Annotated in this window: 111 protein-coding genes, 1 tRNA gene, 1 pseudogene and 1 riboswitch (2 of these 114 running past the window's edge); of the genes and pseudogenes, 38 read left to right on the forward strand and 75 right to left on the reverse strand. The window is 72.8% G+C overall.

The genetic code is table 11. The features are described 5' to 3' along the window. The 3 genes from M3148_RS04960 to purD all read right to left on the reverse strand — a co-directional run. Positions 1-845: the 5' portion of a fatty acid desaturase family protein gene (locus M3148_RS04960; protein ID WP_251303580.1), read on the reverse strand. Its footprint begins 241 nt before the window's first position; the window shows 845 of its 1086 coding nt (coding positions 1-845); it begins with the start codon at positions 843-845; its stop codon lies off the left edge, out of view. A 107-nt stretch (positions 846-952) separates the two neighbouring features. Beyond that, positions 953-1819: a phosphoribosylaminoimidazolesuccinocarboxamide synthase gene (locus M3148_RS04965; protein ID WP_251303581.1), complete on the reverse strand. Its 867-nt coding sequence runs from the start codon at positions 1817-1819 to the stop codon at positions 953-955. Continuing rightward, positions 1816-3090, reverse strand: a complete 1275-nt coding sequence (gene purD, locus M3148_RS04970) for a phosphoribosylamine--glycine ligase (RefSeq protein ID WP_251303582.1) — start codon at positions 3088-3090, stop codon at positions 1816-1818. The genes M3148_RS04965 and purD overlap by 4 nt, the downstream gene beginning before the upstream one ends. Positions 3091-3224: 134 nt before the next feature. Between purD and M3148_RS04975 the strand changes: the two genes are divergently transcribed. After that, entirely contained in the window at positions 3225-4214 is a 990-nt protein-coding gene (locus M3148_RS04975) for an LppM family (lipo)protein (protein ID WP_251303583.1), read from the forward strand. Positions 4215-4272: 58 nt separating this feature from the next. Here the strand turns inward: M3148_RS04975 and M3148_RS04980 are convergent, their stop codons facing one another. Both M3148_RS04980 and M3148_RS04985 read right to left on the reverse strand, forming a co-directional pair. Continuing rightward, entirely contained in the window at positions 4273-4578 is a 306-nt protein-coding gene (locus M3148_RS04980; protein WP_251303584.1) for a DUF2249 domain-containing protein, read from the reverse strand. Between the two features lie 109 nt (positions 4579-4687). Next, entirely contained in the window at positions 4688-5974 is a 1287-nt protein-coding gene (locus M3148_RS04985) for an adenylosuccinate synthase (protein WP_251303585.1), read from the reverse strand. Between the two features lie 167 nt (positions 5975-6141). Between M3148_RS04985 and M3148_RS04990 the strand changes: the two genes are divergently transcribed. Next, complete coding sequence (locus M3148_RS04990) at positions 6142-6471, forward strand: STAS domain-containing protein (RefSeq protein WP_251303586.1); 330 nt, start codon at positions 6142-6144, stop codon at positions 6469-6471. On the opposite strand, the gene M3148_RS04995 is transcribed toward M3148_RS04990, so the two are convergent. Beyond that, the gene (locus M3148_RS04995) at positions 6468-8678 is read right to left on the reverse strand and encodes an ATP-binding SpoIIE family protein phosphatase (protein WP_251303587.1); all 2211 of its coding nucleotides are present in this window, start codon (positions 8676-8678) and stop codon (positions 6468-6470) included. The two genes, M3148_RS04990 and M3148_RS04995, sit on opposite strands and share 4 nt — an antisense overlap. A gap of 85 nt (positions 8679-8763) precedes the next feature. Here M3148_RS04995 and M3148_RS05000 point away from each other — a divergent pair, with 85 nt between their 5' ends. Beyond that, the gene (locus M3148_RS05000) at positions 8764-9153 is read left to right on the forward strand and encodes an STAS domain-containing protein (RefSeq protein ID WP_251303588.1); all 390 of its coding nucleotides are present in this window, start codon (positions 8764-8766) and stop codon (positions 9151-9153) included. 78 nt (positions 9154-9231) lie between these two features. On the opposite strand, the gene fbaA is transcribed toward M3148_RS05000, so the two are convergent. The 5 genes from fbaA to pyrE all read right to left on the reverse strand — a co-directional run bounded on the left by fbaA (position 9232) and on the right by pyrE (position 12939). Beyond that, complete coding sequence (fbaA, locus tag M3148_RS05005) at positions 9232-10254, reverse strand: class II fructose-bisphosphate aldolase (RefSeq protein WP_251303589.1); 1023 nt, start codon at positions 10252-10254, stop codon at positions 9232-9234. A 78-nt stretch (positions 10255-10332) separates the two neighbouring features. After that, positions 10333-10956: a TrmH family RNA methyltransferase gene (locus M3148_RS05010; RefSeq protein WP_251303590.1), complete on the reverse strand. Its 624-nt coding sequence runs from the start codon at positions 10954-10956 to the stop codon at positions 10333-10335. A gap of 1 nt (position 10957) precedes the next feature. After that, complete coding sequence (locus M3148_RS05015) at positions 10958-11611, reverse strand: LemA family protein (protein ID WP_251303782.1); 654 nt, start codon at positions 11609-11611, stop codon at positions 10958-10960. A 95-nt stretch (positions 11612-11706) separates the two neighbouring features. Continuing rightward, a complete protein-coding gene (locus tag M3148_RS05020; protein ID WP_251303591.1) occupies positions 11707-12168 on the reverse strand; it encodes a PepSY domain-containing protein in 462 nt (153 codons plus the stop codon). A 189-nt stretch (positions 12169-12357) separates the two neighbouring features. Continuing rightward, entirely contained in the window at positions 12358-12939 is a 582-nt protein-coding gene (gene pyrE, locus M3148_RS05025; protein WP_251303592.1) for an orotate phosphoribosyltransferase, read from the reverse strand. 37 nt (positions 12940-12976) lie between these two features. Here pyrE and M3148_RS05030 point away from each other — a divergent pair, with 37 nt between their 5' ends. After that, positions 12977-13759: an exodeoxyribonuclease III gene (locus M3148_RS05030; protein ID WP_251303593.1), complete on the forward strand. Its 783-nt coding sequence runs from the start codon at positions 12977-12979 to the stop codon at positions 13757-13759. A 6-nt stretch (positions 13760-13765) separates the two neighbouring features. On the opposite strand, the gene M3148_RS05035 is transcribed toward M3148_RS05030, so the two are convergent. The 3 genes from M3148_RS05035 to clpB all read right to left on the reverse strand — a co-directional run bounded on the left by M3148_RS05035 (position 13766) and on the right by clpB (position 18865). After that, entirely contained in the window at positions 13766-15319 is a 1554-nt protein-coding gene (locus M3148_RS05035; protein WP_251303594.1) for a patatin-like phospholipase family protein, read from the reverse strand. 15 nt (positions 15320-15334) lie between these two features. Continuing rightward, a complete protein-coding gene (locus M3148_RS05040; RefSeq protein ID WP_251303595.1) occupies positions 15335-16141 on the reverse strand; it encodes a serine hydrolase domain-containing protein in 807 nt (268 codons plus the stop codon). 108 nt (positions 16142-16249) lie between these two features. Next, positions 16250-18865 carry an ATP-dependent chaperone ClpB gene (gene clpB / locus M3148_RS05045; protein ID WP_251303596.1) on the reverse strand — a complete coding sequence of 872 codons (2616 nt, stop codon included), beginning with the start codon at positions 18863-18865 and terminating at the stop codon, positions 16250-16252. Between the two features lie 165 nt (positions 18866-19030). Between clpB and M3148_RS05050 the strand changes: the two genes are divergently transcribed. After that, positions 19031-19231: a hypothetical protein gene (locus M3148_RS05050; RefSeq protein ID WP_251303597.1), complete on the forward strand. Its 201-nt coding sequence runs from the start codon at positions 19031-19033 to the stop codon at positions 19229-19231. Positions 19232-19367: 136 nt separating this feature from the next. Here M3148_RS05050 and M3148_RS05055 read toward each other — a convergent pair whose 3' ends face one another. Then, positions 19368-20795 (reverse strand): amidase, encoded by a 1428-nt coding sequence (locus M3148_RS05055; protein ID WP_251303598.1) that lies wholly within the window; start codon positions 20793-20795, stop codon positions 19368-19370. A 228-nt stretch (positions 20796-21023) separates the two neighbouring features. Between M3148_RS05055 and M3148_RS05060 the strand changes: the two genes are divergently transcribed. Both M3148_RS05060 and M3148_RS05065 read left to right on the forward strand, forming a co-directional pair. Further along, on the forward strand, positions 21024-21188 hold the full coding sequence (locus tag M3148_RS05060; RefSeq protein WP_251303599.1) for an antitoxin: 165 nt from the start codon (positions 21024-21026) through the stop codon (positions 21186-21188). A 62-nt stretch (positions 21189-21250) separates the two neighbouring features. Next, positions 21251-23332: a prolyl oligopeptidase family serine peptidase gene (locus M3148_RS05065; RefSeq protein WP_251303600.1), complete on the forward strand. Its 2082-nt coding sequence runs from the start codon at positions 21251-21253 to the stop codon at positions 23330-23332. A gap of 66 nt (positions 23333-23398) precedes the next feature. On the opposite strand, the gene M3148_RS05070 is transcribed toward M3148_RS05065, so the two are convergent. The 7 genes from M3148_RS05070 to dnaK form a co-directional block, all read right to left on the reverse strand. Then, positions 23399-24220, reverse strand: a complete 822-nt coding sequence (locus tag M3148_RS05070) for a hypothetical protein (RefSeq protein ID WP_251303601.1) — start codon at positions 24218-24220, stop codon at positions 23399-23401. Positions 24221-24270: 50 nt separating this feature from the next. Beyond that, a complete protein-coding gene (locus M3148_RS05075) occupies positions 24271-24717 on the reverse strand; it encodes a hypothetical protein (protein WP_251303602.1) in 447 nt (148 codons plus the stop codon). A gap of 60 nt (positions 24718-24777) precedes the next feature. After that, positions 24778-25578, reverse strand: coding sequence for a hypothetical protein (locus M3148_RS05080; protein WP_251303603.1), 801 nt, complete (start codon positions 25576-25578; stop codon positions 24778-24780). A 72-nt stretch (positions 25579-25650) separates the two neighbouring features. Continuing rightward, the gene (locus tag M3148_RS05085) at positions 25651-26055 is read right to left on the reverse strand and encodes a heat shock protein transcriptional repressor HspR (protein ID WP_251303604.1); all 405 of its coding nucleotides are present in this window, start codon (positions 26053-26055) and stop codon (positions 25651-25653) included. A 19-nt stretch (positions 26056-26074) separates the two neighbouring features. After that, entirely contained in the window at positions 26075-27064 is a 990-nt protein-coding gene (locus tag M3148_RS05090; protein ID WP_251303605.1) for a DnaJ C-terminal domain-containing protein, read from the reverse strand. 80 nt (positions 27065-27144) lie between these two features. Next, complete coding sequence (locus M3148_RS05095; RefSeq protein ID WP_251303606.1) at positions 27145-27765, reverse strand: nucleotide exchange factor GrpE; 621 nt, start codon at positions 27763-27765, stop codon at positions 27145-27147. Continuing rightward, positions 27762-29615 (reverse strand): molecular chaperone DnaK, encoded by a 1854-nt coding sequence (dnaK, locus tag M3148_RS05100; RefSeq protein ID WP_251303607.1) that lies wholly within the window; start codon positions 29613-29615, stop codon positions 27762-27764. The genes M3148_RS05095 and dnaK overlap by 4 nt, the downstream gene beginning before the upstream one ends. 274 nt (positions 29616-29889) lie before the next feature. On the opposite strand from dnaK, the gene M3148_RS05105 reads away from it, so the two are divergent. The 5 genes and pseudogenes from M3148_RS05105 to M3148_RS05120 all read left to right on the forward strand — a co-directional run bounded on the left by M3148_RS05105 (position 29890) and on the right by M3148_RS05120 (position 35294). Continuing rightward, positions 29890-30627 carry a TnsA-like heteromeric transposase endonuclease subunit gene (locus M3148_RS05105; RefSeq protein ID WP_251303608.1) on the forward strand — a complete coding sequence of 246 codons (738 nt, stop codon included), beginning with the start codon at positions 29890-29892 and terminating at the stop codon, positions 30625-30627. Next, positions 30624-32612, forward strand: coding sequence for a helix-turn-helix domain-containing protein (locus M3148_RS05110; protein ID WP_251303609.1), 1989 nt, complete (start codon positions 30624-30626; stop codon positions 32610-32612). The genes M3148_RS05105 and M3148_RS05110 overlap by 4 nt, the downstream gene beginning before the upstream one ends. Next, positions 32609-33673 carry an AAA family ATPase gene (locus tag M3148_RS05115; protein WP_251303610.1) on the forward strand — a complete coding sequence of 355 codons (1065 nt, stop codon included), beginning with the start codon at positions 32609-32611 and terminating at the stop codon, positions 33671-33673. The genes M3148_RS05110 and M3148_RS05115 overlap by 4 nt, the downstream gene beginning before the upstream one ends. After that, positions 33642-34118, forward strand: a pseudogene (locus M3148_RS18390) (TniQ family protein); the annotation flags it as partial. The gene M3148_RS05115 and the pseudogene M3148_RS18390, both read left to right, overlap by 32 nt. A 69-nt stretch (positions 34119-34187) precedes the next feature. Then, entirely contained in the window at positions 34188-35294 is a 1107-nt protein-coding gene (locus M3148_RS05120; RefSeq protein ID WP_251303611.1) for a hypothetical protein, read from the forward strand. An 818-nt stretch (positions 35295-36112) separates the two neighbouring features. On the opposite strand, the gene M3148_RS05125 is transcribed toward M3148_RS05120, so the two are convergent. Further along, the gene (locus tag M3148_RS05125; RefSeq protein WP_251303612.1) at positions 36113-36493 is read right to left on the reverse strand and encodes a hypothetical protein; all 381 of its coding nucleotides are present in this window, start codon (positions 36491-36493) and stop codon (positions 36113-36115) included. A 325-nt stretch (positions 36494-36818) separates the two neighbouring features. Between M3148_RS05125 and M3148_RS18395 the strand changes: the two genes are divergently transcribed. The 3 genes from M3148_RS18395 (at position 36819) to M3148_RS05135 (ending at position 43093) form a co-directional block, all read left to right on the forward strand. Next, entirely contained in the window at positions 36819-37544 is a 726-nt protein-coding gene (locus M3148_RS18395; RefSeq protein ID WP_368859539.1) for an ATP-binding cassette domain-containing protein, read from the forward strand. A gap of 2754 nt (positions 37545-40298) precedes the next feature. Next, the gene (locus M3148_RS05130) at positions 40299-41588 is read left to right on the forward strand and encodes an alkaline phosphatase (protein WP_251303613.1); all 1290 of its coding nucleotides are present in this window, start codon (positions 40299-40301) and stop codon (positions 41586-41588) included. A gap of 110 nt (positions 41589-41698) precedes the next feature. Next, complete coding sequence (locus tag M3148_RS05135) at positions 41699-43093, forward strand: APC family permease (RefSeq protein ID WP_251303614.1); 1395 nt, start codon at positions 41699-41701, stop codon at positions 43091-43093. A gap of 4 nt (positions 43094-43097) precedes the next feature. Here the strand turns inward: M3148_RS05135 and M3148_RS05140 are convergent, their stop codons facing one another. Both M3148_RS05140 and M3148_RS05145 read right to left on the reverse strand, forming a co-directional pair. Beyond that, positions 43098-43538 carry an NUDIX hydrolase gene (locus M3148_RS05140; RefSeq protein ID WP_251303615.1) on the reverse strand — a complete coding sequence of 147 codons (441 nt, stop codon included), beginning with the start codon at positions 43536-43538 and terminating at the stop codon, positions 43098-43100. Positions 43539-43561: 23 nt separating this feature from the next. Beyond that, positions 43562-45175, reverse strand: coding sequence for a DHA2 family efflux MFS transporter permease subunit (locus tag M3148_RS05145; protein WP_251303616.1), 1614 nt, complete (start codon positions 45173-45175; stop codon positions 43562-43564). Positions 45176-45298: 123 nt separating this feature from the next. On the opposite strand from M3148_RS05145, the gene M3148_RS05150 reads away from it, so the two are divergent. Continuing rightward, positions 45299-46045, forward strand: a complete 747-nt coding sequence (locus tag M3148_RS05150; protein WP_251303617.1) for a DinB family protein — start codon at positions 45299-45301, stop codon at positions 46043-46045. Here the strand turns inward: M3148_RS05150 and M3148_RS05155 are convergent, their stop codons facing one another. Then, positions 46046-46540: a GrpB family protein gene (locus M3148_RS05155; RefSeq protein WP_251303618.1), complete on the reverse strand. Its 495-nt coding sequence runs from the start codon at positions 46538-46540 to the stop codon at positions 46046-46048. 267 nt (positions 46541-46807) lie between these two features. Here M3148_RS05155 and M3148_RS05160 point away from each other — a divergent pair, with 267 nt between their 5' ends. From M3148_RS05160 to M3148_RS05170, 3 genes are read left to right on the forward strand one after another with little or no spacing between them, the layout of a single operon-like run. Continuing rightward, the gene (locus M3148_RS05160; protein WP_251303619.1) at positions 46808-47611 is read left to right on the forward strand and encodes an ABC transporter ATP-binding protein; all 804 of its coding nucleotides are present in this window, start codon (positions 46808-46810) and stop codon (positions 47609-47611) included. 26 nt (positions 47612-47637) lie between these two features. Then, complete coding sequence (locus M3148_RS05165) at positions 47638-48675, forward strand: aliphatic sulfonate ABC transporter substrate-binding protein (protein ID WP_251303620.1); 1038 nt, start codon at positions 47638-47640, stop codon at positions 48673-48675. Position 48676: 1 nt separating this feature from the next. Then, a complete protein-coding gene (locus M3148_RS05170) occupies positions 48677-49507 on the forward strand; it encodes an ABC transporter permease (RefSeq protein ID WP_251303621.1) in 831 nt (276 codons plus the stop codon). Positions 49508-49548: 41 nt separating this feature from the next. Here the strand turns inward: M3148_RS05170 and M3148_RS05175 are convergent, their stop codons facing one another. The 3 genes from M3148_RS05175 to M3148_RS17750 form a co-directional block, all read right to left on the reverse strand. Then, a complete protein-coding gene (locus M3148_RS05175; protein WP_251303622.1) occupies positions 49549-49746 on the reverse strand; it encodes a DUF1918 domain-containing protein in 198 nt (65 codons plus the stop codon). 87 nt (positions 49747-49833) lie between these two features. Continuing rightward, positions 49834-50379: a DUF1697 domain-containing protein gene (locus M3148_RS05180; RefSeq protein WP_251303623.1), complete on the reverse strand. Its 546-nt coding sequence runs from the start codon at positions 50377-50379 to the stop codon at positions 49834-49836. After that, positions 50376-50498: a hypothetical protein gene (locus tag M3148_RS17750; protein ID WP_285883257.1), complete on the reverse strand. Its 123-nt coding sequence runs from the start codon at positions 50496-50498 to the stop codon at positions 50376-50378. The genes M3148_RS05180 and M3148_RS17750 overlap by 4 nt, the downstream gene beginning before the upstream one ends. A 93-nt stretch (positions 50499-50591) precedes the next feature. Between M3148_RS17750 and M3148_RS05185 the strand changes: the two genes are divergently transcribed. Further along, positions 50592-50948, forward strand: a complete 357-nt coding sequence (locus M3148_RS05185; protein WP_251303624.1) for a VOC family protein — start codon at positions 50592-50594, stop codon at positions 50946-50948. Positions 50949-51009: 61 nt separating this feature from the next. Here M3148_RS05185 and M3148_RS05190 read toward each other — a convergent pair whose 3' ends face one another. From M3148_RS05190 to M3148_RS05205, 4 genes are all read right to left on the reverse strand, one after another. Next, on the reverse strand, positions 51010-51414 hold the full coding sequence (locus M3148_RS05190; protein ID WP_251303625.1) for an ATP-binding protein: 405 nt from the start codon (positions 51412-51414) through the stop codon (positions 51010-51012). A gap of 160 nt (positions 51415-51574) precedes the next feature. Then, positions 51575-52858 carry a DUF2254 domain-containing protein gene (locus M3148_RS05195; protein WP_251303626.1) on the reverse strand — a complete coding sequence of 428 codons (1284 nt, stop codon included), beginning with the start codon at positions 52856-52858 and terminating at the stop codon, positions 51575-51577. 73 nt (positions 52859-52931) lie between these two features. Then, positions 52932-53399 carry an ATP-binding protein gene (locus M3148_RS05200; protein WP_251303627.1) on the reverse strand — a complete coding sequence of 156 codons (468 nt, stop codon included), beginning with the start codon at positions 53397-53399 and terminating at the stop codon, positions 52932-52934. Positions 53400-53413: 14 nt separating this feature from the next. Continuing rightward, positions 53414-53848, reverse strand: coding sequence for an STAS domain-containing protein (locus M3148_RS05205; protein WP_251303628.1), 435 nt, complete (start codon positions 53846-53848; stop codon positions 53414-53416). A gap of 271 nt (positions 53849-54119) precedes the next feature. Between M3148_RS05205 and M3148_RS05210 the strand changes: the two genes are divergently transcribed. Then, a complete protein-coding gene (locus tag M3148_RS05210; RefSeq protein WP_251303629.1) occupies positions 54120-54845 on the forward strand; it encodes a GAF and ANTAR domain-containing protein in 726 nt (241 codons plus the stop codon). Between the two features lie 4 nt (positions 54846-54849). On the opposite strand, the gene M3148_RS05215 is transcribed toward M3148_RS05210, so the two are convergent. From M3148_RS05215 to M3148_RS05225, 3 genes are read right to left on the reverse strand one after another with little or no spacing between them, the layout of a single operon-like run. After that, positions 54850-56055 carry an MFS transporter gene (locus M3148_RS05215; protein WP_251303630.1) on the reverse strand — a complete coding sequence of 402 codons (1206 nt, stop codon included), beginning with the start codon at positions 56053-56055 and terminating at the stop codon, positions 54850-54852. Between the two features lie 24 nt (positions 56056-56079). Continuing rightward, positions 56080-58410 carry a glycoside hydrolase family 65 protein gene (locus M3148_RS05220; protein ID WP_251303631.1) on the reverse strand — a complete coding sequence of 777 codons (2331 nt, stop codon included), beginning with the start codon at positions 58408-58410 and terminating at the stop codon, positions 56080-56082. Between the two features lies 1 nt (position 58411). Further along, positions 58412-59332: an SDR family oxidoreductase gene (locus M3148_RS05225; RefSeq protein WP_251303632.1), complete on the reverse strand. Its 921-nt coding sequence runs from the start codon at positions 59330-59332 to the stop codon at positions 58412-58414. Positions 59333-59576: 244 nt separating this feature from the next. Here M3148_RS05225 and M3148_RS05230 point away from each other — a divergent pair, with 244 nt between their 5' ends. Continuing rightward, entirely contained in the window at positions 59577-61814 is a 2238-nt protein-coding gene (locus tag M3148_RS05230) for an HNH endonuclease signature motif containing protein (protein ID WP_251303633.1), read from the forward strand. Here the strand turns inward: M3148_RS05230 and M3148_RS18115 are convergent. Both M3148_RS18115 and M3148_RS05240 read right to left on the reverse strand, forming a co-directional pair. Beyond that, the gene (locus M3148_RS18115) at positions 61762-62037 is read right to left on the reverse strand and encodes a hypothetical protein (protein ID WP_306469901.1); all 276 of its coding nucleotides are present in this window, start codon (positions 62035-62037) and stop codon (positions 61762-61764) included. The genes M3148_RS05230 and M3148_RS18115 overlap by 53 nt on opposite strands. Before the next feature lie 146 nt (positions 62038-62183). Further along, the gene (locus M3148_RS05240) at positions 62184-63272 is read right to left on the reverse strand and encodes a pyridoxal-phosphate-dependent aminotransferase family protein (protein ID WP_251303634.1); all 1089 of its coding nucleotides are present in this window, start codon (positions 63270-63272) and stop codon (positions 62184-62186) included. A gap of 57 nt (positions 63273-63329) precedes the next feature. On the opposite strand from M3148_RS05240, the gene M3148_RS05245 reads away from it, so the two are divergent. Then, positions 63330-63854, forward strand: a complete 525-nt coding sequence (locus M3148_RS05245; RefSeq protein WP_251303635.1) for a 2'-5' RNA ligase family protein — start codon at positions 63330-63332, stop codon at positions 63852-63854. A 25-nt stretch (positions 63855-63879) separates the two neighbouring features. After that, the gene (locus tag M3148_RS05250; RefSeq protein ID WP_251303636.1) at positions 63880-64080 is read left to right on the forward strand and encodes a hypothetical protein; all 201 of its coding nucleotides are present in this window, start codon (positions 63880-63882) and stop codon (positions 64078-64080) included. An 11-nt stretch (positions 64081-64091) separates the two neighbouring features. Here M3148_RS05250 and M3148_RS05255 read toward each other — a convergent pair whose 3' ends face one another. Genes M3148_RS05255 through M3148_RS05265 form a run of 3 tightly spaced genes read right to left on the reverse strand, consistent with a single transcriptional unit; the run spans position 64092 to position 66695 of the window. After that, complete coding sequence (locus tag M3148_RS05255; protein WP_251303637.1) at positions 64092-65105, reverse strand: NAD(P)/FAD-dependent oxidoreductase; 1014 nt, start codon at positions 65103-65105, stop codon at positions 64092-64094. 1 nt (position 65106) lies between these two features. Then, positions 65107-65643, reverse strand: a complete 537-nt coding sequence (locus M3148_RS05260) for an isoprenylcysteine carboxyl methyltransferase family protein (protein ID WP_251303638.1) — start codon at positions 65641-65643, stop codon at positions 65107-65109. Beyond that, the gene (locus M3148_RS05265) at positions 65640-66695 is read right to left on the reverse strand and encodes a type III polyketide synthase (RefSeq protein ID WP_251303639.1); all 1056 of its coding nucleotides are present in this window, start codon (positions 66693-66695) and stop codon (positions 65640-65642) included. Before M3148_RS05265 ends, M3148_RS05260 begins: the two co-directional genes overlap by 4 nt. 29 nt (positions 66696-66724) lie before the next feature. Between M3148_RS05265 and M3148_RS05270 the strand changes: the two genes are divergently transcribed. Beyond that, entirely contained in the window at positions 66725-67528 is an 804-nt protein-coding gene (locus tag M3148_RS05270; RefSeq protein ID WP_251303640.1) for a UbiA family prenyltransferase, read from the forward strand. Between the two features lies 1 nt (position 67529). Here M3148_RS05270 and M3148_RS05275 read toward each other — a convergent pair whose 3' ends face one another. Then, positions 67530-68048, reverse strand: a complete 519-nt coding sequence (locus M3148_RS05275) for a DinB family protein (protein WP_251303641.1) — start codon at positions 68046-68048, stop codon at positions 67530-67532. Positions 68049-68119: 71 nt separating this feature from the next. On the opposite strand from M3148_RS05275, the gene M3148_RS05280 reads away from it, so the two are divergent. Continuing rightward, positions 68120-68620, forward strand: coding sequence for a flavodoxin family protein (locus M3148_RS05280; protein ID WP_251303642.1), 501 nt, complete (start codon positions 68120-68122; stop codon positions 68618-68620). Here M3148_RS05280 and M3148_RS05285 read toward each other — a convergent pair. Further along, positions 68617-69627, reverse strand: a complete 1011-nt coding sequence (locus tag M3148_RS05285) for an aldo/keto reductase family protein (protein ID WP_251303643.1) — start codon at positions 69625-69627, stop codon at positions 68617-68619. The two genes, M3148_RS05280 and M3148_RS05285, sit on opposite strands and share 4 nt — an antisense overlap. A gap of 124 nt (positions 69628-69751) precedes the next feature. Here M3148_RS05285 and M3148_RS05290 point away from each other — a divergent pair, with 124 nt between their 5' ends. The 3 genes from M3148_RS05290 to M3148_RS05300 are packed head-to-tail and all read left to right on the forward strand — an operon-like array spanning position 69752 to position 72467. Next, positions 69752-70744, forward strand: a complete 993-nt coding sequence (locus M3148_RS05290) for an ABC transporter substrate-binding protein (RefSeq protein ID WP_251303644.1) — start codon at positions 69752-69754, stop codon at positions 70742-70744. A 5-nt stretch (positions 70745-70749) separates the two neighbouring features. Next, positions 70750-71676: an ABC transporter permease gene (locus M3148_RS05295; protein WP_308203213.1), complete on the forward strand. Its 927-nt coding sequence runs from the start codon at positions 70750-70752 to the stop codon at positions 71674-71676. A 2-nt stretch (positions 71677-71678) separates the two neighbouring features. After that, the gene (locus tag M3148_RS05300; protein WP_251303645.1) at positions 71679-72467 is read left to right on the forward strand and encodes an ABC transporter ATP-binding protein; all 789 of its coding nucleotides are present in this window, start codon (positions 71679-71681) and stop codon (positions 72465-72467) included. Positions 72468-72473: 6 nt separating this feature from the next. Here the strand turns inward: M3148_RS05300 and M3148_RS05305 are convergent, their stop codons facing one another. From M3148_RS05305 to M3148_RS05345, 9 genes are all read right to left on the reverse strand, one after another. Then, on the reverse strand, positions 72474-72860 hold the full coding sequence (locus M3148_RS05305) for a pyridoxamine 5'-phosphate oxidase family protein (RefSeq protein WP_251303646.1): 387 nt from the start codon (positions 72858-72860) through the stop codon (positions 72474-72476). 71 nt (positions 72861-72931) lie between these two features. After that, positions 72932-73408 carry an aminoacyl-tRNA deacylase gene (locus tag M3148_RS05310; RefSeq protein WP_251303647.1) on the reverse strand — a complete coding sequence of 159 codons (477 nt, stop codon included), beginning with the start codon at positions 73406-73408 and terminating at the stop codon, positions 72932-72934. Continuing rightward, on the reverse strand, positions 73405-75789 hold the full coding sequence (locus M3148_RS05315; protein ID WP_251303648.1) for a glycoside hydrolase family 65 protein: 2385 nt from the start codon (positions 75787-75789) through the stop codon (positions 73405-73407). Before M3148_RS05315 ends, M3148_RS05310 begins: the two co-directional genes overlap by 4 nt. After that, positions 75786-76520, reverse strand: a complete 735-nt coding sequence (locus M3148_RS05320) for a beta-phosphoglucomutase family hydrolase (RefSeq protein WP_251303649.1) — start codon at positions 76518-76520, stop codon at positions 75786-75788. Before M3148_RS05320 ends, M3148_RS05315 begins: the two co-directional genes overlap by 4 nt. 68 nt (positions 76521-76588) lie before the next feature. After that, entirely contained in the window at positions 76589-77785 is a 1197-nt protein-coding gene (locus tag M3148_RS05325; protein ID WP_251303650.1) for a cytochrome P450, read from the reverse strand. 126 nt (positions 77786-77911) lie between these two features. Continuing rightward, positions 77912-78457: a hypothetical protein gene (locus M3148_RS05330; RefSeq protein WP_251303651.1), complete on the reverse strand. Its 546-nt coding sequence runs from the start codon at positions 78455-78457 to the stop codon at positions 77912-77914. Further along, the gene (locus M3148_RS05335; RefSeq protein ID WP_251303652.1) at positions 78454-79467 is read right to left on the reverse strand and encodes an ABC transporter ATP-binding protein; all 1014 of its coding nucleotides are present in this window, start codon (positions 79465-79467) and stop codon (positions 78454-78456) included. Before M3148_RS05335 ends, M3148_RS05330 begins: the two co-directional genes overlap by 4 nt. Next, positions 79461-81161: an ABC transporter permease gene (locus M3148_RS05340; RefSeq protein ID WP_440136900.1), complete on the reverse strand. Its 1701-nt coding sequence runs from the start codon at positions 81159-81161 to the stop codon at positions 79461-79463. The genes M3148_RS05335 and M3148_RS05340 overlap by 7 nt, the downstream gene beginning before the upstream one ends. Then, positions 81137-82177: a thiamine ABC transporter substrate-binding protein gene (locus tag M3148_RS05345; protein WP_251303653.1), complete on the reverse strand. Its 1041-nt coding sequence runs from the start codon at positions 82175-82177 to the stop codon at positions 81137-81139. Before M3148_RS05345 ends, M3148_RS05340 begins: the two co-directional genes overlap by 25 nt. A gap of 51 nt (positions 82178-82228) precedes the next feature. Next, positions 82229-82334, reverse strand: a riboswitch (TPP riboswitch). A gap of 81 nt (positions 82335-82415) precedes the next feature. On the opposite strand from M3148_RS05345, the gene M3148_RS05350 reads away from it, so the two are divergent. Further along, positions 82416-82694 carry a DUF4235 domain-containing protein gene (locus M3148_RS05350; RefSeq protein ID WP_251303654.1) on the forward strand — a complete coding sequence of 93 codons (279 nt, stop codon included), beginning with the start codon at positions 82416-82418 and terminating at the stop codon, positions 82692-82694. A 12-nt stretch (positions 82695-82706) separates the two neighbouring features. Here the strand turns inward: M3148_RS05350 and mnhG are convergent, their stop codons facing one another. Genes mnhG through M3148_RS05380 form a run of 6 tightly spaced genes read right to left on the reverse strand, consistent with a single transcriptional unit; the run spans position 82707 to position 89346 of the window. Beyond that, a complete protein-coding gene (gene mnhG, locus M3148_RS05355; protein WP_251303655.1) occupies positions 82707-83156 on the reverse strand; it encodes a monovalent cation/H(+) antiporter subunit G in 450 nt (149 codons plus the stop codon). Further along, positions 83153-83575: a monovalent cation/H+ antiporter complex subunit F gene (locus M3148_RS05360; RefSeq protein ID WP_251303656.1), complete on the reverse strand. Its 423-nt coding sequence runs from the start codon at positions 83573-83575 to the stop codon at positions 83153-83155. Before M3148_RS05360 ends, mnhG begins: the two co-directional genes overlap by 4 nt. Then, positions 83572-84234 carry a Na+/H+ antiporter subunit E gene (locus M3148_RS05365; RefSeq protein ID WP_251303657.1) on the reverse strand — a complete coding sequence of 221 codons (663 nt, stop codon included), beginning with the start codon at positions 84232-84234 and terminating at the stop codon, positions 83572-83574. Before M3148_RS05365 ends, M3148_RS05360 begins: the two co-directional genes overlap by 4 nt. Further along, a complete protein-coding gene (locus tag M3148_RS05370) occupies positions 84231-85823 on the reverse strand; it encodes a Na+/H+ antiporter subunit D (RefSeq protein ID WP_251303658.1) in 1593 nt (530 codons plus the stop codon). Before M3148_RS05370 ends, M3148_RS05365 begins: the two co-directional genes overlap by 4 nt. Beyond that, on the reverse strand, positions 85820-86341 hold the full coding sequence (locus tag M3148_RS05375) for a Na(+)/H(+) antiporter subunit C (protein ID WP_251303659.1): 522 nt from the start codon (positions 86339-86341) through the stop codon (positions 85820-85822). The genes M3148_RS05370 and M3148_RS05375 overlap by 4 nt, the downstream gene beginning before the upstream one ends. Next, positions 86338-89346, reverse strand: coding sequence for a Na+/H+ antiporter subunit A (locus M3148_RS05380; protein ID WP_251303660.1), 3009 nt, complete (start codon positions 89344-89346; stop codon positions 86338-86340). Before M3148_RS05380 ends, M3148_RS05375 begins: the two co-directional genes overlap by 4 nt. Positions 89347-89695: 349 nt before the next feature. Between M3148_RS05380 and M3148_RS05385 the strand changes: the two genes are divergently transcribed. From M3148_RS05385 to M3148_RS05395, 3 genes are read left to right on the forward strand one after another with little or no spacing between them, the layout of a single operon-like run. Then, complete coding sequence (locus M3148_RS05385; protein ID WP_251303661.1) at positions 89696-90553, forward strand: hypothetical protein; 858 nt, start codon at positions 89696-89698, stop codon at positions 90551-90553. Continuing rightward, positions 90550-91038, forward strand: a complete 489-nt coding sequence (locus M3148_RS05390; protein WP_251303662.1) for a phage holin family protein — start codon at positions 90550-90552, stop codon at positions 91036-91038. Before M3148_RS05385 ends, M3148_RS05390 begins: the two co-directional genes overlap by 4 nt. Continuing rightward, positions 91038-91658 (forward strand): DUF3618 domain-containing protein, encoded by a 621-nt coding sequence (locus M3148_RS05395; RefSeq protein ID WP_251303663.1) that lies wholly within the window; start codon positions 91038-91040, stop codon positions 91656-91658. The genes M3148_RS05390 and M3148_RS05395 overlap by 1 nt, the downstream gene beginning before the upstream one ends. 46 nt (positions 91659-91704) lie before the next feature. Here M3148_RS05395 and M3148_RS05400 read toward each other — a convergent pair whose 3' ends face one another. The 3 genes from M3148_RS05400 to M3148_RS05410 all read right to left on the reverse strand — a co-directional run bounded on the left by M3148_RS05400 (position 91705) and on the right by M3148_RS05410 (position 93420). Further along, a complete protein-coding gene (locus tag M3148_RS05400) occupies positions 91705-92712 on the reverse strand; it encodes a hypothetical protein (RefSeq protein ID WP_251303664.1) in 1008 nt (335 codons plus the stop codon). After that, on the reverse strand, positions 92712-93290 hold the full coding sequence (gene dcd, locus M3148_RS05405; protein ID WP_251303665.1) for a dCTP deaminase: 579 nt from the start codon (positions 93288-93290) through the stop codon (positions 92712-92714). The genes M3148_RS05400 and dcd overlap by 1 nt, the downstream gene beginning before the upstream one ends. Before the next feature lie 56 nt (positions 93291-93346). Beyond that, positions 93347-93420: transfer RNA gene (locus M3148_RS05410), tRNA-Gly, on the reverse strand. A 125-nt stretch (positions 93421-93545) separates the two neighbouring features. Here M3148_RS05410 and M3148_RS05415 point away from each other — a divergent pair. Continuing rightward, complete coding sequence (locus M3148_RS05415) at positions 93546-94127, forward strand: hypothetical protein (RefSeq protein WP_251303666.1); 582 nt, start codon at positions 93546-93548, stop codon at positions 94125-94127. Position 94128: 1 nt separating this feature from the next. On the opposite strand, the gene M3148_RS05420 is transcribed toward M3148_RS05415, so the two are convergent. Together M3148_RS05420 and M3148_RS05425 are read right to left on the reverse strand one after the other, a co-directional pair. After that, entirely contained in the window at positions 94129-94626 is a 498-nt protein-coding gene (locus tag M3148_RS05420; RefSeq protein ID WP_251303667.1) for a MarR family winged helix-turn-helix transcriptional regulator, read from the reverse strand. Positions 94627-94680: 54 nt separating this feature from the next. Next, positions 94681-95391 (reverse strand): M50 family metallopeptidase, encoded by a 711-nt coding sequence (locus M3148_RS05425; RefSeq protein ID WP_251303668.1) that lies wholly within the window; start codon positions 95389-95391, stop codon positions 94681-94683. 45 nt (positions 95392-95436) lie between these two features. Here M3148_RS05425 and M3148_RS05430 point away from each other — a divergent pair, with 45 nt between their 5' ends. After that, complete coding sequence (locus M3148_RS05430; protein ID WP_251303669.1) at positions 95437-95880, forward strand: (deoxy)nucleoside triphosphate pyrophosphohydrolase; 444 nt, start codon at positions 95437-95439, stop codon at positions 95878-95880. A gap of 1 nt (position 95881) precedes the next feature. Here the strand turns inward: M3148_RS05430 and M3148_RS05435 are convergent, their stop codons facing one another. From M3148_RS05435 to M3148_RS05475, 9 genes are all read right to left on the reverse strand, one after another. After that, a complete protein-coding gene (locus tag M3148_RS05435; RefSeq protein WP_251303670.1) occupies positions 95882-96427 on the reverse strand; it encodes a hypothetical protein in 546 nt (181 codons plus the stop codon). Continuing rightward, positions 96424-97188, reverse strand: coding sequence for a type I 3-dehydroquinate dehydratase (aroD, locus tag M3148_RS05440; RefSeq protein WP_251303671.1), 765 nt, complete (start codon positions 97186-97188; stop codon positions 96424-96426). Before aroD ends, M3148_RS05435 begins: the two co-directional genes overlap by 4 nt. A gap of 58 nt (positions 97189-97246) precedes the next feature. Further along, the gene (locus M3148_RS05445) at positions 97247-98728 is read right to left on the reverse strand and encodes a phytoene desaturase family protein (RefSeq protein ID WP_308203214.1); all 1482 of its coding nucleotides are present in this window, start codon (positions 98726-98728) and stop codon (positions 97247-97249) included. Between the two features lie 62 nt (positions 98729-98790). Further along, positions 98791-99657 (reverse strand): hypothetical protein, encoded by an 867-nt coding sequence (locus M3148_RS05450; protein ID WP_251303672.1) that lies wholly within the window; start codon positions 99655-99657, stop codon positions 98791-98793. Further along, positions 99654-100697, reverse strand: coding sequence for a vWA domain-containing protein (locus M3148_RS05455; RefSeq protein WP_251303673.1), 1044 nt, complete (start codon positions 100695-100697; stop codon positions 99654-99656). The genes M3148_RS05450 and M3148_RS05455 overlap by 4 nt, the downstream gene beginning before the upstream one ends. Then, positions 100694-101710, reverse strand: a complete 1017-nt coding sequence (locus tag M3148_RS05460) for a VWA domain-containing protein (RefSeq protein ID WP_251303786.1) — start codon at positions 101708-101710, stop codon at positions 100694-100696. Before M3148_RS05460 ends, M3148_RS05455 begins: the two co-directional genes overlap by 4 nt. Further along, positions 101710-102165, reverse strand: coding sequence for a hypothetical protein (locus M3148_RS05465; protein ID WP_251303674.1), 456 nt, complete (start codon positions 102163-102165; stop codon positions 101710-101712). Before M3148_RS05465 ends, M3148_RS05460 begins: the two co-directional genes overlap by 1 nt. After that, positions 102152-103039 carry a DUF58 domain-containing protein gene (locus tag M3148_RS05470; RefSeq protein WP_251303675.1) on the reverse strand — a complete coding sequence of 296 codons (888 nt, stop codon included), beginning with the start codon at positions 103037-103039 and terminating at the stop codon, positions 102152-102154. The genes M3148_RS05465 and M3148_RS05470 overlap by 14 nt, the downstream gene beginning before the upstream one ends. Positions 103040-103047: 8 nt before the next feature. Next, the gene (locus tag M3148_RS05475) at positions 103048-104070 is read right to left on the reverse strand and encodes an AAA family ATPase (RefSeq protein WP_251303676.1); all 1023 of its coding nucleotides are present in this window, start codon (positions 104068-104070) and stop codon (positions 103048-103050) included. A 92-nt stretch (positions 104071-104162) separates the two neighbouring features. On the opposite strand from M3148_RS05475, the gene M3148_RS05480 reads away from it, so the two are divergent. Beyond that, positions 104163-106184 (forward strand): cytochrome c oxidase assembly protein, encoded by a 2022-nt coding sequence (locus tag M3148_RS05480; RefSeq protein ID WP_251303677.1) that lies wholly within the window; start codon positions 104163-104165, stop codon positions 106182-106184. A gap of 4 nt (positions 106185-106188) precedes the next feature. Here M3148_RS05480 and M3148_RS05485 read toward each other — a convergent pair whose 3' ends face one another. Further along, positions 106189-106887 carry an LmeA family phospholipid-binding protein gene (locus tag M3148_RS05485; protein ID WP_251303678.1) on the reverse strand — a complete coding sequence of 233 codons (699 nt, stop codon included), beginning with the start codon at positions 106885-106887 and terminating at the stop codon, positions 106189-106191. Between the two features lie 139 nt (positions 106888-107026). Between M3148_RS05485 and M3148_RS05490 the strand changes: the two genes are divergently transcribed. Next, entirely contained in the window at positions 107027-107656 is a 630-nt protein-coding gene (locus tag M3148_RS05490) for a UdgX family uracil-DNA binding protein (protein ID WP_251303679.1), read from the forward strand. An 80-nt stretch (positions 107657-107736) separates the two neighbouring features. Here M3148_RS05490 and M3148_RS05495 read toward each other — a convergent pair whose 3' ends face one another. After that, positions 107737-108417: an HAD family hydrolase gene (locus tag M3148_RS05495; RefSeq protein WP_251303680.1), complete on the reverse strand. Its 681-nt coding sequence runs from the start codon at positions 108415-108417 to the stop codon at positions 107737-107739. Between the two features lie 44 nt (positions 108418-108461). Next, on the reverse strand, positions 108462-109280 hold the full coding sequence (locus M3148_RS05500; RefSeq protein WP_251303681.1) for a hypothetical protein: 819 nt from the start codon (positions 109278-109280) through the stop codon (positions 108462-108464). Positions 109281-109442: 162 nt separating this feature from the next. On the opposite strand from M3148_RS05500, the gene M3148_RS05505 reads away from it, so the two are divergent. Further along, on the forward strand, positions 109443-110380 hold the 5' portion of the coding sequence (locus tag M3148_RS05505; protein WP_251303787.1) for a GntP family permease. 436 nt of this gene lie beyond the right edge of the window; only the first 938 of its 1374 coding nucleotides appear in the window; the start codon lies at positions 109443-109445; the stop codon falls past the right edge of the window.

Here is a 110380-nt window from a genome sequence, read left to right on the forward strand (position 1 = left end):
ATGGCGCGCCCACCGGAGATGTTGCGGCTCATGAGGACCTGGCGGCGCAGGAAGTCGATCTTGACGTCCGACGGCACGACGGGCATGCCGATGTGGTTGGGTGCAAAGGACAGACCCATGTAGAGGCCGAAGACCGCGAGCTGCACGCCGATGAAGGCCAGCGCCTTGCCCGGGGACAGGACGAGGAAGACGAGGGCGACGAAGCTGATGAGACGGACGAGGATGAAGCCGAGCTCCACCCAGCGGCGCTTGAGGCGCTCGCGGCTCACCGCGCGCTTGATGCCGTGGACGTGGAGGTTGATGCCCTCGAGCAGGAGCAGCGGGTAGAAGAAGAAGCCCTGCTTGGTGGCGAGCCACTTCGTGAGGCGCGTCTTGCGCTGCTCGACCGCGTACTGGCTGAAGGCGAGCACGCCCGGGTCGATGTCCGGGTCCTTGTGGAGCGTGTTCGGGGCGGCGTGGTGCTTGGTGTGCTTGCGCTGCCACCAGGCCTGGCCCATGCCCACGAAGAGGTTGATGACGATGAGGGAGATCCACTCGTTCCACTTGCCCGAGACGAAGATCTGCCGGTGCGCGGCGTCGTGGCCGAGGAAGGCGATCTGCGTCATGAGCAGGGCGAGGGCCACGGCCGTCACCATCTGCCACCAGGTGTCCCCGATGAGGACGAAGGCCACGGCGAGGCCGACGCCCAGCACCAGTGAGCCGATGAGCTTGGTCCAGTAGTAGCCGTAGGCGCGCCGCATAAGGCCTGCCTCCTGGACCCGCTTGGTCAGGGCGGTGAAGTCACTGACCTGACGCTCTCGGGCGGTTCCCCGCGCCGTTGTGGGGACACTGATGTCTGCTGCCATACGTTCGCGCCTTCGGTACTAATTCGCGAGCTGTCGTCGCGGAGGAGGTGTTACTGCTCTCACAGTCTTGCACGGATCATCGGCGCCGGCAGGGTAGGCGTCGAACGTCACCCGACGAGGCGGTCGGCGGCCTCGAGGTAACGCTCGCGGGTCCGCTCGACGACGTCGTCGGGAAGCGGCGGAGGCGGCGAGACGCGGTCCCAGCCGGACTCCGGGGAGGTGAGCCAGTCGCGGACGAACTGCTTGTCGAAGCTGGGCTGCACCCGCCCGGGGGCGTACCCGTCCGCCGGCCAGAAGCGCGAGGAGTCCGGCGTGAGAACCTCGTCCCCGAGGACGACCTCGCCGCCCGGGCCCAGCCCGAACTCGAGCTTGGTGTCGGCGACGATGATCCCGCTGCGGGCGGCGACGTCCGCGGCGCGGGAGTAGATGCGCAGCGTGAGGTCGCGCAGCTCCTCCGCGCGATCCCCGCCGAGGAGGGCGGCGACGGCCTCGAAGCTGATGTTCTCGTCGTGGTCACCGAGCTCGGCCTTGCGGGCGGGGGTGAAGATGGGCTCGGACAGACGGGAGGCCTCGCCCAGGCCCGGGGGCAGCGGCACGCCGCACACCGCCTGGCCTGCGCGGTACTCGACGAGGCCGGAGCCGGTGAGGTACCCGCGCGCCACGCACTCGACGGGGAACATCTCCAGGCGCCGGCACACCATCGCCCGGCCGGCGACGGCCTCGGGGACGTCGAGCGACACGACGTGGTCGGGGACGATGTCGGCAAGCTGCTCGAACCACCACAGGCTGAGGCGGGTGAGCACCTCCCCCTTCCCGGGGATGGGCGTCGGCAGGACGTGGTCGTAGGCGCTGACGCGGTCGGAGGCGACGACGAGCACGACGTCTCCCGCCGGGTGCGGCTCGGCCGGCCGGTACAGGTCGCGGACCTTGCCGGAGTAGGCGTGCTCCCAGCCGGGCAGCGCGGGCGCGGTCACGAGCGGGCCCGCGCGATGTCGGTGCGGTGCTGCGAGCCGTCGAGGGTGATGCGGTCGACGCCCGCGTAGGCGCGGGCGCGTGCCTCCTCCTGGTCGGTCCCGACCCCGACGACGGACAGCACCCGCCCACCGGCACTCACGAGGGCGCCGTCCGCGTCCGTCGCGCAGCCGGCCTGGAGGACGTGGACGCCGGGCAGCTCCTCGGCGGCGGCGACGCCCTCGACGACGTCGCCGGCGCGGGACACGCCCGGGTAGCCGTGGGAGGCGAGGACGACGGTGACGGCCGACGCGTCGCGCCACGTGGGGCTGGGCGCCTCAGCGAGCGTGCCGGTGGCGGCGGCGTGGAGCAGCTGGGCCAGGGAGGAGCCGAGGCGCGGGAGGACGACCTGCGTCTCGGGGTCCCCGAAGCGGGCGTTGAACTCGATGACCCGCACGCCGCGGGAGGTGAGGGCCAGGCCGACGTAGAGGACGCCGGTGAAGGGGGTGCCGCGACGGGCCATCTCCCGCACCACGGGGCGCGCGACGCGCTCCATCACCTCCTCGACGAGACCGTCCGGCGCCCAGGGCAGCGGGCTGTAGGCACCCATCCCGCCGGTGTTGGGACCGGCGTCGCCGTCGCCGAGGCGCTTGAAGTCCTGCGCCGGGGCGAGCGGGACGGCGTCCGTGCCGTCGCAGACGCAGAAGAGGGAGACCTCCGGGCCGTCGAGGTACTCCTCGACGACAACGGCGGGACGCTCCCCGCCGGGGGTGACCGTGCGCGCGAGGCAGGCGCGGGCGTGGGCGAGCGCGGCGTCCCGGTCCTCGGTGACGACGACGCCCTTGCCGGCGGCGAGTCCGTCGTCCTTGACGACGTACGGGGCACCGAAGGCGTCGAGCGCCTCCTCGACCTCCTCGGGGGTCGTGCAGACGTAGGCCATCGCCGTGGGGACCTCGGCAGCGGCCATGACCTCCTTGGCGAAGGCCTTGGAGCCCTCGAGGCGGGCCGCGGCGGCGTCGGGGCCGAAGCACGGGACACCGGCGGCACGGACGGCGTCGGCGACGCCCGCGACGAGCGGCGCCTCGGGGCCAACGACGACGAGGTCGACACCGCGCTCGACGGCGAGGCCCGCCACCGCCTGCGGGTCGAGCGGGTCGACCGGCACGTTGGTGGCAACCTGCGCCGTGCCCGGGTTCCCGGGGGCGACGAGGACCTCGTGCGGCGTGGACTCGGTGGTCAGGGCGCGGGTGATGGCGTGCTCGCGCGCACCGGACCCGACGACGAGGATCTTCACGTGCCAGGAGCCTACCGGCGTCAGCGGCCGGGAGCGCCAGGCGTCCACCGGCCAGACCGGCCGGGGAGTTGTCCCCATCGGCGGTGCCCGGCACGGACACCTGGCCGTGACACGTGACCGGTAGGGTTCGCGGCATGACATCACACCGCACCACGTCACGGGGCCGCCGCGGCCTGTCGGCGCTCCTCCTGCTGCCCCTCCTGCTCGTCCTGGCCGGCTGCTTCCGCCTGGACATGGGGCTGACGATCAACGAGAACGACACCCTCGACGTCTCCATGGAGGTCGGCGACCTCACCGGCATGGCCACCCGCGCGGACATGGACTGCTCCGAGCTGGAGTCCGAGCTGGGCGATGCCCCCGAGGACGCCGAGTTCGCCGTCGAGGACATCGAGGACGAGGACGGCAACATCGGCTGCCGCATCTCCGCCACCGGCGCCCCGATCGACTCGATGACCGGTGAGGGCATGAACATCGAGCGGGTCGACGACACCTACGTCTTCTCCTTCGACGGTGACGAGACCGGCATGGGCGACACGAGCAGCCTCGAGGACATGCCGGCCGGCATGGAGCCCCAGGTCGCCATCTCCGTCACCTTCCCCGGTGAGGTCATCGAGGCCGACGGCGAGATCGACGGCAACACCGTGACGTGGAGCGGCATCGAGGCCTTCGCCGCCGGCGGCAGCGCCACCGGCGAGGCCACCGGCAACGGCAGCGGCGCGGGCGGCGTGTCCACCGCGGTGTGGATCGTCCTCGCCGTCGTCGCACTCCTCGCGATCGCCGCGCTCATCTTCCTCATCTCGCGCAAGAAGGGCGGCAGGCCCGGCTCCGCCGACGCCCCGTACGGCAGCCCGGTGGCCCCGTCCGGCCAGCCCGGCCAGGTTCCCAACGAGCCCGGCCCCGGTTTCCCCGCGCAGCCCGGTGCGGGCCAGCCGGTCGGTGGCTTCGGTCCGAGCGACCAGGTCCCGGCCGACCCCGGCCCCGGCTACCGCGGTCAGCAGCCCCCGGCCGCCCCGGCCCCCTTCACGACGGCCGCCGCGGACACGCCGGTCGACCGCCCGGAGGGCTCGCCCTTCGCGCCGTCGCCCGAGCCGCCCAGCCAGTCCGACGAGGGCCAGCAGCGCTGACCTGAGCGACAGACGACGAGGCCCCGCCGTGCACTGCACGGCGGGGCCTCGTGTCGTGTCAGGGCTGCTGGCGGGTCAGCCGCACCGTCCAGTCCTCGGGGCCCTCGACGAGGTAGGTGACGGCGAAGGCGCCGGGCTGGCGCTCCTCGATCTGCGCGAGCAGCGGCACCGGGTTGTGCGGGGCGACGAGGTCCAGGGCGAAGCCCGGGGCGATCGCGGTCAGCGCACCGAAGACCGTCGCGTGGCGGATGGCGTGCGGGACCTGGCGGACGTCGAGCACCGGGGTGGCGTCGTCGTGCCCGCCGCAGGCACAGCCCCCGCCCGTGCCCGCCCGGCTCGTGATCGTGATGTCGTCGACAGCCATGGCCGTCCCCTCTCGTTGGCGAGAGGCCAGATTATGCACGGACATCTCCGTGCCTACGGGACCATCGGCCTACGCCCCCGCCCGTTCCCGGGCGGGGGCGCCGACGCGATCAGTCGAGCAGGGAGTGACGCACGATCGTCGCGGCACGGTCGGGGCCGACCCCGATCGAGGAGATCCGCGCCCCGGACATCTCCTCCAGCGCGAGGACGTAGCGCTGGGCGGCGTCCGGCAGGTCGGAGAACTCGAGGGCGCCGCTGATGTCCTCGCTCCAGCCGTCGAGCTCCTCGTAGACGGGCCGGGCGTGGTGGAAGTCGGTCTGGTTGGGCGGCATGTCGTCCACCCGGCGGCCGTCGACCTCGTAGGCCACGCACACCGGGATCTTCTCCAGGCCGGTGAGGACGTCGAGCTTGGTGAGGACGAGGTCGGTGAGCCCGTTGACCCGGCTGGCGAAGCGGGCGACGACGGCGTCGTACCAGCCGCAGCGCCGGGGGCGTCCCGTCGTCGTGCCGTACTCCCCGCCCACGCTGCGCAGGTGCTCACCGGCGGCGTCGTGGAGCTCGGTGGGGAACGGCCCCTCGCCGACGCGGGTCGTGTAGGCCTTGACGACGCCGACGACGCGGTCGATGCGCGTGGGACCCACGCCGCTGCCCGTGCAGGCGCCACCGGCGGTGGCGGAGGAGGAGGTGACGAAGGGGTAGGTGCCGTGGTCGACGTCGAGCATCGCGGCCTGGCCGGCCTCGAAGACCACCGTTCGGCCCTCGTCGAGGGCCTGGTTGAGCACGAGGGAGGTGTCGGCGACCATCGGGCGCAGCCGCTCGGCGTGGGCGAGCAGCTCGTCGGTGACCTCGTCGACGTCGACGGCGCGGCGGTTGTAGACCTTGAGGAGCAGCTGGTTCTTCTGCACCAGCGCGCCCTCCACCTTCTGCCGCAGGATCTTCTCGTCGAAGATGTCCTGGACCCGGATGCCCACGCGCGCCATCTTGTCCGCGTAGGTGGGGCCGATCCCCCGGCCGGTGGTGCCGATCTGGCGCTTGCCGAGGAAGCGCTCGGTCACCTTGTCCAGGGTCCGGTTGTAGGACGGGATGAGGTGGGCGCTGGAGGAGACGAGGAGCCTGGAGACGTCGACGCCACGGGCGCTGAGCCCGTCGAGCTCGGCGAAGAGCACGTCGAGGTCGACGACCACGCCGTTGCCGATGACCGGCGTGCACCCCGGGCTGAGGATGCCGGAGGGCAGCAGGTGGAGGGCGTACTTCTCCTCGCCGACGACGACCGTGTGCCCCGCGTTGTTGCCCCCGTTGAACTTGACGACGTAGTCGACGTGGGAGCTGAGCTGGTCGGTGGCCTTCCCCTTGCCCTCGTCGCCCCACTGGGCTCCGACGACGACGACCGCTGGCATGGTGATCCCTTTCGCTGGAGGCGGGCGCCGATCGGCTCCCGGGACAGGTTACCCAACCCGCCCCTCCGGCGGTTCGGGGTGCACCCGGCGGCTCCCCCGCCTAGGCTCGACGAGGAAACGGACCGGGTACCGCCGCACGCGCACGAGCAGCGGCCAGAGGGAGCAGCATGATCGAGATCGCGGCGTCATCGACCACGACGACGGTGACGATCAGCGGGGATCTCGACCTTGCCGAACGCGGCCAGTTCCCCGAGGCGACCGCCCGGGTGAGCGGGCTGCGCCGCCAGCTCCTCGTCATCGACATGTGCGACGTCACCTTCATGGACTCCACCGGCGCGGCGTTCCTCATCGCGCTCGCCGACGCCGCGGGCAAGCGCGGCGGCGCGGCCGTGCTGCGCGGCTGCGACGACCGCGAGCTCTTCGTCCTGGAGATCTGCGGCGCGCTGGGCAGCTTCCGCATCGACACCGAGCACCGCTGCGAGCGCCGGGCCTCCTAGCCCTCCTGCTCCTCGGGCCGCTGGGCCCAGGGCTCCTTGGCGCGTACGCGCGCCCACACGACCTTGCCGGCCGGGGTGGGCCGCCAGCCCCATTCAGCGAGCCTGGAGATGATGTGGAGCCCGAAGCCGCCCACGCGGCCCACGCGTCCCTCGCGGACCACCGGCGGGCTGGGGTTGGCGTCCTCCACCTCGATGCGCAGGCCGTCGCCGGTGTCGCGCAGGCGCAGGTCCACCCGGCCCCAGCCGTGCATGACGGCGTTGGCGACGATCTCGGAGGCGACGAGCTCGGCGGCCGCGGTGTCCTCGATGTCCCAGGCCTCGCAGGCGCGGAGCACGGCGTGCCGGGCCCGCGCGATCGTCTTGGGGTCCATCGGCATCTGCCAGCGCCGCTCCCGGGGCCCGGACCACGTGTGGGTGGGGTCGGAGGCCGGGTCGGGCACGCGGAGGACGACGACGGCGATGTCGTCCTCGGGCGCGTCGGCGAGCTCCTGGAGCAGCTCCTCCCCGATCCCCGCGGCGTCGGGTGCGTCGATCTTCGCGGCGGCCGAGACGAGCGCGGCGACGCCGTCGCGCATGGAGCGGTCGCGGCGCTCGACGAGGCCGTCGGTGTAGAAGACGAGGACGTCTCCCGGGCGGGCGACCGCGTGCCCGGTGTGCCGCGGGCGGCCGCCGAAGCCGACGAGGGGGCCGTTGGCGCCCTCGAGCTGGGTGGCCCGACCGCCGCTCACCTGGACGATCGGCAGGTGCCCGGCGCGGGAGTAGGCCACGTCCCAGGCCTCCTCACCGGGCCGGGGGTGGAGCGTGGCGTAGACGAAGGAGGCGGGGCGGGCGATCCGCATGCTCGCCACGAGCCGGTCGACGCGGCCCAGGACCTTGCCGGGCTCCACGAACTCGGCGGCGTAGGCGCGCACGACGGACCGGAGCTGGCCCATCGCCGCCGCCGCCTCGACGTCGTGCCCGACGACGTCGCCCACGACGACCCCGACGCGCCCCTCGCCCATGTCGAGGACGTCGTACCAGTCCCCGCCCACCTGGGCGTGCTCGGAGCTGGGCGCGTAGTAGCTCCACACGTCCACGCCCTCGACGTGGCTCTGCTCGGGGAGCATGGCGCGCTGGAGCGTCTCGGCGAGGCGGTGCTCGCGGTCGTAGAGCTGGAGGTTGTCCATCGCCATGCCCACGCGGCGGGCGACGAGCTCGAGGACGGTCGTCAGCTCCCCGGCCGGCAGCGCGCGCTCGTCGGTCCCCAGGTCCGGCGGGCGTACGGCGAGGACGGCCAGGACCGCCTTGCGGCCGAGGACGGGCAGCAGCCACAGCGGCTCGTCGTCGGGCGCGGTGTCGTCCTGGGCGACGAGCGCGAGGAGCTCCCCGGTGAGGGTGCCCTCCTCGGCGGGCTCGCGCGGGTCGACGACGACCGTCTGCATGCGAGTGTCGAGGAAGAGCCCGACGACGGGGTCGGGGATGTCCCCGCGCAGCCGGGCCTGGCGGCGCAGGTCGCGGCGGTGGTAGGAGATCCCGGCGAGGTCGGTGACCTTCTGCAGCTGTGTGCCGTCGGCGTAGAAGGCGGCCCACGGGACGATGCGCCGCACGAGCAGGGCGCCGATCTCCGTGAGCGCGGTCGCGGAGTCCACGTCGGCGAGGATGTCGGAGACCCGAGCGACGAGGCTCAGGCCCCGCTGGGCGCGCTCCTCGGCGGCTGCGCGCTCCTCGGCGAGGACGGCCGAGGCAAGCTCCTCGGTGGCGTCGCGCACCGTGACCAGCCAGCGGTCCGAGCTGCCGGCGCCGGTCCCGAGCGGGCTGAAGGACACGGTGGCGCGGTAGGAGCTGCCGTCACGGCGCGGCACGGACCGCACGACGGAGACGGGCAGCCCCGCCGCGAGCGCCTCCCGCAGCGCGCTCGTGTCCCGCCCGTGGGTGCCGACGAGCCTGGGGGCGGACTCGCGCAGCTCGGCGACCGAGTAGCCGGTCATCTCCGCGAGCGAGGAGCTCACCCACACGACGCGGGAACTGGCAGGACGGGTGGACAGGTCGATGTCGACGACGTAGGTCGGGTCGGGCAGCGCCTCGAGCAGGTGCTCGGAGCGGACGGCGAGCGCCTCGGGCAGCTCGCGCGGGGGCTCGACGGGCCGGGTCGGGCGCATGCGGACGGTGCCGTGAGGAGGGGTCGGGGAGTCCACCGGTGCGGGCACGCCGCTGTCCGGTCCGGTCATGTTGGCTCTCCGATCGTCCTGAGTCTCCTAGGATGCCGTGGAGGACGTTCCGGCGCGAACCGCCGGACCAGCAGAAGGAGAGCCTGTGCGCGACGACAGTTCGACAAGCAGCCGCGGCCCCGAGACCGGCACGGCGTCGGTCATGGTGGCACAGGGGCGCACCCGGCTCGTCCTGTCCGGTGAGATCGACGTCGCTCTCAGCAGCGAGCTCACCGAGGCGGTCTCCGAGGCCGAGTCCTCCCGTAATCCCGTGGAGATCGACGCCCGCCACGTCACCTTCATGGACTCCTCGGGCGTCGCGCTCCTCGCGCGGCTCGCCCACCGCACGCCCGGCCCGCTCACGATGATCAAGCCTCCGGACGTCGTCCGGTTCCTGCTCGACATCACACGCCTGGGCGATGTCGTGACGATCGTCGAGGAGGACCCCGGTTTCCCCGAGCCGGCCGACCTTCCCCCGGGCGACGACGCCGCGTAGCGGGCCACCCTCACATACGCCGAGAGCCGGACCCCTCCGTGGAGGAGTCCGGCTCTCGGCGTACTAGCGGGTGGTGCGTCAGGCCATCTTCGTGCCGGCCGAGCGCAGCTGCTGGCAGGCCTCGACGATGCGGGCGGCCATGCCGGCCTCCGCGGCCTTGCCCCAGGCGCGGGGGTCGTAGGCCTTCTTGTTGCCCACGTCGCCGTCGATCTTCAGCACGCCGTCGTAGTTCTTGAACATGTGCTCGACGACGGGGCGCGTGAACGCGTACTGGGTGTCGGTGTCGACGTTCATCTTGATGACGCCGTTGTCGACGGCGAGGGCGATCTCCTCGGCCGTGGAGCCGGACCCGCCGTGGAAGACGAGGTCGAAGGGCGACTCCTTGCCGATCTCCTGGCCGACGACGCGCTGGATCTCACCGAGGATCTCCGGGCGCAGCTTGACCGCACCGGGCTTGTACACGCCGTGGACGTTGCCGAAGGTCAGCGCCGTGAGGTACCGGCCCTTCTCGCCCGCGCCGAGCGCCCGCACGGTGGCGAGGCCGTCCTCGGGGGTGGTGTAGAGCTTCTCGTTGATCTCGGCCTCGTGGCCGTCCTCCTCACCACCGACGACGCCGACCTCGATCTCGAGGATCGTGCGCGCCTTCTGGGAGAGCTCGAGGAGCTCCTCGGCGATGACGAGGTTCTCGTCCAGCGGGACGGTGGAGCCGTCGAACATGTGCGACTGGAACATCGGGTTCTTGCCGGCGGCGACCTCCTCGGCCTCCATGGCGAGCAGCGGGCGGACCCAGGAGTCGAGGTTGTCCTTGACGCAGTGGTCGGTGTGCAGCGCGATGGTGACGCCGTAGTTCTTGGCGACCTCGTGCGCGTAGGCGGCGAGGGCGCGGGTGCCAGTGACGCGGTCCTTGATCGTCGAGCCGGAGGCGTACTCGCCACCGCCGACGGAGACCTGGATGATGCCGTCGCTCTCGGCCTCGGCGAAGCCGCGGATCGCCGCGGTCACGGTCTGGGACGAGGTGATGTTGATGGCCGGGTAGGCGAACTTGCCCGCCTTCGCCCTGTCGAGCATCTCGTTGTAGGACTCGGGGGTTGCGATGGGCACGCTGGCCTCCTGTGAAGATCGACGCAGATGAACGGGACAATTGTGTCACGGCCGGTCAGGGGGCAGGTAGGACCTCCATCACCTGGACCCGGGACCGTGCTGGAGCACCCACGCGTACATGGCGACGGCGGCGGCGGCACCGACGTTGAGGGACCGGGTGGAGCCGTACTGGGTGATATGGAGGATCTCGGTGCAGGCGGCCCGCGCCTCGGCCGACAGCCCGCCGGACTCCTGGCCGAAGAGCAGGACGGCGCGCTCCGGCAGCGGCCGGTGCTCGAGCGGCAGCGACCCCGGGACGTTGTCGACGCCGATGACCGCCAGCCCCTCGGCCTGCGCCCAGGCGAGCAGGCCGGCGACGTCGTCGTGGTGGTGCAGGTGCTGGTAGCGGTCGGTGACCATCGCCCCGCGCCGGTTCCACCGCCGTCGCCCGACGATGTGGACGGCGGCGACGGCGAAGGCGTTGGCCGTGCGCACGACCGAGCCGATGTTGAAGTCGTGCCCGAGGTTCTCGACCGCGACGTGGAGAGGGTGGCGGCGGGCGTCGATGTCCTCGACGATCGCCTCCAGCCGCCAGTAGCGGTACTCGTCGACGACGTTGCGCCGGTCCCCCTCGGCGAGCAGCTGCGGGTCCAGGCGCGGGTCCTGGGGCCACGCCTCCGGCCCGCCGGGCCAGGGCCCGACGCCGACCTCCTCCTCGCTCACCTCAGGCGTCGCGGCGAGGGTCGTAGCCCCCGCGCTGACCACCGAAGGAAGGGCCGCCGTCGACGGGCGCGGCGGCACCCGGCGCCTCCCCGGCCGTGAAGTGGACCGAGGGGACGGCGCGGACCGCGGGGTCGTTGGCCTCGAAGTACTCCGCGCGCCGGAAGGAGAACATGTTCGCGACGATGTTCGGCGGGAAGGTCTCGATCTTCGTGTTGAGCTGGCGCACGTTGGCGTTGTAGAAGCGGCGGCCCGCGGCGATGCGGTCCTCGGTGTTGGTGAGCTCGGCCTGGAGGTCGGCGAAACTCGAAGAGGAGCGCAGCTCCGGGTAGGCCTCGGCGACGGCGAAGAGGCGGCTCAGCGCGCCGCTGAGGGCGTTCTCGCTGACCGCCTGCTGGGCGGGCCCGAGCCCGCCGCCGGCCGCGGCCGCGCGGGCGCGGGTGACCTCGTCGAAGACCTCCCGCTCCTGGGCGCCGTAGCCCCTGACCGTCTCGACGAGGTTGGGCACGAGGGCGTGGCGGCGGTGGAGCTCGACGTCGATCTGCCGCCAGGCCTCCTGGACGAGGTTGCGCAGCCTGATGAGGCCGTTGTAGGTCACGATCGCCCAGACGGCGACGACGACGACGAGCACGGCCAGGACGACGAGCGCGACGAGCATCTCCACGTGCTCAGCCTGTCACAGCGCGCCCGGGTTGCCTCGCCGACCGCAGGCGCATCAGCTGTCTCCGTTCTCGTCGGTCCTGCGGTGCCACCTCACTCGATCAGCTCGCCGGTCATGGCGTCGACATCGACCTCGATGACAGTGCCGTCCGGCTGGACGAGCTCGATCTCCCACACCAGGGTGCCGTCACGGCGGGTGTCGATCTCCATCTCGTCGAGGCTGCCGCCGTGCTCGTCGGCGGCAGTCCGGAGCGCGGTGATGGCGTCGACCTCCGCCGCAGCGATCTTGGCGACGTCGTCGTCGGGAGTCTCCGCCTGGCGCTGCTGGAGGACCTGGGACCCGTCGAGGCTGACATGGACGGTGTGCTGCTGCCCGGCGGAAGCGACCTTGATCTCCCAGATCTCCTGCCCGCCTTCATCCTCGCGCTCGACGTCGAAGGGCTGGCCGTCGGGTAGCGCCCCCGCTGCCTGCTCCAGGGCCGCGACGGCGTCGCCGACATCGGCTGCCCCCGTCGCTGGAGCCGTGGACGTCGCCTCGGGCGCGGGGGAGGTCATCGTGGGGTCCGCGGTGGGCGCCTGCGTCTGCACAGGGGGCTGCGTGCTGGCAGTCGGTGTCACATCACCATCGGGAGAGCCGTTGCACCCGGCAAGCAGGAGAATCCCAGCTGCGGCCGCAGCCGCTCGGACAACACCGGTTCTGTTCATGCCCCCTGTCTACCCTCGCACCGTCGTTCTCGCCTCCGCTCAGCCGCGGGGCGTGAGCCCGAGGTCCTCACGGCCGAGGGCGGCGAGGTAGCGCACGCCGGCCGCCTCGACGCGCTCGCGCGCCCCGGTGTCCCGGTCGACGACGACGGCGGCCCCGACGACCTCGGCGCCCGCCTCGCGCAGCGCCTCGATGGCGGTGAGCAGGCTGCCCCCGGTGGTCGAGGTGTCCTCGACGGCGACGACGCGGCGGCCGGCGACGTCCGGTCCCTCGACGCGGCGCTGCAGGCCGTGCGCCTTGGTCTCCTTGCGCACGACGAAGGCGTCGACGGCGAGGCCCCGGGAGGCGGCGGCGTGGAGCACCGCGGTGGCGACCGGGTCGGCGCCCATGGTGAGCCCGCCGACGGCGTCGACCTCGTCGGGGCCGAGACCGGCCTCCTCGAGGAGGTCGAGCACGACGTGCCCCACGAGCGGCGCGGCCGCGTGGTGGAGGGTGACGCGCCGCATGTCGACGTAGTGGTCGGAGGTGCGGCCGCTGGCGAGCGTCACCTCGCCGCGGACGACGGCGAGGTCGCGGACGTACTGGGCGAGCCGGCTGCGCAGGGAGTCGTTGGGGGAGGTCACGGCTGCAGGGTACCGGCCGGCCGGTAGCCTCGAGCGCATGCGCCTGGCCACGTGGAACGTCAACTCCGTCCGCACCCGGGTCGACCGGGTCCTCGCCTTCCTCGAGCGGTCGGGGACGGACGTGCTGGCCCTCCAGGAGACCAAGTGCCGCGACGAGCAGTTCCCGCTCCTGCCCTTTGAGGCCGCCGGCTACCACGTCGCCCACCACGGCCTGAGCCAGTGGAACGGCGTCGCCGTCGTCTCCCGACGGCCCGTCGAGGACGTCGAGCCCGGCTTCCCGGGCATGCCGACCTGGGGTGAGCCCGCCGCCGCCGAGGCCCGCGCGCTGGGCGCCACGGTCGACGGCGTGCGGGTGTGGAGCCTGTACGTGCCCAACGGCCGCACTCTCGACGACCCGCACTACCAGTACAAGCTCGAGTGGCTCGCGGCCCTGCGCGACGCCGCCGACGGCTGGCTCACGGCCGACCCCGCCGCCCAGGTCGCGCTCGTCGGGGACTGGAACGTCGCCCCGCGCGACGAGGACGTGTGGGACCCGGCGGCCTTCGTCGGCGCCACCCACGTCTCCCCGCCCGAGCGCGCGGCGCTCGCCGCCCTGGGCGAGGCCGGCTTCGCCGAGGTCACGCGCGAGCACACCCCCGGCGCCTACACCTACTGGGACTACCAGCGCCTGCGCTTCCCCCGCAACGAGGGCATGCGGATCGACCTCGTCCACGCCTCCCCCGCGCTCGCGGCCCGGGTGACCGGCGCCCACGTCGACCGCAACGAGCGCAAGGGCAAGGGGGCCAGCGACCACGTGCCCGTCGTCGTCGACCTGGACTGAGCGCGGTCAGTCCCGCGGCGGCACCCAGCTGGGCGCGACGGTGATCTCGCTCCGGTGGCGCTCCCAGGTGCGCCACCACTCCTCGGCGCCCTCGGGCAGGCGCTCGGCGGGCACGCGGTGCAGGAGGTCGCGCAGGGTGTACTTGAGGCCGGCGATCTCGGCGACCCGCTCCAGGCGGCCCGGCTCCGCCTCGTCCTCACCGAAGATCTCCTCCTCGGCGTGCCAGATGCGACGACGCAGCAGGACGAGCTCGCGGGTGATGGCCTGCTCCTCGCCGCTCGCGCCGAGGACGGCCTCCGCCGCCCGGAGGTAGCCGTAGTCCATGGCGATCGCGACGAGCCCGGGCTCGATGGTGAGGGTGTCGTGGACGTCGAACTCCGGCTCGATGACGACGGCGCCCGCCGCGCGGGCCCGGACCACCTCGTCGCGCTGCACCTCGTCGGTCATGATCGCCGTCGTCGTGCGCATGAGGATGCCGAGCATGTCCCTGTCGTCGTAGGACTCCTCGCGGCGCAGCCCGGACGGGCCGGCGACGACGGCGTAGCAGGTGCCGACGCCTAGGTGCCGGATGGCGACGTCCGCGGGCAGTGACTCCCGCACCCCGCCGTCGACGTAGTTCTCCTGCCCGAGCCGCACCGGCGGGAAGACCATGGGGATGGCGCAGGACGCGCGGATCGCCTCGACGAGGTCGACGGGACCGTCACCGAGGGGACGGTTATCACGGTCGACGAGGGTGCCGTCCTCGGTGACGTAGCGCAGTTCGCCGCTCTCGAGGCCGACGACGGCGACGCGCAGGGTGACGCCGGACGCCGCGACGGCGTCGGGCCGGAAGACCTCGGGATCGACGAGGTGGTTGACGATGGGACCCGGGCGGTACATCGAGCGCTCGCGGCGGGCGCCCTCGACGATCGTCTCGAGGTCACCGCTCGCGCGACCCATGGTCCGGAGCATGTCGATCGACTCGAGGAAGCGGCCCGGCCCGGAGACGGGCGCGTCCGCGGGGTGCCGGTCGGTGCTCGCGGCCTCCTCCTCGGCGGGCTCACCGCCCGGCGTGAGGCGGCTCGGCTGGGTCGGGACGGGTGGGTGCTCCACCGGCGGGTGATGCTCCGGTTCCTCGGACCGCTCGGGCTGGCGCCCCTCGCCGTTGGCCGTGCGGACGACCCGCTCGGCCGCGGTGGAGATCTCCTCACGCAGGACGGCCACCCGCGTGAAGGAGCGGCCGAGCGCACCCTGGCGCCGCTTGCGCCGCTCGAGGGCCTCGGCCCACACCGGGCCGCGCTCGCGCAGCCGGCTGAACCACGGCAGCTCCTCGAACATGTCCGAGGAGTCGCTCATCCCGCGCCACAGCTCCTCGAGGCCCGCGAGGGCGGCACGCTGGCCGTCCTGCTCGGCCGACTGCGCGAGGACGGCCGCGAGGATCGAGCCCGCCGAGGTGCCGGTGATGACCGAGGGGCAGATGCCCACCCGGTCGTAGAGGTAGCGGAGCGCGCCGAGCTGGAAGCTGGCTCGCGCCCCGCCACCGCTCAGGACGAGGCCGACGACGTCAGGAGCCTCTGGCATGGCAGCAGGTTAACGTCAACGCAGGTCGGTGAGAACGGCGTCGGACAGGCCGGGCCACAGCCCGGCCGCCCACTCCCCGAAGCGCTCGGCGCCGAGGAAGGCCGTGGCCAGGCCGGCCCGCGGGTCGACCCACAGGAAGCTGCCGGACTGGCCGAAGTGCCCGAAGGTCTCCGGTGCGTTGCCGCTGCCGGTCCAGTGCGGCGACTTGGTGCCGCGGATCTCGAAGCCCAGGCCCCAGTCGTTGGGGTCCTGGCGCCCGAAGCCGGGCAGCACGCCCGGCAGGCCCGGCAGCTGGACGGTGGTGGCCTCCGCGAGGAGCTCTGGGTCCAGGACCTCAGGGGCGAGGAGCTCCCGGCCGAGGGCGGCGAGGTCCTCGGCGCTGCCGCGAGCGCCGTGGGCCGGGGAGCCCTCGAGGACGACGGTGCTCAGGCCCAGCGGGACGAGCACCGTGTCCTCCAGCCAGTCGGCGAAGTCGGTGCCCGTCGCCTCGGCGACGTGGTCCGCGACGATCTCCATGCCGCGGTTGCTGTAGATGCGCCGGCGGCCGGGCGCGCTGAGGGTGTCGTCGGAGTCCATCGCCACGCCCGAGGCGTGGGCGAGCAGGTGGCGCACCGTCGCCCCCTCGGGGCCGGCGGGCTCCTCGAGGTCGACGAGGTGGCGGGAGACGGCGACGAGCGTGGCCGCCGTCGTCAGCAGCTTGGTCACCGACGCCCACGGGAAGGACTGTCCGGCCTCGCCGTGGGCCAGTCGCGTCCCGCTCGCGTCGGTGACGACGACGGCGTGCGGGAAGTCCGGCAGCTGCACCTGGTCCAGAGCGCTCATGCCTTCCAGGGTGCCACCTGTGGACGGACCCGGTGTCCCCGGCCCCTGGAAGAACTCAGCTCTCGCCGCGAGGGGGGGGTCTTTCTCGGCGAGAGCTGAGCTGTGCCGTCAGAGAGGGGCGACGGCGGCCGTGTCGGCCTCCACGGTGAGGGAGAGGCCGCCCTCGGGCCCGCGGTCGACGGTCACGGTCGCGCCGTCGGCCACCTGCCCGCCGAGCATGAGGCGGGCGAGCTGGTCGCCGATCTCACGCTGGACGAGCCGGCGCAGCGGACGCGCGCCGTAGGCCGGGTCGTAGCCCTCGAAGGCGAGCCACTCGGCGGCCGCCGCCGTCACCTCCAGGGTGATGCGGCGCTCGGCGAGCCGGTCACGCAGCCGCGCGACCTGGAGCTCGACGATGGAGCCGAGCTCCTCGAGAGTGAGCGCGTCGAAGAGGACGACGTCGTCGAGCCGGTTGAGGAACTCGGGCTTGAAGGCCGCCCGCACCGCGCTCATCACCGCCTCGCGCTTGGCCTCCTCGGGCATCGCCTGGTCGACGAGGAACTGCGAGCCGAGGTTGGAGGTGAGGACGAGGATGACGTTGCGGAAGTCCACCGTGCGGCCCTGACCGTCGGTGAGCCGGCCGTCGTCGAGCACCTGGAGGAGGATGTCGAAGATCTCCGGGTGGGCCTTCTCGACCTCGTCGAGCAGGACGACGGAGTAGGGGCGGCGGCGCACCGCCTCGGTGAGCTGCCCACCCTCCTCGTAGCCGACGTACCCCGGAGGGGCGCCGACGAGCCGGGAGACCGAGTGCTTCTCGGAGTACTCGCTCATGTCGATGCGGACGATGGCGCGCTCGTCGTCGAAGAGGAAGTCGGCGAGCGACTTGGCCAGCTCGGTCTTGCCGACGCCGGTGGGGCCGAGGAACAGGAAGGAGCCGGTGGGCCGGTCGGGGTCCGACAGGCCCGCCCGGGAGCGCCGCACGGCGTCCGACACGGCCTGGACGGCGGTGCGCTGGCCGATGAGCCGCTGGCCGAGGACGTCCTCCATGCGCAGGAGCTTCTCGGTCTCCCCCTCGAGAAGCCGGCCGACGGGGATGCCGGTCCAGGCGGCGACGACCTCGGCGACCTCGTCCGCGGAGACACGGTCGGCGATCATCGGGGTCTCGGCGGTCTGGCTGGCCTCGGCGGCCTCGGCCTCGCGGATCTCCCGCTCCACGGCCGGGATGTCGCCGTAGCGCAGGCGGCCGGCGTCCTCGTAGTGGCCCTCGCGCTCGGCACGGTCGGCCTCCGTGCGCAGGGAGTCGAGGCGCTGCTTGAGGTCACCGACGCGGTTGTGGCCGGCCTTCTCCGCCTCCCACCGGGCGGTGAGGGCGGCGAGCTCCTCGGAGCGGTCGGCGAGCTCGGCGCGCAGCCGCTCGAGGCGGTCCCGGGAGGCCGGGTCGTCGGCGTCGGCGGACTCGACGAGGTAGGCCTCCTCCATCCGCAGCCGCTCGACGGAGCGGCGCAGCGCGTCGACTTCCTCGGGGGAGGAGTCGAGCTCCATGCGCAGGCGGGAGGCGGCCTCGTCGACGAGGTCGATGGCCTTGTCGGGCAGCTGGCGGCCGCTGATGTACCGGTCGGAGAGGGTCGCGGCGGCGACGAGCGCGCCGTCGGAGATCGTCACCTGGTGGTGCGCCTCGTACTTGGGCGCGATGCCGCGCAGGATCGCGACGGTGTCCTCGACGGAGGGCTCGCCGACGAAGACCTGCTGGAAGCGGCGCTCGAGGGCGGGGTCCTTCTCGATGTGCTCGCGGAACTCGTCGAGGGTCGTGGCGCCGACCATCCGCAGCTCACCGCGGGCGAGCATGGGCTTGAGCATGTTCCCGGCGTCCATCGCGCCCTCGGCGGCACCGGCGCCGACGACGGTGTGGAGCTCGTCGATGAAGGTGACGACCTCGCCGTCGGAGTCCTTGATCTCCTGGAGGACCGCCTTGAGGCGCTCCTCGAACTCGCCGCGGTACTTCGCGCCGGCGACCATCGAGCCGAGGTCGAGGGCGATGAGCCGCTTGTCGCGTAGCGACTCGGGGACGTCCCCGTTGACGATGCGCTGGGCCAGCCCCTCGACGACGGCCGTCTTGCCGACGCCGGGCTCACCGATGAGCACGGGGTTGTTCTTCGTGCGGCGGGAGAGCACCTGGACGACGCGGCGGATCTCGGCGTCACGGCCGATGACGGGGTCCAGGCGCCCGTCGCGGGCAGCGGCGGTGAGGTCCTGGCCGTACTTCTCCAGGGCCTGGTAGGTGCCCTCGGGGTCGGCACTGGTGACGCGGCCGGAGCCGCGGACCGTGGGCAGCGCGTCCAGGAGCGCGTCCCGGTCGGCACCGAGGTCGCGCAGGACCTGCCCGGCGGGGCTCTCGCTGCGGGCGAGCGCGAGGAGGAGGTGCTCGGTGGAGACGAACTCGTCCCCGAGGGCGGTCGCCTCCTCCCCGGCCTGGGTGATGACGGTCATCATCGGGCGCGACGGGGAGGGCTGGACCACGGAGGACCCGGAAGCACCGGGCAGCGCGGCGGCCGCGGCCGTGGCGCGCTCGACGACGGCGGCACGGTTGGCTCCGACGGCGTCGACGAGAGCGGGCGCGACACCGCCGGGCTGCTCGAGCAGCGCCACGAGCACGTGGACCGGCTCGAGCTGGGGGTTGCCGGCCGTCGCGGCCGAGCGCATGGCGGAGGCGATCGCCTCCTGCGACTTGGTGGTCAGCTTGTCCATCGAATCCTCCGGGTGAGTTCGGGTTCCACTGAGGTCAACGCCGCAGGGTTGAGTCTATTCCGCTCAAGTCTGTGTGCGCACCGTCTCCCGGTCGTGACGAGATGCGGCGGGCCGCCGCCGGGCGCACGCTCGGAGGTACGAGCACCGACCGAAGGAGCCACGATCATGTCGACACTCCCTCCCCCGGGCCCCGGTCCCGGCGGGCCCGCCGTCCCGCCCGGTGAGCCCCTGCCCTCGCAGGAGCCCGCGGCACCGCTCGCGGACCCGCCGCCTCCCGGGCAGCCGCCCACCGCGCCGCCGAGCGCACCGTCCGTCGAGCCGCCCAGCGAGTCCCCCGGCCCGCCCCCGGTGGAGCCGCCGGACTGACGCGTCAGACACCACCCTGTCGGATCCCGCCACAAGCGACGCCTATGACAACACCCGCTCGGCGTGTCGCCGGCGTTTCCCACCGGCCGCCCAGCGTTTGTGGCGGGATCCGGAGCCGGTCTCCGCAGCGCCCGGCTCAGACCGGCTCGACCGGGCTCGTCGGCCAGGGGTCGGCCTCCTCGAGCGCCGCGGCCAGGCCGAGGAGCAGCTCCTCGTCGCCGAGCCGGGTGGCCCCGAGCTGGACGCCGACCGGCAGCGTGACGCCGTCGACCTCGGCGCGGTGCAGCGGGATGGTGATCGCCGGGGCGCCGAGCATGTTCCACGGGCTCGTCCACGGCGTGAAGGCCTTCTGCGCCTCGAAGTCCGCCGCCGGGTCGGCGTCGTCGCGCATGCCCCCGATGAACGGGGCAGGGGTCGCGAGCGCCGGGGTGAGGACGACGTCGAGGTCGCGCCACACCTCGGCCGCCGAGCGGGCCAGGCGCTGGACCGCGGCGACGGCGGCCGCGTAGTCGAGCCCGGAGTACTGCCGTCCCTGCTCGCGCATCCACCGGGTGAGGGGCACGAGCAGCTCCTCGGCCTCGGGCGGGACCGGGGCGGACAGCGCCCCCACGGCCCACAGCGGGGTGAAGTGCTCCCACTCCTCGGGGCTGAAGGGCACCTGGGTCGTCGTCACCGCGTGCCCCATCTCCTCGAGCAGCCGCACGGCACGGTCGACGGCGGCGAGGGACGTCTCGTGCACCGGCGCCTCGTGGACGTTGATCGGCCGGGTGAGGACGCCGATGCGCAGCTCGCGCGGCCGGTGCCCGCAGGCCGCGAGGAAGGAGGAGCGCGGCCCGGGGAGGAGGTAGTGGTCCCCCGGCCACGGCTCGGAGAGGACGTCGAGGAAGGCGGCGGTGTCGCGCACCGTGCGGGTGACGACGCCGTCGACGGTGAGGCCGGCGCCGTCGACCCCGAACGGCCCCTTCGACACCCGCCCGCGGCTCGCCTTGAGCCCGACGAGCCCGCACGCGGCGGCGGGGATGCGGATGGAGCCGCCGCCGTCGCTCGCGTGCGCGGCGGGGACGATGCCGGCGGCCACGGCGGCCGCTGCCCCGCCGGAGGAGCCGCCCGCGCTGCGGCGCGGGTCCCACGGGCTGCGGGCCGGTGGTGCGACGTCGGGCTCGGTGTAGGACGGCAGCCCGAGCTCCGGCGTCGTCGTCTTGCCGACCATGAGGGTGCCGGCCTCGCGCAGGCGCACCGCCACGCCGTCGTCGGCGGGGGCGACGTAGCCGCGCAGGGCCGCGCTGCCGGCCTCGAAGGGCTGGCCGGCGACCATGGTGAGGTCCTTGACCGGGACGGGGACGCCGAGGAAGGGCGGCAGCTCTCCCCCGTCGCTCAGCCGGCGGGTGGCGGCGGCGGCCTGCTCGCGGGCGAGGCCAGGGGTGAGGTGGGCGAAGGCGCCGACGGCCGGGCCCAGCCGTCCGGCCCGCTCGAGGGTGTGGTCGACGACGTCGCGCGGGTCGAGCTCACCGCGGCGGACGGCGGCGGCGAGGTCGAGGGCGCTGAGCTCGTGGATGTCACTCATCATCCGAGGCTATCGACACGGCCGAGCTCCAGCCGCAGCCAGTGAGCGCGGCCGGCGCGAGGGGGCGTCGTCGCGGGCGAGTACGGCGGCCCCGCTGCGTCGTCGTCCACCACCGGCCCATCGTCGCGGCGCCCGCGCGGCGGCGCTCTCCCGTTGCGGGCAGGGACGGGCGGGCGCACTGTGGAGCACCAGCCGCCACCCGGCGGCGCAGACGAGAGGGGACTGAGCATGGGGATCGGTGACAAGGCCAAGGACGCCCTGGGCGACGAGCAGAAGAGCGACGCCGCGCTCGACAAGGCCGGCGACGCCGCTGACGCCAAGACGGGTGGCAAGCACAGCGACAAGATCGACAGCGCGCAGGACGCCGCGGACAAGAAGCTCGGCAACGAGTGACCCGCGGGCGGCCGGGCCCCCTCGCGGGGTCCGGCCGTCGGCGCGCGTGATGGGATGTGCCCATGACTGCAGACTCCCCCACCGACCCCCACGCCTGGCTCGAGGACGTCGAGAGCGACGCCGCGCTCGACTGGGTCCGCGCCCACAACGAGCGGGCCGTCAGCGCCCTGGAGACCGAGCGCTTCACGCAGCTGCGCGAGGAGATCCTCGAGGTCCTCGACTCGACCGAGAAGATCCCCGCCGTCGTCCAGCGCGGCGAGCACCTGTACAACTTCTGGACCGACGCCGAGCACGAGCGTGGGCTGTGGCGGCGCACCACCTGGGAGTCCTACCGCACCGCGGAGCCGGAGTGGGAGGTGCTCCTCGACGTCGACGCGCTCGCGGCCGAGGAGGGCGTCAGCTGGGTGTGGCACGGCGCGCAGGTGCTGCGCCCGGCCTACGAGCGGGCCCTGGTCGCGCTGTCCCGCGGCGGCGCCGACGCCGACGTCACCCGTGAGTTCGACCTCGTGACCAAGACCTTCGTCGAGGACGGCTTCGTCCGCGAGGAGTCCAAGGGCGCGCTGAGCTGGGCCGACAGCTCCGGGGACGTCGTCTACGCCTACACGGACGTCGGGGAGGGCTCGATGACGCCCTCGGGCTACCCGCGCACGGTGCGCCGGTGGGAGCGGGGCACCGCGCTGGCGGACGCCCCGGAGGTCTTCGCCGGCGAGCACACCGACATGTCGATCGGTGCCGGCCACGACTTCACGCCGGGCTTCGAGCGGGACATCGTGTGGCGGGCGCGCGCCTTCTACGACTCCGACATGTACCTCCTCGCAGGCGGCGAGCTCACCCGCATCGACGTCCCGCGCTCCGCGGAGCCCGACCTCCACCGCGAGTGGCTCACCGTCGAGCTGCGCGAGAACTGGGAGGTCGAGGGCCGCGTCCTGCCCGGCGGCGGGCTCCTCGCCATCCGCCTGGACGACTTCCTTGCCGGCAGCCGCGACTTCGCGGTCCTCTACGAGCCCACCGAGTCGACGGCGCTCGTCGGGGCGAGCTGGACCCGCCACCACCTCGTCCTCAACGTCCTCGACGACGTGACGAACCGGCTCGAGGTCCTCACCCCCACCGACGGCACCTGGCAGCGGCGCCCGCTCGACCTCGCCTCCGCCGGGACCGGCTGGGAGGCGCCGCGGCTGGCGACGATCGCCGTCGGCGCCGTCGACCGCGACGAGTCCGACGCCCTGTGGCTCACCGTCACCGGCTTCCTCACCCCGACGACGCTCGCCCGGCTGGACCTCGACGCGGGCGGCGGCGTCGTCGGCCTCGAGCCGCTCAAGGCGCTGCCGGCCTTCTTCGACACCGAGGGCCTGCACGTCGAGCAGCACTTCGCCGTGTCCGACGACGGCACCCGGGTGCCGTACTTCCAGGTGTCCCCCACCCCGGTGGCCGACAACGAGGTGGTGCGTCCGCTGCCGACGCTCCTGTCCGGGTACGGCGGCTTCGAGATCCCCCGGCTGCTCGCGTACTCGGCCACCGTGGGCCGTGCCTGGCTCGCGCGGGGCGGGGCCTACGTCGTCGCCAACATCCGCGGCGGCGGGGAGTACGGGCCGCGCTGGCACCAGGCCGCGCTCAAGGAGAAGCGTCACCGCGCCTACGAGGACTTCGCCGCCGTGGCACGTGACCTCGTGGCGCGCGGCGTCACCGACCCCGCGCACCTCGGCGCGCAGGGCGGATCCAACGGCGGCCTGCTCATGGGCAACATGATCACCGGCTACCCCGAGCTCTTCGGGGCGATCGTCTGCCAGGTGCCGCTGCTCGACATGAAGCGCTACAGCCACCTGCTCGCGGGCGCCTCGTGGATGGCCGAGTACGGCGACCCGGACGACCCTGAGCAGTGGGAGTTCATCAGGACCTTCTCGGCCTACCACCGCTTCGACCCGGCCGACGGGCACCCGCCCGTCCTCTTCACGACGTCCACCCGCGACGACCGCGTCCACCCCGGCCACGCGCGCAAGATGATGGCGCTCATGGCCGAGGCGAGCAAGGACGTCACGTACTACGAGAACATCGAGGGTGGCCACGGCGGCGCCGCGACGAACGCGCAGGCCGCGTTCATGCAGGCCCTGGCCCACGAGTTCCTCTGGCAGCGCCTGGACGGCTGAGAAGCCTCAGGACGACGGCAGCCGGCCCCCAGCGCGAGCTGAGGGCCGGCTGCCGTCGTTCGCGGGTCAGTACTGGCCGGTGCGGATGCGCTTGTTGACGCGCACGAGCCAGACGATGCCGACGATGAGGAGGATGAAGGCGACGAAACCGATCGCCAGGCCGACGAGGACGGCGACCCCGATGCTCGTGAGGTCGGAGATGTCGAGCGGCGGACCGATGGTGAGGGCCGAGCCGGCGTCCTGCGGCAGGTCGCAGTCGAAGGTGTGGCTGCCGGCTTGCGCCGTCGTGAAACCGAGGCCGATGGCGGAGTCGGGCACGTCGAGGCCGAGGGTGTCCGGAGCCGTGGCGATGGTCTGGCCGCCAGGCCCGGTGACCGTGCACTCGATCTGGCTGGGGTCGACCGACGAGGTGCCGAAGTAGATGACGTAGTCGGTGTCGGCCTGCAGGTCGGTGGACCGGCCGTTGGTGACCTGGGCACCGTCCACGACGCCCTCGAGCGAGTCGACGACCGACGCGATGCCGATGAAGAAGCCGATGATCGGTGCGGCGACCATGGCGATCGCCGACAGGACGATGAGGACGATGGGGCCGGTGCGCTTGGGCTGCGGCCCGCTCGGGCCGGGCCCGTAGCCGTACCCGCCGGGTGGGCCGTACCCCGGCTGGCCGTAGCCGGGCTGCTGTCCGTAGCCGGGCTGCTGGCCGTACGCCCCGGGCTGGCCGGGCTGCTGCCCGTAGCCACCGCCCTGCTGGCCGTAACCGCCACCCTGCTGGCCGTAGCCGCCCGACTGCTGGCCGGCGTCATTCTGGCCGTAGGACGGAGGCCGCTGCCCCTCGGGCAGGCGCCGGCCGTAGCGTGGCTCGTCAGGTCCGCCGTCGTTCGCGGTCATCTCGGCTCCTTCTGGCGTCGGTGGGCAGCACCAGCATGCCAGGTGAGCGGTCAGGACCGTCGAGGCAGACCGGCGATCCAGCCGTTGAGCGGGCTGGTCGGGACCCAGGGCACCGCCTGGGTGTAGGTCGCCCCCGGCACGTCGACGGCGACCTCGTCGAGGAGCTCGAGACCGAACCGCCGGGAGAGCACGCCGAGCACGCCGCGGGGCGCCCGCGTGTAGACGCCCTCCTTCGACAGCAGCGCCGTGACGACGGCGACGGTGTGGCGTCGGGGCACGTCGAAGGTGACGTAGGTGTCGAGGTGGACGGCGTCCTCACCGTCGTCGTGCAGGTGGACGTGCAGGTTCGGCGGGCCGGGGAAGACGACGACGACGGGGCTGTGCGCGTCGAGGGGGTCCTCGGGCTCCCAGGGGTCCGCCTCGGGGATCGGCTCGGGCGGGCGTCCGAGAGCCACGCCCGTGGCGTGCAGGCGGCGCAGGAGCTCCTCGTCGGCCATGGCCCCAGTGTGCCGGGACCGGCCCGGCCGCGGTAGGGCAGGCGGGAGCCACCGGCCCGGTCAGTAGACGCGCTGGGTGAGCGGGCGCAGACCGGTCGGGACGGCGAGGGTGAGCCCGTGGCGAGCAAGGACGGTGCGGACCGCGTCCGCGGGAAGGGATCCGAGCCGCTCCAGGGTAAGCGTGCGGCCCGGCAGCCCGGGGCGCAGACCCAGGACGGTCGTCGACATCGGGGCGTGCTGCGGGTACTGCAGCAGGGCGGCGGCCTCGTCGTCGTGCTCGAGCACCACGACCCGCGGATCGGCGCCGAGCTCGTCGCGGATGGCGGACGCCCGGTGGTGCGGCGGCTCCTCCTCGGCCCCGGTGAGGTGGTGCGAGCGGTTCGCCGAGGTGATGTGGAGGTGGTCGGTGGCGCACAGCCGCAGGCTCCGCGCGAGGAACACGTTGGACGGGCACCGGTAGCCGGGCACGATGACCTGGACCCAGCGGCCGGCGTCGTCGCGGGCGGTGAGGTGGTCGGGGACGTGGGCGGCGGCGGGGGCCCGGAATCCGAGGGGGCCGAGGCAGAGCAGCTCGTCGACCGCGCCGAGGACGTCGTCCGCCCGCAGGCCGCCGGGCAGCCGCGCGAGGTCGACGAGGCCGGTGAGACGAGCGGGCGTCGTCGTCACGCTCCCGACCTGCCCCGGTCGGCGGCCCTTGAACTCGTTCGCGGCGTGGACGGTCGGCGCGTCGCCGCGCGTGGTGAGCGCGTAGAGGTTGGCGAACACGTGGACGACGAAGGCGCCGGAGGCGAGCGCACGGGCGGCGCTCTCGACGTCGTGCGCGTCGCCGATCCGCAACCGTGCCGCTGTCCCACCGGTCATGGCGCCCTCCCGAGCCCCTCGGGCCCAGTGTCCTCCCGGCAGGCCGCCCTGACCAGTCCCCCGCGAGGCGGCTCAGCCGCGGTAGGGCGGGCGCCAGATGACGAGGGCGCCGCCGGAGCGGCGCGGGCGCCGGCCCGGCGCGAGCTCGCTCACCTCACCGGAGGGGTCGGCGGCGAAGACGCGCGCCGTGGTGAAGGCGCGCAGCCGCTGGAGCTCGTCACGGGTCCGGTCGAGCTCGCGCTCGAGCTCGATGATCCGGCGGATCCCGGCGAGGTTGATGCCCTCGTCTTGGGACAGCCGCTGGACCTCGCGCAGGGAGTCGACGTCCCGCCGCGAGTAGCGCCGACCCCGCCCGCGGGCGCGCTGGGGGATGACGATGCCGAGGCGGTCGTACTGGCGCAGGGTCTGCGGGTGCATCCCCGCGAGCTCGGCGGCCACGGAGATGACGTAGAGGGGTGCGTCGTCGTCGATGTCCATCACGTCCTCCTCTCCGGACTCAGCGTGTCGCGCGGGCCCTGAGGTCGGCGCGCGGGTCCTCACCGCTCGTGGCGGCCGCGAAGGCCTCGACGGCCTTGCGGGCGTCAGCCGGCAGGTGGGTGGGGACGGCCACCTGGACGGTGACGAGCAGGTCGCCGGTCCCCTTGGGGGTGTCGATGCCGCGGCCCTTGACACGCAGCGTCCGTCCCGACGGCGTCGCGGCGGGTACCTTGAGCCGCACCGTCTCCCCGGAGAGGGTGGGCACGTCGATGGTCGCGCCGAGCGCGGCCTCGGCGAAGGTCACCGGCACGGTGACCTTGAGGTTGAGGCCGTCCATCGTGAAGACGGGGTGCGGCTCGACGTGGACGGTGACGACCATGTCCCCGGGCTCACCGCCGCCGCGACCGGGCTGCCCCTTGCCGCGCAGGCGGATCTTCTGGCCGTCGCTGACGCCGGCCGGGATGCGCACGTTCATCGACCGGCCGTTGGTGGTGAGCTGAACCGTGGAGCCCTCGACCGCGTTGCGGAAGGGCAGGGTCGCGCTCGTCGTGATGTCCCCGCCGCGCTGCGTGGTGCGGCGCGAGCCGAAGCCCCCGCCCCCGCCGCCGGAGAACATGTCCTGGAGGATGTCCTCGAAGCCGCCGCCACCACCGGTGGAGAAACGGGTGCGGCCACCTCCGGTGCCGCCGCCGCCGAACATCCCACCGAAGAGGTCCTCGAAGCCGGCCGCGCCGGAGGGACCGCCGGTGCCGGCGGAGAACCGTGCGCCGCCCCCGGCCATCGCGCGGATCGCGTCGTACTGCTTGCGTTGCTCGGGGTCGGAGAGGATTGAGTAGGCCTCGCCGACCTCCTTGAAGCGCCCCTCGGCGGAGGCGTCACCGGGGTTGCGGTCGGGGTGGAGGTCCCGGGCGAGCTTGCGGTACGCCTTCTTGATCGTCGCGCCGTCGGCGTCCTTGGAGACGCCGAGCGTCTTGTAGAAGTCCTTCTCGATCCAGTCCTGGCCGGTCACCGGGCCTCACCTCCTTCGTCGTCGTGTCGTGGGGCGGTGCCGGCCGCGCGCGGGGGCGCGGCCGGCACCGTGCGTGCCTGCTACTCGGGGCTGGTCACGGCCACGCGCGCAGCGCGCAGCACCTTCTCGCCCACTCGGTAGCCGGGCTGCATGACCTGGGCGATCGTCGTGGACGTCGCCTCCGGGTCCGGCGTGCTCATGAGCGCGTCGTGCAGCTCGGGGTCGAACTCCTCGGCGGGGGCGCCGAAGCGCTCGACGCCGAAGCGCTGCGCCAGCGTCGACTCGAGCTTCTCGGCGGTCGCGCCGAGCGGGCCGGTGAGGTCGCCGTGCTGGCGGGCCAGCTCGATCTCGTCGAGGACGCCGAGGAGCGCCTCGACCACCTCGGCCTGCCCCGCGGCGCGCTGCTCGGAGGCAGCGGCCTTGGAGCGCCGCACGTAGCCGTTGTACTCCTGCTGGAGGTTGTACAGGTCGGCGTTGCGCCGGGCGAGCTGGTCGCTGAGGTCGGCGGCCTCCGCCTTGGCGGCCGCGAGGGCGCCGTCCTGCGGCTGGTCGGCCTCCGCGGCGGGCGCCTCCTCCGGCGCGTCCTGGGCGGGCTCGCGCACCTTCCCGGTCTCCGGGTCGATGCGGCGCCTGTCGCGCACGACGGGCTTGATCTCGTCGCCCTCCGGCGGGCCCTGTGCCTGGGGGTTCTCCGCGGTCACTTGTTTTCGTCCTCGTCCACGATTTCGGCGTCGACGACGTCCTCGTCCGTGCCGGACGGCGCCTCACCCGCGGCGGGAGCGTCCTGCGGGGCGCTCTGCTGCTGGGCGTAGAGGGCCTCGCCGATCTTCTGCGAGACGGTCGTCAGCGCCTGCTGCTTGGCGGTGATCTCGGCGACGTCGTCGCCCTCGAGAGCCTTCTTGAGGTCGTCGACGGCGGAGCGGACCTCGCTGGAGACGTCCTCGGGGAGCTTGTCCGCGTTGTCCGTCAGGAGCTTCTCGGTGGAGTAGACGAGCTGCTCGGCGGTGTTGCGGGTCTCGGCCTCCTCGCGGCGCTGCTTGTCCTCGGCGGCATGCGCCTCGGCCTCCTTGACCATGCGGTCGATCTCGTCCTTGGGCAGGGCCGAGCCACCGGTGATGGTCATCGACTGCTCCTGGCCCGTGCCACGGTCCTTGGCGGACACGTGGACGATGCCGTTGGCGTCGATGTCGAAGGTGACCTCGACCTGCGGCATGCCGCGGGGCGCCGGGGCGATGCCGGTGAGCTCGAAGGTGCCCAGCGGCTTGTTGTCCCGGGCGAACTCGCGCTCACCCTGGAAGACCTGGATGAGAACGCTGGGCTGGTTGTCCTCGGCGGTGGAGAACACCTCCGAGCGCTTGGTCGGGATGGCGGTGTTCCGCTCGATGAGCTTGGTCATCACCCCGCCCTTGGTCTCGATGCCGAGGGACAGCGGCGTGACGTCGATGAGGAGGATGTCCTTGCGGTCACCCTGGATGACGCCGGCCTGGAGGGCCGCGCCGACGGCGACGACCTCGTCCGGGTTGACGCCCTTGTTGGGCTCCTTGCCGCCGGTCAGCTCCTTGACGAGGTCCGTGACGGCGGGCATCCGGGTGGAGCCACCGACGAGGACGACGTGGTCGATGTCCGCGACCTTGATCCCGGCGTCGCTGATGACGGCCTGGAACGGGGCCTTGGTGCGGTCGAGGAGGTCCTTGGTCATCTCCTGGAACTGTGCCCGCGTGAGCTTCTCGTCCAGGTGGATGGGGCCGTTCTCGCTCATCGACAGGTACTGCAGCGAGATGTTGGTGCTCGTCGTCGAGGAGAGCTCCTTCTTGGCCTGCTCGGCCGCCTCACGCAGGCGCTGGAGGGCGATCTTGTCCTTGGACAGGTCGATGCCGTCCTTGTTCTTCACCTGGGTGACGAGCCAGTCGACGACCCGCTGGTCCCAGTCGTCACCACCGAGGCGGTTGTCACCGTTGGTGGCGCGCACCTGGATGGTGGAGAAGTCGTCGTCGTCCTTGCCGATCTCCAGGAGGGAGACGTCGAAGGTGCCGCCACCGAGGTCGAAGACGAGGATGAGCTCGTCCTCCTTGCCGCGCTCGAGGCCGTAGGCCAGGGCAGCGGCGGTGGGCTCGTTGACGATGCGCGTGACGTTGAGGCCGGCGATCTGGCCGGCGTCCTTCGTCGCCTGACGCTCGGCGTCGTTGAAGTAGGCGGGGACCGTGATGACCGCGTCGGTCACCGTCTCGCCCAGGTACTGCTCGGCGTCGCGCTTGAGCTTGCCGAGGACGCGCGCGGAGATCTCCTGCGCGGTGTAGTTCTTGTCGTCGATCGAGGTGGTCCAGTCGGTGCCCATGTGACGCTTGACCGAGGTGATGGTCCGGTCGACGTTGGTCACCGCCTGACGCTTGGCGACCTCACCGACGAGCACCTCGCCGGACTTGCTGAAGGCGACCACCGACGGCGTCGTGCGAGCACCCTCGGCGTTCGCGATCACGGTGGGCTCGCCACCCTCGAGGACGGACACCACGGAGTTGGTGGTGCCCAGGTCGATTCCGACCGCTCGTGCCATGTGTCGTTCTCCTGTCCTAGTGCGCGGGTCGGGAGGTTCCGGCCCTTGAGTCATCCACACTCAAGTCTGCGCGTCGTCGCCGACATGTCAACTCGGCGGGTGCGAACTTGAGTCTACGTGGCTCAACCTCACTAGTTCAGGATTCATTCCCGACGGCGCCTGGACGTCGACCGCTGCTCCCTTGTAGGTTCCGCCGAAGTTGGCAGTAGTCCCACCTATCTGACAGTGGCGTGTCAGTAGTCCCATCTATCTGTCAGTGGGCCACGATGAGCACGTGGGCGTGCGCGGTGTCACCCTGCGGTACTGCAACGTCGCCGGCGACGACGTCACGACGACGTGGGAGCAAGCGCGCGCCGATCTGATCATCGACGGTCTCCCCGTTCGGGTCCCTCCGACCTACCGGGGGCAGCGCAGCTATCCGGGGGTGTTCTGGGCGGCCACGATCCATCGGACGCTCGTCTACGAGAGCCTGCTGGAGCTGGACCGGTTGTGGCTGGCGGACTTTGACCCAACGGTGGTGGGAATCTGCACGCAGCCGTTCCAGATCGCTGCGCGCGACGGTGCCGCCCAGCGCTCGCACGTGCCCGACATCCTCCTGCTCCATGAGGACCGCAAGGTCACCCTGGTCGATGTGAAGCCGGCCGCCCTCCTCGACAAGCCAGCTGTCAGGGCCCAGTTCGACTGGACACGGACGCTGTGCCGCGACAAGGGCTGGCGCTACGAGGTCTTCTCCGGCGCCGACGCCACGGTGCTGCGTAACGTCAAGGCACTGGCCATCGGGCGCCGTGGGGCCCGGCTGCCAGACGGCTACCTCGATCAGGCACGGGCAACCTTGTGCGGCGAGGTGCTCACCCTTGGCGAAGCGCTTGCCCGTAGGCCTGGGACCTACGAGGACACCTCCTGGCGAGTGGCAGTCGCGGCATGCGTGTGGTCCGGCGAGATCACGCTGAATCTCCGCCGGCCCTTGAACACCGAGACGATCCTGAGCCCATCGGTAGGAGCAGCGGCATGAGCGTGGAGAGCCTGGACGTCTCGGTCGGCGCCCGACTCTGGTACCAGGGAAGCGCCTGGACGGTGGTCGAGCACGACGGCGACGGCGTGATGCTGCGTTCGGGCGACCACTTCAGGAAGGTGCATGCGCCCTCGCTGGTCGGCGCCGCCGAGTCGCTCGACTATCGGGCCGTCCAGCACACCGACACGGAGCTGGACGCGATCGTTCTCGCGGCGCTGAGCTCGAAGCAGCGGGCCGAGGTCGAACGTCAGGCGACGGTGTTCGACGAACTCGTCCTCGCCCCTTCCGAGACTCCAGCCAACGACCGGTACCAGGCCGCGGCGGAGGAGCTCGGGATCTCCCTTCGCACGGCCTACCGCCGCGGGCAGCGGTACGCGGAAAAGGGACTCATCGGCCTGGTCGACACACGCCGGCTCCAGCCGCGTCGGCCCACGGTCGACCCGGAGTGGGACGTCGCATGCCTCGAGGTTCTCCAGGGCTATCGCGACCTCTCGAACCCGACGATCAAGTCGGTCCTGCGCAAGACCGATGCCCTTTTCCTCGCCCAGCACCCGCAGGCAGCTCTCCCCTCCCGATCTGTCGCGTACCTGCGCATTCGGGAGCTGGACAAGGGCCGCTACACCTTCGGCGCGGCCAAGCAGCGACGGTCGGTGGCCGAGCGACCCCAGGGCGTGCTGGGGCGGCTGCGGGCCGACCGACCCGGTCAGTACGTCGTCCTGGACACCACCCGCCTGGACGTCTTCGCGATGGAACCAATCACCGGGCGGTGGCTCAACACCGAACTGACGGTCGCGATGGACCTGCACTCCCGATGCATCCTTGGTCTGGCGCTGCGCGCGGTCTCGACCAAAGCGCAGGACGTCGCGACAGTCCTCTTCCAGGTGGCCACTCCCCAGCAGTGGGGGCCGGCCCCAGCCGACGAGGTGCCGGCGCCGTACGTCGGCGTCCCGGACAACCTGATCACGCTGGCCACCGGCGCCCTGCCGGACACGATCGTGGTCGACCACGGCAAGGTCTACCTCGCGGAGCACACCAAGGCCGTGTGCCACCGCCTGGGGATCAACATCCAGCCCGCGATACCGCACAAGCCGACGGACAAGCCCACGATCGAGCGGTTCTTCCGTACCTTGCGCCAGCAGCTCCTGGAGCACCTGCCCGCCTACAAGGGCCCCGACGTCTACTCCCGCGGCAAAGACGTGGAGACCGAGGCGTTCTACTACGTCTCCGAGCTCGAGGCGATCATCCGCGAGTGGGTCGGGATCTACCACCACACCCCGCATCAGGGCCTGTGCGACCCGCGGCTACCCCACGTGGAACTCTCTCCGGCGGAGATGTTCGCCCGCGGGATGGCCGCCGCCGGGGTGCTGCGGCTGCCGGCGAGCCAGGACCTGCGCATGGAGTTCCTCGACGTCGCCTGGCGCACCATCCAGCACTACGGCGTGGAGATCGACGGGCGCCGCTACGACGGGCCCGGGCTGAACCTGCACCGCGGGGTCAAGTCGACCTACGGCGGCGCCCACCCGGGCCGATGGCCGATCATGGTCGACCGCGACGACGTGCGCACCGTCTTCTTCCGCGACCCCGACACCCGCGAGTGGCACGAGCTGGTCTGGGAGCACGCCCCGGGGCTCCAGGCGCCGTTCAGCGCCGAGGCGGCGGCCTACACCCGGGGCTTGAGCCTGAAGAGCGACCGGCACGTCGACCCCGGTGGGGCGCTGGCAGACCTGCTCGACCGGTACAGCAAGGGCGCGGTCACGAGTCGGCGGGAGCAGAATCTCGCCCGCCGCCTGGCCACCCAACCCACCAGCGAGCCGGGCGGCGGCTCGACGCCGGCGGAGGTGGCCTCGACTCCGGGGGTGATCGATCTGCTCGCCCACCTGGAGCGCCGCCGCGCCCAACCGCAGGTGAGCGATGACCTGGATGTGTTCGAGCGGTACTACGCCGAGCATCCCGACGAGGAGGTCTTTGAGGTGTTCGACGAATGAACCCGTGGGCGGCCTGGCTCCGGGCGAACGCGCCGGTCCGGTACAACCTGGCGACCAAGCAGGGGTGGGACGCGTTCGTCCACGCCGCCCCGCGCGAGCCGCTCGGGCTGCTCTCGCGGGCGCAGATGGCGCGGATGGGCTCGGAGGAGCTCGAGGACTACAACGAGGCCCGGGGTGTGTGGAACGCCAACCCGCCGACCGTGCATACCGCCCAGCTCACGGGCGCCTACGGCGTGATCGACCAGGTGATGGCCTCCAACCGGCGCGACAGTGACAAGTTGCGCGGCGCCGTCGTCATCGACGCCGCCCCCGCGCTGGGCAAGACCACTATCGCTACCCGCTACGCCCGCGACTTCCACCGCAAGATCATTCGCCGCCTGGGGCCGCACACCCCCGAGGGTCATCAGCGCCTGCCGGTGGCCTACCTGCCGCTCAGCGCGGGCACCACCCTCAAGGGCCTGAACCTCAAGCTGCTGCGCTTCTACGGCCACCCCGCCGCCACCCGTGCCACCCGCGCCGAGCTCGGGGGTCTGGCGGTTGACTGCGTGCAGTCCTGCCAGACCCAGGTGATCGTCATCGACGACATGCACTTCATCGACTTCAAGCACCGCAACGGCCAGGAGGTCTCCAACCACCTCAAGGGCCTGGCCAACGAGATGCCGGTGACCTTCCTCTACGTCGGGGTCCGCCTGCACCACAAGCGGTTCTTCGACGAAGGCCTCCTGGGTGAGGACGCCGCCTACGCCCAGACCTCCCGACGCGCCACCCGCTGCCAGGTCGCCCCCTTCACCATCACCACCACCCCCGGAGCCCGCGCCTGGACATCGTTGCTGGCAGCGCTCGAGCAGCACCTGCTCCTCGCCGATGCGCGTCCGGGCATGCTCACCGACCACGCCGGGCTGTTGCACCGGCGCACCCAGGGCTGCATCGGCTCGCTGACCAACCTCCTGGACCGGGCCTGCTACCTGGCCATCGCCACCGGCGCCGAGACCATCACCGCCGACCTCCTCAACAACGTCACGATCGACAATGCCGCCCAGACCCTCGCCAGCGTCAGCTGAGGCGCGTAGTGGCGGACCGTCCGCGGCGACGGTGGGTGGGCGGGACCTGCGGGTGCTACCGGGGCGTGCCTCGTGGCCGTTCGCGGTCCCGATCGTGACCGGGGAGCACATCACGTCGTGGCTTGCGCGCCTGGCCTGTCGCTACCGGGTCGCGCCCCGGGACCTGCTCATCGCGGCGGATCCGGAACTGTCCCACCAGGTCCCGCGGGTGCCCTCCCGTTGGCCGATCGAGGGGTTGGCGGCCGTCACCGGGCAGCCGGCGGGCCGGCTGCGTTCGGCGATCTCCGCTCCGGCCGAGGTGGAGTTCACCGCCTATCTCGAGCGGTTCCGTCGACCCCGGCCGTCGAGGGCGCCCGGGTCTGGGTTCTGCCCGCTGTGCCTGGGTGAGGCTCCCGCGTGGCCAGCTTCATGGCAGGCAGTGGTCCACCGGGTGTGCGTTCGCCACCGGTGCGCCCTGGTCCAACGGTGCCCCGGGTGCGGGTATCGGCCGCGGTCGCGTCCGTCCTGGCTCGGTGTGCCGCATCCGGCGTGGCGTTGCCCCTCGAGACTGGAAGGCGAGCGTGGCAAGGCGCGCACGCACGCGCACTGGTGCCAGACCGATCTGCGCCTGCTCGTCGCGGAGCCGGCCGACCAGGGCGTCGTCGCGGCGCAGGCCTGGCTGCTGGAGCTCATCGACCAGACCACCTGCGACCCTGCCACGGTGCGCGCCAGCGGCGGCCTGGAGCTCTGTGCTGGTGAGCTCCTGGAGGTCGCGTTCGAGATCATCACCGAGGTGGCGGGGTCAGCGGGTGCTCATCCCGGTCCCGATGGCGTCCTGGTCGCGCACCAGATCCTGTCCGTCGCGGACCCAGTGGAGGCGGCCGCGCGGCGTCGAGCACGCGGGGTGCTGGCACCGGGCTCTGCCCGGGTACCCATCACGTTCACCGGCACCACGTGGCGGCGCCCGCGTAGCGCCCCGGCGATCGCGCTCACGCTCAGTCAGGAGGCCGAGCACCTGAGCGTGGCCACGCGATTGGCGTTCCGCACCGGCACACGGGTCCCGCGCCTGCCGCCACCCACCGGCCCGCTGCTCGGTTCGCGGCTCCTGCCCCAGCAGCTCTGGCCCGGCGTGCTTGGGCAGTACGACGCCATCGCTGGCCCGCACAGCCGGGCGTTGCTGTCCATCGCCCTGGCCAAGCTCGGCAATCCGATCCCGCTGAGCGCGATCGCGGTGGACATGGGGCTGCCAGCGTGGATGGCGGGCCGCCTCAACCGGTTCCTGTCCTCGCCACCGGGGCGCACCGGGCTGCTGGCCGATCTCGAAGGGGTCCATGGGGACCTGCTCACCACGCGACCGCCGATCAACTACCGTCGCCGGCGCGCGGTCGGCGCCGACTACGCACAGTTCAACACCCTCGTCAAGGCAGCCGACCGCGATGAGGGCTGGCACCTGCCTGATCGCCAACTCCGGCGGCTCACCCGGCTGTTCTGGGAAACCTTCACCGGCTCCGATCGTCGCTACTGTCCGCAGCCCGCGCCGGCAGCAGCCGCTTTCGATGTCGAGGACTGGGAGCGGCTCGAACGCATCTACGCACGCATCGCCGGTGTCACCGGCGAACCGCTGGCGTGGGCACCGACTTGAAACCGGCAGGCTCTCGAGACCGTCCGCCCGCAAGACCCGCTGCCCCAAGCACCCCGGCCGGCAACCGCGATCGCCGAAGCGATCACCCTGCTCGAGGCCCACGGCGGCCAACTGCCACCCATCACCGAACGAGGCAGCGAGCACACCCGGACGGACCTGGCCCACCTGTGCCGATACCTCTCCAGCGGCCGCGTGCCCGAGTCCCCCGACGACGATCACGACCCGGAGCAAGACCCGCGCACCGTGCTACGGCACACACTCGATCCCACTACCCCGTGGCCGGACGACTGAACCCACACCCCGCGCCACACCCGGGGTTGGAGGACGATCACGACGGTCACCGGGCAGCGCTCACTCACCGGCCGCCCTGGATCGTGACCGAACGATGGCGGGGTGCTCGGACGGATCGCTATCGGTGGACGAGGCACGCCGAACTGCGGGAACTGCGGCCGCCGGTGACGGGTTGGGGATCGACCACCGGTCCCGGTGCCCCGCAACAACGCGGGCCCCAGCCAGCCACTCCCCCAGCCGCTGCTGTGTCCCTCTGCGGCGCTCGAATGCTCTCACGCGCCCTGACTACCTGGATGCCGGAGGCCGCGACTCGCTATCACAGTGGCTCGTAAGCCTGAGCCCGGGTAAGGATATCCCGAGACTGGCTTAGCAACCTCACGGGAGCCAACGCCACTTACCCGGGATCCAAAATGGGGCGAAATAGGCACCCTATGATCGCGCACGAGCCAGGTTCTCAGACGAGCTCATGCAGACAAGAGAGCCGGCAGACCGAGCGCAGGCGAGATCTCCGGCGCGACCCAGATAGCCTAGTTCGCGCTGAACGCTTGGAACCGGACCGTGCCCTTACCTTCATAAGAGTACCAGTTGCCGAACACTGTCTGGCTTCCGAGGCTAATGTTCCGCCAGTTCGATATAGTCGCGGTACCCGAGCCATTGGTCAATATCAGTGACTGGGTGGGCTGTAGCGTCCGGTGACGACGAAAATCGGCTTGATAAGGCTTGTTGACCCAAGCCCGTGACCGCGTGTCGACTCTTCCGTTGAGATTGACGGTTGTCGGCCCAAACACCGTCTGAGCGAACGTCGCTTGGTAGTTGTACTGACCGCTATCCAGACTGAACGCCGCATGCGCTCCAGGCGTCGCCACCAGCCCGACTGCCAACACTGGCAATGCGATGAGTCGTGCCACCGCCTGCACCGTAGTCCGCCACATGAAGGTCCCCCCGAACGGTCGTCATCGACACCTATTGCCGTGAGTCTCTCGGCAGGGAGGCCTACTGTCAAGGGGCCCGCACCCCCCGACGCCCCCCACGACGGTGCTCCGGGGCCGCCACCATGCACCGCGCGTTACAGTCCTATGCTTGTCGGTCCGAACGTCGACAGCGCCGCTTGCGACTCTCCTCAGGCATCCTGGGGCCCGCCCTGGCAGCAAGACGCGTCCCAGCGACGGCACTCAAGGGGGGTGACGCATCGATGGCCTCGCGCGGTCACGAACTGAGGAGCACACCTAGGCCATGAACCACACACTGTCCGCGTCAAACCTGCAATTCACGTACGCGCGCCGCGATAGAAGCACTCTCTGCTTAGAGCAGCTGACGTTGTCCAGCGGACTGCATCTTGTAGTTGGCGCCAACGGCTCTGGCAAATCCACCCTTTTGAAGATCTTGGCTGGACTCTTGCGGCCCCAGACAGGCACACTACTGTTTAATGGGCGCGATTTACCCATCGCTGGACGAGGCAGACAGGAACTCGCACCAACAGGCTACTTGAGGCAAGATTACACCTTAAGAGGCCGCACTTCAGCAGCAGCCTTTGTGCAGTACGGCGCCTGGCTGCACGGCGTCCATGCAAGTGCACTAGATCGCCGTAGCGCTGAGCTCATTCGCCAAGCAGGCCTAGAAGAGGTCCAGCACAAGCCAATAGGTCGACTATCCGGCGGCATGCAACGACGACTCGGGCTAGCTATCGAGAATGCACACAACCCGTCCCTTATGCTCCTAGACGAACCGGCTTCAGGCCTTGACTATCACGCGAGGGATCGACTGCGCGAACTGGTCGCCGACCTACTCTCTCGCGGCACCATTGTAGTGCACTCATCCCATGAGGAAAGTGATCTGAATAGCTTTGATTCCACGGTCCATGTTATGCAAGAAGGCCGCATCACCAAACAGTTGAAAGCGTCACCAGCGCAAAACCGTGTCGTACTCTCGGAACTTTTAGAGGGGGATTCACGCGCATGACAAGAGCGAAGCTAGTTTTCCTACACATCGCGTCGTCCCGTGCAGTCTTTTCCGCCACATTGATTGCAGTGGCTGGGTCGGTGATCGCATTCATGTCGTCTGCGGACGCTTCAATCTGGGTCGGGCGTCCACAGAACACTGCACTGTACCTCACCGTGTTCGCTTTCGCAGTAGGCGGGTGCCTTTCGACATTGGCCGGTTACATAACGGGTAGCGAACTGGGAAGCGACGAACTCAAACTCTTCCGACGGAGCGCGCAAAAGGTATCCACAACCGCATTCTATCGAGCAATCGGTGACCTGGTGTGGCTGTGGTCTGGAATGACGATTGCCTCGATTGCGACGTACACCCAGACCACGCTCAATGGCGCGCCTCCCACTGCTTCTGTGTGGCCGCTTACGCTCCTTTCGTTCGCTTCGATCACCGCCACTTATGCCTTCGGTCAGCTCGCAGGAGTTCTCCTCCGTAACCGCATATGGCTGCTCGTCATAGCCCCTCTCCCCTACGCGGCTACGCTTTTTTCGAGTGGCTCCATAGCGCTATCCGCACATCCGGGCTGGCAGCATATTGTCGCGCCGTTTATCGATCAGTCTTGGCATCCGGCACTGGTCGCGAACCCTGCACCGATCCTAATACTCGTTGCATACGTCATTGGCGCGGCGGTATCTGGACTGATTCTTTCGGCCATCGCTACAGCTTTGAGGCAACGACGGATCGTACCGAATCGTGGTGGACTCGTAGGGGCGATGGCAGTTACCTCACTATCTGCCCTGCTTGTTGTATGGGGATGGTCACCGAACGGCTTCGCACAACGCAACCAAAGCGGAGTTGAATGTGGAGGACCTTCAGACGCGGTATGCGTGTGGGGGGACCAAGCAGGCTTTCTCCCCCTGTGGGAGGAAGCCTGGCAGGAATCAGCGGCGGCCATTGAGGGCCTGGATGTCGACACTAAGCGGTTTGTGCAGTATGGCGTCGTCGCATCGGAGACTAGTCCAATCGAGGAAATACAATTCTTTCACCCTTCTCCTAGCGCTGACCAAATACGAAACGAGATGCTAGCAGCGTATACGCGCGAAATGCTGGGCGATTGTGAGGCCTCCGCCGGTTACGCCCAGGCGTACGAAGAGGTCATATTGGCACTGTACGAGCGGGCGAACGATAGGATGACGAGCGCGGAATTGGCGTCGACTCTCGAAAGTGCGACTGCGGAGCGTTGTGCGTAGTTGGCTTCTAGTCTGGACAATCCGGCGGCAACTGGTGGTCAGCGCCGCTGGATCGCTCGTGATTTCTGTCTTACTCACTTTGATCGCCGGCGGATTCGCAACGCCACAACTCAGAGGACCTTCCACCACCTTACATATCGGGTCCATTCACGCAACGATGCTGGCAATGTGTATTGCATTTCCGGTTGGGATGGGCGACCTAGAACTAGAGCAGAGGACGCCTCGTCTCATAACAGCCTACCGGGGCATGTTTGTGGCTGTGCTTCTTTCGCTGAATGGCATCCTGCTGGTCGTGTCTCATCTCATGCGCGGTGAGGGACTGGAGAGCTTTGTCCCCGACCTGCGAACAGGCGCCATCGTGGCCGGTGTTATGAGTTGTATCGCGCGTTGGTCATCTTTCTACGCAGCCATGGCGGTATTGCTTGCATATGTCGGCTGCCTACTATTCGCTGGGGTGAGCCCGGAAGGAGACATAGAGTGGTGGGCGCGCCCGCTATTACATCGCGCATCGACCGTTGACGTCGTGCTGGCGACCGTAGGACTCATGGCCGTGTGCGTCGCGTGGCTTGGCACATCGAAGGGCGGGGGTGGTAGCGGGGTAGCTCGTGCGCGGCAGCGGTAGCATCAGATACGACCCGCCGGCTGCGCACACCCCCCGGCGATATGTCCCGGTCCGCCACCTGGCCACGGAACGCTGCACTCCCGCCCGCGGTAACGAGATGCGCCGATAATCCACGATCGGCTGCAGTTTCGTCAGCTGTTCCCTTGCGTGCTCACAGCTACAGCTGCGGACCGCCGCGGGTCGCTCCGCCGTGCCCGGGTGAATCCTGGCGACGCTGCTGGTCCTGGTCGCGGCGCAGGATGAGTTCTCGTGGGCTTGTGCGAGGCGCTCGGCGGGCATCACTGTATCGGCCCCACGGCGGGTGCCCCCCTGGGTCGGAACCGAACTCGGTCGAGAAGACGAATATCACCTCGTCACCGATGTACTTATCCACGATCCCCGGGCGGCCATGGAGCGCTTCAGCTGTCACCCAGACGAAGACGTTCTGTACGCAAATAGGGGTTTCTGCCGGCGGCATGTCGACCGTGCGTGTGGAAAAACCGCTGATGTTGGCAAACAATAGGACAGCGTTGATCTCGGGACCTTGGCGGGAAAACCGACACTCCTGGACACCTCATACCCAACGACCGGCTTAGCGATCGGACGCCTGGAGACGCCGCAGGCGTCCACGAGCGCTGAGGATTCGGACAAGATGGTGAGACGACTCCGGTCTCGTCGTCGTGTCCTGCCGCAGGTCAGGGGCCTGCTTCTGTGACAGCTCGGCCGAGAACCTACATCCCTGGCAGCACCGTCTCGGACGACGAGGTGCGCACCGCTCCGCCAGGGCCGCAGGAGCCCCTACCCGCGCAGCCGGCCGCCGTCGCGCTGCGCGGTGGCCGGGCCCGACGTACGGTGGCCCCGGAGCCGCCCCGGTCATGACCACTGGGGGCGTGACCGTGAGAGCGGTGCGACTCCGGGGGTGTGGCAACGATGCGTACACGAAGCACGAGACTGGCCGGCGCGGCACTGGCCCTTGTCCTGGCGGGCGGCGTGGGGGCCGGTTTCCCGAGCGGGGGCGATGACGACCGCGACGACAAGCACCACGAGCGCGGCCGCGACCGTGACCGCGCGAAGAACGTCATCTTCATCGTCGGGGACGGCATGGGGATCGCCCACCGCGAGCTCATCCGGCTCGCGACCGTCGGCCGCGAGGGCGAGCTGGAGATGAACCAGCTGCGCTACCAGGGCTGGGCGCAGACCGACCCGGCCGACCCGGAGGAGGTCGTCACGGACTCCGCGGCCGGGGCGACCGCGTTCTCCACCGGGGTGCGGTCCTACAACGGCGCCATCGCCGTCGACCTCGACGGCGACCCGGTCCGGACCCTGCTCGAGCGGGCCGAGCGTGCCGGGAAGTCCACCGGTCTGGTCACCACATCCCAGGTCACCGACGCGACGCCGGCGGCCTTTGGCTCGCACGTGGTCGACCGCGGCAACCAGAGCGAGATCGCCCGCCAGTACCTGGAGGAGACCGGGGTGGAGGTCATCCTCGGCGGCGGGGAGGACTGGTGGTACCCGGCCGGCGACGAGGGCCGGTGGTCCGACAACCCGCCGACGGACCCGACTGAGGCGAGCAAGGGCACGGCAGGCAACCTCGTGGAGCGCGCCGAGGAGCTGCGCTACCGGTACGTCAGCACCGCGGAGGAGCTCGCGGACGCACCCGACCGGGGCAAGCTCCTCGGCCTGTTCGCGAACGAGGAGATGTTCGAGCACGTCGGCCCGGCGGCCCCGCTCTACGAGCCGTCCGTGCCGCTGCGGGACATGGCGGACAAGGCCCTGGACATCCTGTCGCGGGACCGTGACGGCTTCTTCCTCGTCATCGAGGAGGAGGGCATCGACGAGATGGCCCACCACGGGCACGGTCAGGAGGTCATCGACGCCGGCCAGGCACTGGACGAGACCGTCGCCCTGGCGCGTGACTTCGCCGCGCGCCACCGGGACACGCTCATCGTCGTTGTCGGGGACCACGAGACCGGCGGGCTGGCGATCGAGCTCGTCGACGACCGCGACGAGTCGGGTGAGGGCGAGCAGGCCGAGGAGGGTCCGTTCACGCTGGCCGGGACGGACCTCACCTTCATGGTCGACTGGACCACCGGAGGGCACACCGGCGCCGCCACCCCGGCGAGCGCCGAGGGACCCGGCGCCGACGCGATGGTGGGCGTACGCGACAACACCGACATCCACGACCTCGTGCGCGACGCCATGCGCACCGGCCGCCACTGACGTCCGCCCGGCCCCGCAGCCGCTCGGGTTGCGGGGCCGGGCGCCGGGGACGACCCTTCCCGCACGAGCCGTCCGGCGGGGACGAGCCCGAGCCCCCGGAGGGACGTGGGATGAGCACCTCGACGTCGGCCGACACCGAGCCGGACCTCAAGCGGGCCATCGGCCCCAAGCTGCTGCTCCTCTTCATCGTCGGCGACATCCTCGGGACGGGCGTCTACGCCCTCACCGGTGAGGTCGCCGGTGAGGTGGGCGGTGCCGGCTGGGCCGCGATCCTCCTCGCCTTCGCCGTCGCCACCGTCACCGCCTTCTCCTACCTCGAGCTCGTGACGAAGTACCCGCAGGCGGCGGGCGCCGCGCTGTACACGCACAAGGCCTTCGGCGTCCACGTCCTCACCTTCCTCGTCACCTTCGCGGTGCTGAGCTCGGGCCTCACCTCGGCGTCGACGGCCGCGAAGTTCCTCGCGGAGAACGTCATCATCGGCTTCGGCCTGGACTGGGGCTCGGGCGCCGTCACGCTGATCGCGATGGCCTTCATCACCCTGCTCGCCCTCATCAACCTGCGCGGCGTGGCCGAGTCGCTGGCCTTCAACGTCGTCCTCACGCTCGTCGAGCTCACCGGCCTGCTCATCGTCATCCTCATCGGCTTCTGGGCGATGTCTCAGGGGAACGTCGACCTCGGCCGCGCGATGGTCTTCGAGACGAGCGAGGACAAGACCGTCTTCCTCGCCCTGACCTCCGCGACGGCGCTCGCCTTCTTCTCGATGGTGGGCTTCGAGGACTCCGTCAACATGGCCGAGGAGACCAAGGACCCGGTGCGGATCTTCCCGCGGGTCATGCTCACCGGCCTCGGCCTCACGGCGTTCATCTACGTGCTCGTGTCGGTCACCGCCGTCGCGGTCGTGCCCGTCGGTGAGCTCGCCGGCAGCACGACGCCGCTGCTCGAGGTGGTCCGCCGGGGCGCCCCCGACCTGCCCGTCGACACCATCTACCCGTTCCTGTCGATCTTCGCCGTCGCCAACACCGCGCTCATCAACCTCATGATGGCCAGCCGCCTCATCTACGGGATGGCCCAGCACGAGGTGCTGCCGCCGCTGCTCGGCAAGGTGCTGCCCGGCCGCCGCTCACCGTGGGCGGCGATCGTCTTCACCACGCTCCTCACCTTCGGGCTCGTCTGGGGCGTCACCCAGGTGGCCGGGGAGGGGACCATCACCGCCCTGGGCGGCACGACGGCGCTGCTCCTGCTGGCGGTGTTCACGGTGGTCAACGTCGCGGCGATCGTGCTGCGGCGCCGGCCGGTGGACCGCGAGCACTTCCACGCGCCCCGGGTGCTGCCCTACATCGGGGCGGTCACCTGCGCCTTCCTCGTCGGGCCGTGGGCGCAGGACACGATCGAGTACCAGATCGCCGGCGGGCTCATCGCGATCGGGCTGGTCCTGTGGCTGCTCACCTGGGCCTTCTACCGGCGGGGACGCCCGCCGCTCGAGCCGGGGGCCCTCGGGGACTGAGCGCTCAGCGCCGCCCCAACCGCTGCACCGCGAGCTCGACGATGTCCGCCGTCCGCTCGGCGAGCGGGAAGTCGGCGAGCGGCACCCAGCGCGCGAAGTCGGTCGTCCCGCCCACCTCGGTGGTCCCGAGCTGCCCGCCGACGACACGGGCGTGGAAGAGGAAGCGCTGGGACCGGTAGGGGCGGGAAAAGGGCCCGCCGGCCGGGGCGTTGTGGTGGTGGATGGCCAGGAGCGGCCCGAGCTCGACGTCGTAGCCGGTCTCCTCGTACGCCTCGCGCACCACCGCGTCCTCGACGGCCTCCTCGTACTCGACGCCGCCGCCCGGGAGCGACCAGCTCGGCCTGCCCCCGTCGCCGCCGTTGAACCAGGTGAGCAGGATCTCGCCGGCCTCGTTGACGATGACCGCGTAGGTGGCCAGCCGGGTGTCGTACTCGGTGAAGTGCACGCGGAGACTGTACGGCGCCGTCGCTAGGCCGTCTCGTGGGCCGGGGCCGGCGCCGTCTCCGCGGTCGCCGCCGGTCGGATCCGCAGGCTCGAGACGAGGCCGACGACGAGCGCGCCCGCCGCGACCCAGCCCGCGATCGCGGCGCCGTCGGTCATCGCGGCACGGGCGGCGTCGGCGATGAACGCCGTCTCGGGGTCGGCCGCGAGCCGCGCGATGCTGCCGCCCGAGCTCGCGCTCACCGACTCGACGAGCGGCACGATGCCCGGGTCGGCCGCGACGGCGTCGGCCAGGCGGCTCTCCGTGCCGGTGCGCAGCGTGGTGAAGAACGCGGTGCCGAGGACGGCGATGCCGAGCGCGGACCCGGTCTGCCGGGCGGTGCTCTGGGTGGCCGATCCCTGCCCGCTGCGCTCGACCGGCACGTCGGCCAGGACGACGCTCGTCAGCTGCGCCGTCGCCAGGCCCACGCCCAGGCCGTAGACGAAGAGGACCGGGGAGGTGAGCCACGCACTGCTGTCGGGCCGGATGAGCAGCGCGAGCGCGGCGATCGCGGCGACCTCCAGGCCGAGCCCGATCCGCACGACGACGACGGGCGCGAGCCGGCGCGAGAGCCCCGCCACCGCGCCGCTCGCGAGGAAGGAGCCGACGGCGAGCGGCACGAGCGCGAGCCCGGCCTCGAAGGCGGTGAAGCCGAGGACGTTCTGGAACCACAGCGGCAGGGAGAGGATGAGCCCGAACTCCCCGAAGCTCACGATGAGGGCCGTGACGTTGCCGTTGGCGAAGGAGGGAATGCGGAAGAGAGACAGGTCGAGGATGACGCCCTTGCCGGCCCGCGCGCGGGCGCGCTCCCACTGGAGGAAGGCGACAAGTGCCACAACGGCGACGGCGAAGGCGAGCGGCACCGGGGACAGGCCCCCGACGGCGAAGGGAGCCGCGTCCTCGGCCGACCACCACCCGTAGGTGCGGCCCTCGATGAGCCCGAGGACGAGCGCGCCGAAGCCGAGGGCGGACAGCAGCGCGCCGCCGAGGTCGAGGCGCTGCAAGGGCCCGTCCCGCACCTCGCGGGACTCGGCGACGAAGAGGAGCAGGCCCGCGACGACGAGGATGCCGAAGGGCACGTTGATCCCAAAGGCCCAGCGCCAGCTCGCGTTCTCGATGAGCCAGCCGCCCGCCAGCGGCCCGAAGGCCGCCATGCCGCCGATGGTCGAGCCCCACACCGCGAAGGCGATCCCCCGCTCCCGGCCGTGGAAGTTGGCGTTGAGCAGGGCGAGGGTCGTCGGCAGGATCATCGAGCCACCCAGGCCCTGAAGCGCGCGGCCCGCGATGAGCAGCCCGCCGCTCCCCGCGAAGGCGCAGCAGACGCTGGCGACGACGAAGACGACCACCCCGGTGAGCATGATCCTGCGCCGCCCGAAGCGGTCGGCGAGGCGTCCCCAGGTGAGCAGGAGCGCGGCGAAGAGAAGCGTGTAGATCTCCTGCACCCACTGGATCTCCGTGCTCGAGATCCCGAGGTCCTCGACGATCGCGGGCACGGCGACCGAGACGATCGTCGAGTCCATGATGATGAGGGCGACGCCGAGGCTGATGGCGAGGAGTCCCCACCAGCGGTAGCGCACGAACCTGCTGGTGGGCTCGGGCACGGGGACTCCTGTCGGGTGGGGGTGGGCCGGTGTGAATGTAGACCCGCGCCCCTCCTCCCACCCGTCGAGGCGGCGTGGCCCCGGACACTTCCGGCGGACGCGCCCGCGTGCCAGGGTGGGGAGGTGGACGCTACCGAGCCCGGGAGCCTGCGCGGACGGACCTTCCGCGGCCGCAGCCTGCGCGAGTCGCGCTTCGTCGGCTGCGACCTGGCCGGCGTCGTCGTGCGCGGCAGCGACGTCGCCGGGATGGAGGTCGACTCGCCCTGGCTGCTCGAGGAGGGCGGCACCTTCCTCGTCAACGGCGTCGACGTCGTGCCACTGGTCGACGCCGAGCTCGACCGCCGCTTCCCCGGACGCGAGCTGCGCCGGGCCGCCGACCCGGAGGGGCTGCGGCGCGCGTGGGCCGCCCTCGAGGGAACCTGGGCGGCCACGGCCGCGCGCGCCGCGGCGATGCCCGCGGGCACGGTCGACAGGTCGGTCGACGGCGAGTGGTCCTTCGCCCAGACCCTGCGGCACCTCGTCATGGCCACCGATCTGTGGCTCGGCCGGGCGGTCCTCGAGCGGGAGCGGCCCTTCCACCCCGTCGGGCTGCCGTACGACGACGACGACGGCGGCACCGTCGCGTTCGACGGCTCGGAGCTCTCCTCCGGGGAGCCCGCGTTCGAGGAGGTCCTCGAGGCGCGCGCCGACCGGCAGACGCTGGTCCGTGCATACCTGGACGACGTCACTGCCGAGGAGCTGGCCGCGCCGCGACGCAACCCGCACGCCCCCGACCACGGGGAGACGGTGCTCTCCTGCCTGCGCACGATCATCGAGGAGGAGTGGGAGCACCACCGCTACGCCGTGCGCGACCTCGACGCTCTCGGCTGACTAGGCCCGGGTGAGCAGGTCCGCCACGACCTGCGTCTTGGCCTGCGTGTAGTCGTCCCACCCGGCGGAGCCCCGCGCGGCGGCCTCCTTGACGCGCAGGTAGCGCTCGCACGCGTCGGCGTCCCGCCGCAGGAGGTCCCGGAACGTCAGCCGTCTCGTCCACGCGCGCCCGCCGTGCTCGACGACGTGGACGACAAGGGTCCGCGCGCGCCGGTCCGGTGCGCTGAGCCAGCAGTGGTGGGTGAGCTCGCCCTCGAGGTCGAGGCCCGCGTCACGGAGCCGGTGCGCCACCTCCACGACGCGCGTGGCGTCCACGCCGACGAGGACGTCGACGACGTCCTTGGCCGGCAGGCCCGGCACCGCGGTGGAGCCGATGTGCTCGAGATGGGCGCCCGGCAGGAGCGCAGCCAGGCAGCCCGCCATCTCGGTGTAGCGCAGCAGCCACTCCTCGTGGCGGCTCGGCACCAGCCGCACCGCCTGCTGCTCCGCGTCCATGGCGCCGATCATGGCACGGGCAGGCCGGTGGTCGCACCGCGATGCGTCGCCCCTTCGGCTCAGGCCAGGGCGTCAGGAAGGGCGACGCAAGAACGGGAAGTGCGACTCAAGCCGTGGGGTCGACGGCCGCGCGGGGACGGGGCCCGACCGGCCGAGGAGTGAGACGTCGGAGTCCGGCGTACCGGACTCTGGGACGCCGCCCGTCCGGCCGTTGTCGTCGCTCCGGCCCGCTCCTAGCGTCGAGGCGTCCACCCCTGAGGAGCCACCATGAGCACCACCGCCGTCCGCGAGCACCGCGCCCATGCCGTCGAGCTGGCCGGCGTCGCCCGCACCTTCGCGCCGCGGCGCGCGGGCCAGGCGCCGCGCACCGTGCTCACCGGGATCGACCTGTCCGTCGGTGCCGGGGAGATCGTCGCGCTGCTCGGCGCCTCGGGCTGCGGGAAGTCCACGCTCCTGCGCCAGGTCTGCGGGCTCGACTCGCCCACGGGTGGCCGGATCACCATCGCCGGCGAGCCGGTGCGGGGGGCTGACCCGCGCTGCGCCTTTGCCTTCCAGGAGCCGCGCCTGCTGCCGTGGCGCAGCCTGCGCCAGAACGTCGCGCTCGGGCTGCCCCGCGGCACCGACCGGGCCGCGGGCGCGGAGCGGGTGGCCGAGCTCCTCACCCTCGTCGGTCTCGGCGACCGCGCCGAGGACCGCCCGCGCCAGGTCTCCGGCGGGATGGCGCAGCGCGCCTCCCTCGCCCGCGCCCTGGCGCGCCGCCCCGGCGTCCTCCTCCTCGACGAGCCCTTCGGCGCCCTGGACGCCCTCACCCGGCTCAACATGCAGGACCTCCTGCTCGAGCTCCACGCCGCCGAGCCCGCCACCGTGCTCCTCGTGACCCACGACGTCGAGGAGTCCCTCTACCTGGCCGACCGCGTCGTCCTCCTCGGGCCCGGCCCGGGCGGGGCGAGCACGGTCCGGACCGTCGTCACCGTCCCCGGCGCCCGTCCGCGCGACCGCGCCAGCGCCGAGCTCGCCCACCTGCGCGCCGGGCTGCTCGACGGCCTCGGCGTCGACACCCACCACGCCTGAGCCCCACCCCACCGGAAGGCACGCCCATGACCCGCACCCCCACCTACGCCGCCCTCTCCGCCGTCGGCGTCCTCCTCCTGTCCGGCTGCGTGGCCGGTGAGGGCTCCGCCGTCGCCGCCGACGACGCCGGGTCGGGCGACTGGAGCGCCGACACCCTCACGGTCGACTTCGCCACCTACAACCCGCTGAGCCTCATCATCCGCGAGCAGGGCTGGCTCGAGGCCACCCTCGGCCCGGACGTCACGGTCGAGTGGGTGCAGTCCGCCGGCTCCAACAAGGCCAACGAGCTGCTGCGCTCGGGTGCCGTCGACGTCGCCTCCACGGCCGGCTCGGCCGCCCTGCTCGCCCGCGCCAACGAGTCGCCGATCCACACCATCGCGCTGTACGACCAGCCGGAGTGGTCGGCGATCGTCGTCGCGGCGGACTCCGACATCGACTCCGTGGAGGATCTCGCGGGCCGCTCGGTCGCCGCCACGCGCGGCACCGACCCGTACTTCTTCCTCCTCCAGAGCCTCGAGGAGCACGGGGTGGAGCTCGCGGACGTCGAGGTGCAGAACCTCCAGCACGCCGACGGCCGGGTGGCCCTGGAGAACGGCTCCGTGGACGCGTGGGCGGGGCTGGACCCGATCATGGCGGACACCGAGGTCAACGCCGGCTCCCGGCTCGTCTACCGCAACGTCGACTTCAACACCTACGGCTTCCTCAACGCCACCGAGGACTTCCTCGAGGAGTCCCCCGATCTCGCCCAGGTGGTCGTCGACGCCTACGAGAAGGCCCGCGAGTGGGCGGCGGAGAACCCCGAGGAGACGGTGGAGATCCTCGCCGAGGTGGCGGGCATCGAGCCGGCCGTCGCCGAGCGCGTGGTCCTCGAGCGCACCAACCTCGGCATCGACGCCGTCCCCGGGGACGCGCAGCGTGCCGTCCTCGAGGTGGTCGGCCCGATCTTCGTGGAGACCGGTGACGTCCGCACGCAGGCGCAGATCGACAAGGCGCTCGAGGAGCTCATCGACGACACGTGGGCCCGGCAGGCCGACGCCACGACCATCACCGAGGCCGAGTCCTGACATGGCCGCCCTCACCCTCCCCCGGGCCGCCGCGGCCCCCGACGCACGGACGACGGCGGAACCCGCCCCCGCGCAGCCGGCGCCCTTCCGCTGGCGTCCCCTCGCCGTCGTCGCCGTCCCGCTCGCGCTCCTCGGCCTGTGGCACGTCCTCACCGCCGTCACCGGCGTCTTCGCCTCCTACCAGCTGCCCTCGCCCGCCGCGGTGTGGGCGGCCGGGACGGAGCTGGCCGCCGACGGGACGCTGTGGACCCACGTGGCGATCTCGACCCAGCGGGTGGTCCTCGGCTTCGCCGTCGGGGCGGTGGCGGGCCTGGCCGTCGGGGCGCTGGTGGGCCTGTCCCGCTGGGCCGACACGCTGCTGGCGGGGACGGTCGGCGCGGTGCGGGCCGTCCCGTCCCTCGCGTGGGTCCCGCTGCTCATCCTGTGGATCGGCATCAACGAGGACTCCAAGGTCACGCTCATCGCCATCGGTGCCTTCTTCCCCGTCTACACGACGGTCGCCTCGGCGCTGCGGCACGTCGACCCGCACCTCGTCGAGGTGGGACGGGCCTACGGGTACCGCGGTGTGCGCCTGCTGACGCGGGTGCAGCTGCCGGCGGTGACGCCGTCGGTGGTCGCCGGGCTCCGCCTGGCGCTGGCCCAGGCGTGGCTCTTCCTCGTCGCCGCCGAGCTCATCGCGTCCTCGATGGGCCTGGGGTTCCTCCTCACCGACTCCCAGAACAACGGCCGGGTGGACCGGATCCTCCTCGCGATCATCGCGCTCGCCGTGCTGGGGAAGGTGACCGACAGCCTGCTCGGGCTCGTCGAGAGGTGCCTCGCTCGCCGCTGGTGAGCGCCCGGTCGGTGGCCCGGCCCGGGCCGGCCCACCGCACCTCAGCCCGCGCCCGCCCGTGTGGCGGGCTCGATCACCGTTCCGGCCCCCGGGAAGAACAGCGACTCCTCACCGGAGCGCGCCCAGCGCACGACGTACGGCGGTCCTCCGTCCGCGCCGCGCACGGCGACCACCTCCCCGTCGCGGTCCGCCCCGTGCAGGGCACGGACGAGGACCCGGTCACCTGGAGCAGCCGACATGGCTCTCACCTCCCCTCCTCGTGAGCGGCCGGCCACCTCGCCGGCCCTCCTCCCATGGTGGCCCGCCGGGGGCGCGACGGGAAGGGATCAGGCGTCGAGCTTCCTGGCGATGCGCTGGACCGTGAGCCAGGTGCGGACCGTGACGTCCTTGCCGTAGGTCCGGCCCACCCACGCCATGAAGTCCGGCGTCCGGCCCGGGTCGCTGTTGTCGATGACGGCGAGGAGGACGCGGGCGGCCGGGTCGTAGCCGACCACGCGGGTGCGCGGGTCGGGCTCCTCCGGCAGCTCGACGGGCTCCGGGGGCCGGTGCTTGAGGAAGACGGCGGTGAGGTACGTGCCGCGTCCGTGGGTGAGACCGGGGAAGGGGTCGGAGTCGAGGAGGGCGCGCAGCTCCTCGGCGGTCCGCACGAGGTTCCCGCCCGGGATGCCGAGGCGCTCGTGCAGGGCGTCCTGGATGCGCTCCTCCAGGGCGGCGGTCTCCTGCGCGGGGGCGTGGAAGACGATGTTCCCGCTCGCCAGGACGGAGGCGACGCGGTCGAGGCCCAGCTCCTCGAAGACGGGGCGCAGCCGCTCGTTCCTCATGGCCGGGTTGGACGGCATGATGCCGCGCAGGAGCGCCGCGTAGCCGGTCACCGCACCAGGTCCTTCGCGGACGCGCCCCGGACCTCGAGGTCGCGCGGCGGGTTGCCGAGGGCGAAGTGCCGCCACGCGCCCGTCCGCCCGAGAAGGACACGCTCCGTCGTCGTCGCCATGAGCCGCACAGTAGACCCGTCACCCGGTGGTCATCCGGGAAACGGGACGCGGGGGGCCGACCGGAGAGGTGCTGGCGGACTACGGTTCCGGCTATGGCGATGACGCTGAGCATGGTGACCTTCGACACGACCGATGCCGACTCCCTTGCCACGTGGTGGGCGGAGCAGACCGGCGGTGAGGTGGTCGAGCGCAACGACGGCTGGTACGTCATGGTCGCGGGCGGCACGCTGCCGGTGCTGCTGGCCTTCCAGAAGGTTCAGGACCCGACTGCCGGGAAGAACCGGATCCACCTCGACCTCACGGCCCCGGACCTGGACGGCGAGGTGGAGCGGCTGCTCGGGGCGGGCGCGACGCTCGTGGCGCGGCGCGGGGACGAGAGCTTCCGCTGGGTCACCCTGGCCGACCCGCACGGCAACCAGTTCTGCGTGGCCGCCGCCGCCCACGTCTGAGGCGGGGCGCTACTGGTGGGCCGAACCGCGTGAGGCTCAGAGCCCTCCTCGAGGCTCTCTCTCACCGGTGGTCCTCCGCCTCCGACCGGCCCGTCGGCACGAGTGCCCACACGTGCTTGGCACCGCGGCCAGGCTCGGGGTACCAGCCCCACTCCGTCGTCGCCCGGTCCAGGATCCGCAGCCCGTGCCCACCGGCACGGCCGTCGTCCGTCGGGCGGTGGGCGGGGGTCTCGTCACAGGCCCGGTCACGCACGTCCACGAGCCAGCTCGGTCCGTGCTGGGACAGGGTCACGACACCCGCCCCCGCTCCGTGCCGGAGGGCGTTCGTCGCGAGCTCGCACATGACGAGCAGGAGCAGCTGCTCCTCCCGTGCCGAGCGACCGGCGCCGTCGTCCAGGACCTCGGTGACCGAGTGCCGCAGCCCGGCCAGCTCCCCGGGCTGCGTGAGCGGCCAGGAGCCCAGCACCGGTCCAACTGCCTCCGGACACGGTACTGGCGGGCACGGCCCGTAGGGCTCGACCATCTGCACCTCTTGCCTGAGGACGTCCTCGATCGGGCGCGCACCGCTGTGCCGCGTGGGCACCACCGTAGGTGCTCCCCCGTGCCCCCGCCCCCGGAGCGGTCCGCTACCTGCTGTGGTCGGCCGGGTCGGTGTCGTCCGAACGCAGGTCCTGGATTAGGCGCAGGTCCTCGGGGTGGAGCTCGTCCCTGGCCTCCACCGAGTCGAGCAGGAGCCGAATCTGGTGGTCCAGCGCGTCCACGACCTCGGGCCGGCCCTCCTCGCGCACGTGAGTGACGAGCATGCGCAGCACCCTCAGGATGGTGGCGACCACGCGCGGCTGGTCCACCGAGGTCTGGCGCAGCTGGTCGAAAGCGTGCTCGACGAGCTCCACGTGGTCGAGGTTCCACGGCTGGACGAGCACCCGCCCGTCGCCGTCGCGCACCGCCGCCGGCGCCGCCGGAGCGGCGAGGACGGCCCGCATCAGGCTGCCGACGCGCAGGACGACCTCGACGGCTGTCGTCGGGTCGTTGATGGCGGGGCTCAGGGCCCGCAGGCCGATGTCGACGAGCTGACGAATGGCGAAGTCGACGTCCTGGAGCATGGTGCGCGCGTCGGCGACCTCGATCGCGGCCGCCATCGTCTCGCGGGCCCGCTCGGGCGGCGGCGGCCAGGCGGTGAGGAGCGGCTCCCCGCTGTGGATGTAGGCCCCGACACGCGTCTCGAGCCGCACGGTGGTGCCCGAGGGCGCGGCTCGGAGCAGCAGTCCGGCGTCGACCTGGCTGATCCACCCGTTCCTCGAGCAGGGGATGACCGTGGCGCCGTCTGGTGCGCACAGCCCGTGCGGGTCGATCTCCTCCAGCCCTCGGGGCAGCTGTCCGGCGGCCGCGACGACCGCCTCGCCCTCGTCGCCGATCTTGCGGACGACGTTTCCGACCTGCAGCCCGCGCGCGAGGTGGTCGAGGTGCAGGATGATGCCGACGACCGTGACGAGCGTGAGGACGACGGCGATCGTCAGGGAGATCCGCGGCGCGGGGTCGGTCGCCTCGCCGCTGATGTTCGGCAGCACGAGGACGCAGTAGAAGAAGGTGCCGACGAGCAGGCCGATGACGACCTGGCTCAGCCGGTCGCGGATGAAGGAGCGCATGACCCGCGGGGAGAACTGGTCGCTGGCGAGCTGGAGGCTGACCACCGTGAGGGAGAAGACCACGCCGACGGTCGTGATCATGGCTCCCGCGACCGTGGCGAGCAGCCAGGTGGCAGCATTGGCGCTCATGGCCAGCGTGACGGGCACGTCGGCGTCGTGCCCGATCGCGTCGTCGACGGTCGGGGCGACGACGGCGAGCACGATCCCGGCGAGCATGATGAGCGCCGGCAGGAGGAAGAGACTCTCCTCGAAGCGGTAGCGCACAGCCGCTATCCGCAGGGCCAGTGCTATGCCACGAGGTCGCGTCACGTGCTGCCTTCCGTCCGTCCTGTCCAGTTCAGGTCCCAGGTTGGCCCGTCGCCGTCGTTGCCGCACCCGCTGCCGGGACGACGGCCCAGACGTGCTTGACGCCGTCGTCGGGGCCCGGGTACCAGCCCCAGGCAGTGGCCACGGTGTCGAGGATCCGCAGGCCGTAGCCGCCGGGGCGCCCGTCGTCACGCGCCCGGTGCCCGGGCGGCGTGCGCCAGTTCCCGTCGCGCACGTCGAGGAGCCAGCCTCCGGCCGCGGTGTGGAGCGACACGGTGACCGGTTGGGACCCGTACTTGAGGGCATTGGTGGCCAGCTCGGACAGGACGAGCAGCAGCCGCTGCGCTGCCTCGACGTGTGGCTCCGGCCTCAGCACCGCGGTGGCCGAGCGCCGCAGCGCGCCGAGCTCTCGGGCGTCCGTGAGCGTCCAGGAGCCCAGTGAGGAGCCCCCGCCCACCGGCGGAGTCGCCGTCGGGCGCGGGCCGTGGGGGTCGGTCATGTGCCCCCCTCGTCTCAGGCGTTGTTGATCCGGCGTCCACCGCCGTCCGTTCCCGCGTCACGGTACGTCGGCGACACCGTGCCCGCGCGTCGCGTCAGCGGCGGTGCCAGCTCCAGGGCGGGGTCGAGAACGTCGAGGAGGATCTGCAGGGAGGGGCAGGGACCGTGGAGCACGAGCTCGCTACCGAGGGCGTTCAGCGTCCTGCGCGCGGCCAGCAGCCGGTTGAGCCCGGAGACGTCACAGAAGCTCACCCCGCTGAGGTCCAGAGCAACGTGCGCCGCGCCATCGGCGATGAGCGGGCTCAGGGCCGCGTCGAGTAACGGGACCGTCGAGAGGTCGATCTCGCCGACGACGGCGAGGCGCACCGCCGCGTCCTCCGGGCCGCTCACGGGTCGGACGTCGAGACCGGGTGCACTGGGGCGGGAGAGACGGTGGGGGTCGAGTGCCATGGTGAGGACCTCCGGCCGGCGACGATGATGGGCCCATGGGAGGTCGAACGCCCCATGGCAGCGCTTCGCTGCGGCTATGGTCCTAACCACTGCCGAGGCTACGGTGTGACGGGGGCGCCGTCCAGCAGAGGCGGCGGCCGGCCGGTGCCCTCGCCCCGCGTGTGGGACGATGGTGGGGTCGGAGCCTCCCCGCGCGCGCCACCCAGCGGCGTGCCGCCTTCGCTGCACGTGAGTCCGGGACTCTGTTCCCCGAGATTGCCCAGTGATGGCCGTGACCGACGCACCCGCTCGCGAACGTGACCGCGAGCACCTCGTCAGCAGCCTGCAGGACCTCCTGCTCGCCACCGAGGACGTGGAGAACTTCCTCAAACAGCTCGTCGACGTCGCCGTCGCCACGATGAGGATCAAGGTCTCCGCCGGCATCACCCTCGCGCGCGACGGCCAGCCGATGACGGTGGCCAGCAGCGACGCGGAGGCGTCCCGCTACGACGAGGTCCAGTACGGGCACGACACCGGTCCGTGCCTGACCTCGATGCGCACCGGTGACGTCGTTCTCATCGAGGACCTCTCCGAGGAGGAGAGGTTCGGCGACTACCGGGCCCACGCCCTCGCCCTCGGGGTGAGGTCGGCACTGTCGCTGCCACTGCGCGGAGGGGAGAACGCGGTCGGCGCCATCAACCTGTACTCCCAGCAGCCCCGCGCGTTCGGCCCTGGGGAGATGGAGCAGGGGCGACGCTTCGCCGACGAGGCGTCCCGGGCCCTGACCATGGCCGTGCGGCTCGCCCAGCACGCCGAGCTCAGCGCGCAGCTCCAGGCAGCACTGACGTCCCGGGCCGTCATCGACCAGGCCATCGGCGTCGTCATGGGCCAGAACCGCTGTGGAGCCGACGAGGCCTTCGCCGTCCTGCGGACCGCCTCGCAGAACCGCAACGTCAAGCTCCGGGCCGTGGCCGAGGAGATCGTCGCCGCTGTGAGCAGCCGGCCGCGGAAGGGCTGAGCCGCTACTGCCGTGCGGCGAGGGTCTCACGGCCGCCGAGCCAGGCGAGGCCCGCCAGGAGGGTGATGGCGCCGGAGACGGCGAAGGCGACGTCGTAGCCGTAGCGGTCGGCGAGTGCGCCGGCCAGCACCGGGCCGAGGATCGCGCCGGCGTCCTGCGCCATCTGGAAGCCCGCGAGCACCTTCCCGCCGCTGCGCTCGTTGCCGACGACGTCGGCCACCGTGGCCTGCTGCGCCGGGTTGAGCAGGCCTGCCCCGACGCCAGCGAGCACGGAGACGGCGAGCACGACGGCGATGTTCGCGGACAGGCCGAGCACGGCGGTGAAGGCCCCGTTGACGACCAGGCCGACCATGACGAGCGGGCGGCGGCCGCGGACGTCGGCCTGGCGGCCCGCGACGTTGAGCGCGAGGGCGTTGCCGACCGCGAAGACGGCGAGCGCCGCACCGGCCGCCCACGGGCCGGCGTCGAGCGCCGCCGCGGCGAAGAGCGGCAGGAGCGCGACGCGCACCCCGAAGTTCGACCAGCCGTTGGCGAAGCCGGAGACGAGCGCGGCCCGGAAGGCGCTGTCGCGCAGTGCTTCCCCGAAGAGCATGGGCGGCTGCGCCAAGGTGTCGCCCTTGCGGGCGTCCCCCTGCCCACCGGTCTCCGGCAGCAGGCGCCACACGACCCCTGCCGCGAGCACGAGCGCGACGGCGTAGACCATGAACGGCACGCGCAGGCCCAGCTCGGCGAGCAGGCCACCGACGACCGGCCCGGCGATGTTGCCCAGCAGGAAGGCGGTCGCGTAGAGCGAGGACGCCCGCCCGCGCGCCGTCGGCGGCGCGAGCCGGACGATGAGGCCCATCGCCGAGACCGTGAACATCGTCGACCCGATGCCGCCGAGCCCCCGGAAGATCAGCAGCTGGACGTAGTCCTGCGCCAGGGCGGTGGCCACGCTGGAGAGCGCGACGACGAGCAGCCCGGACAGGTAGATGCGCCGCTCCCCCAGCCGGGCGATGAGCGCGCCGCCCGCGGGCGCGAAGAGCAGCCGGCACAGCGAGAAGGCGCTGACGACAAAGGACGCGGCCGCGACGGAGACGTCGAAGGAGCGCGCGAACTGCGGCAGGACGGGGGCGACGAGGCCGTAGCCGAGGGCGATGAGGAGGGCGGCGCCCGCGAGGACCCAGATCTCCCGGGGCAGGGCGGGGCGGGGTGAGGTCTGTGGCGACATGTCGCCGCCAGTATTGCTCGGGGGTCAGACGCGCGGCTCACGGCCCTCGGGCTGGGTGGGTTCGGGGCGCAGCGGCGCCGGGTCGCGCAGCGGCACGGTCACCGGTTCCTCCCCCAGCTCGTGCCGCACGCCGTCGACGACGACGACGAGCGGGCCCGGTCCGTCGAGCAGCGTGAGCGTCGTGCCGGCCGCCGTCGTCTCGACGCGCACGAGACGCCCGCGCCAGGTGACGTGGAAACGGGCCCGGGTGAGCGCGCCCGGCAGGAGCGGAGCGAGCTCGAGCTCCTCGCGGTTGTCGCGCAGCCCCCCGAGACCGGCGGCCAGCGCGAGCCAGGAACCGCCCATCGAGGCCATGTGCAGGCCCTCGGCGGTGTCCTCCTGGATGTCGCGGAGGTCGACGAGGGCGGCCTCGCGCAGGTAGCGCAGGGCGAGGTCCGGGTGGCCCGCCAGTGCGCAGGCGACGGCCTGCGCCGAGGCGGACAGCGAGGAGTCACGCACCGTGCGGGCCTCGTAGTACTCGAGGTCCGCCGCGGCCTCCTCGTCGGTGAACTCGTCGCGGGACCACCACAGGGCGAGCTCGAGGTCGGCCTGCTTGACCACCTGGCGTCGGTAGAACTTCGCGTAGTGCTGGTGCTCCTCCACCGGGTAGGAGCCGCGCTTGTCGGCGAAGCGCCACTCCCGGTAGGTGGTGAAGCCGGTGTTCGCCGGGTGGACGCCGCGGACCTCGTCCCAGGGGACGTGGACGGCGTCAGCGGTGGCGCGCCAGGAGGCGACCTCCTCGGTGGTGACGCCGAGCTCACGGGCCCGCTCGGGCGCCGACTCACAGGCCTCGGCGGCCCGGACGAGGTTGCGGCGGGCCAGGAGGTTGGTGAAGACGTTGTCGTCGACGACGCCGGTGTACTCGTCGGGTCCGGTGACCCCGAACAGGTGCCACCCGCCGTCGGCGTCCTCGTGCCCGATCGACATCCACAGCCGGGCGGTCTCGACGAGGACCTCTCGGCCGCCGAGCTCGTCCAGGGACCGGCCGGTGATGTTCGAGTACAGCCAGAAGGCGCGGGAGACGGCCGCGTTGACGTGGACGGCGGCCGTGCTCGCCGGCCAGTAGGCAGAGGTCTCGTGCCCGTCGATGGTGCGCCACGCGAAGGTGGCGCCCCGCCAGTCGAGGACTTCCGCGCGTTCCCGGGCGGCGTCGAGGGTGGAGGCGCGCCAGCGGAGCAGCTCGGCGGCGGCGTCGGGGACGAGGAGCGTGAGCACCGGCACGACGAAGCCCTCGACGTCCCAGAAGGTGTGGCCGTTGTACCCGGCGCCGGTCAGGCCCTTCGCGCCGACGGGGGCGTGGGAGATCCGCGTCGCGGAGCAGTACAAGTGGAAGAGGTCGAACCGCAGCGCCTGCTGGAGCTCCGGGTCGCCGTCGACCTCGACGTCGGCCCGCTCCCAGAAGTCGTCGAGGGCGCGACGCTGGGCGGCGAGCAGACCGTCCCAGCCGAGCGCCTCGCCGCCGCGGACGGCGGCGACCGCCCGCTCGACGAGGGAGTCAGCGGGCAGGTCGTGGGACCAGGTGTAGCCGACGGTCTTGGTGAGCCGCAGCGCCCGGCCGGGCTCGACGTCGGCGACGACCGTCGTGACGACGCGGTCCTCACCCGCCTCGGACTCGACGGCCGTGGCGCCGTCGACGTCGTGGTGGACCACGGCACCGACACCGATCCCGGTCCGTCGAGTACGCAGCGCGAGGCTCCCACCGTCCTGCGCCGCCTGCGCCGTGAGGACCTCGAAGGGGTCCTCGAGGGCAGCTGACACGCGCGGGTCGTCGCTGTGGATCTCCGGAGGGCACACGCCGAGGGTGAGCTCGGAGCGCACGACGACGTGGGCTGGCCCGTCGAGCGCGCGCAGCTCGTACCGGACGGCGAGGACCGAGCGCTCGGTGAGGGAGACGAGCCGGCGAGTGCGCAGCTCGAGCGTCGTTCCCGACGGCACACGCCACCGCATCCGCCGGTCCAGGGTGCCGGCGCGCAGGTCCAGACGGCGCTCGTGGACCTCGGGCTCGATCTCCCGGACGTCGAGGGCGGCGCCGTCGACCGTGAGCCGGAGCGGGGTGCCGTCGGCGACGGCAACGATCGCCTGCCCCTCCTCCGGGTGTCCGTACCCGCCCTCGGGGTAGGCGAGCGGGTGGGTCTCGAAGACCCCGGAGAGGAAGCTGGCACGCGCGACGCAGGGGTCTGCCTCGTCGAGCGTGCCCCGCACCCCGAGGTACCCGTTGGACAGGCTGAACAGCGCCTCGGCGGCGCCGAAGGTGTTCAGGTCGACATGGGGCTCACGGACCTGCCACGGGTGGACCTCGAGGTGCGGTGCGGCCATCTCAGGGGGTCGGCATGCCGCCGGTGACGGCGAGCGTCTCCCCGATGACGTAGCTCGACTCCGGGGAGGCGAGGAAGACGTAGGCGGGGGCGAGCTCCGTGGGCTGGCCCGCGCGGCCCAGCGGGGTGCTCTTGCCGAACTCGGGCAGGTCCTCGATCGGCTGGCCGTAGGAGGGCTGCAGGGGGGTCCAGATCGGGCCCGGAGCCACCGCGTTGACGCGGATGCCCTTGGGCGCGAGCTCCTGGGCCAGGCCCTTGGAGAAGGTGTTGATCGCCGCCTTCGTCGAGGCGTAGTCCAGCAGCGGCGGCGGCGGCTGGTAGGCGACGACCGAGGTGGTGTTGATGATCGTGGAGCCGGGCTGCAGGTGGCGCAGCGCCGCCTTCGTCACCCGGAACATCGCGAGGATGTTCGTCTCGAAGGTCTCGACGATCTGCTCGTCCGGCGTGTCCTCGAGGCTCTCGTTGGCGATCTGCTTGGCCGCGTTGTTGACGAGGATGTCGAGGCCGCCGAGCTCCGCGACGGTCCGCTCGACGATGTCGCTGCACACGGTCGCGTCGGTGAGGTCGCCGGGGATGAGGACGGCCTTGCGGCCGGTCTCGGTGACGATGCGCGCGACGTTCTGCGCGTCCTCCTCCTCGGCGGGAAGGTAGTTGATGGCGACGTCGGCGCCCTCGTGGGCGAAGGCCACCGCCACGGCCGCGCCGATGCCGGAGTCGCCGCCGGTGATGAGGGCCCTGCGGCCCACGAGGCGGCCGGTGCCGCGGTAGGAGTGCTCGCCGATGTCCGGCTGCGGCGTCATGTCGGCCTGGAGACCCGGCTCCGACTGCTCCTGCTCCGGTGGCGTGATCTCCGGGTAGCGCGTGACTGGGTTCTGGAAGGTGAGCTGGTCGGTGCGGGTGGTGTCGGCGTCCTCGGAGGCCATGCGTGTCTCCTTCGCTGCGTCGTGATGGGGCCCCTCCAAGTCTGCGGACGGTGCGGCGAGGTCGCATCCGGACGGGTGGCGAGGTCTCGAGCCCACGACCGCGGGCCTGGCCGAGGCGAGATCCGCCCGTGAGTGAACGCTGTCCACCGCTGGAGCGACGGGCGTCAGCTCCGATGTCAGTGGTCGGTCCTAGCCTTGGAGGTAGGACGGCAGAGCAGTCGTAGCCCGCAGAGGGGGTGGGTCGGTGAGCAGCATCGAGGACTTCGACCCGCACGCTGCGTGGCTCGAGGACCCGTACATCCGCGAGCCGATCGGTGAGCAGTCTGCCCGTCGTCTTGAGGAGCTGTGGGCGCAGGAGGAGGACGCGGCCGATGTGTTCCTCCTCGATGCCGGGGACAGGCCGCCACCGTCGACGATCACCGACGAGCAGCCGAGCTTCGAGTCGCGCCAGCCGGTGTCGGCCGAGGCGCTGGCGGGCATGGCGCCCGATGGTCAGCTCCTCGCCGAGCTGGAGGACATCGACCCTGGCGAGGTGGATGAGTACTACCTCGTGGAGATGGCCGCCGGCTACCAGCGCATCGCCGCGTGGGCCACCGCCAAGCTCACCCGGGTGGCCGGTGAGCTCTCCCGGCGCCCGCTGATGAACGGCAGCGGCGCCCTGCCCTCGCACGTGAGGTCGGGGAACATGGCCGCCGACGAGCTCGCTCCGCGCCTGGGGTTGAGCCGCTTCGCCGCGCAGCGGATCGTGAGCAACGCCCGCGCCTTCGAGAACGTCTTCGCCCTCACCGGTCAGGCGCTGGCCATCGGGCACATCGACGCCCGCAAGGCCACGACGATCGTCTCGATGCTGGAGGACTACCCGGTCGAGATCGCCGTCCTGGTCCAGGACTGCGTCATCGACGACGCCGGCACCCAGACCCACAGCCAGCTCCTCGAGGCCATCAAGAAGGCCGTCATCGCCCTCAGCCACGAGCACGCCGACCTCTTCCACGCCCGCGCCCGCGCCCGGCGACGGGTCGAGCACCCCCGTCAACTGCCCGACGGCATGGCCTGCATCCGCGCAGTCCTGCCCGCCACCGACGCCGCAGCCATCGACCTCGCACTCCAGGCAGCCGCCCGCTCCGCCCAGGCCAGCGGCGATGACCGCACCCTCGACCAGCTCCGCGCCGACATCCTCTCCCTCATGGGCCACACCGCCCTCGAGCTCGGATACGTCGGACTACCACCAGGCACCACCCCGCCCACCGAGCCAGCCCCCGAGCCACCGGCCGCACCCGAGCCGATGCCCGAGCCACCGGCCGCACCCGAGCCGGCACCCGAGCCACCGTCCGCACCCGAGCCGGCACCCGAGCCACCGTCCGCACCCGAGCCGGCACCCGAGCCACCGGCCGCCCCCGAGCCGGCACCCGAGCCACCGGCCGCCCCCGAGCCGGCACCCGAGCCACCGTCCGCACCCGAGCCGGCATCCGACCGGCCAGGGGTACCTGAGCGCGACCCGTCGCCGGCACCGATCGGCCCTTCTGACGACACGACGGTGCCCAGCAGCCCAGCGGTCGAGGAGACTCCCGCCGCAGACGCCCCCACGGCGCTCCCAGGCCCGTCCACACCAGCCGCGGAGCAAGGTAACGCCGGCCGGCTCGTACCGCCGGGCACCACGGGTCCCGATCCCACCGCTCCCGATCCACCAAGCCACCCGTCCAAGGGGACAGGTGCGCCCACGGTCGGCTCCTCCACCACCGCAGCGCGATCCGAGCCACCCGAGCCACCCGAGCCACCCGCAGATGCTCCGCCACCCGGCAGCGGCGGCACCGTCCCGCGCTGCTGGCACATGCCCGTGGGCCACCTCGGCGGGCAGCGCGCCCAGATCCGCGTCCTCGTGCCGCTCTCGGTCCTGCTCCCACCCGACATCGCCCGCCAGCTCGGCCTACCAGCCTCAAAACCGGCCGGCGGCACCGGCGCCGAGCTGCCCCCGCTGCCCGACGAGGACACCATGCTCGCCATCCTCAACCGCGAACCCGCCGAGGTCGCCGTCCTGGAGGGCTACGGACCCATCTCCCCCGCCGTCGCCCGCGCCGCGGCACTGGGCGGGACATGGCGACGGATCATCACCGACCCACTCACCGGCACCATCCTGGACCACGGACGCACCCGCTACCGGCCACCCAACGAGCTCGCCGAACTCATCCGACTACGCGACGGCACCTGCGTGCGCGCCGGCTGCACCCACTCCGCTCGCGGCTGCCAGCTGGACCACATCGTCCCGTGGAACGCCGGAGGCACCACCTCCATGCTCGGCCTGGAGGACCTCTGCACCCACGACCACATCCTCAAGACCAGCGGCCAGTTCCAGCTCCACCGCCTCAGCACCGGCGCCTACCAGTGGATCACCCCCAGCGGCCACATCTACCGCCGCCACCCCGGCGGCCGCGTCACCCGCGAACGCCGCCCCACACAAGGCATGCCCGACACCCCCACCTTCTAGCACCGCCACAGCCAGCCGCGTCAACGTCGTCCTGCTCGTCCGCGCCGTCGGGCCAGTGGAGGAGCGGCCCGGTGACGAGGATGCCGTCCGGTCGGGCGAGGGAGAGCAGCGCCGCCGTCCCGTCCTCGTGCTCGATCTGCCGGGTCCACGGCGTCGAGCGCGCGTAGTCGACGCGCAGGCGCGGGTCGTGCTCGAGGGACACCTCGCCCTCGAGGCACTCCACCCGCCGCACGAGGTCGCCCTGGGTTCACTGAGCAGCGCGCAGAAGACGGCCGGGGAGTCGAACCGCGGCAGGTACAGCCAGTCGACGCTCCCGTCCCGCGACACGAGCGTCCCATTCGGCCCGGCATCGCCACCGCCCGCACCCGCTCAGCGGCGCAGCACGTCCCGCAGGGCCGCGAGGACGAGGGCGACGGCGGCGTCGTCGGCGTTGGGTCCCATGAGCCCGATGCGCCACACGCTGTCCGCGTACCGCCCCGCCCCGGCGCCGATCTCGATGCCGTACCGCTCGAGCAGCTCCCGGCGCACCGCGGCGGCGTCCACGCCGTCGGGGACGACGACGGTGGTGAGCTCGGGCAGCCGGTACCCCTCCGCGGCGAAGAGCTCCAGGCCCATCTCCTGCAGCCCCTCCTGCAGCCGGTGGCCCGCCCGCTCGTGCCGCGCCCACACCGTCTCCAGGCCTTCGTCGAGAATCCGCCGCAGCCCGCCGTGGAGGCTGGCGACCATCGCCGTCGGCGCGGTGTGGTGGTAGGTGCGTGACCCGCCGGCGGTGCCGCCGACGTATCCGCCGAGCAGACCGAGGTCGAGGTACCAGGACCGCGGCGTCTCGACCCGCCGCGCGAAGGCGCGGTCGCTGATCGTGAAGGGCGCGAGGCCCGGCGGGACGCCGAGGCACTTCTGCGTGCCGGCGTAGCCGATGTCGATGCCCCACTCGTCGGCACGCAGCTCGATGCCGCCGATGGAGGTGACGGCGTCGACGAGCAGCAGCGCCTCGCCCTTGAGCCGACCGAGCGCGGCGACGTCGGAGCGCACCCCCGTGGACGTCTCGGCATGGACCATCGCGACGATCTTCGGGGCGGGGTGCGCGGCGGCGACGCGCTCGACGTCCACCGGCTGCCCCCACTCGTGCTCCACGCGCGCCACCTCGGCGCCGCAGCGCCGGGCCACCTCACACATCCGCTCACCGAAGAGCCCGTTGACGGCGACGACGACGACGTCGCCCTCGCTCACCGTGTTGACGAGGGCGGCTTCCATGCCGGCCGAGCCGGTGGCCGACAGCGGCAAGGTGCGCGCGTTCTCCGTCTGCCACACCTCGCGGAGCATCGCGCAGGTCTCGTCCATGACGCGGATGAACTCCGGGTCGAGGTGCCCGAGCAGCGGGGCGGCGAGCCCCGCCGTCGCCTCCGGGTAGGGGTTGGTGGGGCCGGGACCGAGGAGGTGACGGGTGACGAGAGGCATGGCCCCTGTCTATCCCCGCCGCCACGGCCGCACAAGCACCCGTAGCCTGGACCGACCATGGCACTCGCCGTCTGCCTGCTCCTCGACCAGGCGGACGAGCGTGCGCTCGTCCGCCTGTGGCGGCGGGTCGAGGCCGCCGGTGTGCCGAGCATGGCCACCCACACCCACGGCGCGCACCTGCCGCACCTGTCCTACGCGGTGCTCCGGTCCTATGACGTCACCGCCGTCCAGGACGCGGTCGCGCCGCTCCCCGACGGCGGTCCGCTCACCCTTCACCTGAGCGCCGTCGCCACCGCGCCGCGCGGTCGGGTCTGGCTCGTGCCCGCGGCGTCCGCCGAGCTCGTCCGCCGCCAGCGGGCGGTGGTGGAGGCGGTGACGGCGACGGGTGCCGAGCTGCACCGCCACTACGTACCCGGCCGCTGGCTGCCGCACCTGAGCCTGGTGCCCCGCGCCCGGCTCGTCGACCTGCCGGTGGTGGCCGAGGCCGCCTACGCGGTCCTGCCGTTCGAGGTGCACGCCACCCGGGCCGCCCTCATCGACAGCGCGACCGGCGAGCGGTGGCCGCTCGGCACACTCCCCTGAAGGCCCCGCGGCTAGTGTCGGTGACGTGGACAGCGACGACGAGCGCAGCTATCTCAAGGCAATGCTCGTCGTCACGGTCGCCCTGGGCATCGTCACCGCCGTCGTCGCGGTCCTCGTCGCGGTCTTTCCCGGCGGTGGTGGGGACGACGAGCCGACCTCTCCGGGGACAACGGCCCCTGCGGCCCCGGGGTGGCCGGTGCCCGACGGCGCCCCGGCCGGCCCGTAGGGCAGGGACGCTCAGCCGCCGACGGCGTTGACGGCCGCGGCGAAGACCCGCGGCAGCCGCTGAGCCGCCGGGACGAGCAGCGGCCGGGCCGGGGACGCGCCGACCGTGAGCAACGTCTGGGTGAGCAGCCGGTGGCGGCGCACGATGCGGCGCCACTCTCGCTCGTACCCGGCCGCGTCCCCGGCGACGACGGACCGCACCGCCGCCTGCGCCTGCGCGAGCGCCAGGCTGATCCCCTCCCCCGTCAGCGCGTCGACGTAGCCGGACGCGTCCCCGACGAGCAGGACCCGCCCCTCCACCCGCTGCCGTGAGGCCTGCCGCAGCGGGCCGGCGCCGCGCACGGTGGAGGCGGGCTGCGCACCGGCAAGCCGCTCGAGCAGCTCGGGAAACTCGGCGAGCTGCTCCTCGTACGGCGCGCGCCGGGAGGTGAGGATCGCGACGCCCACCTCGTCGTCGGCCACCGGTGTCACGTAAGCCTCGCTGTGCGCGGCCCAGTGCACCTCGACGTGGTCCGTCCACGGCGCCAGACGCACGTGGCGCCGCAGCCCGTAGCGGGCGGGCCCGGGCGTCCGCGCCTCCAGGCCCAGGGCGCGCCGCAGCGGGGAGTGCAGCCCGTCGGCGACGACGACGTACCCCGCCGTCTCGCCGTCGACGACGACGCCGCCCGGCTGGTTCCGCACCTCGCGGACCCGCCCCTGCTCGATCCGCACGCCGGCCTCGAGCACCGCCTCGCGCAGCGCGCGGTGCAGCTCGGTGCGGCGCACCCCTCGACCCGCCGGGCCGCGGAAGCGGGTCTCGGCGCTCCGTCCCGGCGCGCAGTAGCGGATCCCCACGATCTCCCGGCCCGCCGGCCCGACGCCAAGTGCCGCGAGGTGGGCCACCCCGGCGGGCATGACCCCCTCCCCGCACGCCTTGTCGACGACGCCGGCCCGCGGCTCGCGCACGACGACGCTCAGCCCCGCCGCCGCGGCGTGCAGCGCCGTGGCGAGCCCGGCCGGGCCGCCACCGGCGACGACGACGTCCACCTCAGCGACCCGCCGGTACCGCGGTGGCCAGGGCCTGGTTCTCGGTGCGGACCCGCACCGTGAGGAGCGCCGCGTTGGCCACCGTGAAGACGAGGGCGGTGACCCAGGCGTCGTGGACGAGGGGCAGCGCGAAGCCCTCGACGACGACGGCGACGTAGTTCGGGTGGCGCAGCCACCGGTGGCGGTAGGGCCCGCGGGCCACGAGGGGCAGGTCGGGCACGACGATGACCCGGGTGTTCCACCGCGGCCCGAGCGTCGTGATGCACCACCAGCGCAGCGCCTGGGACCCGAGGGCGAGCGCGAGCATGACCCACCCGACCGCGGGCACGAAGGGCCGGTCGGCGACCCACACCTCGACGAGGCAGCCGACGAGGAGACCGGTGTGGAGCACGACCATGACCGGGTAGTGCCCGGCGCCGCTCTCCTTCCCACCGCGGGCGAAGGCCCAGCGGGCGTTGCGCGTGGCGACGACGAGCTCGGCGAGCCGCTCGAGCGCGACCGCACCGACGAGCACGGTGAACAGGACCTGCGACGTCATCGGGCCTCCAGGAGCACCATCTCGAGACTGAACCCCGGTCCCATCGCCATCATGAGCCCGTGGCTGCCAGGGGCGGGCTGCGCGTCCAGCGCCGCCCGCAGGATGTGGAGCACCGACGCCGAGGAGAGGTTGCCGACCGTCCGGAGCGACTCCGTCGTCAGCGCGAGCGCCTCCAGCGGCAGGCCGAGGGTCTCGGCGAGCGCATCGATGACCTTGGGGCCGCCCGGGTGGCACACCCACCACCCGATGTCGGCGACGGTGAGCCCGTGCTCCGCGAGGAAGGCGACGACGTCGGCCCCCACGTTGTCGCGCACGAGGTCGGGGACCTCGGCGCCCAGGACGATCCGCAGACCCGTGGAGCGCACGTCCCAGCCCATGACGCCCTGCGTCCCGGGGTAGAGCCGGCTCGCGGCGGCCACGATCCGCGGCAGCCCCGCCGTCGCGACGCCGGTGGAGGTGGCGACCAGCGCGCCGGCGCCGTCACCGAACAGGCCGCTCGCCACGAGGTTCGCACCCGAGGCGTCCCCCCGCTGGACGGTGAGCGAGCACAGCTCGACGCTGACGAGCGCACCGACCGTGCCCGGCCGGCCGGCCAGCAGGTCGTGCAGCCGCGCGGTCCCCGCGGCGCCGGCCATGCAGCCGAGCCCGACGATGGGCAGCCGCACGACGTCCCGCCGCAGCCCGACCTTCTCGGCGATGCGCGCCTCGAGGGAGGGCACGGCCAGGCCGGTGATGGTCGTCGAGACGATGAGGTCGAGGTCCTCCGGGGCGAGCCCCGCGGAGTCCAGGGCCCGTGTGAGCGCCTCGGCGCCGAGGTCGACGGCGGCGGCGATGAAGGCGTCGTTGGTCTGCCCGAAGTCGAGCAGCTCGGCGTACTGCTCGAGCGGCAGGGCCACGTGGCGGCCGTCGACGCCGCAGCCGGCGTGGATGCGGCGGATGAGCCGCTCCCCGCGCGCGTCCAGGCCGATGATGTCGACGAGCGCGTCGGTCAGCTCGCCCTGCGAGTAGCGGTACTCGGGCAGCACCGGCTCGACGGCGAGCAGCTCAGTCACAAGCCGAGAGTACGGGCTAGCCTCCACGGGTGCCCGTCATCGCCGCGCTCGCCCGCGCCAGCCACCCGGCGCCGACCATCGTCGTCACCGCGCTGGCAGCGCTGCTGGCCGTGGGGGCGGGCCACGGGCCGGGCGGCACGCTGCTCGTCGGCCTGGCGGTGCTCACCGGCCAGCTGTCGATCGGCTGGTCCAACGACCTCCTCGACGCCGCCCGTGACCGTGCCGTCGGGCGGGTGGACAAGCCGCTGGCGACGGGGGCGCTGAGCACGCGGGTGGTCGCGCTCGCGCTCGGCCTCACCCTGGCGGCCACCGTCGCCCTCTCCCTCGCCCTCGGGGCGCGCGCCGCCCTGGCCCACCTCCTCCTCGTCGGTGGCGGGTGGGCCTACAACCTCGGCCTCAAGTCCACGGTCGTCTCGTGGCTGCCCTATGTCGTCGCCTTCGCCGCGCTGCCGGTGGTGCCGTGGCTGGCGCTGGACCCGCCGGTGCTGCCGCCGTGGTGGATGCCCGCCGTCGGCGGGCTGCTCGGGGCCGGCGCGCACGTCGTCAACGTCCTGCCCGACCTCGCCGACGACGCCGCCACCGGGGTCCGCGGCCTCCCCCACCGACTCGGGGCGCGGGCCTCGGGGGTGCTCGCCGTCGTCGTCCTCCTCACCGGCACGGCCGTCGCCGTGCTGGGCCCAGGCGGTCCGGTGCCGGTGTGGGCGTGGGCGGTGCTCGCCGGCGCCGGCATGCTCGCCGTCGTCTCCCTCGGGCGGCCCGGCCGCGCGCCCTTCTACGCGGCGATGGCCATCGCGCTGGCCAACGTCGTCGTCCTCCTCGTGCGGGCGGCCTGACTCAGCCGCCGACGTCGTGCAGGTGGTGCAGGACGTCGTGGAGGAAGTACTGGCTCAGCGTGCGCACGGTGAAGGGCGAACCGTTGCTGCGCAGCCCGCTGCGCTCCCACCGGTCTTCGGGGACGCCGGCGAAGTCCGCTCCGACGGCTCGCGCGTTCGCGGCCAGCTCCTCGGCGACCGCCGCCGGCTCCTGCTCGCCGTACCGTCCCGCGACGGCTGCGGCGTCCTGGTCCCAGTTCGGGAAGGTCGGGTCCTCCTCGGTGAGGACGAGGTGGAGCCGCTCGCGGAACACCGCGCACACGTCCCGCACGTGCGCCGCGTACTCCAGCGGTGACCACGTGCGCTCGTCCGGGCGCCGCGCGACGTCCGGGCGGCGCAGCACCGCCTCCCAGCGCACGACGGCGTCCTCGAGCACCTGCGCCGTCGTCGCCGGCGTGTGCGCGGCTGCCTCGGTGCCGCACTCGGGGCAGGGGCGCTGCAGCACCCACGTCCAGTCCTTGGTGTCCGGGTCGATCGCCATGCCCCGCATCGTCCCGCGCGCGGCCAGAGGCGTCCAGTAGCCTCACGGGACCACCGCGGGAGGGAGACGACATGAAGGCGCTCGTCGTGTACGAGTCCCACTTCGGCAACACCGGCCGGGTGGCCCGGGCCGTGGCCGAGGGGCTGCGCACCGGCGCCGACGTCGAGGTGCTCGACATCGCGGACGCCCCGCAGCTCAGTGAGGTCGATGTCGACCTCCTCGTCATCGGCGCCCCCACCCACGTCCTCGGCCTCAGCCGGCCGGACTCCCGCCGCGAGGCGATGGAGCGCGCCGGGGAGGACGAGGAGCCGCGGCCAGGTGTCCGCGAGTGGCTCGAGGAGGCCGGCGAGCTCACCGTGCCGGTCGCCGTCTACGACACCCGCACCCACGAGTCGAAGCTTCCCGGCAGCGCCGCCCGCGCCGTCGTGCGGCGGCTGCGGCAGCGCAAGGTGCCGGTCGTGGCACCCCCCGAGCACTTCGCCGTCCACGGCAGCGAGGGGCCGTTGGCCGACGGGGAGGAGGAGCGTGCCACCGAGTGGGGCCGCGGGCTCCTCATCCTCCCCGGCGCCTAGGCGAAGCGCGTCTCCGGCACGTTCGTCAGGGACGGGTCGCGCACGACCGAGTCCCCGAGGATCTCGTCGATCCGGGTGAGGATCTCGGCCGGCAGCTCCACCCCGGACGCCGCGACGTTCTCGGCGACCTGCTCGGGGCGCGAGGCGCCGATGATCGCGGCGGAGACGCACGAGTTCTGCAGCACCCACGCGACCGCGAGCTGCGCCATCGACAGGCCCAGGTCCTCCGCGACGGGACGCAGCTCCTGGACGCGGGTGAGGAGGACGTCGTCGTGCACGTCGCGGTCGATCATCTGGGCGCCGCCCTTGGAGTCCGCGGCCCGCGAGCCGTCCGGGACGGCCTGGCCGGGTCGGTACTTCCCGGTGAGGATGCCCTGCGCAACAGGGGAGAAAACGATCTGCCCGATGCCGAGCTCGCGCGAGGCCGGAACGACCTCCTCCTCGATGACCCGCCACAGCATCGAGTACTTCGGCTGGTTCGAGACGAGCTGGAAGCCGAGCTCGCGGGCCATGGCGTGGCCCTCGCGGAGCTTGTCCGCCGGCCACTCCGAGACGCCGATGTACAGGGCCTTGCCCTGGCGGACGATGTCGGCGAAGGCCTGCATCGTCTCCTCGAGCGGGGTCTCGACGTCGTACCGGTGGGCCTGGTAGAGGTCGACGTAGTCGGTGCGCAAGCGGCGCAGGGACCCGTCGATGCCGTCTCGGATGTGCTTGCGGGACAGGCCGGTGTCGTTGGGGCCCTTCTTCCCGATGGGGAAGTAGACCTTGGTGAAGATCTCGAGCTCGTGGCGTGGGAGGCCGGCGAGCGCGTCGGCCAGCACCTCCTCCGCGCGGGTGTTGGCATAGGTGTCGGCGGTGTCGAAGCTCGAGATGCCGGCGTCCAGCGCGGCGTGGACGCAGCGCGTGGCGACGTCGTTCTCCACCTGCGAGCCGTGGGTGAGCCAGTTGCCGTAGACGATCTCCGAGATCTTCAGACCGCTGTTGCCGAGGTACCTGTACGCGACCATGGTCACAACCTACCGGCCCCGCGGCGCCGGCCCGTCACCCGCCGCCTGAGACGGCATTCTCATATACCGGTCACGTCCAGTACGCTTCGACGACGCGAAAACGTGCCCCTGGAAGGACCTCCCGATGACGCGCACCTCCCTCCGACTGGCCGGTGCCCTGGCCGCCACCGCCCTCCTCCTCGCCGCCTGCGGAAACGACGGCGGCTCCAGCGACGGCAGCACCCCGGGCGACGACGCCCAGACCTACTCGATCGGTGTCACACAGATCGCCGCGCACCCCTCGCTCGACGCCTCCCTCGTCGGCTTCAAGGCCGCCCTCGAGGACGCCGGGCTCGACGTCGAGTACGACGAGGAGAACGCCCAGGGCGACCAGTCCACCGCCATCTCGATCGCGAGCGGCTTCGCCTCCGCCGGGCACGACCTCGTCCTGGCGATCGCCACGCCCACCGCGCAGGCGGCCGCGCAGGCGATCACCGACGTCCCGATCCTCATCACCGCCGTCACCGAGCCGGAGGCCGCGGGCCTCGTCGACAGCTGGGAGGCGCCCGGTGCGAACCTCACCGGCACGAGCGACCTCAACCCGGTCGCCGAGCAGCTCGGACTGCTCGCCGAGATCGCGCCGGACGCCCAGACCGTCGGCATCGTCTACAGCTCCGGCGAGGTGAACTCCGAGGTGCAGGTCGAGCTGGCCCAGGAGGCCGCGGCCGAGCTCGGCCTGGAGGTCAAGACCGCCGCGATCACCAACTCCGGTGAGGTGCAGCAGGCCGCCGACTCCCTCGACGTCGACGCCTTCTACGTGCCCACCGACAACACCGTCATCCAGTCCTTCGAGGCCCTGCTCCAGGTGGCCGAGTCGAAGTCCATCCCGCTCGTGTCCGCCGACGGCGACACCGTGGAGCGCGGCGCGATCGCCACCTACGGCATCGACTACGAGCAGCTCGGCTACCAGACCGGTGAGATGGCCGTGCGCATCCTCACCGAGGGCGCCGACCCGGCCGAGATGCCCATCGAGACGCTCACCGAGTGGCCGCTCGTCGTCAACCCGGCCGCCGCCGAGCGGATGGGCGTGACGCTGTCCGACGAGCTCGTCGGGCGCGCCGACACCGTCATCGAGTAGCACCCGTGTCCGCACTACCCGCAGCCGTCGAGCTCGGCCTCATCTACGCCGTGATGGCGCTGGGGGTCTACCTGACCTTCCGGATCCTCAACTTCCCCGACCTCACGGTGGACGGCAGCTTCACCACGGGCGCTGCGACCGCCGCCGTCCTCATCACGGGCGGCACGCACCCGGCCCTGGCCACGCTCGCCGCGGGCGCGGCGGGGCTGGGGGCGGGCGTCATCACCGGCCTGCTCCACGCGAAGGGCGGGATCAACCCGCTGCTCGCGGGCATCCTCACCCAGATCGGCCTGTACTCGATCAACCTGCGGATCATGGGCGGGGCCAACGTGCCGCTGCTGCGCGAGGACACGCTCATCACGCCGCTGCGCGACAGCGGCCTGCTCGGTGGTGCCGCGGCAATCGGGATCTTCGCGGCGATCGCACTCCTCGTGAAGCTCGCCCTCGACTGGTTCCTCCACACCGACACCGGTCTGGCCCTGCAGGCCACCGGCGACAACGAGGCGATGATCCGCAGCTTCGGTGTCAACACCGACCGCACGAAGATCCTCGGCCTGGCCGTGTCCAACGGGCTCGTCGGGCTCGCCGGCGCGGGCGTCGCCCAGTACCAGGGCTTCGCCGACATCTCGATGGGGATCGGCCTCATCATCGCCGGCCTCGCCTCGGTCATCCTCGGCCAGGCCGTCTTCGGCTCGCGCGTCATCGTCATCTCGACGCTCGCCGTCGTCCTCGGCTCGATCCTCTACCGGGTGGTGATCCAGCTCGCCCTCCAGGTGCCGTGGCTGGAGGCCAACGACATGAAGCTCGTCTCCGCCGTCCTCGTCGTCACCGCGCTGCTCCTGCCGCGGTGGGGCGTGTTCCGGCGGGTGGGCGCCCTGCGCTCGCTGCGCCGGACGGCAGCGACGACCACGACGACGGCGGGAGGCCAGTGACCATGCTCGCCATCGACTCGGTCACCAAGACCTTCTTCCCCGGCACCCCGAACGAGCGGGTCGCGCTCGCCGGGATCTCCCTGCGCCTGGCGCCGGGTGAGTTCGCCACCGTCATCGGCTCCAACGGCGCGGGCAAGTCGACGCTCCTCAACACCGTCGCCGGCCGGATCAGCCCCGACTCGGGCACCATCACCGTCGACGGCGACGACGTCACGCGCCTGCCCGACCACCGCCGCGCCGCGCACGTGGGCCGGGTATTCCAGGACCCGCTCGCCGGCACGGCCCCGGACATGACGATCGAGGAGAACCTCGCGATCGCCTACGCCCGCGGCAAGACGCGCGGCCTGCGGCTGGGGGTCACCCGCACCAAGCGGGACTTCTTCCGCACCGAGCTCACCTCCCTCGAGCTGGGCCTGGAGAACCGGCTCAAGATGAAGGTCGGCCTGCTCTCCGGCGGTCAGCGTCAGGCGCTGTCGCTGCTCATGGCGACCTTCAGCGAGCCGAAGATCCTCCTCCTCGACGAGCACACCGCCGCCCTGGACCCCCAGCGCGCGGACCTCATCACGCGCCTCACCGCCGAGGCCGTCGAGCGGCACCACCTCACCACGCTCATGGTCACCCACAACATGGACCAGGCCCTGCGGGTGGGCACGCGGCTCATCATGATGCACGAGGGCCGGGTGGTCGTCGACATCGCCGGCGAGCGCAAGGACCGCGCGACCGTCCCGGACCTGCTCAGCGCCTTCGCCCAGGCCGGCGCCGGCCTCGACGACCGCACCCTCCTCCAGTAGCCGCGCTCAGCGCTGCACCCGCCGGCCGGTGACCGTCGTCATCGGCACGGCGACGGGCACGGTGGACGGCAGGTCGGCCCAGACGTCCGCGTCCGGGGCACCCGGGTTGACGAGCGGATCGCCGACGAGGTGCGCCCGCCCGGTCACGGTCACCGACCAGCCGGCCCGCGCCTCCTCGTCGAAGTGGCCCGCCGCGAGGGTGATGAGCCGCCCCTCGACCACGGCGGTGAGCGAGCGGCCGTAGACGCTGTGGACGACGATCTCGGTGGCGTGCAGGGCGAAGTTCACCGGCACCATGTGGACGGCGCCGTCGGCACAGTGGGCGAGCCAGGCCACGGACACCTGCTCGAGCAGGCGGCGGCAGGCGCGCGGTCCCAGGACCTCGAGCGACATCTCGGCTCCCGTCGGCGGGCCTCCAGCATCTCACCGACCGCTCCCCGGCGGGCCGGGTTGCGCGAGGGGTGTCAGGCAGGCTCGGTGACGTCGGCGACCTGGGCGTCCAGCGCCGTCACGAGGGCAGCGCCGTCGACCGTCGCGGCGACGCCGTGGGCGCCGGCGCCGATCGAGACGGTGCCCCGCACGCGCTCGTCGGCGACGACCGGCCAGGCGTGCCGGGCCCCGAGGGGCGTGATGGTCCCGCGCTCGTAGCCGGTGACCTCGCGGGCCGTGGCGGCGTCGGGCATGGACAGGCGGCTGACGCCGAGCAGCGCCCGCAGCCTGGGCCACGAGATCGTGCGGTCACCGGGGACGAGCACGAAGAGGTAGTCCTCCACCGCGCGCCGCACGACGATCGTCTTGATGACCGCCGCGGGATCGACGCCGCGGGCCGCGGCGGCCTCCTCCAGGCTGCCCACTGGCCCGTGCCGGGTGACGGTGTGAGCCAGGCCGGCGGCCTCCAGCGCGGCGACGGCCTGCGCCTCGCCCGGGCCGGCGGCGCTCACGAGGCGCTGCGCGCGACCGAGAGCGGGTCGCGCCCGGCGGGCCGGGGGGTGCGGCCCACCGGCTGCGGCGGCGCGGGCAGCAGCGGCTCGCGCCGCTGGACCGGGCGCGTCACCGGCTGCCCGGCCCGCACGAGCACCTCCTCGTCGTAGACCCGCATCGACATCCCCTCCCCGTTCCCGCTCAGCAGCGTGCACGTCACCTCGTCGTGGGTCGCCTCCACCTTGACCGCCATGCCGTGCCAGAGCACGCGGAAGGCGAGCCGCGTCACCGAGGCCGGCAGCGCCGGCGCCACGCACAGCTGGTCCCCGCGCTCCCGCATCCCGCCGAAGCCGTCGACGAGAGCCGTCCACGCACCGGCCGAGGAGGCGATGTGCAGGCCCTGGTCGGTGTTGCCCTGGAGGTCGCGCAGGTCGACGAGCGCCGCCTCGTGGAGGTAGGCGTGCGCGAGGTCGAGGTGGCCGACCTCCGCGCACATGACGGCCTGCGTGCAGGCCGACAGCGAGGAGTCCCGGACGGTGCGACGCTCGTAGTAATCGAGGTTCCACGCCTTGTCCTTGGCGGTGAACTTTTCCCCGCACCAGTGCATGGCGAGGACGAGGTCGGCCTGCTTGACCACCTGCTTGCGGTACAGCTGGAAGTAGGGCGCGTGGAGCATGAGCGGGTAGCGCGTCTCGCCGTCGTGGAAGTCCCACTCCCCGTACCTGGTGAAGCCCTCGCACTGCGGGTGGACGCCGAGCTCGGCGTCGTAGGGGATGTGGACGGCGGCGGCCGCGGCCCGCCACGCCTCCCGCTCGTCGTCGTCCACCCCGAGGGCGCCGGCGATGTCCGGGTTGCGCTCGCACGTCGCGTCCGCCGAACGCAGGTTCCGCGCGGCCATGAGGTTGGTGAAGACGTTGTCGTCGATGACGGCGGTGTACTCATCGGGGCCGGTGACGCCCTGGACGTGCCAGGCGCCGGAGCGGTCGTGGTGGCCCAGCGACATCCACAGGCGGGCCGTCTCGACGAGCACCTCGGCGCCGCACTCACGGTCCAGGCTGTCGTCGCCGGTGGTGAGGCGGTAGTACTCGAAGGCACGCGCGACGACGGCGTTGAGATGGAAGGCGGCGGTGCCGGCCGGCCAGTACGCCGAGGTCTCCTCCCCCTGGATGGTGCGCCACGGGAAGGCCGCGCCGGCCAGCCCGAGGGTCGCGGCGCGCGCCCGTGCCAGCGGCAGCGTCGAGGCACGCCAGCGCAGCGCGTCGGCCGCCGCGGTGGGGGCCGTCATGACGAGCACGGGCAGGACGAAGCCCTCGACGTCCCAGAAGGTGTGGCCGTTGTAGCCCGTCCCCGTCAGCGCCTTGGCCCCGATGGCGCGGCCCTCGGCCCGCGCACCCGCCTGGAGCACCTGGAAGAGGCAGAAGCGCACGGCCTGCTGGAGGATCGGGTCGCCGTCGACCTCGACGTCGGCCGAGCCCCAGAAGTCGTCGAGGTAGGCGCGCTGGTCGCGGACGAGGGAGTCCCAGCCGGCGTACCGCGCGCTCGTGAGCGCGGCGGCCACCTGGTCACGCAGGGCGTGCTCGCTGCGGGTGCCCGACCAGCCGTAGGCGACGTTCTTCACCACCCGCAGCCGCTCACCGGGCGCGAGGACGGTGACGACGGTGGTCCGGGCCCAGTCGTCGCGCACCTCGTGCTCCACCTCGTACTGGTGGGGGCACTCGATGTCGTGGTCCATCCCCGCGGCGACGAGCAGCCCGCTCGTGCGGGTGCGGTGGAGGAGGATCGCGCCGTCCTGCTCGACGTCCTGGGCGACGGCGGAGAGCGGGTCCTGGAGCGCGGCGGCCACGCGCGGGTCGCCGTCGTCGGCCTCCGAGGGTGTCTCGTTGGCGACGAGCTGGGACTGGACGATGACGCGTGCCGGCCCGTCGACGGGCTCCACCTCGTACGCGATGGCGGCGACGGCCCGGTGGGTGAGGGAGACGAGCCGGGTGGAGCGCACGACGACCCGGCGCCCGGCCGGGGAGATCCACTCCGTCTCCCGGCGCAGGGTCCCGGCACGCAGGTCGAGGACGCGCTCGTGGGAGACGACCTCGCCGTAGCGCATGTCGAAGGGCTCGTCGTCGACGAGGAGACGGATGAGCTTGCCGTTGGTGACGTTGACGATCGTCTGCCCGGACTCGGGGTACCCGTAGCCGCCCTCGGCGTAGGGCAGCGGGTGGTGCTCGAAGAAGCCGGACAGGTAGGTGCCCTGCTGGACCACCGGCTCGCCCTCGTCGAGGTTGCCCCGCATCCCGAGGTGGCCGTTGGACAGCGCGAAGAGCGACTCCATCCGTCCGAGGGTCTGGAGGTCCAGACCGCGCTCGCGCAGGCACCAGGGCTCGACCGGGAGGGTCGGACCCGTCACAGGAGCTCCTCGAGGTCCGCGACGACGACGTCCGCGCCCTGCTCCCGCAGCGCGTCGGCCTGCCCCAGGCGGTCGACGCCGACGACGTAGCCGAAGCCACCGGCCCGGCCCGCCGCGACGCCCGCGAGCGCGTCCTCGACGACCGCAGCCTCCGGCGGGGTCAGCCCCAGGCGGCGGGTGGCCTCGAGGAAGGTGTCCGGCGCCGGCTTGCCGGGCAGGTCGAGGGCGTGCGCCACCGAGCCGTCGACGAGGACGTCGATGCGGTCCTCCAGGCCCGTGACGTCCAGGACGAGCGCCGCGTTCGCGCTGGAGGAGACGACGGCGCACGGCAGTCCCGCCTCGCGCGCGGCGTCGAGGTAGCGCAGGGAGCCGGGGAACACCTCGACGCCCTCGGTCGTGATGAGCTTGAGGACGCGCTCGTTCTTGCGGTTGCCGATGCCGTTGAGGGTCTCCCGCTCGGGGCTGTCCGCGGGGGTGCCGTAGGGCAGGGTGATGTCGCGGCTCCCGAGGAAGTCACGCACGCCGTCGACGCGTCGCTTCCCGTCGACGTGGGCGGCGTACTCGGCCACCGGGTCGAAGGGGACGAAGGGCTCGCCCGTGCGGCCGGCATGGTCCCGGAGGAACTCGTCGAAAGTCTCCGTCCACGCCCGGGCATGGAGGGCGGCGGTCTGGGTGAGGACGCCGTCGAGGTCGAACAGGAGGGCACGCACGCTGTCGGGTAGGCCGAGCACCACTTCTCCTTCGTTTGGAGGTCCGCCCCAGCCTTACAGGCTTCGGCTGGACGCGCGCCTCGTTGGGCTCAGCGGAGGCGGACGGGGGCGACGGCGTAGCCGCCGACCGGGGGCAGCGCGCGCTCACGCGGCCGGTCGGGGTCCGGGTCCACCGACGTCGTCGCGGCGAGGACGGCGCGGGTGAGCGCCCGCAGCTCGAGGGTGGCGAGCGGGCGTCCGGGGCACACGTGCCGCCCGATGCCCCACACGAGGTTGTAGGGGGCGTTGCGCTCGGGCGCGAAGTCGTCCGGGTCGCCGAAGACCCGCGGGTCGCGGTTGGCCGCCGTCCAGCTGAGGTGGACGCGGTCCCCGGCGGCGATCTCGCGGCCGGCGAGCGTGACGGCCTCGGTCGCGACCCGCCGGTTGCTGACGAAGGGGTCGTCGATCCGGAGGATCTCGTCGAGGACCGCGTTCAGCTCGCGGTCCGACACCCCGGACCGCAACCGGTCCTGCAGCGGCGGGTGGTCGGCGAGGTGGCTGAGGACGACGCCGGCGCACAGGGCCATCGAGCCGAGGTCACCGCCGGTCCAGTTGCGCAGGAGGGAGACGATCTCCTCGTCAGTCAGCGGGCGTCCGTCCACGCGGTCGCGGACGAGCTCGGTCGTCACGTCGTCGGGAGCGTCCGCGCCGGCCTGCCGGCGCGCGTCGGTGAGGGAGCGGATGATCGCGTCGAAGCGCGCGGCGACCTCGGCGGTGCGGGCGCGGTCGCCCGAGCGGCTCGCGGCGTGGTTGTCGGCCATCCACCGGAGCAGCTCGTCCTCGAGCTCGGCCGGCCAGCCCAGCCAGGCGCACTGGGCGCGCACCGCGAAGCGCGCACCGACCGCGACGGCGTCGACCGCTCCCGGCACGTCGAGGCCCGCGACGAGCTCGGTGGCGACCCGCTCGACCGCCGGCTCGAGGGCGCGCATCCGCTCCGGCGTGAAGTACCGGTCGACGACGGCGCGGTAGGCGGTGTGGGTGGGCCCGTCCAGGCCGTTGGGCACCTGGAGGAAACGGGAGACGCCGTTGGAGAAGGTGCGGTCGTCCAGCGCGGCGGTGGTGACCGCGGCGTGGGAGAAGAAGGTCCAGTCCCCGGCCGGCCCGCGCGCCACGGGGCAATGCCCGCGCATCTCGTCGTAGGCGGCCAACGGGTCACGCCGCACCCGCGGCCCGCGCGGGTTCCAGTCCGGGGCCGGGGTGGTGCCGGGTGCCGTGCTCAGCTCGTCCGTCGGAAGGTGCTCAGTCATCCGGCCATTCTCCCAACGCGCCCGCCCGTCACCGTCCCAACCTCCGCATATGGGTGAATCTGGTGCACAACGAGGCGCACCGGCCGCAGAATCCGCGCATATGTGCGGGGTGGGGTGCGGTGGTGGTTACGGGAGGCGCTCGAGCCGCTCGGCGACGTCGACGAGGACGTCGAGGTAGCGGTCCAGCTCGGTGAGGAGCGGCTCGCCGGGGAGCCAGCCGAGGACGACGCCCCGCTCCACCCGCAGCGACAGCCCCGTCGGGGCGCGCTCGCCCAGCCACGCGCCGCCCTCGGCGCCCAGCTCCTCGGCGGGGACGCCGCCGGTCATCATCTGTGCCACCGGCACCGCGGCGTGCAGCTCGACGGTGAGGACGTGGGCGACCTCGCGCGGCGGCGCCGTCCCGAGGCGGAAGGACGTCGCCTCCCGGCCGCGGTACTCCCCCGCGACGGCGTCCTCCACCTCCCGCTCCGGTGCCGCGAAGGGCGGGCACTGCCAGCGGCCGAGCACCTCCGGGGCGGCGCCGAGCACCCGCCAGCCACGCGGCGCGGCCCAGACCTCCAGCCGCTCGGTGCGGCGGACGGCGCTGCCAAGCCGCCGGCGCGAGCGTGCCAGCAGCAGCGCCGGCACCGCGACGACCGCCACGAGGAGGAGGAGCACGAGCGTCTCGTTCACCCGGGCACCACCGCGACGTGCTCGGCGGCCACCCGCACCCGGGCGGTCCGCGGCACGGCACCGTCGGCCGGGAGGCGGACCACGGCCCCCTGGCCGTCGGGCAGCGTGACGTCCAGCTCGCGCTCCCCGCGGCGCACCCGCCACCCGCGGACGGGGACCGGCTCGCCGTCGTCGTCGGGGACGAGCGCGCGCGGGCCCAGGGCGAGGCGCACCGCGCCGCCCGCACCGGCGGGCAGCAGCGTGACGGCGCCCAGTGGCCCCAGCACCCGCCCGTCGGCGACGACGGCGTCGACGACCGGCCCGTAGCCGAGGAACCGCGCCACCTCCTCGCTCGCGGGCGCGCGCCACAACCGCTCGGGCGTGTCGGACTGCAGGACGCGGCCGCGGGCCATGACGGCGATGCGGGAGGCGACCGTGAAGGCCTCGTCGTGGTCGTGGGTGACGTAGACGGCGGTCGTGCCCGTCGCGTGGATGATGTCGCGGAGCTCGCCGGCGAGGTGCTCACGCAAGGAGCGGTCCAGGGAGGAGAGCGGCTCGTCGAGCAGGAGCAGCCGCGGGCGCGGCGCCAACGCACGCGCGAGGGCCACCCGCTGCTGCTCGCCGCCCGAGAGCGTCGTCACCGGGCGCTCACCGTAGTCCCGCAGGCCCACGAGGCGCAGCAGCTCGGCGACGCGCGCCTCGCGCTCGGCGCGCGGCAGCCCGGCGATCCCGTAGGCGATGTTCCCCGCGACGTCGCGGTGCGGGAAGAGCTGGCCGTCCTGGAACATGAGCCCGAAGCCGCGCCGGTGCACGGGCACGGCCGCGAGGTCGTCCCCGTCCCAGCGCACCTGCCCCGCGGTGAGCGGCTCGAGCCCGGCCACCGCCCGGAGCAGCGAGGACTTCCCGCAGCCGGAGGGCCCGAGCAGCGCGAGCACCTCACCGGCGGGGACGTCGAGGCTGACGTCGTCCACCGCCGTCGGGCCGCCGGGGTAGGTGAGGACCGCCTCGCGGACCTCCAGTCCGTTCACCACGTACCCATCCTGTCTCCTCGGAGCCGTTCGGCCAGCATCATGACGCCGGCGGTGAGGGTGGCCAGGACGACGGACGCCGCGAGCGCCATCCCGTAGTTCTCGGCGCCGGGGCGGCCGATGAGCCGGAAGATGACGACCGGCAGCGTGGGGCTCTCGGGGCGGGAGAGGAAGGCGGTGGCGCCGAACTCCCCGAGCGAGACCGCGAAGGCGAAGCCCACCGCGAGGCCGAGGCCACGGACGAGGAAGGGACCGTCGACGGTCGCGAGCACGCGTCCGGGGGACGCCCCGAGGACGGCCGCCGCCTCCCGCAGCCGCGGGTCGATCGCCCGGAGGACGGGCAGCACGGTCCGCACGACGAGCGGCACCGCGACCACCGCCTGGGCGATCGGCACGATGAGCGCCGAGCCGCGCAGGTCGAGGGGCGGGGAGTCGAGGGTGATGAGGAAGCCGAAGCCGACCGTCACCGCGGACACCCCGAGCGGGAGCATGAAGACGGCGTCGAGCACCCCCAGCGCCCGGCGCCCGCCCGGCGAGCGCGGCCGGCGGGAGACGACGAGCGCGACGAGCGTGCCGACGACGACGGCGATGACGGTCGCGTCCACGGCCGCGCGCAGGGAGTTGAGGGCCGCCTCCCACACGGTGACGGTGAGGGCGTTGGTGCCGCCCGTCGTCGCCAGCCGGCGGTAGTTGCCCAGGCCCCAGCCCTCGGGAGTGCGCAGCGAGCCGGCGAGGAGGTGGGCGAGCGGCAGGACGAGCAGCCCGAGGACGACGACGGCGGTGAGGGCTGTGGCGGGCGCGTCCGGTCCCGGCCGCCCGGCCTGGCGCAGCCGCAGCGGGTGGGTGGCGGAACGGTCGGCGCGCAGGTGGAGGGAGCGGTCGTAGTGCCGGCGGGCGCGGGAGGCGAGGAGCAGGGCGGCGCCGACGACGAGGAGCTGGAGCACCGAGAGCACGGCAGCCGCCCGCAGGTCGAGGAACTGGGTGGTCTGGATCCACACCTCGGTCTCGATCGTCCCGTAGCGCAGCCCGCCCATGGTCAGGACGACCCCGAAGGACGTGGCGCAGAAGAGGAAGACGACGGCGCCCGCCGAGACGACGGCCGGGGCGAGCGCGGGCAGGGTCACCGTGCGGAACGCCCGCCACGGGGAGGCGCCGAGGCTGCGGGCCGCCTCCTCGGCGCGCGGGTCGAGCCGCTCCCACAGCGCCCCGACGGTGCGCACGACGAGCGCGTAGTTGAAGAACACGAGCGCCGCGACGACCGCCGCGAAGGTCCCGTCGATGCCGAGGAAGCCGAGCGGTCCGGTCTCCACGAGAAGTGAGCGGAAGGCGACGCCCACGACGACCGTCGGCAGCACGAAGGGCACCGTGACGAAGCCGCGCACGAGCCGGCGGCTCCGGAAGCGGCAGCGGTAGAGCACGTAGGCGCCCGGGACCCCGAGGAGCAGGGCGGCCACGGTCGCGGTGAGTGACTGGCCGACCGTGATCCCGATGACCCGCCACGTCCGCCGCCGCGAGAGCACCTCGGAGATGCCGCCGAGGTCGAGGGTGCCGCCGGGAACGAAGCCGCGCGCGACCATCGTCGCGACCGGCCACAGGAAGAAGACGGAGAGGAACGCGAGCGGCACCCCGGCGCCGAGCACCCAGGCGAGCGCGCCCGCCTGGCTGCGCCGGGTCAGCCGACGACGATCTCGGTCCACGTCTCGATCCACCGGTCCCGGTTGTCGGTGATGGCCTGCGGCTCCACCTCGTGGGGCGCCGGGCTCACCGGGGCGTGGTCCGCCCACTCCTGGGGCAGCGCGACGCCGTCGAGCACGGGGTACATGAACATGCTGCCCGGGATGTCGGCCTGGACCTCGGGCGAGAGGAGGAAGTCGACGAACTCCTGGGCGCCCTCGACGTTCTCGGCCCCGGCCAGCACGCCGGCGTACTCGGTCTGGCGGAAGCAGGTCTCGAGCAGCGCTCCCGTCCGCGGCGCGGCGCCGTCCTCGGGCACCTCCGCGGCGGGTGAGGAGGAGTAGGACACGACGAGCGGCCGCGGCCCGGCGCCCTCGGAGCCGGAGAAGTCGACGTAGTAGGCGTCGGACCAGCCTTCGACGACCCGCGCGCCGTTGGCCGTGAGGTCACGCCAGTACTGCTCCCACCCGTCCTCGCCGAAGGCGCCGACGGTCGCGAGGAGGAAGGCGAGCCCGGGCGACGACGTCGCGGGGTTGGTCACCACGAGCAGGTCGGCGTAGGTCGGGTCGGTGAGGTCCTCGAGCGTCTGTGGCTCGGGGACACCGTGCTCCCGGAACCACTCGTGGTCGACGTTGACGCACACGTCCCCGAAGTCGACGGCGGTGAGGGCGTCCTCCATCGCGGTCTCGACGGCGTCCGGGGAGCGGTAGGGCTGGAGGACGCCCTCCTCGACGGCTCGCGCCGCGAAGGAGTTGTCGATGCCGTAGACGACATCCCCCAGCGGGTTGTCGCGGGTGAGGACGAGCTGGTTGACGAGGGCGCCGCCGTCGCCGGGGGTGATCTGCTCGACGGTGTAGCCGGTGCGCTCCTCGAAGCCGGCGAGGAGCCCCTCGCTGAGGGTGAAGGAGTCGTGGGTGACGACGCGGAGCACGTTCGTGTCCTCGCCGCCTCCCCCGCTCGAGACGGTGGCGCTGCACGCCGCCAGGGCGAGCGTCGCGACGAGCCCGGCGGCCACGGTGCGGGTGCGGTGGGTGGTCATGCGTCCTCCTCAGGTGCAAGGAGGGGTCCGGGTGCGGGGCCACCGCATCCCGGGGAGAGAATCCCGACTTCCTTCGCCGGTGCTAGCCGGAGCAGGTTCGAGGGTCTGCGGACTCACCGCACTCTCAGCACCGTCCGGTGCTCCCCTGTCGTTCGCTCCCGATGCTACCTCGCGGCCAGGTGTGCGCGGTACCAGCGGCCCCGTTAGGTTTGTCCCCAGCCCTCAAGGATGGAGTGACATGGACATCGGGTGGAAGATCGTCAGCACGGGGTCGGCAGTCCTTGCCGGTCTGCTCGCCAACAAGCTCCTCGACATCGGGTGGAAGGCCGTCACCGGGCACGAGCCGCCCGGTGACGACAACGACGACCCCGCGGTCAGCCTCACCGAGGTCGTCGTGTTCGCCGCGGTCAGCGGCGCCGTCATCGGGCTGAGCCGGCAGCTGGCGCAGGCCGGCGCGGCGAAGTGGTACGGCGGGCCGGTGGAGAAGAAGTCCCCCAGCCCGGTCACCGGGCCGTAGCGGACCCGCGCCTCAGCCGTCCGCGGGCGAGGTGCCGCGCGCCTCGCGGCCCTCGTCCGCGCGGGCCGCGTCCTTCTCCCGCTCGAGCTCGAGCCGGTCGAGCTCGTCGAGCTTCTCGGCCCGTTCGAGGTCCTCGGTGAGCTCGTCGACGACGAGCAGCGAGTGGTCGACCTTGCCGGTGCGGTAGCCGGCGCGGCTCAACATGTGCGCGGAGATCGGCCCCGTGACGAGCTGGAACGCGACGACGAGCAGCAGGGTGATCCCCGCGGTGACGCTGCGCAGCTCGATCCCCAGGCCGAGCATGAGGAGCATGAGGCCGAGCACCTGCGGCTTGGTCGCCGCGTGCATGCGGGAGAGCAGGTCGGGGAAGCGGACGATGCCCAGACCCGCGACGAGCGCGAGCAGCGACCCGCTGATGAGCAGGAACCCGGCGACGACGTCGAGGACGGTGTCGGTGGTCATCGGTCCCTCCTGCGGTGTTCCTCGTCGTCGTCGGACTCGACGGAGACGATGACCGAGCCGCTGTCCTCGTCCTCGTCGGCGCCCGGCCCACCCTCGTGCTCCGCGTCGCGCTGCGAGAGGATGTCCTCGAGCTCGTCCTTGGTGAGGATGCGGCCCTCCTCCGCCGACTCCGCCGCGGCGAACCGGGCGATGGAGACGGAGCCGATGAAGCCGACGAGGGCGAGGACGATGAGCACGGGGACGAGGTCGCCGCGCTTGGTCACCGCGGCGATGAGCGCGACCGTGCCGATGATGACGGCCGTCGTGACGTCCACCCCGAGGATGCGGTCGAACATGCTCGGCCCGCGCTCGACCCGGGACAGCGACAAGACGCCGGCGGCCAGCAGGACGGCGAAGCAGATGACGTAGACGACGGTCATGACCCCTCCTCCCGCCGGGCGTCCATGTCGCGGTCGACGCGGTCCCCGGAGCGGCTGCGCTGCTTGCCGGCACGCGCGGAGCTGCCCGGCGTCAGGCCCGCCTCGATGAGCTCCTCGCGGCTGCCGAAGGCGCGCAGGATGCGCTCCTCCTGGTCGAGGACGGCCTGGTGAGCGCGCTCGAGGCCGCCGTGCATGTCGACGTCGAGGATGTGGTGGTAGAGCGTCCCGGTGATGCGGTGCGCCTCGATGACGACGGACCCGGGCACGAGAGAGGTCATGCCGGCAACCATCGTGAGGTAGACGTCGTTGTGGCTGCGCAGGCGCACCCGGATGACCGCACCGTGCGGCGGCTCGCGGCGCACGGCGAGGGCCGCGACCTCGACCGACGCCTTGATGACGTCCCACAGGAAGTAGCCGAGGAGGAGCACGACGCCCCAGGGCCGGAAGCGGCCGTCGAAGGGCGTGCTGGGCAGCGGGAGCACCGCGGTGACGAGGACGGCGAGAAAGGCGCCGATGACGACGTTGGCGAGGCTGAGGTCGCCCCAGAGGGCGACCCACACGAGAGTGAGCCACAGGAGGATGCCCCAGTTGGCTCGGGGCCGGAACCGGCCACGCGGGCGGTGCTCCTGTGGCTGGTGATCGGCGATGTGCGGGCTCACGGCACCTCCTCCCGGGTCTCCTGCTCGTCGCTGATCTGGCCCGACTCGCCGTTGCGCTCGGCCTCCTCGGTGAGGTCCGAGGACTGGCCCGAGCCGCGCCGGCCGTCGGGCAGGACCGTCGAGACGTACGGAGTCTGCTCCCGCAGGTCGCTGGCCGCGCGGTCGGTGTAGTCGAACAGCGGCCCGGCCACGACGGTGAAGGCGAGGGACATCGCGACGAGCGCGGCCGTGGGCCCGACCATCGAGCGGGGGGTGGAGGTGTCCGGCAGCGGCTCGGGGGCCTCCTGCCAGAAGGCCTGGTTCCACGCCTTGCTCACGGCGTAGAGCGTGAGCAGGCTCGTGACGAGCGCGGCGGCGACGAGCGTCCAGTCCAGGGCGCCGCCGCGCTGCGCGCCGGCCTCGATGAGGCCGACCTTGCCGAGGAAGCCGGACATCGGCGGGATGCCGGCGAGGTTCATCGCCGGCACGAAGTACAGGACGGCGAGGAGCGGCGCGACCCGCGCGAGGGAGCCGAGCTTGGCGAGGGACGTCGTGCCGCCCCGGCGCTCGATGAGGCCCGCGACGAGGAAGAGCGCCGTCTGGACGGTGATGTGGTGGACGACGTAGAAGATCGCCGCGGAGAGCCCCGCCTCCGTCGACATCGCGATGCCCCACACCATGTAGCCGATGTGGCTGACGAGGGTGAAGGACAGGAGCCGTTTGATGTCCTGCTGCGCGACGGCGCCGAGGATCCCGATGACCATCGTGAGGAGCGCGAGGACCATGAGGACGTCGTCGGCCCGGCCGCCCGGGAAGAGCAGCGTCTGCGTCCGGATGATCGCGTAGACGCCCACCTTGGTGAGCAGGCCGGCGAACACCGCGGTGACCGGGGCGGGCGCCGTCGGGTAGGAGTCGGGCAGCCACGCGTGCAGCGGGAAGATGGCCGCCTTGATCCCGAAGGCGACGAGCAGCATGAGCTGGAGGACGAGCTGGGTCCCCGGGTCGATCTCCGAGAGGCGCTGGGACAGCTGCGCGAGGTTGACCGTGCCCGTGGCGGCGTAGATGAGCGCGATCGCCGCGAGGAAGAGGATCGAGGAGAGGATCGAGACGACGATGTAGACGGTGCCCGCCCGCACCCGCTCGCGGGACCCACCCAGGGTGATGAGGACGAAGCTCGAGACGAGGAGGATCTCGAAGCCGACGTAGAGGTTGAAGAGGTCCCCGGTGAGGAAGGCGTTGGAGACGCCCGCGGAGAGGATGAGGTACGTCGGGTGGTAGATCGCCACCGGTGCGCCCTCGTCGCCGTCGGCGTTGCCCTGTGCCAGCGAGTACAGGAGCACCCCGAGGGTGACGGCGACGGACACGACGAGCAGGAGTGTCGAGAGCCGGTCCGCGACGAGCGCGATGCCCACGGGGGCGGCCCAGCCGCCGACGTCGACGGCCATCGGGCCGTCGTTGGCGAGGACGAGCAGCGCGATCGCGACGCCGAGCACCGTGGTGAGCGCGGTGAGCGTGACGATCCGCTGGACGTGGGGGAACCGGGCGAGCGCGAGCGCCAGCCCCGCTGCGACGAGGGGGATGAGGACAGGCAGCGGCAGGAGGAAGCTCATCGCAGCTCCTCGTCGTCCAGGCCGATGCCCGGACGACGGCGCCTGGGGCCGCTGCTGTGGGGCAGGACGAGGGTCTCGTCCCGGGACAGGGCGGCGTCCTCGGCCAGCGAGGTGCCGGCGTCGTCGGTGCTGCGGGCGGGCACCTCGTTGCTCTCCGCGAGCCGGACGATCCGGCGGTCCTCGAGGTCGTCCTGCACCTCGTCGTGGCCGTTGAGCTGCCAGGCACGGTAGGCGACGGACAGGAGGAAGGCGGTGAGCCCGAGGGTGATGACGATGGCGGTGAGCACCATGGCCTGCGGCAGCGGGTCGCTCATGTTCTCGGGCGCGGTCGTCCCCACGAGCGGGGGCCCGCCGGCGCGGCCGCTGGCGACGAGGAACATGACGTTGACCCCGTTGGAGATCATGGAGACGCCGATGATGATGCGCGTGAGGCTGCGCTCGAGGAGGAGGTAGACGCCGGCACCCACGAGGACGGCGATGAGCACGATGAGCGCGAGGCTCGGCGAGGTGTCGATCATCGGGGCTCTCCGTCCGTGGGGCGCGGGTTGCCGACCCACCCGGCGGGCGCGGCCTCGGGCGCGGCGTCGTCGGAGGTGACCTCCGGGGAGTCGAAGGGCACGTCCGGCGCGACGTCTCCCTCCCGCTCGCCCTGGCGGTCCACCTCGGCACCGAGGGTGCGGAGGATGTCGAGGACGAGACCGACGACGACGAGGTAGACGCCGACGTCGAAGAAGATCGTCGTCACGAGCTTGAGCTCGCCCATCGGGCCCAGGTCCGCCTCGATGAGGGCCGACTGGAGCACATCCCCGCCGAAGAGCAGCGGGATGGCACCGGCGCCGGCGGAGAGGAAGAGGCCGGAGCCGAGGATCCAGCCGGCCTGGACCGGGAGCGCCTCGCCCAGCTCGTAGCGACCGCCGGCCAGGTAGCGCACGGTGAGCGCGATGCCTGCGACGAGGCCGCCCGCGAAGCCGCCGCCGGGCTGGTTGTGCCCGGCGAAGAGCAGGTAGAGGGAGAAGATCACCATCGTGTGGAAGACGAGGCGGGTGCCGACCTCGAAGATGACCGAGCGCCGCTGCGGCGCGAGGGTCGGGATGGCGCTGAGCCACTGGCGGCCGCGGCCCGCCGGACCTGCCTCCTCGCCCCGCTCGGTCATCCGGCGGTAGAGGCTGACGTTGCGGTCGGGGACAGGCGTCTCCCACACCCTGGCCTGCCGAGGGTCGCTCAGCTTGGTCGCGCGGTCGATCTTGATCGCCCGCGCGCGGAGGAAGATGAGCGAGGCGACGCCGGTGGCCGCGGCGAGCAGCACCGAGATCTCGCCCATCGTGTCCCAGGCGCGGATGTCGACGAGGGTGACGTTGACGACGTTGCGCCCGTAGCCGTACTCGTAGGCCTCCTTGGCGAAGTCGACCGAGACGGGCACGTGGATCCTGGAGCCGGCGGCGACCATGGTGAGCCCGGCGGCGGTGAGGCCGACGATGGCGCCGAGCGCGGCCCGCCACCAGCGGGACGCGGCGAGCGGCCGGTTGGAGAAGTACGCGGGCAGCCGGCGCAGGACGAGGATGAAGACGACGAGCGTGATCGTCTCGACGAGCACCTGGGTGAGCGCGAGGTCCGGGGCACCGTGGATCTCGTAGAGCAGCGCGATGCCGTAGCCGGAGACGCCGAGGAGCAGCACGGCCTTGAGCCGGCGCCGTGCGCGGGCCGCGAGGAGAGCCGCCAGGGCGACGAAGGCGACGACGGCCGCCTGCACGCCGTTGTCCCACAGCCGCACGTCGGTCGGCAGGATGCCGAAGGCGATGGCCGCACCGCCGGCGAGGACGACCGTCACGGTGAGGATGATCGACAGGTAGGCGGGCAGCGAACCACGCTGGGTGACGGCGGTGACGTCCGCCGCGAAGCGCTCAGTGCCGCGGATGATCCGGCGATAGACCCCCGCGGCGCCGTCGAACTCCCACAGCGCGCCCTGGAGCCGCTCGACCGGTGCACGCCAGAGGAAGAGCACGACGCCGACGGCGACGACGAGCAGCGTGAGGTAGAGCGCCGGGCCGAAGCCACCCCAGAGGGTGAGGTGGCCGGGCTCGCCGGGGTAGCCGTCGGCGTGGGGGGCGAGCACGCGCTCGACGCCACCGGGCAGGAAGCCGACGACGACGCCGGCGACGGCGAGCACGGCGGCCGGGGTGACGATGAGCCGCGAGGTGCGCTGCGCGGAGGAGAGCTCGACCCCCGGCTTGCTCGCGAAGGCGCCCCACATGAAGCGCATCCCGTAGGCGAAGGTGAGGATCGACCCGAGGACGATGAGGACGAGCGCGGCGGCGCCGAGGCCGCCGGGGGTGTGGAGCATCGACTCGAGCGCGGCCTCCTTGGCCACGTAGCCCAGCGTGACGGGCAGCCCCACCATCGACGCCGTCGCGAGCGCCGCGGACGCCGCCGTCAGCGGCATGCGTCGGGCCAGCCCCGTCAGCTCGCGCAGGTCACGGGTGCCCACGGACCAGTCGATCGTCCCGACGACGAGGAAGAGGGAGGCCTTGAACATCGCGTGCGCGGCGAGCAGGCCCAGGCCGGCGAGCGCCGCGGCCCGGGTGCCGAAGCCGACGAGGAGGATGATGAAGCCGAGCTGACTGACCGTACCGAAGGCGAGCAGGAGCTTGAGGTCGTGCTGGCGAAGCGAGCGGTAGCCACCGAGCAGGAGGGTGCCCCCGCCGAGGAGGAGCACCGCCCAGCGCCACAGGGGCACGTCGGCGAAGCCGGGGGCCAGGCGGGCGACGAGGTAGACACCGGCCTTGACCATCGCGGCGGCGTGCAGGTAGGCGCTGACCGGCGTCGGCGCAGCCATGGCCGACGGCAGCCAGAAGTGGAAGGGCAGCAGCGCCGACTTCGTCACCGCGCCGAGCAGGACGAGCGCGACGGCCACCTCGACGATCGCGCCCCCGGGCGGGGACGCGACGAGCTCGCTCAGCGAGTAGCTCCCGCCCTCGACCTCACCCAGGGCGATGAAGCCGGCGAGCATCGCCAGCCCGCCGAAGGTCGTGAGGACGAGCGCCTGGACCGCCGCACGCCGCGAGCTCTGCCGGTCGTGGTAGTGCCCGATGAGGAGGAAGGAGGTGATGGTGGTGAGCTCCCAGAAGACGTACAGGAGCAGCGTGTTGTCGGTCGTCACCAGGCCGAGCATCGAGCCGGCGAAGGCGACGAAGACGCCGGCGAAGCGCCCGAGTCCCTGCGCAGTGGCCGAGAAGTAGGCGGCGCAGTAGACGAGGACGAGGGCACCGACCCCACCGACGAGCAGCACCATGAGCCAGGACAGGGTGTCGAGCCGGAAGGTGAGGTGGAGGTCGAGCGCCGGCACCCACGAGACGTCGACGACGGGGTGGTCCCCGCGCAGCACGGCGCTGCCGTGCGCGGCCGCCCAGGCAGCGGCCGAGGCGGGGACGAGCGCGAGGACGAGGAAGAAGCGGCGCCCCCACAGGCGCATGCACGCAGGCGCGACCACAGCCACCACGAGGTGGAGGATCAGCAGCTGCAGCACCGGCGGCTCCGTGTGTTGTCGTCGATCGGGTCCACGCCGGCCGTACCCACGCAGAGCGAGCCCCGGACGTACGCGGCTCGCGCAGCGGGGGGACGCCAGCACTGTACCAACCGGCCGTCGGGCCCCGTCCGCGAGAGGACGGAGGAACCGGTCACACCGACGCGGTTGTGAATCGGTTGCGGACAAGCCGCATGATCTCGCCTCTCTCGCGGAACTTCGCGGGTGTCATTCCGTGTGCGGTGAGCAGCGACCGGACGTTTCGAGAGGCGCGCTGACGCGATTCGTACCACCCTGGGCACGTGCCTCGAACGACCACGAGGCCGGATCAGCACCGAAGGGACTGAACCACATGACCGAGGACTTCACCCGCCCCGCGGGAAACCCAGAGGCACTTGGGCAGGACGCCGGGGTTCCGGGACGGCCGCCCGTCGGGCCGCCCCCGCCCGTCACCCCGCCCGCACCGGTGACCCCGCCCCCGCCCGGCGCGCCGGCACCCGTCAGCACCGGCCCCGCCCACGTGGCCCAGGGCAGCGACGACGGTGGCGCCAAGGAGGCAGCGAAGGAAGAGGCCTCCAAGCTCGCCGGAAGCGCCAAGGAGCAGGCGGCGAACGTCGCCGGCACCGCCAAGGACGAGGTCAAGCAGGCCGCCGGTGAGGCCAAGCGCCACGCGCAGCAGCTCTACCGCCAGGGCACCTCCGAGATCTCCTCCCAGGCCGGCACGCAGCAGCAGCGGCTCGCGAGCGGCCTGCGGTCCTTCTCCTCCGAGATGAACCAGATGGCCGACGGCACCGAGGAGCCGGGCGTCGCCACCGACGTGGCCCGGTGGGCCTCGCAGGCGGCCGACGACGCCGGGCGCTGGCTCGAGAACCGCGAGCCCGGCGAGCTGCTCGAGGAGGTGGGCCGCTACGCCCGCCGCAACCCGGGCACCTTCATGCTCATCGCCGCGGGCCTCGGCCTCGCCGCCGGCCGCGTCGCCCGCAGCCTCAAGGACATGGGCGACGACGACGCCGACACCTCGGGCGGCACGTCCGCAGGCGTCTACGCCTCGGGCCAGCACGGCACCACCGGGACCACCACGACCCCCGTGGGCTACTCCACCGGCACGAGCCCGCTGAGCGGCACCGCCACTCCCCCGCCGCCCATGCACACCTACGGCACGGGCACGAGCACGCACATCCAGGGCGATCAGCCGGGCGGGCTGCGATGAGCACGCCCCCCGGTCACACTCCCCCCGTAGGGGCGCCGGGCACCAGCCCGTACGTTCCCCCCGCGGCGCCGGGCACCAGCCCGCCGCCCCAGGACGCGAGCCTCGGTGAGCTCATCGGCAACATCAGCGAGGACTTCTCCACGCTGGTGCGCCAGGAGATGGAGCTGGCCAAGGCGGAAATCTCCCAGACCGTGAGCAAGGCGGGCAAGGGCGCAGGCATGTTCGGCGGCGCCGGACTCGCCGGGTACTTCACCCTGCTCTTCCTCTCCCTCGCCCTGTGGTGGGCGCTGGGCGCGATGATCGGCGACGGGGACGCCCAGCCGGCCCTCGGCTGGTCCGCACTCATCGTCGCGGTCATCTGGGCCGTCGTCGCCGCCGTGCTCGCGGTGAGCGGCCGCAAGGAGATCAAGCAGGCCGAGGGCCTGCCCCGCACGCAAGAGACCGTGAAGAAGATCCCGGACGCAGTGAAAGGACAGGACCACTGATGGCGACCAACGATCCCGATGCGATCCGCAGTGACATCGAGCGCACCCGCGCCGACCTCAGCCAGAACGTCGACGCGCTCAGCGACAAGGTGAACCCGAGCAACATCGCCCACCGTCAGGGCGACAAGATCCGCGGTGCCGTCACCGACGCCAAGGACAAGGTCTTCGGGAGCGCCACCGACGCGAAGGACAAGGTCTTCGGGGCCGCGTCCGACACTGCCGGCTCCCTCCGCGACCAGGCCGATCGCGCGGGTGGCATGGCGCATGACGCGCCGCACCGCGTCAAGGACAAGGCGGAGGGCAACCCGCTCGCTGCCGGCCTCATCGCCTTCGGTGCGGGCCTGCTCGCGGCCGGACTCATCCCCTCCAGCCGCAAGGAGCGCGAGCTCGTGGGTGGGGCGCGCGACAGCGACGCCCTCGCCAAGGCGACCGAGGAGGTGAAGTCGGCTGCCCAGGACACCGCCGAGCAGCTCCGGGAGCCGGCTCAGCAGGCCGTCCAGGATCTCAAGGAGACCGCCACGGAGGGCGTCCAGCATGTCCGCGAGGAGGGCACCGGCGCCGCACAGGACGTGAAGTCCCAGGCGCAGGACTCCGCCGGCACCGTCCGCGACTCCCGCTGACACCCCGCGTACGTGGCGGCCCCCTGCCCGGGGGGCCGCCACGTCGTCATGTCTGCGGCAGGGCGACGAGGAAGGCGTCGTCGTCGACGACCTCCCCGCCGACGACGGCGTGGAGCACCGCCGCGACCCGCTCGACGAGGGCACGCACCTCCTCGCGCCGGCGCCGCAGCGCCAGCGGCGGCCGCGGTCCGAGCGCGAGGCCCGGCTCGTCGGGCCGCCAGCGCACCTCGTAGCTGATGACGCCGCCACGCGCCCACGGCAGGCCGCGCAGGACGACCGGCGTGTGCTCGTCGCCGGCGACGAGCACCTCGAGCGTCCCGCCGGGCACGGGCGCGAGGTGCGCGTAGCCGTCGACCACCTGGGGCTGGGCGAGCACGGCGGCGTCGAGGGCATCGGCCTCCGCGTGCAGCCACGCCCGCTCGCCGTCGTCGAGGGCGGCGACCGCGCGCGCCCTGTGGGGGCTGATGTCGGCCCGCAGCCGGTCGGCGGGCGGGATGGGCGCCTGGGGGACGTCGAGGGCCTGCACCCCCGGCAGGACGGGTGCGAGCACACGGCCGCAGGCCGCGGGCTGCAGCCAGACCGTCGTGTGGACGGTGAGGTCGACGGCGGAGGCCGGGTCCGGCACGAGGACCGTGCCCGTCCCCGAGACGCGCAGCGCGCCGGCGAGGCGGCGGGCCTGGGCGAGGAGGTGGTCGAGGACGCGCCGCTCCAGACCCACCGGCTCACCCTCGGGGAAGGCGTCGAGCAGCCCCCCGAGTCCGCGCAGCTCCGGCGGGACGGACGCCCCGCGCTGCACCGGGCAGCGCAGCAGCATGGCGGTGGCCGCCCAGTGCGGCAGGTCCAGTGCGGCCCGGACGCGGTCGTCCACGCGCCACGGCCCGGTCAGCTGGACCTCGCCGGTGAGCCGGAGCGTCGAGGGGCCGAGCCAGCCGGCGTCGTCGAAGTGGGAGACGGCGAGCGCCTCGACCTCCTCCGGCCCGACCTCCTCGGACAGGACGAGCAGGTGCCGCGGCTCGGCGAGGGCGCGGTCGAGGGCGGGCAGCTCGTCGGTCATCAGCCCAGGGGGATGCGGCTGAAGTTGAGGTGGGAGCGGGAGGCGGTGGGACCGCGCTGCCCCTGGTACCGCGAGCCCTGCGCACCCGAGCCGTAGGGGTGCTCGGCGGGGCTGGAGAGCTGGAAGAAGCACAGCTGCCCGATCTTCATGCCCGGCCACAGCGTGATGGGCAGCGTCGCGGTGTTCGACAGCTCGAGGGTGACGTGGCCGGTGAAGCCGGGGTCGATGAAGCCGGCCGTGGAGTGCGTGAGCAGACCCAGGCGCCCGAGGGAGGACTTGCCCTCCAGGCGGGCGGCGACGTCGTCGGGCAGGGTGACGAGCTCGTAGGTCGCGCCGAGCGCAAACTCCCCGGGGTGGAGGACGAAGGGCTCCTCCGGGGCCACCTCGACGAGCCGGGTGAGCTCGGACTGGTCCTGCGCCGGGTCGATGACCGGGTAGCGGTGGTTGTCGAAGAGCCGGAACCACCGGTCGAGCCGGACGTCGATGCTGGCGGGCTGGATCATCGCGGGGTCGTACGGGTCGAGGTGGACCCGCCCGCCGTCGATCTGGGCCCGGATGTCACGGTCGGAGAGAAGCACGCAGCGATTGTGCCTCACGAATGGCGAACGGCCGGTCCCGTAGGGGGCCGGCCGTCTGGAGCGGGTGACGGGAATCGAACCCGCACCGTCAGCTTGGGAAGCTGAAGTTCTACCATTGAACTACACCCGCGTGGCAGGGGCTGTGCCGCTGCCGGAGCCGAGTATAGCCACGGCACGCGCGGGTTCGGAAACCGCCCTCGACGGCGGTCGGTCCCGCGGGTGGAACCCGGCGACGTCCCGTAGCGTTGACGAACTGTGAGCCTTCAGCAGGACGATCCCCCGCCGGTCCCGGCCGTCGATCCCGACGAGTCGGACCTCCTCAGCCGTGCCCGCCAGGTGCTGCGTGGCACGACCCCCGGGTCGGGCCTGGACGCCATCCTCGAGCTCGACAGCGACTCCGCCCAGCGGGAGCGGGCACGCCGCCTCCTCGTCGGGGGCGTCGAGGAGCTCACGGGCCTGCGTCTCGGTGAGCTGCAGGCCCTCACCGCCGTCGCTGAGGGCGCCGACCACCACCGCACGGTGGCCCGGCTCACGGGCCAGGCCGACGCCGCGTCCGCGGCCACCGTCGCCGGTCTCGTGCGCAGGGGGCTGCTCAGCCGCCATCACCACCCCAGCGAGCCCAACGCCGCCGCCGCGCCCACGCTCGTGCACCTGACACCCAAGGGCGAGGCCGTCCTCGTCCAGTCCGAGGCCATCCGGATCCGCCTGCTCGACACCGTTGCCCAGACCCTCGGGGACCCCGAGCTCGAGCAGATGCGCATCGCCGCCGACGCGCTGAACCTCGGCGCCTTCCGCGCGCTGCCCCGCCAGATCGGCGGCACGCCGGCCGCCTCCTAGGTCAGCGGACGCCCAGGCCGCGACCGGTCCGCACGCGGCGGCCGGGCGGACGGGCGCGGTCGAGGACCGGCGCGAGGATCCGGGCCAGCTCGGGGACGTCGTCGGGAGCGATGGCGTCGAAGACGAGCTCGCGCACGTCGCGGACGTGCGCCGGAGCCGTCTGCTCGACCTTCTCCAGGCCCGCGTCGGTGAGGGTAGCGATGCGGGCCCGCGGGTTGAGCGGGGAGCGCTCGCGCACCACCCACTCGTGCCGCTCGAGGCGGGTGAGCACGTGGGAGAGACGGGACAGGGAGCCCGAGGTCAGCTCGGCGAGCTCGCTCAGCTGGAGGGTGCGGTCGTCGTGCTCGGAGAGCATGGCCATGACCATGTACTCGTAGAAGGTGACACCCGCGTGCTGCTGGAGACGGGTGTCGAGGGCGCCCTGTAGTGTGGTGACGAGCTCGGAGATGCTCAGCCAGGTCTCCCGCTCGACGGGTGACAGCCAGCGTGGATCACTCATCGTCTCCACCTCTCATGGTTGATCTTTCAAGTATTGCCGGTCCTCGGGTGCGTGTCAACGGAGCAGCTCCCACAGCCGGCCCGCCGCGACCCAGCTCGACGCGGCCAGGACGACGGCGAAGCTCAGCACCCACAGCACCGCCGGCACCCGGGTGAGACGGGCGAGCACCGCCGGGTCCGAGCCGCGGTCCGGCGCGCGGAGCACGGCGCCGAGGTGGCGCCAGGCACCAAGGAGCAGGACGACGCCCGCGGTGAGCAGGGCCAGTCCGCGGACCCGCTCGTCCGCCGCCCACCACAGCCACCCCGAGGTGGCGAGCGCCGCGACCATGACGAGAACGGTGTAGGCCGAGCGGGAGCGCAGCAGGCCGAGCAGGAGGAGCAGCGCGAGGACGAAGGTCGTCGGGCCCGTCCAGCCGCTCGTCCCCGTGAGGACGAGCGCGAGACCGACGAGCGCCGGGGCGGGGTAGCCGGCCCACGTCGTCGCCACCCGTCCGGGCCCGCGCGAGCGGCCCACCGTGACGGCGTGCCCCGACATGTCCGCGCGCAGGACCAGCCCGGTGAAGGAGCGTCCGACGAGCACTCCGACGAGCGCGTGCCCCAGCTCGTGGACCACGGTGACGGCCACCCGGAGCAGCCGCCACAGCGGACGCACGCCCACGACGATCAGCCCGGCGGCGAGCGCCGCCCACACCGCCGTGTCCGGGACGCCGAGCTCGGCGAGCGGCGCACCCGGGCGCAGCCGCGCGAGCACCGCCGTGAGGTCCATCCCGCCATCGTGCCGTGGCCGGCGCGGCAGCGGTAGCGTGCACGGGTGCCCGCCCTCCCCTCCGACAGCCCGGCTCCCGCCTGGGCGGGCCGTCTCGTCGTCGCCGCCGCGATCGTCGACGACGTCGCCCGGCCGTCCCGGCTGCTCGCCGCCCGCCGGTCCGCACCGGCGGAGCTCGCCGGCCGGTGGGAGGTGCCCGGCGGCAAGGTCGAGCCCGGGGAGGACCCGGTAGCGGCGCTGCACCGCGAGCTGCACGAGGAGCTCGGCGTGCGCGTGTCCCTGGGGGCGCTGGTGGCCGGGCCGCTCGCCGGGGACTGGCCGATCACGCCGGCCCTGCGGCTGCGCGTGTGGCTGGCGGGCATCCTGTCAGGGTGCCCCGAACCGCTCCTCGACCACGACGAGCTGCGGTGGGTGGGCCCGGCGGACTGGGCCGCGCTGCCCTGGCTCCCCGCGGACCTGCCGGTCGTCGCGGCGCTGGGGCTGCGCTAGGTCACATGCGCCCGCGGCACCACAGCTGCTCACCGGGCGGGAAGCGCTCGCCGCAGGTGTCGCCGTACTCCTCGTACTCCGAGCCGACCGGGGACTCGAGGTAGAGGTTGTCGCAGGCCAGCGCGTCCCCGGCCGTGCACGAGTCCCACAGGCGGTCGAGGTCCGAGTCCTCGCCGTAGGCGCGACCCCCGCCCACGAGCCCGACGAGCGCGGCGACAACGAGGGCGAGCCCGGCGAGGGCGAGCACCGAGAAGACGACGACCGCCACGATGAGGCCCGTCCGGCGACGCGGGGCCGGCAGCTGGTAGGCGTAGGCGTCCCAGGGCGAGCCGGTGGGCCCCGCTGGCGCCGGCTCATACGGGACGGGGTAGGCGGCCGGGCGGTACGGGCCGGCGGACGGGCCGTAGGCGACCGGGCGGTACGGGTCGGCGGGCGGGCCGTGGGGGCCGGCGGGCGGGCCGTAGGGGCCGGCGGGCGGGCCGTAGGGGCCGGCGGGCGGGCTCCAGGGTTCCTGGGGCGCTCCTGTGGGCGGGGGCGGCTGGCTCATCGCGCAGTGTGCTCGTGGACGAGCCCGACCACGTCCCGCAGCCGGCCGACGTCGATCTGGCCGGGCGCCGACGCGCTGTCGACCGACCCGAAGGTGACGGCCGACCCGAAGACCTCCCCGCACAGCCGGCTGACCAGACCCACCGGGCCCATCGCCATCGTCACCACGGGCACGTCCAGCTCCCGGTCGGCCGTGCACGTCGCCTCGAGCAGCGCGATGACGTCGAGCGGGTCCTGGGCCGTCACCGCGATCTTCACGACGTCGGCGCCGGTCGCGGCCATCGCGGCGAGCCGGTCCACCATCTCCGCCAGCGGCGGGGTGCCCGTGACGTCGTGGCTGGAGACGACCACGCGCGCGCCCGTCTCCCGGGCCCGGTCGACGAGCCCGGCCAGCACGCTGCCGCGGGCGAGCTCGAGGTCGACGGCGTCACCGGAACCGTCGTCGAGGAGGGCCGACACAGCCGTGGCGTACGCGGTGTCGTCGAGTGTGACCTTCCCGCCCTCCTCGGCGCTGCGGACGGTGAGGAGCAGCGGCATGGCGCCCAGCCGGGCGCGCACGGCCGCCGGGAGCTCCCGGAGCGGCGCGTCGGGACGCGCGGCGAGGAGGTGGTCTGCACGCCACTCGGCGATGTCGACGCCGGCGGCGGTCACCCGGCCAGCCTCCTCGAAGAGCCCCTCGGCGGTCGGTGAGCACAGCGAGGCGGCGATCTTCACGCGCCCCTCCCCGACCGCCACGTCACGCAGCCGCACGACGCCGCTCATCGTCACCCTCTTTCCCTCGGTCCGCAGGCACCCTACCGGGCCGGGCGGTCGCCGACGGTCAGGGGGCCAGGGAGGGGACGGGCCGGCCGAAGCGCTGCCGCAGCGCCCGGCGGGCGGCGTGCCAGCCGTTCATCCCGTGGACGCCGGGCGCGGGCGGCGCCGAGGACGAGCACAGGTACACGCCGGGGATGCCGAGGTAGTAGGGGTCCCAGCGGCCGGTGGGGCCACCGAGGACGCGGCGCATCGTCACGGCGCCGCCGGCGATGTCCCCCCCGGCGAGGTTGGCGTTGTGCTCGACCATCCGCGCCGCCGGCACGCTCACGCTGTCGACGACGACGTCGCGGAAACCGGGTGCGAAGCGCTCGATCTGGCGGGTGATCGCCTCGGCCATGTCGACGTCGGAGCCGGCGGGCACGTGGGCGTAGGTCCACAGCGGCCGCAGCCCGCCCTGCTCGCGCCCGGGGTCGGCCACGGTGGGGTCGGACAGGAGCACGCTGGGCCGCTCGGGCATGACGCCGCGGGCCACCTGCGCCTCGGCGGCGGTCACCTCCTCGCGGCTGCCGCCGACGTGGACGGTAAAGGCCTGTCCCACCTCGGGCACCGCCCACGGGACGGGGCCGTCGATGACGAAGTCGACCTTCGCGGCGCCACCGCCGCGCGGTGCCGTGCGCAGGCGCCGGGCGATGTCGGCGGGCAGGCGGTCCCCCCAGATGCCGGCGGCCGCGCGGGGCGTCGTGTCGAGGAGGTAGGTGCGGGCGCGAGGCATGTCGCGCCACGAGCGCACGCGCACGTCGGTGCGGACCTCACCGCCGTGGACCCGGAGGTCGGCGACGAGCGCGTCGACGATGGCCTGGGACCCGCCCACCGGGATCCGCCACCCGACGCCGTGCGCGAGCGTGCCGAGCATGAGCGCGACACCGGCGGGGGCGAGGTTGGGCAGCGGCGCGATGGCGTGCCCGGCGACGCCCGTGACCATGGCCGGGGCGACGTCACCGCGGAAGGGCAGGTTCCACAGGTGGGTGCCCTGGGTCAGCACGCGCAGGCCGAAGGCGACGGCGGCGCGTAGACCGCTCACGGAGCGCAGCTGCGGCGGGATGCTGCGCATGTCGCCCAGGGTCGCGCCGACGACCGCCCCGGGCTCACGGGTGAGCGGCTCGAAGAGGCGTCGCCACGCCGGGCCGTCGGGCCCCAGGCCGTCGATCGTGCGCTCGAGGTCGCGCCACGCCAGACCGGCTCGGCCGCCGTCGAGCGGGTGGGCGTAGGACAGCTCGGGGGTGACGAGCTCGACCCCGCGGGCCGGGAGGTCGAACTCGGCGAGGAAAGGGCTGGCCGTGGCGAGCGGGTGGACGGCGGAGCAGACGTCGTAGCGCAGCCCGTCCGCGCCCGGCAGGTCGAGCGTGCGGGCCCCTCCGCCGATGGTCGGCTCGGCCTCGAGGACGACGACGCCGAGCCCTGCCCGCGCCATGGTCACCGCCGCTGCGAGTCCGTTGGGTCCAGAACCCACGACGACGACGTCGGTCGTCTCCCTCGGTGTCGGCACCCCCTCAGTCTGCACCCGGACCCCGCGGTCCTCCACACGTCGGCCGTGCCCGAGGACAGCAACTACCAGTTCTGACCGCCGCCGAACCCGCCGCCGCCGCGCTCCTGCTGCTCCTGCCGGTCGCGCTCCGCCTCGCGGTTGCGCTCCTCGAGCTCGTCGCGGCGGGGGTCGTCGTCCGGCTCGTCGGTGGGGTCCTGCTCTCCCGGCCCGTCGCTCGGCTCGTCGCTCGGGTCGCTCGGTCCCTCGCTCGGGTCCTCGCTGGGCTCGTCGCTCGGATCGTCGCTGGGCTCGTCACTGGGGTCACTGGAGGGCTGGTCCGAGGGCTGATCCTGCGGCTCCTGCTGGTCCTCCCGCGCCTGCTGCTCCTTGTCCTGCTGGCGCTCGGAGCTCTCCTCGTTCTCCGGGGAGCTCGTGCAGGGCGCGATGACCTCCTGCGCCTCGGCGTAGTAGACCTCGGCCATGCCGGGGTCCGCGTCGTCGGTGGCGGCAACGTCCCCCATCGCCTCGATCGCCAGCGACAGGTTGGTCCGCACCCGGCACTCGGGTGACTCCGGAGCCTTGCTGCCCTCGGGACCACCGGGGAGCGGCCCCGCCTCCGGGACCAGCTCGAGCGCGACCCGCAGGTCCTCGACGGCGAGGAAGTGCTCCTCGGCCCGGTACTGCGCGGTGCCGCTGTTGAACCACGCCTTCCACTGCTCGGCGAAGCCGGTCCACCGCTGCTGCGCCTGGTACTGCCGCGCCGCCTCCGGGAAGCGCAGCGCGTCGAGCTCGCGGGTGCCCAAGGCGGCGCCGAGCACCGTGCCCACGAGCAGGGACCCGGTGACGAGGAAGGCCAGCACCACGGGCGCGGACCACGCGAGCAGCCGACGGCGGCGGCGCAGGTGGGCGGGCAGCGGCGGGTGCTCGGGCTGCGGGACGTCGGCGGTCATGCGGTGCTCCCTCCTCGGCGGGACGCGAAGGGGCGGGGGAACCGGCGCGCCAGGTACCACGCCTCCCACGCGAGCAGCGCGGCGAGCACCACGGCCGCCGGCCAGTAGACGTCCTCGTAGACGGACACCTCGCGGCGGCCGTCCTCCGCGGCGATCGTCTCGGCGTCGATGCCGGCCACGAGGCCGGAGACGTCCGTGGGCGCGGTGCGGTGGGTGTAGTCGACGCCGAGCTGCTCGGCGACGCGACGCAGCTGCGTCTCGTCGATGCGCGAGACCGCGGGCGGGGAGTCGGGCTGGGTCTCGTCGAGGATCCACGGGGCGTCGGTGCCGGGACCGGTCTCCTCGGTGCCGTCGTAGTAGCGCATCTGCCCGCCCTCGGCGGTGCCGTAGCCGAGCACCGCTCCGCCGTCGACGAGCGGGGCCAGCTCCGCGTAGGACTCGGTCTCGCTGTCACCGGTCCCGTCGCCGCGGGTGTTCTCTCCGTCGGACAGGAGGAAGACGAGCCGGACGTTCTCGGGGTTGCGCTCGGCGGCGCCCTCGAGTGCGCTGCGCAGGGCCGGCAGCGGCCGGTCGACGGCGGACCCCGCCGAGTAGTAGGTGATCTCCTGGACGAGGGTCTCAGCCCAGGTGCTCACCGCCCGGGCGTCGGTGGTGAGCGGAAGCTGGCGGGCGGCCTGGGAGTCGAAGGTGATGACGGAGTACCGCGAGCCGGGCATCGCCTCGACGAGCGCCTCGACGTCGTGCCGCACACCGTCCAGCCGGGGGCGTCCGCCGTCGTAGTCCTCCGCCGCCATCGACCCGGTGCGGTCGACGACGAAGAACAGCTCGACGTTGGTGGCGACCGTCGTCGTCGTGCTCGGCACGGCGGGGCCCAGCGCGATCGCCGCCAGCGCGAGGACCATGCCCCCGCGGCGCAGCCACGCGGCGAAGGAGCCGTCCCCGGTCCGGCGGGCCCGCACGGCGGCGAGGACGCAGACGACGACGAGCGGCAGGAAGACCACGGCGATGACCCACAGCGGCCAGACGAGTCGCAGGATCATGACCGCAGCCTCCACGCGGCGAGGACGAGCCCGGCGACGCCCGCGACGGCGATCCACAGGACGGTCTCGGGCCGGTCGGTGATGACAACCTCCGGCTCGGCCTCGAGCTCCACGGCCTGCTGGGAGGCGATGTCGTCGATGATCGCGTCGACGGCGCCGGGGTCGTCGGCGTTGTAGACGAGCCCGCCGTGGCCGGTGATCGCCTGCCGGTAGGCCTCCTCGTTCTCCGGGGAGTAGGACTCGTCGGAGGCGGCGAACAGGCCGTAGAGCCGGATGTCGCGCTCGGCCGCGAGGTCGGCCGCCTCCTGGAGGCCGTAGATCGGCTCGCCGAGCACCTGGTTGTCGGTCGCGATGATGATCGAGCGGGAACGCTCGGTGTCGGACTCGTCGAAGGCATAGGCGCAGGTGGCCAGGCCGTCGCCCACCAGCGAGGAGGAGTTGGGGTCCAGCGACATGGTCCCGGCGACGAACTCCTCGAGCCGGTCCAGCGCCTCGGGCGCGTGGACGAGGGCGTCGAGGTCGAAGTCCAGTGCGGTGGCGGCGGCCTCGAGCTCCGCGGTGACGAGAGCGTAGTCGTCGGTGAGCGGGAAGACCGCGCGGGAGGTGGAGTTCCACACCGACAGCGCGATGCGCTCGCCGTCGAAGCCCTCGACCATCTCGGAGAAGGTCTCGACGATCTCGGTGTCGAACTCGATCATCGAGCCGGACACGTCCAGGCACAGGACGATGTCCCGGGTCGCCAGGACCTCCGCGCGCACGTCCCGCTCCGCCGGACGGGCGAGCAGCAGCGCGGACCCGAGGGCCGCGACGAGCGCGAAGACGCCCACCCCGCCCAGCGCCACCTGGTACAGCCGCATGCGCCGGCGGTAGGTGGGCAGGCGGCGCAGGTAGGCGGTGTTGGCCACCCACCTCACCGACCGCGTCTCGCGGGAGGTCCGCGGCCGGAACCAGCCGAGGACCGCCGCGAGGACGACGAGCCCGAGGACCACGGGGACGAGCCACGCCATGAGCATCACCACCGGCGGATCACCTCCCGGGCCCGCTGCACGGCCGTCTCAGCCTCCGCGTCGCTGCGCCGCGCGAAGGACGGCTCCTCCCACAGGTGCAGGAGGTCACCGAGCTGCGCCGACGGGTCGTGGTCGGCGATCTCACCGGCGGTCCACGAGCTCACGTCCCGCCCGATCCGCTCGGAGGCGAAGGAGCGCATGATGCGCGCGAGCTCGAGGTGGAGGCCGCGCACGTCGCGGTCCCCGCTGCGGTAGGCGGCCAGCGCCGCCTCGACGTCCTCCTCGAAGCGGGCGCGGCCGTCCGGGCTCAGCGGTCCCGGCTCGCGGGGGCGGTCCGGGCGGCGCGTGGAGAGTAGGACGAAGGCGTACCAGGCGACGACGGCGAGCAGCAGCACGCCGCCGAGGACCGGCACCCACGTCGAGTAGGACTCGGGGGGCAGGAGGGACTCAGCTCCGGACACGTCGCTGCCTCCGGAACAGGTCGATGAGGGCGTCGACGACGTCCTCGGAGCTGGCAGCGACGACGTGCTCGACGCCGCGGCGCCGCAGCATGTCGCGCACCCGCTTCTTGCGGTTGGCGACGGCGGTGGTCGCCGCGGCGTGCAGGCGGCGGTCGCGCTGGAGGAAGGGCGGCAGGACGAGGCCGCCCTCGACGTCGGCCACGGGACCGAGGCCCGGCGTCGTCGGCACGGCGTCGGCCACCGAGATGACCATGACGTCGTGGCGGGTGCGCAGGCGGCGCAGCGCCTCCTCGTCGCTGAGCGCGGGCCGCGCCTCGTCGGTGATGAGGACGACGAGCGTGCGCCGGGTGGCGGAGGTGAGGATCCGGTCCAGGACGCGGGACAGGTCCGAGACGGGGGCGTCGCGGGTGAGCTCGCGCTCGAGGAGGCGCAGGAGCATCTCCATGTGGCCGGTGCCGCCGCGGGCGGGCACCTGGGTGATCCGGCGCGAGTCCCCCGCCACCAGGCCGACGAGGTCGCCGCGCGAGCGCGCGAGGTAGGCGACGACGTCGGCGGCGAAGAGGGCGATCTCGGACTTGCGCTCCCCGCTCGGCGCCGTGGCGGCCATCGAGCGGCCGGTGTCCACGGCGAGGACCATCGCGAGGTTCGACTCGTGGACGAAGCGACGGATGACCGGGTGCCCGGTACGGGCCGAGGCCTTCCAGTCGATGTCGCCCACGTCGTCACCCGGGTGGTACTCGACCATGTCGTCGAAGTCCTGCCCGTGCCCGGTGAAGATCGAGCGGTGGTGCCCGTCGAGCAGGCCGGAGGCGCGCCGGACCGTGGGAAGGTCCAGACGCGCACGGACCTTCGCCAGCCGGGAGGCGCTCGACATCCGCAGGCCTACGGGGCGGGGACGGCGGCGAAGACGGCGTCGATGAGCGCCTCGGGCGCGACGTTGTTCGCCAGGGCGTCGTAGGTGCGCACGAGCCGGTGGCGCAGGACGCTGTGGCTCAGCGCCTTGACGTCGTCGGGCACGACGTAGGTGCGGCCCTGCTGGAGGGCGTGCGCCTGCGCCACCCGCATGAGCGCGATCGCGCCACGCGGGCTGGCGCCCACCCGCACGTGCTGGGAGAACTTCGGCAGCGGGCGCGGACCGCCGCCGCGGGTGGTGTTGACGATCGCGACGATGTACTGCTTGATCGACGCGTCGACGTACACCTCGGCCGCGAGACGCTGGAGGAAGACGACGTCGTCGAGGGTGACGGGGTGGCTGCCCAGCGGCGCCTCGAAGGAGCCGGAGCTGATGCCGTCGAGGACGCTGATCTCCTCGGTGGGCGTGGGGTAGGTGAGGACCTCCTTGACGAGGAACCGGTCCATCTGGGCCTCGGGCAGCACGTAGGTGCCCTCCTCCTCGATGGGGTTCTGCGTCGCGAGCACCATGAAGGGCGTGGGCAGCGGGAAGACCTCGCCACCGATGGAGGTCTGCTTCTCCTGCATCGCCTCGAGCATCGCCGACTGCGTCTTGGCGCTGGAGCGGTTGATCTCGTCGAGCAGCACGAGGTTGGCGTGCACCGGGCCCAGCTGGGTGGAGAAGGCGCCGGTCGCGTAGTTGAAGATCTGCGTGCCGACAATGTCGTTGGGCATGAGGTCCGGCGTGCACTGGATCCGGTGGAAGGTGCCGGAGACCGCCGAGGCCAGCGTCTGGGCCGCCGTCGTCTTCGCCAGCCCGGGGACCGACTCGAGAAGGATGTGCCCGCCGGCGAGCAGCGTGGACACGAGCGCCGTGCGCAGCGCCTCCTGGCCGATCACCCGCTGGCCGAAGATGCCGTTGACCCGCCCGATCAGCTCCGCGGAGCGCTGGAGGTCGCCGTGCTCGATCGTGGCCGTGCTGGGCGCCAGCCCCGCGCCGCTCGGTGTCGTCATCGTTCCCCTGTCCTGGGGGCGGCTGCTGCCGCCCGGTTCGTGCCGTGTACCCGCGCGAGTATGCCACCCGTGCCTGGATCTACCCTGGAGGGGTGACCACGCCCGCTCCCGCTTCCCGCCACCGCCCTGCCCTCGCCCTCGTCGGGGCCGCGCTCGCGGCGCTCGCGCTCGCGGTCGCCGGGCTCGTGTTCTCCGGGGCGACCGAGGCCTCCGCCCTGCTCGACCCGGGCGCCGTCGTCCGCTGGGGCGTCCCGCTGGTGACCGTGGTCGCCGACGGCGCCGCCGCCGTGACGATCGGCGCGCTCGCCCTGTGCGCCCTCGTCCTGCCGCAGGCCGGACGCGGTGACGAGCGGCGCCGACCGCGGGTCGCCGTCGACGGCGCGGCGTGGTCGCTGGCCGCCCGGGCCGCCGCCGTCGCCGCGGTCGTGTGGACGCTGGCGAGCGTCGTGCGCATCGTCCTCACCTACGCGCGCACCTCCGGGCGCGGCCTCGACGAGCCCACGTTCGGCGCCGAGCTCGCCCAGTTCGTCACCGACATCCCCATGGGCCAGGCCCACCTCGTCGCCACGCTCATGGCCGCGGTCCTCGCCGCCGTGTGCGTGGCCGTCTCGACGCCGACGGCGGCCGCCCTTGCCGGCGCCCTCGCCCTCGCCACCGTCATCCCCATCGCCCTCACCGGCCACGCCGCCGGCGCGGAGGGCCACAACCTCGCCGTCTCGGCGATGTGGCTGCACATCGGCTCGATCAGCGTGTGGGCCGGCGGCCTGGCGGTGCTGTGCCTCGTCGCCCGGCGGCTGGGCGCCGACCGCGGACCCGCCGCGCGGCGCTTCTCCACGCTCGCCGGCTGGAGCTTCGCGCTCGTCGGCGTCTCGGGCCTCGTCAACGGCGGGGTGCGGATGGGCAGCCTCGAGGACCTGGTCACCACCGACTACGGGCTGCTGCTCCTGGCCAAGACCGTGATGTTCGTCGTCCTCGGCCTCATCGGCTGGGTGCACCGCCGCGCCACCGTGCCGGCGGCCACGGACCGCCCCGGCGCGTTCTGGCGGCTCGCGGCCGGCGAGGTCGTCCTCATGGGCGCCGTCATCGGCGTCTCCGTGGCGCTCGGCTCCTCGGCCCCGCCCGTCCCGCAGGACCCGCCGAGCCGCCCGAGCCCGGTGCAGGAGATCACCGGCTACCCCGCTCCCCCGGAGCCGAGCCTCCTCACGTGGTTCACGGAGTGGCGCCCCGACGTGCTCTTCGGGCTCCTCGCGCTCGTCGGCATCGGCGTCTACCTCTCCTGGGTCTACCGGCTGCGCCGCCGCGGGGACCACTGGTCCCTCCCTCGCACGGCGTCGTGGGTGGTGGGTCTCGCGCTCTTCGCGTGGGTGACGTCCGGTGGCCCGTCGGTCTACGGCGTCGTTATGTTCAGCGCCCACATGGTCCAGCACATGCTGCTCGCGATGGTCGTGCCCATCTTCCTCGTCATCGGCGCGCCGATCACCCTCGCGGTGCGCGCGCTGCCCTCGCGCGAGGACGGCTCCCGCGGGCCGCGCGAGTGGCTGCTCGCGACCGTCCACTCCCGCTGGGCACGCTTCTTCGCCCACCCGGGGACCGCGGCGGTGAACTTCGCCGGCTCGATGATCGTCTTCTACTACTCACCGCTCTTCGAGCTGGCGCTGAGCACCCACGTGGGCCACATCGCCATGGTCGTCCACTTCACCGCGGCCGGGTACATGTTCGCCAACGTCCTCATCGGCGTGGACCCGGGTCCCAGCCGCTCGCGCTACCCGATGCGGCTGCTCCTGCTCTTCGCGACGATGGCCTTCCACGCCTTCTTCGGCGTCTCGGTCATGCAGGCCACCACCCTCTTCGCCGGGGACCACTTCGGCCGCCTCGGCCTGCCCTGGGGCGTGGACGCGCTCGCCGACCAGGAGGCCGGCGGGGCGATCGCGTGGGGCATCGGCGAGCTGCCCACGCTCGCCCTCGCCGTCGCCGTCGCGATCGCGTGGGCGCGGGACGAGGACCGCGTCACCCGCCGCACCGACCGTCAGGCCGACCGCGACCACGACGCCGCCCTCGCGGAGTACAACGCCCAGCTCGCGCGGATGGCCGAGCGGGACGGCGCCGACTGCTGAGGTCCTAGCCGACCCACTCACCGAGCGCGACGTCGCTGCCCTCGAGGCGCAGCTCGACGGCGTCCCGGCCGACCTCCAGGCGGGTGGGGACCAGGCCCTCGGGCAGGCCCGGGATCTCGACGCGCACGTCACCGAGGAGGTCGTCGACCACGGTGACGAGATCGCGGGGAACGGTGCCACCGCCGACCGACACCTCCCCGAGCTCGACGCCGATCGCACCGTCGACGAGGACGGGCTCGACGACGACGGCGAGCTCCAGGCCGGCGACCACCTCGACGCCGAGCTGGACGAGACCGTTCGCGACGTCGACGCGCAGCGGGGCGCCGGGCACGTCGACGGCGCCCGCGAGCGCCGCCTGGAGGGTGGCGGGGGGGATCTCGGCGTTGATCTCGACGGTCTCGGCCGGGTAGGGCTCCTCCGGCGCGACCCCGCGCAGTGCCACGCGGACGTCGTGCAGCTCGAAGTCCTCCAGGACCAGCGTCGAGGCGGTCCCGCGGACCTCGGACAGCCGCCCGGCCACCACCTGGGTGAGAAAGGGGAAGCCGTCGATCTCGACGTCGGCGTCCGGCGCGAGCTCCAGCTGCTCGCGCGCCTCGGCGAGGAGCCGGTCCTCGGTGCGGGCCACGGCCACACGGTCGACCACCGTGCCGGCGACCGCGAGCACGACGAGCAGGACGAGGACCACGGAGGCGAGGCGGCGCATGGTGACAAAGGTACGGGCGCCGCAAGGCCGCGGAGTCGCGTGTTCCGGATCCGGTTCGGCTGGTGAGCCCGGTCCAGCACGAAAACGGTACGGCTCCGGCCGGCGCGCGGCAGGGCGCTCCGCTGCCTACGGTGAGCACATGGCCGTGGAACGACCCGGGGCGCAGGAGTGGGTGCCCTCGGACGGTGACGTCGGCGCCCTGCGCGCCGCGGCGCCTGGCTGCCGGGGATGCGAGCTGTGGGCCGACGCCACCCAGGTGGTCTTCTCCGCCGGGGACGCCGGGGCCCGACTCATGCTCGTCGGCGAGCAGCCGGGCGACCGGGAGGACAGGGAAGGTGAGCCCTTCGTCGGGCCCGCCGGGCGGGTGCTGGCCGACGCGCTGGAGGCAGCGGGCATCGCGCGCCGGGACGTCTACCTCACCAACGCCGTCAAGCACTTCCGCTTCGAGGACCGCGGCACGCGCCGGATCCACAAGAAGCCGGGCGTCGCCCACGTCGAGGCGTGCCACCCGTGGCTGGCGGCCGAGCGCGCCGCGGTGCGCCCCGCCGTCGTCGTCTGCCTGGGCGCGACCGCGGCCCGCGCGGTCCTCGGCCGCGAGGTGCGGATCGGGGACGTGCGCGGTGAGGTCCTCGGCGGTGAGGATCCGCCCGTGCTCGTGACGACGCACCCCTCGGCGCTGCTGCGCCTGCGCGGGCGCGGCGGCTGGGACGAGGCCTTCGCCGAGCTCGTCACGGACCTGCGCACCGCCCACCAGGCGGCAGCGGGCTGACCGGCCCCGACCTCACGGACACGGTGCGGACGATGCGACCTCCGGGGGCGCAAGAACCACATCGTGTCGGGGTGAGGGGCTCAGGCTTCCCAGGCGTGGCGGAGCGGCGAGGAGTCGAGGTCCTCGAGGATCGCGGCGACCGAGCGGTAGACCGCCACGGCCCCGGCCTCGCGCAGCTCGCCCTCGCTGACCCCGCCGGTGAGCACACCGATGCAGGGCACGCCTGCCCGGGCGGCAGCCTTGACGTCCCACACGGTGTCACCGACGAAGACGGCCCGCTCGGCGGGGACGTCGACGGCGCCGAGGGCCGTGTGGACGAGGTCCGGGTCGGGCTTGGCCTCCTCGACGTCCTGCGCGGAGGTGATGGCGTCGACGTCGTCGGACACCTGGAGGACCTTCTCGAGGATCTCCAGCTCGGCGGGCGCGGCGGAGGTGGCGAGGACGACCTTCGCCCCGCGCTCCTTGAGGGCAGCGACGAGCTCGACGACGCCCTCGAAGCGGTGCACCTCGTCCGCGGCCTGCGCGTAGTACTCGGTGTGCTTCTCCTTGGCGGCCTCCCCCAGCTCCTCGACACGGTCCCCGAGCAGCTCGGCGAGGAGCAGCTCCCCACCCATGCCGATGGACCGGTGGATGCGCCACGCGTCGACCGGGTGCCCGACCTCACGAAAGGCCCGCGCCCAGGTGAAGGTGTGGACGTAGTTGGAGTCGGCCAGGGTGCCGTCGATGTCGAGCAGGACGGCACCGGGAGCGTCAGTAGGCATGGTCCCGTTGGTACCGCAGCCGGGGGCCCGCCGCATCCGCTCGGCTACTCCTCCGTCTCGCCGGCGGCGTCCAGGCGCGTGCTCATGTCGCTGTACCAGGCCAGGGCGTCCATGCCCTCCAGGCCCAGCTCGGTGGCAACGGCGAGGAGCACCTGCTCCCGCTCGGCCTCGAGCGCGTCACCGAGGGTGACGTCGGGACCGGCGAGCGCCTGCTGCAGCCGCCGGGCGAACCACTCGGCCACCTCCACCGCGACCGGCGAGGCGTGCTGCGCGGCCATGTGCTCGCCCTCGACGAACACGAGCTCGACCGCCTGTACGGCCCGCCGCATGAGCTCGTAGTCCTCCAGCCGGGCGCGCAGGTCCTCCGACACCTCCTGCAGCGCCCGCGCGCGGCTCTCGGCGCGCACGTGGTCGAGCAGGCCGGCGAGGTCACCCTCGGGCGGCAGGCCGAGCCGCAGCTGCGCCCGGCGCACCTCCCCCAGACCCGGGATCGCGGCGACGGCGGCGTCGAACACCGGCACGACGGCCTCGACGGCGGCGCGGGCGCGCGTGAGGTAGACCTCCCGGACGCCCTCGGTCAGCCGGTCCCAGGTGTCACTGCCGGCCGCCTCCCGCAGGGCCAGGCGCCGCGCGGCCTCGGGGACGGCCTGCTCGACGACGTCGGCGAGCATCGCCGCCGGCTCGTCGGCGCGGTCCTCGCGCGGCTCGGCCGCGAGCTCGGCGCGCAGTCGGTCGCGCTCCTCGCGCAACCAGTGGATCTGGCGCTGCGCCGCGGACAGGGCGCGCGCCAGCTCGACCTCGACCGAGCCCGCCGGCTCGGCGAGGAGCTCCTCCTTCTCGGGTACGCCGTCGTCGACCGCCACGGCTCCCACGCTAGCGGCCCCGATGGTCCACCTGGCGGGCCGGGGCGGCGAGTCGCGCCTCCTCTTGGGCCGACCGCCGGTCACCGATACTGTGCGAGGCAGCGTCGACGGCGCTGCCCCGGCAGGGGAGCCGGGGTCACGACACCCAAGGGGGCTCCCGTGATCGAAGGTTGGACTCAGACATTGGGGGCCGGGCCGCTGCTGCTCGTCGCAGCCGGCGCGATCGCCCTCATCCTCGTCCTCGTCATCGTCTTCAAGCTGCACGCGTTCCTCACGCTCATCCTCGTCTCGCTCCTGACGGCGTTCATCACGGGGATCCCGGCGGGTGAGATCGTGCCGGCGCTCGTGACGAGCTTCGGCGGCACCCTGGGCAACGTCGCCCTCCTCATCGCGCTGGGGGCCATGCTCGGCAAGCTCATCGAGCACAGCGGTGGCGCGCGCGTGCTCTCGGAGAAGATGGTCAGCGTCTTCGGGGAGAAGCGAGCGCCGCTCGGGCTGGGCGTCGCGTCACTCGCCTTCGGCTTCCCGATCTTCTTCGACGCCGGCCTCATCGTCATGCTGCCGATCATCTTCGCCGTCGCCCGCCGGCTGGGGAACAACGTCCTGCTGTACGGCATCCCCGCCGCGACCGCCTTCTCGGTCATGCACGTCTTCGTGCCCCCGCACCCGGGTCCGGTGGCCGCCTCCGAGCTCTACGGTGCCGACGTCGGCCTCGTGCTCGTCGTCGCCATCGTGCTCGCCTTCCCGGTCTGGTACCTCGCCGGCTACCTCTGGGGCACCTTCGTCGGCAAGCGGTTCATCCTCCCCGTGCCCGCGCTCTTCGGCACCGACGACGACACCCAGGTCAACCCGCCCAGCGTCGCGACCGTCGTCGGGATCCTGCTCCTGCCCCTCGTCCTCATCTTCTTCAACACCGGCCTTGACTTCCTCGGCACCGCCGACGTCGTCGACGAGTCCGAGACCTGGGTCCAGGTCCTCTCGTCCGTCGGCACGGCCCCCGTGGCGCTGCTCATCTCCGTGATCGTCGCCCTCTTCGTGCTCGGCCACCGCCGCGGCGAGAACGGCACGGCCCTGGAGAAGATCGTCGACTCGGCGCTCGG

This window comes from Georgenia satyanarayanai (assembly GCF_023715365.1).
Lineage (GTDB): Bacteria > Actinomycetota > Actinomycetes > Actinomycetales > Actinomycetaceae > Oceanitalea > Oceanitalea satyanarayanai_B.

What these genes read in the sequence shown, in the direction of transcription:
- clpB (WP_251303596.1), bottom strand. Translation starts at nt 18,865, where the DNA reads ATGGACAAGCTGACCACCAAGTCGCAGGAGGCGATCGCCTCCGCCATG.
- M3148_RS05085 (WP_251303604.1), bottom strand. Translation starts at nt 26,055, where the DNA reads ATGGACATCGACGACGACGCACCCCTCTACGTCATCTCCGTGGCCGCC.
- M3148_RS05275 (WP_251303641.1), bottom strand. Translation starts at nt 68,048, where the DNA reads ATGGCGATCGACCCGGACACCAAGGACTGGACGTGGGTGCTGCAGCGC.
- M3148_RS05495 (WP_251303680.1), bottom strand. Translation starts at nt 108,417, where the DNA reads ATGCCTACTGACGCTCCCGGTGCCGTCCTGCTCGACATCGACGGCACC.
- M3148_RS05050 (WP_251303597.1), top strand. Translation starts at nt 19,031, where the DNA reads ATGTCGACACTCCCTCCCCCGGGCCCCGGTCCCGGCGGGCCCGCCGTC.
- M3148_RS05375 (WP_251303659.1), bottom strand. Translation starts at nt 86,341, where the DNA reads ATGATCGACACCTCGCCGAGCCTCGCGCTCATCGTGCTCATCGCCGTC.
- M3148_RS05260 (WP_251303638.1), bottom strand. Translation starts at nt 65,643, where the DNA reads ATGACGTCGCAGGTCCTGTTCACCGTGCTCGTCGGTGCGGTCGCGCTC.
- M3148_RS05220 (WP_251303631.1), bottom strand. Translation starts at nt 58,410, where the DNA reads ATGGCCGCACCGCACCTCGAGGTCCACCCGTGGCAGGTCCGTGAGCCC.
- M3148_RS05030 (WP_251303593.1), top strand. Translation starts at nt 12,977, where the DNA reads ATGCGCCTGGCCACGTGGAACGTCAACTCCGTCCGCACCCGGGTCGAC.
- M3148_RS05460 (WP_251303786.1), bottom strand. Translation starts at nt 101,710, where the DNA reads ATGCTCATGGCGTGGCTCGTCCCCGTGGTCCTCGGGCTCGTCGTCCTC.
- M3148_RS05300 (WP_251303645.1), top strand. Translation starts at nt 71,679, where the DNA reads ATGCTCGCCATCGACTCGGTCACCAAGACCTTCTTCCCCGGCACCCCG.
- M3148_RS05395 (WP_251303663.1), top strand. Translation starts at nt 91,038, where the DNA reads ATGGCGACCAACGATCCCGATGCGATCCGCAGTGACATCGAGCGCACC.
- M3148_RS05470 (WP_251303675.1), bottom strand. Translation starts at nt 103,039, where the DNA reads ATGTCGAGCGCCTCCCGGCTGGCGAAGGTCCGTGCGCGTCTGGACCTT.
- M3148_RS05240 (WP_251303634.1), bottom strand. Translation starts at nt 63,272, where the DNA reads ATGCCTCTCGTCACCCGTCACCTCCTCGGTCCCGGCCCCACCAACCCC.
- M3148_RS05060 (WP_251303599.1), top strand. Translation starts at nt 21,024, where the DNA reads ATGGGGATCGGTGACAAGGCCAAGGACGCCCTGGGCGACGAGCAGAAG.
- M3148_RS05035 (WP_251303594.1), bottom strand. Translation starts at nt 15,319, where the DNA reads ATGCCAGAGGCTCCTGACGTCGTCGGCCTCGTCCTGAGCGGTGGCGGG.
- M3148_RS05420 (WP_251303667.1), bottom strand. Translation starts at nt 94,626, where the DNA reads ATGAGTGATCCACGCTGGCTGTCACCCGTCGAGCGGGAGACCTGGCTG.
- M3148_RS04995 (WP_251303587.1), bottom strand. Translation starts at nt 8,678, where the DNA reads ATGACCGGACCGGACAGCGGCGTGCCCGCACCGGTGGACTCCCCGACC.
- M3148_RS05110 (WP_251303609.1), top strand. Translation starts at nt 30,624, where the DNA reads ATGAGCGTGGAGAGCCTGGACGTCTCGGTCGGCGCCCGACTCTGGTAC.
- dnaK (WP_251303607.1), bottom strand. Translation starts at nt 29,615, where the DNA reads ATGGCACGAGCGGTCGGAATCGACCTGGGCACCACCAACTCCGTGGTG.
- M3148_RS05450 (WP_251303672.1), bottom strand. Translation starts at nt 99,657, where the DNA reads ATGACCGCCGACGTCCCGCAGCCCGAGCACCCGCCGCTGCCCGCCCAC.
- M3148_RS05115 (WP_251303610.1), top strand. Translation starts at nt 32,609, where the DNA reads ATGAACCCGTGGGCGGCCTGGCTCCGGGCGAACGCGCCGGTCCGGTAC.
- M3148_RS05215 (WP_251303630.1), bottom strand. Translation starts at nt 56,055, where the DNA reads ATGTCGCCACAGACCTCACCCCGCCCCGCCCTGCCCCGGGAGATCTGG.
- M3148_RS18395 (WP_368859539.1), top strand. Translation starts at nt 36,819, where the DNA reads ATGAACCACACACTGTCCGCGTCAAACCTGCAATTCACGTACGCGCGC.
- M3148_RS05205 (WP_251303628.1), bottom strand. Translation starts at nt 53,848, where the DNA reads ATGGCACTCGACCCCCACCGTCTCTCCCGCCCCAGTGCACCCGGTCTC.
- M3148_RS05325 (WP_251303650.1), bottom strand. Translation starts at nt 77,785, where the DNA reads ATGACTGAGCACCTTCCGACGGACGAGCTGAGCACGGCACCCGGCACC.
- M3148_RS05175 (WP_251303622.1), bottom strand. Translation starts at nt 49,746, where the DNA reads ATGTCGGCTGCTCCAGGTGACCGGGTCCTCGTCCGTGCCCTGCACGGG.
- M3148_RS05075 (WP_251303602.1), bottom strand. Translation starts at nt 24,717, where the DNA reads ATGGCCGACGAGGAGCTCCTGCGCCGCCTGCACGCCACGGGCGTGGCT.
- M3148_RS05020 (WP_251303591.1), bottom strand. Translation starts at nt 12,168, where the DNA reads ATGACCTCCCCCGCGCCCGAGGCGACGTCCACGGCTCCAGCGACGGGG.
- M3148_RS05455 (WP_251303673.1), bottom strand. Translation starts at nt 100,697, where the DNA reads ATGATCCTGCGACTCGTCTGGCCGCTGTGGGTCATCGCCGTGGTCTTC.
- M3148_RS05185 (WP_251303624.1), top strand. Translation starts at nt 50,592, where the DNA reads ATGGCGATGACGCTGAGCATGGTGACCTTCGACACGACCGATGCCGAC.
- M3148_RS05485 (WP_251303678.1), bottom strand. Translation starts at nt 106,887, where the DNA reads ATGCGCCGCCTCGCCTCCGTGGTCCTCGTCCTGCTCGTCGTGCTCGCG.
- M3148_RS05350 (WP_251303654.1), top strand. Translation starts at nt 82,416, where the DNA reads ATGGACATCGGGTGGAAGATCGTCAGCACGGGGTCGGCAGTCCTTGCC.
- M3148_RS05155 (WP_251303618.1), bottom strand. Translation starts at nt 46,540, where the DNA reads ATGGACGCGGAGCAGCAGGCGGTGCGGCTGGTGCCGAGCCGCCACGAG.
- M3148_RS05015 (WP_251303782.1), bottom strand. Translation starts at nt 11,611, where the DNA reads ATGCTCGTCGCGCTCGTCGTCCTGGCCGTGCTCGTCGTCGTCGTCGCC.
- M3148_RS05385 (WP_251303661.1), top strand. Translation starts at nt 89,696, where the DNA reads ATGACCGAGGACTTCACCCGCCCCGCGGGAAACCCAGAGGCACTTGGG.
- M3148_RS05065 (WP_251303600.1), top strand. Translation starts at nt 21,251, where the DNA reads ATGACTGCAGACTCCCCCACCGACCCCCACGCCTGGCTCGAGGACGTC.
- M3148_RS04975 (WP_251303583.1), top strand. Translation starts at nt 3,225, where the DNA reads ATGACATCACACCGCACCACGTCACGGGGCCGCCGCGGCCTGTCGGCG.
- M3148_RS05170 (WP_251303621.1), top strand. Translation starts at nt 48,677, where the DNA reads ATGGCCGCCCTCACCCTCCCCCGGGCCGCCGCGGCCCCCGACGCACGG.
- M3148_RS05165 (WP_251303620.1), top strand. Translation starts at nt 47,638, where the DNA reads ATGACCCGCACCCCCACCTACGCCGCCCTCTCCGCCGTCGGCGTCCTC.
- M3148_RS05160 (WP_251303619.1), top strand. Translation starts at nt 46,808, where the DNA reads ATGAGCACCACCGCCGTCCGCGAGCACCGCGCCCATGCCGTCGAGCTG.
- aroD (WP_251303671.1), bottom strand. Translation starts at nt 97,188, where the DNA reads ATGAGCGGCGTCGTGCGGCTGCGTGACGTGGCGGTCGGGGAGGGGCGC.
- M3148_RS05360 (WP_251303656.1), bottom strand. Translation starts at nt 83,575, where the DNA reads ATGACCGTCGTCTACGTCATCTGCTTCGCCGTCCTGCTGGCCGCCGGC.
- mnhG (WP_251303655.1), bottom strand. Translation starts at nt 83,156, where the DNA reads ATGACCACCGACACCGTCCTCGACGTCGTCGCCGGGTTCCTGCTCATC.
- M3148_RS04980 (WP_251303584.1), bottom strand. Translation starts at nt 4,578, where the DNA reads ATGGCTGTCGACGACATCACGATCACGAGCCGGGCGGGCACGGGCGGG.
- M3148_RS05040 (WP_251303595.1), bottom strand. Translation starts at nt 16,141, where the DNA reads ATGAGCGCTCTGGACCAGGTGCAGCTGCCGGACTTCCCGCACGCCGTC.
- M3148_RS05135 (WP_251303614.1), top strand. Translation starts at nt 41,699, where the DNA reads ATGAGCACCTCGACGTCGGCCGACACCGAGCCGGACCTCAAGCGGGCC.
- M3148_RS04990 (WP_251303586.1), top strand. Translation starts at nt 6,142, where the DNA reads ATGATCGAGATCGCGGCGTCATCGACCACGACGACGGTGACGATCAGC.
- M3148_RS05435 (WP_251303670.1), bottom strand. Translation starts at nt 96,427, where the DNA reads ATGAGCCAGCCGCCCCCGCCCACAGGAGCGCCCCAGGAACCCTGGAGC.
- M3148_RS05130 (WP_251303613.1), top strand. Translation starts at nt 40,299, where the DNA reads ATGCGTACACGAAGCACGAGACTGGCCGGCGCGGCACTGGCCCTTGTC.
- M3148_RS05345 (WP_251303653.1), bottom strand. Translation starts at nt 82,177, where the DNA reads ATGACCACCCACCGCACCCGCACCGTGGCCGCCGGGCTCGTCGCGACG.
- M3148_RS17750 (WP_285883257.1), bottom strand. Translation starts at nt 50,498, where the DNA reads ATGGCGACGACGACGGAGCGTGTCCTTCTCGGGCGGACGGGCGCGTGG.
- M3148_RS05305 (WP_251303646.1), bottom strand. Translation starts at nt 72,860, where the DNA reads ATGTCGCTCGAGGTCCTGGGACCGCGCGCCTGCCGCCGCCTGCTCGAG.
- M3148_RS05070 (WP_251303601.1), bottom strand. Translation starts at nt 24,220, where the DNA reads ATGACCGCGAACGACGGCGGACCTGACGAGCCACGCTACGGCCGGCGC.
- M3148_RS05290 (WP_251303644.1), top strand. Translation starts at nt 69,752, where the DNA reads ATGACGCGCACCTCCCTCCGACTGGCCGGTGCCCTGGCCGCCACCGCC.
- M3148_RS05400 (WP_251303664.1), bottom strand. Translation starts at nt 92,712, where the DNA reads ATGACCGACGAGCTGCCCGCCCTCGACCGCGCCCTCGCCGAGCCGCGG.
- M3148_RS05490 (WP_251303679.1), top strand. Translation starts at nt 107,027, where the DNA reads ATGGCCGTGGAACGACCCGGGGCGCAGGAGTGGGTGCCCTCGGACGGT.
- M3148_RS05280 (WP_251303642.1), top strand. Translation starts at nt 68,120, where the DNA reads ATGAAGGCGCTCGTCGTGTACGAGTCCCACTTCGGCAACACCGGCCGG.
- M3148_RS05285 (WP_251303643.1), bottom strand. Translation starts at nt 69,627, where the DNA reads ATGGTCGCGTACAGGTACCTCGGCAACAGCGGTCTGAAGATCTCGGAG.
- M3148_RS05055 (WP_251303598.1), bottom strand. Translation starts at nt 20,795, where the DNA reads ATGAGTGACATCCACGAGCTCAGCGCCCTCGACCTCGCCGCCGCCGTC.
- M3148_RS05425 (WP_251303668.1), bottom strand. Translation starts at nt 95,391, where the DNA reads ATGGACCTCACGGCGGTGCTCGCGCGGCTGCGCCCGGGTGCGCCGCTC.
- M3148_RS05245 (WP_251303635.1), top strand. Translation starts at nt 63,330, where the DNA reads ATGGCACTCGCCGTCTGCCTGCTCCTCGACCAGGCGGACGAGCGTGCG.
- M3148_RS05225 (WP_251303632.1), bottom strand. Translation starts at nt 59,332, where the DNA reads ATGGCCTCCGAGGACGCCGACACCACCCGCACCGACCAGCTCACCTTC.
- M3148_RS05390 (WP_251303662.1), top strand. Translation starts at nt 90,550, where the DNA reads ATGAGCACGCCCCCCGGTCACACTCCCCCCGTAGGGGCGCCGGGCACC.
- M3148_RS05370 (WP_251303658.1), bottom strand. Translation starts at nt 85,823, where the DNA reads ATGAGCTTCCTCCTGCCGCTGCCTGTCCTCATCCCCCTCGTCGCAGCG.
- M3148_RS05475 (WP_251303676.1), bottom strand. Translation starts at nt 104,070, where the DNA reads ATGACGACACCGAGCGGCGCGGGGCTGGCGCCCAGCACGGCCACGATC.
- M3148_RS05200 (WP_251303627.1), bottom strand. Translation starts at nt 53,399, where the DNA reads ATGACCGACCCCCACGGCCCGCGCCCGACGGCGACTCCGCCGGTGGGC.
- M3148_RS05080 (WP_251303603.1), bottom strand. Translation starts at nt 25,578, where the DNA reads ATGACCGGTGGGACAGCGGCACGGTTGCGGATCGGCGACGCGCACGAC.
- M3148_RS04985 (WP_251303585.1), bottom strand. Translation starts at nt 5,974, where the DNA reads ATGCCAGCGGTCGTCGTCGTCGGAGCCCAGTGGGGCGACGAGGGCAAG.